Annotated in this window: 116 protein-coding genes, 4 tRNA genes, 1 pseudogene and 1 riboswitch (1 of these 122 cut by a window edge); of the genes and pseudogenes, 71 read left to right on the top strand and 50 right to left on the bottom strand. The window is 66.4% G+C overall.

All coding sequences use genetic code 11. From position 1 onward, the window contains the following. Window positions 1-34 precede the first annotated feature (34 nt). Complete coding sequence (locus tag ERC79_RS03025; protein WP_131575622.1) at window positions 35-1,981, top strand: YhgE/Pip domain-containing protein; 1,947 nt, start codon at window positions 35-37, stop codon at window positions 1,979-1,981. 49 nt (window positions 1,982-2,030) lie between these two features. On the opposite strand, the gene ERC79_RS03020 is transcribed toward ERC79_RS03025, so the two are convergent. The 8 genes and pseudogenes from ERC79_RS03020 to ERC79_RS02985 all read right to left on the bottom strand — a co-directional run bounded on the left by ERC79_RS03020 (window position 2,031) and on the right by ERC79_RS02985 (window position 11,282). Then, a complete protein-coding gene (locus tag ERC79_RS03020; RefSeq protein WP_131575620.1) occupies window positions 2,031-2,450 on the bottom strand; it encodes an ectoine synthase in 420 nt (139 codons plus the stop codon). Between the two features lie 42 nt (window positions 2,451-2,492). Next, a complete protein-coding gene (ectB, locus tag ERC79_RS03015) occupies window positions 2,493-3,752 on the bottom strand; it encodes a diaminobutyrate--2-oxoglutarate transaminase (protein ID WP_131575618.1) in 1,260 nt (419 codons plus the stop codon). A gap of 13 nt (window positions 3,753-3,765) precedes the next feature. Continuing rightward, window positions 3,766-4,293 carry a diaminobutyrate acetyltransferase gene (ectA, locus tag ERC79_RS03010; protein WP_131575616.1) on the bottom strand — a complete coding sequence of 176 codons (528 nt, stop codon included), beginning with the start codon at window positions 4,291-4,293 and terminating at the stop codon, window positions 3,766-3,768. Window positions 4,294-4,411: 118 nt separating this feature from the next. After that, window positions 4,412-6,511 carry a DEAD/DEAH box helicase gene (locus ERC79_RS03005; protein WP_131575614.1) on the bottom strand — a complete coding sequence of 700 codons (2,100 nt, stop codon included), beginning with the start codon at window positions 6,509-6,511 and terminating at the stop codon, window positions 4,412-4,414. 53 nt (window positions 6,512-6,564) lie between these two features. Continuing rightward, window positions 6,565-7,434 carry a ribokinase gene (locus ERC79_RS03000; protein WP_131575612.1) on the bottom strand — a complete coding sequence of 290 codons (870 nt, stop codon included), beginning with the start codon at window positions 7,432-7,434 and terminating at the stop codon, window positions 6,565-6,567. Between the two features lie 37 nt (window positions 7,435-7,471). Next, a pseudogene (locus ERC79_RS02995) lies at window positions 7,472-8,084 on the bottom strand (HNH endonuclease signature motif containing protein); the annotation flags it as partial. Between the two features lie 72 nt (window positions 8,085-8,156). Continuing rightward, on the bottom strand, window positions 8,157-9,632 hold the full coding sequence (locus tag ERC79_RS02990) for an MFS transporter (protein WP_131575610.1): 1,476 nt from the start codon (window positions 9,630-9,632) through the stop codon (window positions 8,157-8,159). A gap of 258 nt (window positions 9,633-9,890) precedes the next feature. Beyond that, a complete protein-coding gene (locus ERC79_RS02985) occupies window positions 9,891-11,282 on the bottom strand; it encodes an amino acid permease (protein ID WP_131575608.1) in 1,392 nt (463 codons plus the stop codon). A 64-nt stretch (window positions 11,283-11,346) separates the two neighbouring features. Here ERC79_RS02985 and ERC79_RS02980 point away from each other — a divergent pair, with 64 nt between their 5' ends. The 11 genes from ERC79_RS02980 to holA all read left to right on the top strand — a co-directional run bounded on the left by ERC79_RS02980 (window position 11,347) and on the right by holA (window position 22,967). Then, window positions 11,347-12,630 carry a glutamate-5-semialdehyde dehydrogenase gene (locus ERC79_RS02980; protein ID WP_131575606.1) on the top strand — a complete coding sequence of 428 codons (1,284 nt, stop codon included), beginning with the start codon at window positions 11,347-11,349 and terminating at the stop codon, window positions 12,628-12,630. A gap of 19 nt (window positions 12,631-12,649) precedes the next feature. Then, complete coding sequence (locus ERC79_RS02975) at window positions 12,650-13,561, top strand: MoxR family ATPase (protein WP_131575604.1); 912 nt, start codon at window positions 12,650-12,652, stop codon at window positions 13,559-13,561. A gap of 13 nt (window positions 13,562-13,574) precedes the next feature. Beyond that, window positions 13,575-15,020, top strand: coding sequence for a VWA domain-containing protein (locus tag ERC79_RS02970; protein ID WP_131575602.1), 1,446 nt, complete (start codon window positions 13,575-13,577; stop codon window positions 15,018-15,020). 81 nt (window positions 15,021-15,101) lie between these two features. Continuing rightward, entirely contained in the window at window positions 15,102-15,797 is a 696-nt protein-coding gene (gene nadD / locus ERC79_RS02965; RefSeq protein WP_242676839.1) for a nicotinate-nucleotide adenylyltransferase, read from the top strand. Next, a complete protein-coding gene (gene rsfS / locus ERC79_RS02960) occupies window positions 15,798-16,217 on the top strand; it encodes a ribosome silencing factor (protein ID WP_131575600.1) in 420 nt (139 codons plus the stop codon). It abuts the gene before it with no gap. Between the two features lie 80 nt (window positions 16,218-16,297). After that, a complete protein-coding gene (locus ERC79_RS02955) occupies window positions 16,298-16,879 on the top strand; it encodes a histidine phosphatase family protein (protein ID WP_242676838.1) in 582 nt (193 codons plus the stop codon). A 73-nt stretch (window positions 16,880-16,952) separates the two neighbouring features. Beyond that, window positions 16,953-17,750: a diglucosylglycerate octanoyltransferase gene (gene octT, locus ERC79_RS02950; RefSeq protein WP_242676837.1), complete on the top strand. Its 798-nt coding sequence runs from the start codon at window positions 16,953-16,955 to the stop codon at window positions 17,748-17,750. 5 nt (window positions 17,751-17,755) lie between these two features. Next, window positions 17,756-18,634 (top strand): DegV family protein, encoded by an 879-nt coding sequence (locus ERC79_RS02945; protein ID WP_131575596.1) that lies wholly within the window; start codon window positions 17,756-17,758, stop codon window positions 18,632-18,634. A 69-nt stretch (window positions 18,635-18,703) separates the two neighbouring features. Then, window positions 18,704-19,606 carry a ComEA family DNA-binding protein gene (locus ERC79_RS02940; RefSeq protein WP_131575594.1) on the top strand — a complete coding sequence of 301 codons (903 nt, stop codon included), beginning with the start codon at window positions 18,704-18,706 and terminating at the stop codon, window positions 19,604-19,606. Continuing rightward, window positions 19,606-21,993: a DNA internalization-related competence protein ComEC/Rec2 gene (locus tag ERC79_RS02935; RefSeq protein WP_131575592.1), complete on the top strand. Its 2,388-nt coding sequence runs from the start codon at window positions 19,606-19,608 to the stop codon at window positions 21,991-21,993. Before ERC79_RS02940 ends, ERC79_RS02935 begins: the two co-directional genes overlap by 1 nt. Next, complete coding sequence (holA, locus tag ERC79_RS02930) at window positions 21,990-22,967, top strand: DNA polymerase III subunit delta (RefSeq protein ID WP_131575590.1); 978 nt, start codon at window positions 21,990-21,992, stop codon at window positions 22,965-22,967. The genes ERC79_RS02935 and holA overlap by 4 nt, the downstream gene beginning before the upstream one ends. Before the next feature lie 162 nt (window positions 22,968-23,129). On the opposite strand, the gene rpsT is transcribed toward holA, so the two are convergent. After that, a complete protein-coding gene (rpsT, locus tag ERC79_RS02925) occupies window positions 23,130-23,390 on the bottom strand; it encodes a 30S ribosomal protein S20 (RefSeq protein ID WP_131575588.1) in 261 nt (86 codons plus the stop codon). Window positions 23,391-23,602: 212 nt separating this feature from the next. Here rpsT and ERC79_RS02920 point away from each other — a divergent pair, with 212 nt between their 5' ends. After that, window positions 23,603-24,373, top strand: a complete 771-nt coding sequence (locus ERC79_RS02920; RefSeq protein WP_131575586.1) for an aquaporin — start codon at window positions 23,603-23,605, stop codon at window positions 24,371-24,373. Window positions 24,374-24,443: 70 nt separating this feature from the next. On the opposite strand, the gene ERC79_RS02915 is transcribed toward ERC79_RS02920, so the two are convergent. Next, the gene (locus ERC79_RS02915; protein WP_131575584.1) at window positions 24,444-25,001 is read right to left on the bottom strand and encodes a type II toxin-antitoxin system PemK/MazF family toxin; all 558 of its coding nucleotides are present in this window, start codon (window positions 24,999-25,001) and stop codon (window positions 24,444-24,446) included. Window positions 25,002-25,641: 640 nt separating this feature from the next. Here ERC79_RS02915 and ERC79_RS02910 point away from each other — a divergent pair. Beyond that, the gene (locus tag ERC79_RS02910; RefSeq protein ID WP_131575582.1) at window positions 25,642-25,824 is read left to right on the top strand and encodes a hypothetical protein; all 183 of its coding nucleotides are present in this window, start codon (window positions 25,642-25,644) and stop codon (window positions 25,822-25,824) included. Window positions 25,825-25,872: 48 nt separating this feature from the next. Continuing rightward, complete coding sequence (locus tag ERC79_RS02905) at window positions 25,873-26,055, top strand: hypothetical protein (protein WP_131575580.1); 183 nt, start codon at window positions 25,873-25,875, stop codon at window positions 26,053-26,055. A gap of 136 nt (window positions 26,056-26,191) precedes the next feature. Here ERC79_RS02905 and ERC79_RS02900 read toward each other — a convergent pair whose 3' ends face one another. Further along, window positions 26,192-26,440, bottom strand: a complete 249-nt coding sequence (locus ERC79_RS02900; RefSeq protein ID WP_347563581.1) for an XRE family transcriptional regulator — start codon at window positions 26,438-26,440, stop codon at window positions 26,192-26,194. Between the two features lie 146 nt (window positions 26,441-26,586). On the opposite strand from ERC79_RS02900, the gene ERC79_RS02895 reads away from it, so the two are divergent. The 4 genes from ERC79_RS02895 (at window position 26,587) to ERC79_RS02880 (ending at window position 30,628) form a co-directional block, all read left to right on the top strand. Further along, entirely contained in the window at window positions 26,587-27,024 is a 438-nt protein-coding gene (locus tag ERC79_RS02895; RefSeq protein ID WP_131575578.1) for a hypothetical protein, read from the top strand. 22 nt (window positions 27,025-27,046) lie between these two features. Further along, the gene (locus ERC79_RS02890) at window positions 27,047-27,460 is read left to right on the top strand and encodes a hypothetical protein (RefSeq protein ID WP_242676731.1); all 414 of its coding nucleotides are present in this window, start codon (window positions 27,047-27,049) and stop codon (window positions 27,458-27,460) included. 363 nt (window positions 27,461-27,823) lie between these two features. Then, window positions 27,824-29,668 (top strand): translation elongation factor 4, encoded by a 1,845-nt coding sequence (gene lepA / locus ERC79_RS02885; RefSeq protein WP_131575574.1) that lies wholly within the window; start codon window positions 27,824-27,826, stop codon window positions 29,666-29,668. A gap of 27 nt (window positions 29,669-29,695) precedes the next feature. After that, the gene (locus ERC79_RS02880) at window positions 29,696-30,628 is read left to right on the top strand and encodes a nitronate monooxygenase (RefSeq protein WP_131575572.1); all 933 of its coding nucleotides are present in this window, start codon (window positions 29,696-29,698) and stop codon (window positions 30,626-30,628) included. A gap of 43 nt (window positions 30,629-30,671) precedes the next feature. On the opposite strand, the gene ERC79_RS02875 is transcribed toward ERC79_RS02880, so the two are convergent. Further along, window positions 30,672-31,046 carry a VOC family protein gene (locus ERC79_RS02875; protein WP_131575570.1) on the bottom strand — a complete coding sequence of 125 codons (375 nt, stop codon included), beginning with the start codon at window positions 31,044-31,046 and terminating at the stop codon, window positions 30,672-30,674. 51 nt (window positions 31,047-31,097) lie between these two features. Then, window positions 31,098-33,032, bottom strand: coding sequence for a glycoside hydrolase family 15 protein (locus tag ERC79_RS02870; RefSeq protein WP_131580665.1), 1,935 nt, complete (start codon window positions 33,030-33,032; stop codon window positions 31,098-31,100). 182 nt (window positions 33,033-33,214) lie between these two features. Between ERC79_RS02870 and ERC79_RS02865 the strand changes: the two genes are divergently transcribed. The 6 genes from ERC79_RS02865 (at window position 33,215) to ERC79_RS02845 (ending at window position 37,500) form a co-directional block, all read left to right on the top strand. Continuing rightward, on the top strand, window positions 33,215-33,439 hold the full coding sequence (locus ERC79_RS02865; RefSeq protein WP_131575568.1) for a hypothetical protein: 225 nt from the start codon (window positions 33,215-33,217) through the stop codon (window positions 33,437-33,439). Between the two features lie 141 nt (window positions 33,440-33,580). Beyond that, a complete protein-coding gene (locus ERC79_RS23820) occupies window positions 33,581-33,670 on the top strand; it encodes an Ms4533A family Cys-rich leader peptide (RefSeq protein ID WP_347563580.1) in 90 nt (29 codons plus the stop codon). 214 nt (window positions 33,671-33,884) lie between these two features. Then, window positions 33,885-34,919, top strand: coding sequence for a sulfate ABC transporter substrate-binding protein (locus ERC79_RS02860; RefSeq protein ID WP_131575566.1), 1,035 nt, complete (start codon window positions 33,885-33,887; stop codon window positions 34,917-34,919). Next, window positions 34,920-35,753: a sulfate ABC transporter permease subunit CysT gene (gene cysT / locus ERC79_RS02855; protein ID WP_131575564.1), complete on the top strand. Its 834-nt coding sequence runs from the start codon at window positions 34,920-34,922 to the stop codon at window positions 35,751-35,753. Then, entirely contained in the window at window positions 35,750-36,556 is an 807-nt protein-coding gene (cysW, locus tag ERC79_RS02850; protein ID WP_131575562.1) for a sulfate ABC transporter permease subunit CysW, read from the top strand. The genes cysT and cysW overlap by 4 nt, the downstream gene beginning before the upstream one ends. Beyond that, window positions 36,553-37,500: a sulfate ABC transporter ATP-binding protein gene (locus ERC79_RS02845; RefSeq protein WP_131575560.1), complete on the top strand. Its 948-nt coding sequence runs from the start codon at window positions 36,553-36,555 to the stop codon at window positions 37,498-37,500. Before cysW ends, ERC79_RS02845 begins: the two co-directional genes overlap by 4 nt. A gap of 62 nt (window positions 37,501-37,562) precedes the next feature. On the opposite strand, the gene ERC79_RS02840 is transcribed toward ERC79_RS02845, so the two are convergent. Continuing rightward, window positions 37,563-38,864 carry a serine hydrolase domain-containing protein gene (locus tag ERC79_RS02840; RefSeq protein WP_131575558.1) on the bottom strand — a complete coding sequence of 434 codons (1,302 nt, stop codon included), beginning with the start codon at window positions 38,862-38,864 and terminating at the stop codon, window positions 37,563-37,565. A gap of 124 nt (window positions 38,865-38,988) precedes the next feature. Further along, the gene (locus ERC79_RS23685; protein WP_278249720.1) at window positions 38,989-39,117 is read right to left on the bottom strand and encodes a hypothetical protein; all 129 of its coding nucleotides are present in this window, start codon (window positions 39,115-39,117) and stop codon (window positions 38,989-38,991) included. 323 nt (window positions 39,118-39,440) lie between these two features. Here ERC79_RS23685 and ERC79_RS02835 point away from each other — a divergent pair, with 323 nt between their 5' ends. Together ERC79_RS02835 and ERC79_RS02830 are read left to right on the top strand one after the other, a co-directional pair. Continuing rightward, window positions 39,441-39,680 carry a hypothetical protein gene (locus ERC79_RS02835; RefSeq protein ID WP_131575556.1) on the top strand — a complete coding sequence of 80 codons (240 nt, stop codon included), beginning with the start codon at window positions 39,441-39,443 and terminating at the stop codon, window positions 39,678-39,680. Continuing rightward, on the top strand, window positions 39,677-40,018 hold the full coding sequence (locus tag ERC79_RS02830; protein ID WP_131575554.1) for a YciI family protein: 342 nt from the start codon (window positions 39,677-39,679) through the stop codon (window positions 40,016-40,018). The genes ERC79_RS02835 and ERC79_RS02830 overlap by 4 nt, the downstream gene beginning before the upstream one ends. A gap of 42 nt (window positions 40,019-40,060) precedes the next feature. Here ERC79_RS02830 and ERC79_RS02825 read toward each other — a convergent pair whose 3' ends face one another. Genes ERC79_RS02825 through ERC79_RS02805 form a run of 5 tightly spaced genes read right to left on the bottom strand, consistent with a single transcriptional unit; the run spans window position 40,061 to window position 45,547 of the window. Next, a complete protein-coding gene (locus ERC79_RS02825) occupies window positions 40,061-40,813 on the bottom strand; it encodes a sirohydrochlorin chelatase (protein WP_131575552.1) in 753 nt (250 codons plus the stop codon). A gap of 3 nt (window positions 40,814-40,816) precedes the next feature. Beyond that, the gene (locus ERC79_RS02820; RefSeq protein WP_131575550.1) at window positions 40,817-42,145 is read right to left on the bottom strand and encodes a GTP-binding protein; all 1,329 of its coding nucleotides are present in this window, start codon (window positions 42,143-42,145) and stop codon (window positions 40,817-40,819) included. Window positions 42,146-42,147: 2 nt separating this feature from the next. After that, window positions 42,148-43,089, bottom strand: coding sequence for a sulfate adenylyltransferase subunit CysD (cysD, locus tag ERC79_RS02815; RefSeq protein ID WP_131575547.1), 942 nt, complete (start codon window positions 43,087-43,089; stop codon window positions 42,148-42,150). After that, complete coding sequence (locus ERC79_RS02810; RefSeq protein ID WP_131575545.1) at window positions 43,086-43,835, bottom strand: phosphoadenylyl-sulfate reductase; 750 nt, start codon at window positions 43,833-43,835, stop codon at window positions 43,086-43,088. Before ERC79_RS02810 ends, cysD begins: the two co-directional genes overlap by 4 nt. After that, window positions 43,832-45,547 carry a nitrite/sulfite reductase gene (locus ERC79_RS02805; RefSeq protein ID WP_131575543.1) on the bottom strand — a complete coding sequence of 572 codons (1,716 nt, stop codon included), beginning with the start codon at window positions 45,545-45,547 and terminating at the stop codon, window positions 43,832-43,834. Before ERC79_RS02805 ends, ERC79_RS02810 begins: the two co-directional genes overlap by 4 nt. A gap of 392 nt (window positions 45,548-45,939) precedes the next feature. On the opposite strand from ERC79_RS02805, the gene hemW reads away from it, so the two are divergent. Next, window positions 45,940-47,166, top strand: coding sequence for a radical SAM family heme chaperone HemW (gene hemW / locus ERC79_RS02800; RefSeq protein WP_207390474.1), 1,227 nt, complete (start codon window positions 45,940-45,942; stop codon window positions 47,164-47,166). Between the two features lie 7 nt (window positions 47,167-47,173). Here the strand turns inward: hemW and ERC79_RS02795 are convergent, their stop codons facing one another. Next, on the bottom strand, window positions 47,174-47,485 hold the full coding sequence (locus ERC79_RS02795) for a type II toxin-antitoxin system VapB family antitoxin (protein WP_131575541.1): 312 nt from the start codon (window positions 47,483-47,485) through the stop codon (window positions 47,174-47,176). Between the two features lie 186 nt (window positions 47,486-47,671). Between ERC79_RS02795 and hrcA the strand changes: the two genes are divergently transcribed. The 4 genes from hrcA (at window position 47,672) to ERC79_RS02775 (ending at window position 51,529) form a co-directional block, all read left to right on the top strand. Then, window positions 47,672-48,715 carry a heat-inducible transcriptional repressor HrcA gene (gene hrcA / locus ERC79_RS02790; RefSeq protein WP_131575539.1) on the top strand — a complete coding sequence of 348 codons (1,044 nt, stop codon included), beginning with the start codon at window positions 47,672-47,674 and terminating at the stop codon, window positions 48,713-48,715. Window positions 48,716-48,812: 97 nt separating this feature from the next. Further along, on the top strand, window positions 48,813-49,961 hold the full coding sequence (gene dnaJ / locus ERC79_RS02785; protein ID WP_131575537.1) for a molecular chaperone DnaJ: 1,149 nt from the start codon (window positions 48,813-48,815) through the stop codon (window positions 49,959-49,961). 18 nt (window positions 49,962-49,979) lie between these two features. Beyond that, window positions 49,980-50,768 (top strand): 16S rRNA (uracil(1498)-N(3))-methyltransferase, encoded by a 789-nt coding sequence (locus ERC79_RS02780; protein ID WP_131575535.1) that lies wholly within the window; start codon window positions 49,980-49,982, stop codon window positions 50,766-50,768. A 5-nt stretch (window positions 50,769-50,773) separates the two neighbouring features. Next, window positions 50,774-51,529, top strand: a complete 756-nt coding sequence (locus ERC79_RS02775; protein ID WP_131575533.1) for a prolyl oligopeptidase family serine peptidase — start codon at window positions 50,774-50,776, stop codon at window positions 51,527-51,529. A gap of 98 nt (window positions 51,530-51,627) precedes the next feature. Here the strand turns inward: ERC79_RS02775 and ERC79_RS02770 are convergent, their stop codons facing one another. The 3 genes from ERC79_RS02770 to ERC79_RS02760 form a co-directional block, all read right to left on the bottom strand. Then, window positions 51,628-52,752, bottom strand: coding sequence for a PrsW family intramembrane metalloprotease (locus tag ERC79_RS02770; RefSeq protein ID WP_131575531.1), 1,125 nt, complete (start codon window positions 52,750-52,752; stop codon window positions 51,628-51,630). After that, window positions 52,749-53,243: a hypothetical protein gene (locus ERC79_RS02765; protein WP_131575529.1), complete on the bottom strand. Its 495-nt coding sequence runs from the start codon at window positions 53,241-53,243 to the stop codon at window positions 52,749-52,751. The genes ERC79_RS02770 and ERC79_RS02765 overlap by 4 nt, the downstream gene beginning before the upstream one ends. Window positions 53,244-53,448: 205 nt before the next feature. Continuing rightward, the gene (locus ERC79_RS02760) at window positions 53,449-54,999 is read right to left on the bottom strand and encodes an MFS transporter (protein WP_131580663.1); all 1,551 of its coding nucleotides are present in this window, start codon (window positions 54,997-54,999) and stop codon (window positions 53,449-53,451) included. A gap of 261 nt (window positions 55,000-55,260) precedes the next feature. Here ERC79_RS02760 and ERC79_RS02755 point away from each other — a divergent pair, with 261 nt between their 5' ends. From ERC79_RS02755 to era, 5 genes are all read left to right on the top strand, one after another. Beyond that, window positions 55,261-55,929, top strand: a complete 669-nt coding sequence (locus ERC79_RS02755; RefSeq protein WP_131575528.1) for a TetR/AcrR family transcriptional regulator — start codon at window positions 55,261-55,263, stop codon at window positions 55,927-55,929. Window positions 55,930-56,114: 185 nt separating this feature from the next. After that, the gene (locus ERC79_RS02750; protein WP_242676836.1) at window positions 56,115-57,116 is read left to right on the top strand and encodes a PhoH family protein; all 1,002 of its coding nucleotides are present in this window, start codon (window positions 56,115-56,117) and stop codon (window positions 57,114-57,116) included. Window positions 57,117-57,174: 58 nt separating this feature from the next. Then, a complete protein-coding gene (gene ybeY, locus ERC79_RS02745) occupies window positions 57,175-57,717 on the top strand; it encodes an rRNA maturation RNase YbeY (RefSeq protein WP_131575526.1) in 543 nt (180 codons plus the stop codon). Between the two features lie 24 nt (window positions 57,718-57,741). After that, entirely contained in the window at window positions 57,742-59,067 is a 1,326-nt protein-coding gene (locus ERC79_RS02740) for a hemolysin family protein (protein WP_131575524.1), read from the top strand. Window positions 59,068-59,069: 2 nt separating this feature from the next. Then, window positions 59,070-59,987 carry a GTPase Era gene (gene era, locus ERC79_RS02735; protein WP_131575523.1) on the top strand — a complete coding sequence of 306 codons (918 nt, stop codon included), beginning with the start codon at window positions 59,070-59,072 and terminating at the stop codon, window positions 59,985-59,987. A gap of 76 nt (window positions 59,988-60,063) precedes the next feature. On the opposite strand, the gene ERC79_RS02730 is transcribed toward era, so the two are convergent. Continuing rightward, window positions 60,064-60,633, bottom strand: coding sequence for a TetR/AcrR family transcriptional regulator (locus ERC79_RS02730; RefSeq protein ID WP_131575521.1), 570 nt, complete (start codon window positions 60,631-60,633; stop codon window positions 60,064-60,066). Between the two features lie 3 nt (window positions 60,634-60,636). Continuing rightward, on the bottom strand, window positions 60,637-62,067 hold the full coding sequence (locus tag ERC79_RS02725; protein WP_131575519.1) for an amidase: 1,431 nt from the start codon (window positions 62,065-62,067) through the stop codon (window positions 60,637-60,639). Between the two features lie 144 nt (window positions 62,068-62,211). Between ERC79_RS02725 and recO the strand changes: the two genes are divergently transcribed. Genes recO through ERC79_RS02710 form a run of 3 tightly spaced genes read left to right on the top strand, consistent with a single transcriptional unit; the run spans window position 62,212 to window position 64,194 of the window. Next, a complete protein-coding gene (recO, locus tag ERC79_RS02720; RefSeq protein ID WP_131575517.1) occupies window positions 62,212-63,027 on the top strand; it encodes a DNA repair protein RecO in 816 nt (271 codons plus the stop codon). After that, entirely contained in the window at window positions 62,993-63,796 is an 804-nt protein-coding gene (locus ERC79_RS02715) for an isoprenyl transferase (RefSeq protein WP_242676729.1), read from the top strand. Before recO ends, ERC79_RS02715 begins: the two co-directional genes overlap by 35 nt. Next, window positions 63,793-64,194: a hypothetical protein gene (locus tag ERC79_RS02710; protein ID WP_207390414.1), complete on the top strand. Its 402-nt coding sequence runs from the start codon at window positions 63,793-63,795 to the stop codon at window positions 64,192-64,194. The genes ERC79_RS02715 and ERC79_RS02710 overlap by 4 nt, the downstream gene beginning before the upstream one ends. Before the next feature lie 96 nt (window positions 64,195-64,290). Here ERC79_RS02710 and ERC79_RS02705 read toward each other — a convergent pair whose 3' ends face one another. Continuing rightward, a complete protein-coding gene (locus ERC79_RS02705; protein WP_131575511.1) occupies window positions 64,291-64,728 on the bottom strand; it encodes a Fur family transcriptional regulator in 438 nt (145 codons plus the stop codon). 74 nt (window positions 64,729-64,802) lie between these two features. Then, complete coding sequence (locus ERC79_RS02700) at window positions 64,803-65,132, bottom strand: metalloregulator ArsR/SmtB family transcription factor (RefSeq protein WP_131580661.1); 330 nt, start codon at window positions 65,130-65,132, stop codon at window positions 64,803-64,805. 247 nt (window positions 65,133-65,379) lie between these two features. Here ERC79_RS02700 and ERC79_RS02695 point away from each other — a divergent pair, with 247 nt between their 5' ends. Then, window positions 65,380-66,771: a glycine--tRNA ligase gene (locus ERC79_RS02695; protein WP_131580660.1), complete on the top strand. Its 1,392-nt coding sequence runs from the start codon at window positions 65,380-65,382 to the stop codon at window positions 66,769-66,771. Between the two features lie 57 nt (window positions 66,772-66,828). Here the strand turns inward: ERC79_RS02695 and ERC79_RS02690 are convergent, their stop codons facing one another. After that, window positions 66,829-68,877, bottom strand: coding sequence for a TPM domain-containing protein (locus ERC79_RS02690; protein ID WP_131575510.1), 2,049 nt, complete (start codon window positions 68,875-68,877; stop codon window positions 66,829-66,831). 68 nt (window positions 68,878-68,945) lie between these two features. Between ERC79_RS02690 and ERC79_RS02685 the strand changes: the two genes are divergently transcribed. The 3 genes from ERC79_RS02685 (at window position 68,946) to dnaG (ending at window position 72,934) form a co-directional block, all read left to right on the top strand. Next, on the top strand, window positions 68,946-69,641 hold the full coding sequence (locus ERC79_RS02685; RefSeq protein ID WP_131575508.1) for a YdcF family protein: 696 nt from the start codon (window positions 68,946-68,948) through the stop codon (window positions 69,639-69,641). Continuing rightward, entirely contained in the window at window positions 69,638-70,927 is a 1,290-nt protein-coding gene (locus ERC79_RS02680) for a deoxyguanosinetriphosphate triphosphohydrolase (protein ID WP_131575506.1), read from the top strand. The genes ERC79_RS02685 and ERC79_RS02680 overlap by 4 nt, the downstream gene beginning before the upstream one ends. An 81-nt stretch (window positions 70,928-71,008) precedes the next feature. After that, on the top strand, window positions 71,009-72,934 hold the full coding sequence (gene dnaG, locus ERC79_RS02675; RefSeq protein ID WP_131575505.1) for a DNA primase: 1,926 nt from the start codon (window positions 71,009-71,011) through the stop codon (window positions 72,932-72,934). Here the strand turns inward: dnaG and ERC79_RS02670 are convergent, their stop codons facing one another. Next, window positions 72,935-73,183 (bottom strand): hypothetical protein, encoded by a 249-nt coding sequence (locus ERC79_RS02670; protein ID WP_131575503.1) that lies wholly within the window; start codon window positions 73,181-73,183, stop codon window positions 72,935-72,937. It lies immediately after the preceding gene. A 136-nt stretch (window positions 73,184-73,319) separates the two neighbouring features. Between ERC79_RS02670 and ERC79_RS02665 the strand changes: the two genes are divergently transcribed. Then, window positions 73,320-73,395, top strand: a tRNA-Asn gene (locus ERC79_RS02665). Between the two features lie 71 nt (window positions 73,396-73,466). Here the strand turns inward: ERC79_RS02665 and ERC79_RS02660 are convergent. Genes ERC79_RS02660 through ERC79_RS02655 form a run of 3 tightly spaced genes read right to left on the bottom strand, consistent with a single transcriptional unit; the run spans window position 73,467 to window position 74,621 of the window. Next, window positions 73,467-73,715: a PLD nuclease N-terminal domain-containing protein gene (locus ERC79_RS02660; protein WP_131575501.1), complete on the bottom strand. Its 249-nt coding sequence runs from the start codon at window positions 73,713-73,715 to the stop codon at window positions 73,467-73,469. 1 nt (window position 73,716) lies between these two features. Beyond that, window positions 73,717-73,884 carry a hypothetical protein gene (locus ERC79_RS22920; protein WP_165497035.1) on the bottom strand — a complete coding sequence of 56 codons (168 nt, stop codon included), beginning with the start codon at window positions 73,882-73,884 and terminating at the stop codon, window positions 73,717-73,719. Between the two features lie 50 nt (window positions 73,885-73,934). After that, window positions 73,935-74,621 carry a 3'-5' exonuclease gene (locus ERC79_RS02655; RefSeq protein ID WP_131575499.1) on the bottom strand — a complete coding sequence of 229 codons (687 nt, stop codon included), beginning with the start codon at window positions 74,619-74,621 and terminating at the stop codon, window positions 73,935-73,937. Window positions 74,622-74,792: 171 nt separating this feature from the next. Between ERC79_RS02655 and ERC79_RS02650 the strand changes: the two genes are divergently transcribed. Then, window positions 74,793-74,866, top strand: a tRNA-Ile gene (locus tag ERC79_RS02650). Between the two features lie 44 nt (window positions 74,867-74,910). Here the strand turns inward: ERC79_RS02650 and ERC79_RS02645 are convergent. Beyond that, on the bottom strand, window positions 74,911-76,083 hold the full coding sequence (locus ERC79_RS02645) for a site-specific integrase (RefSeq protein ID WP_131575497.1): 1,173 nt from the start codon (window positions 76,081-76,083) through the stop codon (window positions 74,911-74,913). After that, entirely contained in the window at window positions 76,073-76,699 is a 627-nt protein-coding gene (locus ERC79_RS02640; RefSeq protein WP_131575495.1) for a DNA-binding protein, read from the bottom strand. The genes ERC79_RS02645 and ERC79_RS02640 overlap by 11 nt, the downstream gene beginning before the upstream one ends. 106 nt (window positions 76,700-76,805) lie before the next feature. Between ERC79_RS02640 and ERC79_RS02635 the strand changes: the two genes are divergently transcribed. The 12 genes from ERC79_RS02635 to ERC79_RS02585 all read left to right on the top strand — a co-directional run bounded on the left by ERC79_RS02635 (window position 76,806) and on the right by ERC79_RS02585 (window position 82,885). Further along, window positions 76,806-77,003: a helix-turn-helix domain-containing protein gene (locus tag ERC79_RS02635; protein ID WP_131575493.1), complete on the top strand. Its 198-nt coding sequence runs from the start codon at window positions 76,806-76,808 to the stop codon at window positions 77,001-77,003. Between the two features lie 101 nt (window positions 77,004-77,104). Next, window positions 77,105-77,539, top strand: coding sequence for a hypothetical protein (locus ERC79_RS02630; RefSeq protein ID WP_131575491.1), 435 nt, complete (start codon window positions 77,105-77,107; stop codon window positions 77,537-77,539). 217 nt (window positions 77,540-77,756) lie between these two features. After that, window positions 77,757-78,158, top strand: coding sequence for a helix-turn-helix domain-containing protein (locus ERC79_RS02625; RefSeq protein ID WP_131575490.1), 402 nt, complete (start codon window positions 77,757-77,759; stop codon window positions 78,156-78,158). A 488-nt stretch (window positions 78,159-78,646) separates the two neighbouring features. After that, entirely contained in the window at window positions 78,647-78,994 is a 348-nt protein-coding gene (locus ERC79_RS02620) for a hypothetical protein (protein WP_131575488.1), read from the top strand. 83 nt (window positions 78,995-79,077) lie between these two features. Next, entirely contained in the window at window positions 79,078-79,239 is a 162-nt protein-coding gene (locus ERC79_RS22915; protein ID WP_165497034.1) for a hypothetical protein, read from the top strand. Between the two features lie 113 nt (window positions 79,240-79,352). After that, the gene (locus ERC79_RS02615; protein ID WP_131575486.1) at window positions 79,353-79,610 is read left to right on the top strand and encodes a hypothetical protein; all 258 of its coding nucleotides are present in this window, start codon (window positions 79,353-79,355) and stop codon (window positions 79,608-79,610) included. Beyond that, on the top strand, window positions 79,603-79,980 hold the full coding sequence (locus tag ERC79_RS02610; RefSeq protein ID WP_242676728.1) for a helix-turn-helix domain-containing protein: 378 nt from the start codon (window positions 79,603-79,605) through the stop codon (window positions 79,978-79,980). Before ERC79_RS02615 ends, ERC79_RS02610 begins: the two co-directional genes overlap by 8 nt. A gap of 21 nt (window positions 79,981-80,001) precedes the next feature. Then, window positions 80,002-80,628: a hypothetical protein gene (locus ERC79_RS02605; protein WP_131575484.1), complete on the top strand. Its 627-nt coding sequence runs from the start codon at window positions 80,002-80,004 to the stop codon at window positions 80,626-80,628. Continuing rightward, complete coding sequence (locus ERC79_RS02600; RefSeq protein ID WP_131575482.1) at window positions 80,625-80,996, top strand: capsid cement protein; 372 nt, start codon at window positions 80,625-80,627, stop codon at window positions 80,994-80,996. The genes ERC79_RS02605 and ERC79_RS02600 overlap by 4 nt, the downstream gene beginning before the upstream one ends. Before the next feature lie 14 nt (window positions 80,997-81,010). Continuing rightward, window positions 81,011-81,895 (top strand): major capsid protein, encoded by an 885-nt coding sequence (locus tag ERC79_RS02595; protein WP_131575480.1) that lies wholly within the window; start codon window positions 81,011-81,013, stop codon window positions 81,893-81,895. A 2-nt stretch (window positions 81,896-81,897) separates the two neighbouring features. Next, window positions 81,898-82,419, top strand: coding sequence for a hypothetical protein (locus ERC79_RS02590; protein WP_131575479.1), 522 nt, complete (start codon window positions 81,898-81,900; stop codon window positions 82,417-82,419). Continuing rightward, the gene (locus ERC79_RS02585; RefSeq protein ID WP_131575477.1) at window positions 82,412-82,885 is read left to right on the top strand and encodes a hypothetical protein; all 474 of its coding nucleotides are present in this window, start codon (window positions 82,412-82,414) and stop codon (window positions 82,883-82,885) included. The genes ERC79_RS02590 and ERC79_RS02585 overlap by 8 nt, the downstream gene beginning before the upstream one ends. A gap of 198 nt (window positions 82,886-83,083) precedes the next feature. Here ERC79_RS02585 and ERC79_RS02580 read toward each other — a convergent pair whose 3' ends face one another. Continuing rightward, the gene (locus ERC79_RS02580) at window positions 83,084-84,262 is read right to left on the bottom strand and encodes a hypothetical protein (RefSeq protein ID WP_131575475.1); all 1,179 of its coding nucleotides are present in this window, start codon (window positions 84,260-84,262) and stop codon (window positions 83,084-83,086) included. A 190-nt stretch (window positions 84,263-84,452) separates the two neighbouring features. Between ERC79_RS02580 and ERC79_RS22910 the strand changes: the two genes are divergently transcribed. The 6 genes from ERC79_RS22910 (at window position 84,453) to ERC79_RS02555 (ending at window position 89,125) form a co-directional block, all read left to right on the top strand. Further along, a tRNA-OTHER gene (locus ERC79_RS22910) sits at window positions 84,453-84,569 on the top strand. Window positions 84,570-84,628: 59 nt separating this feature from the next. Beyond that, a complete protein-coding gene (locus tag ERC79_RS02575) occupies window positions 84,629-85,162 on the top strand; it encodes a putative immunity protein (protein ID WP_131575473.1) in 534 nt (177 codons plus the stop codon). 255 nt (window positions 85,163-85,417) lie between these two features. Further along, on the top strand, window positions 85,418-86,545 hold the full coding sequence (locus tag ERC79_RS02570; protein ID WP_131575471.1) for an NDMA-dependent alcohol dehydrogenase: 1,128 nt from the start codon (window positions 85,418-85,420) through the stop codon (window positions 86,543-86,545). Between the two features lie 34 nt (window positions 86,546-86,579). Then, window positions 86,580-87,395, top strand: a complete 816-nt coding sequence (locus ERC79_RS02565; protein ID WP_131575469.1) for a serine hydrolase domain-containing protein — start codon at window positions 86,580-86,582, stop codon at window positions 87,393-87,395. Between the two features lie 143 nt (window positions 87,396-87,538). Further along, a complete protein-coding gene (locus tag ERC79_RS02560; protein WP_131575468.1) occupies window positions 87,539-88,051 on the top strand; it encodes a DUF3145 domain-containing protein in 513 nt (170 codons plus the stop codon). Between the two features lie 321 nt (window positions 88,052-88,372). After that, the gene (locus ERC79_RS02555; RefSeq protein ID WP_131575466.1) at window positions 88,373-89,125 is read left to right on the top strand and encodes a hypothetical protein; all 753 of its coding nucleotides are present in this window, start codon (window positions 88,373-88,375) and stop codon (window positions 89,123-89,125) included. A 73-nt stretch (window positions 89,126-89,198) separates the two neighbouring features. On the opposite strand, the gene ERC79_RS02550 is transcribed toward ERC79_RS02555, so the two are convergent. From ERC79_RS02550 to aceE, 6 genes are all read right to left on the bottom strand, one after another. Next, window positions 89,199-90,632 (bottom strand): carboxyl transferase domain-containing protein, encoded by a 1,434-nt coding sequence (locus tag ERC79_RS02550; RefSeq protein ID WP_131575464.1) that lies wholly within the window; start codon window positions 90,630-90,632, stop codon window positions 89,199-89,201. Between the two features lie 97 nt (window positions 90,633-90,729). Continuing rightward, on the bottom strand, window positions 90,730-91,977 hold the full coding sequence (locus tag ERC79_RS02545) for a KasA/KasB family beta-ketoacyl-ACP synthase (RefSeq protein WP_131575462.1): 1,248 nt from the start codon (window positions 91,975-91,977) through the stop codon (window positions 90,730-90,732). A 7-nt stretch (window positions 91,978-91,984) separates the two neighbouring features. After that, window positions 91,985-92,296: a meromycolate extension acyl carrier protein AcpM gene (gene acpM, locus ERC79_RS02540; RefSeq protein ID WP_131575460.1), complete on the bottom strand. Its 312-nt coding sequence runs from the start codon at window positions 92,294-92,296 to the stop codon at window positions 91,985-91,987. 98 nt (window positions 92,297-92,394) lie between these two features. Beyond that, entirely contained in the window at window positions 92,395-93,312 is a 918-nt protein-coding gene (locus ERC79_RS02535; protein ID WP_131575458.1) for an ACP S-malonyltransferase, read from the bottom strand. Between the two features lie 128 nt (window positions 93,313-93,440). Beyond that, window positions 93,441-94,775 (bottom strand): helix-turn-helix domain-containing protein, encoded by a 1,335-nt coding sequence (locus ERC79_RS02530; protein ID WP_131575457.1) that lies wholly within the window; start codon window positions 94,773-94,775, stop codon window positions 93,441-93,443. 88 nt (window positions 94,776-94,863) lie between these two features. After that, on the bottom strand, window positions 94,864-97,737 hold the full coding sequence (gene aceE / locus ERC79_RS02525; protein WP_131575455.1) for a pyruvate dehydrogenase (acetyl-transferring), homodimeric type: 2,874 nt from the start codon (window positions 97,735-97,737) through the stop codon (window positions 94,864-94,866). 373 nt (window positions 97,738-98,110) lie between these two features. Here aceE and ERC79_RS02520 point away from each other — a divergent pair, with 373 nt between their 5' ends. The 3 genes from ERC79_RS02520 to ERC79_RS02510 all read left to right on the top strand — a co-directional run bounded on the left by ERC79_RS02520 (window position 98,111) and on the right by ERC79_RS02510 (window position 99,194). Beyond that, on the top strand, window positions 98,111-98,533 hold the full coding sequence (locus tag ERC79_RS02520) for a DUF3052 domain-containing protein (RefSeq protein WP_131575453.1): 423 nt from the start codon (window positions 98,111-98,113) through the stop codon (window positions 98,531-98,533). Between the two features lie 90 nt (window positions 98,534-98,623). After that, window positions 98,624-99,088: a peroxiredoxin gene (locus tag ERC79_RS02515; protein WP_131575452.1), complete on the top strand. Its 465-nt coding sequence runs from the start codon at window positions 98,624-98,626 to the stop codon at window positions 99,086-99,088. A 34-nt stretch (window positions 99,089-99,122) separates the two neighbouring features. Continuing rightward, window positions 99,123-99,194, top strand: a tRNA-Val gene (locus tag ERC79_RS02510). Between the two features lie 136 nt (window positions 99,195-99,330). Here the strand turns inward: ERC79_RS02510 and ahpF are convergent. The 5 genes from ahpF to ERC79_RS02485 all read right to left on the bottom strand — a co-directional run bounded on the left by ahpF (window position 99,331) and on the right by ERC79_RS02485 (window position 104,437). Then, complete coding sequence (gene ahpF, locus ERC79_RS02505; protein WP_131575450.1) at window positions 99,331-100,920, bottom strand: alkyl hydroperoxide reductase subunit F; 1,590 nt, start codon at window positions 100,918-100,920, stop codon at window positions 99,331-99,333. 174 nt (window positions 100,921-101,094) lie between these two features. Then, window positions 101,095-101,658: an alkyl hydroperoxide reductase subunit C gene (gene ahpC, locus ERC79_RS02500; protein WP_131575448.1), complete on the bottom strand. Its 564-nt coding sequence runs from the start codon at window positions 101,656-101,658 to the stop codon at window positions 101,095-101,097. A 368-nt stretch (window positions 101,659-102,026) separates the two neighbouring features. After that, the gene (locus ERC79_RS02495) at window positions 102,027-102,698 is read right to left on the bottom strand and encodes a VIT family protein (protein ID WP_242676835.1); all 672 of its coding nucleotides are present in this window, start codon (window positions 102,696-102,698) and stop codon (window positions 102,027-102,029) included. 89 nt (window positions 102,699-102,787) lie between these two features. Further along, window positions 102,788-102,976, bottom strand: coding sequence for a hypothetical protein (locus ERC79_RS02490; RefSeq protein WP_131575444.1), 189 nt, complete (start codon window positions 102,974-102,976; stop codon window positions 102,788-102,790). Window positions 102,977-103,003: 27 nt separating this feature from the next. Then, complete coding sequence (locus ERC79_RS02485; protein WP_131575442.1) at window positions 103,004-104,437, bottom strand: short-chain fatty acyl-CoA regulator family protein; 1,434 nt, start codon at window positions 104,435-104,437, stop codon at window positions 103,004-103,006. 236 nt (window positions 104,438-104,673) lie between these two features. Here ERC79_RS02485 and prpD point away from each other — a divergent pair, with 236 nt between their 5' ends. Genes prpD through ERC79_RS02470 form a run of 3 tightly spaced genes read left to right on the top strand, consistent with a single transcriptional unit; the run spans window position 104,674 to window position 108,258 of the window. Further along, the gene (gene prpD, locus ERC79_RS02480; protein WP_131575440.1) at window positions 104,674-106,176 is read left to right on the top strand and encodes a 2-methylcitrate dehydratase PrpD; all 1,503 of its coding nucleotides are present in this window, start codon (window positions 104,674-104,676) and stop codon (window positions 106,174-106,176) included. A gap of 1 nt (window position 106,177) precedes the next feature. Next, entirely contained in the window at window positions 106,178-107,140 is a 963-nt protein-coding gene (gene prpB / locus ERC79_RS02475) for a methylisocitrate lyase (RefSeq protein ID WP_131575438.1), read from the top strand. Beyond that, window positions 107,137-108,258, top strand: a complete 1,122-nt coding sequence (locus ERC79_RS02470) for a bifunctional 2-methylcitrate synthase/citrate synthase (protein ID WP_131575436.1) — start codon at window positions 107,137-107,139, stop codon at window positions 108,256-108,258. Before prpB ends, ERC79_RS02470 begins: the two co-directional genes overlap by 4 nt. 757 nt (window positions 108,259-109,015) lie before the next feature. On the opposite strand, the gene metE is transcribed toward ERC79_RS02470, so the two are convergent. Beyond that, window positions 109,016-111,277, bottom strand: a complete 2,262-nt coding sequence (gene metE, locus ERC79_RS02465; protein WP_131575434.1) for a 5-methyltetrahydropteroyltriglutamate--homocysteine S-methyltransferase — start codon at window positions 111,275-111,277, stop codon at window positions 109,016-109,018. A gap of 138 nt (window positions 111,278-111,415) precedes the next feature. Continuing rightward, window positions 111,416-111,624: riboswitch (cobalamin riboswitch) on the bottom strand. 74 nt (window positions 111,625-111,698) lie between these two features. After that, window positions 111,699-111,926: a hypothetical protein gene (locus tag ERC79_RS02460; RefSeq protein WP_131575432.1), complete on the bottom strand. Its 228-nt coding sequence runs from the start codon at window positions 111,924-111,926 to the stop codon at window positions 111,699-111,701. Window positions 111,927-111,948: 22 nt separating this feature from the next. Here ERC79_RS02460 and ERC79_RS02455 point away from each other — a divergent pair, with 22 nt between their 5' ends. Continuing rightward, window positions 111,949-112,989 carry a cobalamin biosynthesis protein gene (locus ERC79_RS02455; protein ID WP_242676727.1) on the top strand — a complete coding sequence of 347 codons (1,041 nt, stop codon included), beginning with the start codon at window positions 111,949-111,951 and terminating at the stop codon, window positions 112,987-112,989. A gap of 2 nt (window positions 112,990-112,991) precedes the next feature. Here the strand turns inward: ERC79_RS02455 and ERC79_RS02450 are convergent, their stop codons facing one another. Beyond that, a protein-coding gene (locus ERC79_RS02450) for an SURF1 family protein (protein WP_131575428.1) crosses the window boundary here: on the bottom strand, window positions 112,992-113,019 show its 3' end. Its footprint extends 920 nt past the window's final position; 28 of the gene's 948 nt are visible here — the last part of the coding sequence; its start codon lies off the right edge, out of view; its stop codon occupies window positions 112,992-112,994.

The raw sequence follows: 113,019 nt of genomic DNA, 5'->3' as shown, positions 1-113,019 counted from the left end.
GGACATATGTCCAACGTCGCCGGTGTCGATCCGAATGTCAACCGCGCTTCGGTCCACGAGAAGAGAGCCCTGCATAGTGCCTGCATCCGCCCCCGGTGAGCCCGGCGAGTCCTCGCGTCGGGCTCACGTCATCCGGACGATCCTTGCCGTCGTCGTCATCGCACCACTCGCATTCGCGGCCTTTTACATGTGGGCGCTGTGGGATCCGGGTGACACCGTGAACCGGATGCCCGTCGCGATTGTGAACTCCGATGTCGGTGCCGATGTCGACGGCACCCGTATCGTCGCCGGTGACGAGGTGGTGGACGCCCTCGTGGAAAGCGGAGACGTCGCGTGGAAGGTGGTTTCGGCGCAGGAGGCGCAGGACGGCGTCGACGACGGCAGCTACTACTTCTCGGTGGTGATCCCGGAATCGTTCAGCGCCGACGTGGCCAGCGCTGCGTCCGGATCGGGCCGCAAGGCGCAACTCGACGTTGTCTACAACGACTACAACAGCCTGGTAGCAACGCCGGTGGGGGAGAGCGTGATCGCGCAGGTGCGGTCCGCAGTCTCCGAGTCGATCGGGGAGCAGTCCGTCGACCAGGTGCTCATCGGGCTCGGTGACGTCGGCAAGGGCATGGGCGAGGCCGCGGCCGGCGCACAGCAGCTTTCGGATGGTACCGGCGAGGCGTTGGCGGGCACCAACGAGCTTTACGCAGGAAGTCAGGAACTCGCCACGGGGCTCGGTCAGGCGAACGAGGGCGGCATCGAACTCGCCGCCGGCGCTGGAGAACTGGCGGCTGGGGCTGACGAGGCGGCGGCCGGGTCCGGCGAGCTGAGCGCGGGATTGAATCAGCTCATCGGTGGTACCGACGAACTCGGCGCCGGTGCTACGCAGATCAGTGAGATCGTCGACATGGTGACCGGTCCGGTCCTGGCGATCGTCGGTGAGACGGGGGAGATCGGCGGCCAGCTCGCGCAGCTGAGGGACGGCGCTCGGGAACTTGCACGGCAGCTGACCGATCCGACCGCCGACTACCGTGGAGGGCTGGTGGCCGCGGCCGCGGGCGCGGGCGAGTTGAACTCGGGACTCGGCCAGCTGTCCGACGGCGCACATCAGCTGGGCGCCGGTGCGAACGAACTGTCCGCCGGACTCGGCCAGCTCGCCCCCGGCAGCGTCCAGCTGCGCGACGGTCTCGGTCAGCTCGCGACCGGGGTCGGTCAGCTCGACGAGGGAAGCGCCCAGCTCGCGACCGGACTGTCCGATGGTGCGAAGCAGGTGCCGCAGTTCACCGACGAGGAGCGGGCCACGACGGCGAACCTGCTCTCCTCGCCGGTCGCGGTCGCGGAGCGCAACCCCAACCCGGCGGCCGGATTCGGCCCTGGCGCCGTGCCCGCGGTGATGTCCGTGCTTCTGTTCCTCTGCGGCATTCTCACGTGGTTCGTGGTGCGGCCGCGACGGGGCAGGTCGGCGCGCGTGTACGACGGCGTCGTGCGGGAGGGACTGCGCCGCTACCGCATACCGGCGCTCGTCACCCTGGTCACTGCCCTTGTCCTGTCGGTGGTCTCGCTCGTGGTGGCCGATGCGGACCCGCCGAGTGTGCTGGCCATGGTCGCAGTCATGATTCTGGTCGGCGCCGCCGCGGTGGCTTCGGGCCGACTGTTCACTGTCGTGTTCGGTGCGATCAACGGGACGTTCGTGGCCCTGGGCGCACTGATGATCCAGATCTTCGCGTTCGGCGCCGTGTATCCGATCGAGCAGATGCCGGCACCGGTGCGCTGGTTGCACGATCTGATGCCGCTGACCTGGGCGCGCAACGCAATGCGGATGGTGCTCGTCGGCTACTACGGGCCGAGGTTCTGGATCGCGGTCGGCGCGCTCGTCGCGCTCGTCGTCGCGGCGGTCCTGTTCACGATCTGGTGGCGTCGACGGCTCGAACCGGCAACGGACGATGCACCCCCGCTCGAGGATCCCACCGTGGAACTGCAGCCGATCCGCTGATCTCGGGAAGGCAGGTAGGGCCCGGCCGGCCGGGCCCTACCTGCCTTTGCTAACGGGCGGCCGCTCGATCGGCATCGTCGAGCGCGACCAACGGGTAAATGCCGTTCTCGTCGTGTACTTCTCGTCCGGTGACCGGCGGATTGAATACGCACAGCATGCGCATCGGGGTCACAGGCTCGACGCGGTGTCGCTCGTGGCCGTTCAGCAGGTACATCGAGCCGGGTCCCAGCTGGTACACCTCGCCGCTGTCGAGGTCGGTGAGGATGCCGTCGCCCTCGACCAGCCACACCGCCTCGATGTGGTTGGCGTAGTGGAACTCGTTGACCGAACCCGCACGAATCGTCGTCTCGTGGAAGGAAAACCCCACGCCGTCCCCGGCGAGTACGATGCGCTTGCTGCGCCAGTTTCCGTCGTCGCTCGTGATGTCGCGGTCGGTATCGGTGATGTCGTCGGTGGTGCGAACGATCATGGTCGATCCTCTCGTCGCAGTGGATTGTCGCCGATAGGTTTGTCAGGCAAAGACTTTCGCGGTCGCCTCGGCGAGGATGCTCAGCCCGTGGTCGAGTTCGTCGGTGGTGGTGGTCAATGGCGGCAGGAGTTTGACCACCTCGTCGGACGGGCCGGACGTTTCGGCGAGCAGTCCCTCGTCGAACGCCAGCCCGCACACCTTCACGGCCATCCCCGGATCGTCGAACACGAGGCCCTGGACCATGCCCCGGCCACGGGTGCTGACGCCGCCGAAGGTATCCGCGAGGTTGGAGAAGATTCCGTGGATGTGCGCACCCTTGTCCATCGTCGACTGTTGCAGGGCGTCGTCGGCCCAGTAGTGGTCGAGCGCGACGGTCGCGGTGACAAACGCGGGATTGTTGCCGCGGAACGTCCCGTTGTGTTCACCGGGCGCCCACAGGTCGAGTTCAGGCTTGAAGAGCGTGAGCGCCATCGGCAGCCCGTATCCGCTGATCGACTTCGAGAGCGTGACGATGTCGGGGGTGATGCCGGCGACCTCGAACGAGAAGAACGGGCCGGTGCGGCCGCAGCCCATCTGCACGTCGTCGACGATGAGTAGGATCTCGCGGCGCGCGCACAGGTCCGCGAGCGCGCGCAGCCACTCCGGGCGTGCCACGTTGACCCCGCCCTCGCCCTGCACGGTCTCGACAATCACCGCGGCGGGACGGTTGAGACCGCTGCCGGAGTCGTCCAGTACTCGTTCGAACCACTGGAAGTCCTCGGTGACGCCACCGAGGTAATTGTCGAACGGCATCGGAGTTGCGTGCACGAGCGGCACGCCCGCTCCGGCTCGCTTCATGGAGTTGCCGGTAACGGACAGTGAGCCCAGCGTCATCCCGTGAAAAGCGTTGGTGAAGTTGATGATCGACTCGCGGCCGGTGGCCTTACGGGCCAGTTTCAATGCCGCCTCGACCGAGTTGGTGCCGGTTGGTCCGGGGAACTGGACCTTGTAGTCGAGTCCACGGGGATCGAGGACGTTTCTCTTGAAGCTCTCGAGGAACTTGCGTTTGGCGACGGTCGACATGTCGAGGCCATGGGTGATGCCGTCGCCGACGATGTAGTCGACGAGTGCATCCTTCATCACCGGGTTGTTGTGCCCGTAGTTCAGGGCGCCGGCTCCGGCGAAGAAGTCCAGATACTCGCGTCCGCTCTCGTCCCGGATCCAGGACCCGGAAGCCGATTGGAAGACGGACGGCCAGCTGCGGCTGTAGCTACGCACCTCGGATTCGAGGGATTCGAAGATGCTGGTCTCGAAGGTGGTCATGGTTGTGCCTTCCTCAGGAAACGTGCCGCGGACCGATCGTGTAGAGGTCTTCGGCGGCATGCTCATCGGGAAAATCGTTCGGAGAAAATAGCTTCCGCTGTGAGATGTGTAGTCCGCGGTGAGTGGCCACGGAGGTGAAAAGTGCGATCGAAGCCGTGTTGTCCGGACTGATGGTGGTCTCCAGGGTTGAAATTCCCTGCCACATAAGGCGATCGAGTAGTCCGCTCAGCATTCGCCCGGCCAGGCCCTGTCCTCGCTGTGCGACATCCACGGCTACCTGCCAGACGAAGAGCGTGGTCGGCGCCTCGGGGCGCACGTATCCGGTAACGAACCCGACCACCTGTCCGTCGATCGCGGAGACAATCGAGGTCTGTTGAAAGTCTCTGCACCACAGAACATATGAGTAGCTCGAATTGACATCGAGCACTTGTGAATCCTTGGCGATCTCCCAGAGCCGGACTCCGTCTGAGATCTGGGGCTTACGGAACTCCACCGCGTCCGGCACGGTGGTCGGGGTAGCTCTCAGTGTTGTTGGCGTCATTGATCAATCGAACGTAACAACCTGCGGTCACGATTTCACGGGTCCACCGAATTCGGACAGAGCAGACCTCGCAGTCCTGCAGGTGGGACGGTGAATGTGAGACCTGTCACATTCGGTATCACTTGGGGGTAGCGAGAGCGAAGGGGAGGACGGAGGGCGCGCCTGCCTGGCGCAGAATTCGTGCCGCCATCGTGAAAGTCCAGCCGGTGTCGGTCACCGCGTCGAGGAGCAGCAGCGGACGGTCGAGTCCGTTCAGATCCGGGACCTCCCAGGCGCCGTCGAGACCCGCGACGCGGTATGCCGAGTTGGCGGCGGAGACGGGTGGATGGTCGGGCCGGGTGTGGAGAACGCCCAGGTCGGTGAGTCGGCCTATCTCGGCGAGGCGCGTGGTGAGCGATCGCATGAGAATCGGATGAGTCGGTGATTCGAGCGACATCACCGCGGCGGGACGCTCAGACCAGTCCCACGCGGCGAGCACCTTGATGCAGGCGTCGACGACGGCGTCCGGCACGGGCGCGTCAGGGCCGTCGAGCAGGCCGCGCAGGCGCTGGCCCCAGCCGAGATCGGACAGGCGGCCGAGCACGCGCCCGGTTTCCGGTCCGTCGGTGATCTTGCCGGACAACGAGACTCCGAGCTTCGCCATGCCGGTTGGCCACTGCTTGCGCGGTGGTAGGTCGATGCCGGGGCGCTGCAGGCGAGTTCGGGTGTCCTGCAGTGCGGCATCTGTGACATCGGCGGTGTACTTGGGGCCGACGCAGTTGTCGCATCGGCCGCAGCGGCCGTCACCGTCGTCGAGCCCCGGATCGTCGAGCTGGCGCCGCAGGAACGTCATCCTGCATTCGTCGGTGCGCTGGTAGTCGAGCATCGCCTGCTGCTCCGATTCGCGGGCTGCCTCGAGCCGGCCGTAGCGCTCGGCGTCATACGACCACGGCTCCCCGGTGGCGACCCAGCCGCCGCGGACCCGGCGGACGGCGCCGTCCACGTCGAGCACCTTGAGTACCAGTTCGAGACGGGTGCGATTGAGTTCCACGAGGGGTTCGAGGGCCTGGGTCGATTGAGGCCGGTCCGGGTCGAGTGTGTCGATGACCTTGCGGACTATGTGTTCGCGCGGGAACGACACCGACGCGAAGTAGCTCCAGATCTGCCGGTCCTCGCTGCCCGGCAGGAGCACCACCTCGGCGCTGGCCGTGGCTCGGCCGGCTCGGCCGACCTGCTGGTAGTAGGAGATGGGGGACGACGGTGCACCGAGATGCACGACGAACCCGAGGTCGGGCTTGTCGAATCCCATGCCCAGCGCGGACGTGGCGACCAGTGCCTTGACGCGGTTGGCGAGTAGATCGTTCTCGAGCACCTCACGTTCTGCGGTGTCGGTCTGTCCGGTGTAGGCAGCCACCCGGTGGCCGCGGTCCGTGAGCAGGCTCGCGAGGTCGCGGGCTGCCGACACCGTCAGGGTGTAGATGATGCCGGACCCGGGCAACTCGTCAAGGTGCTCGGCCAGCCACGCCGCGCGCTTCGTGGCCTCCTCGATGTGAACCACGGACAGGTGCAGCGACTCACGCTCGAGGCCGCCGCGCAGCACCAGCGTCTCGCCGCCGCCCACGCCGAGCTGGGTGGAGACGTCGGCCACCACCCGGTCGTTGGCCGTCGCGGTGGTCGCGAGCACCGGAATGCCATCGCCCAGTTCCGCGACCAGGGTGCGGATGCGTCGATAGTCGGGCCGGAAATCGTGTCCCCAGTCCGAGACGCAGTGTGCCTCGTCGACCACGACGAGACCGGCGTCGGCGGCGAGCGACGGCAGCACCTGATCGCGGAAGTCGGGGTTGTTCAGCCGCTCCGGGCTGACCAGCAACACATCCAGTTCGCGGGCCGCGACACGCGCGTGGATCTCGTCCCACTCGGTGACGTTGCCGGAGTTGATCGTGGCCGCGCGCACGCCGGCGCGTTCGGCGGAGGCGACCTGATTGCGCATCAGGGCGAGCAGCGGCGAGACGATCACGGTCGGCCCGTGTCCGTGCGCCCGCAGCAGCTTCGCGGAAATGAAGTACACCGCGGACTTACCCCACCCGGTGCGCTGCACCACCAGCGCCCGGCGGCGACCCACGACCAGGGCTTCGATCGCCGTCCACTGGTCCTCACGCAGCCGGGCGTCCGGACCCGCTAGGTCCCGGAGCAACCGTTCGGCCTCGTCGCGAAGATCTGCTGTGGTTGCGGTCGTCATGAATCAATCGTGCACCAGGGTGCCGACAGGTCCCGTGGCGGCACGTTGCGAACCTACTGTGACGACAGCAGTGCATCGATCTCGCTGCGTGTGGGCGAGGCCGCACTCGCGCCAGGGCGGGTCGTGGCGAGTGCTCCGGCGGCGCACGCGAAGGTCAGCGCATCGCGCGGTCCGCGGCTCCACGCGAGGGCGAGCGCCCCGGCGAAAGCGTCGCCCGCGCCGGTGGTGTCGACGGCATCGACAGGGGGAGATTCCACCGTCAGCCGGACGGCATTCGGTCCACGGTAACGCGCGCCCGATGCGCCGAGCGTCGTCACGACATGGGGGACTGCGGCCAGTGCGTCCTCGCCGAGCTGACCCTCCTCAGTCTCGTTCACGATCAGGACATGAACGGCGGCAAGTAGTTCGGCCGGAAGGGGCTGGACGGGTGAGGGGTTGAGTATCACGACTGCGTCGTGCTTGCCGGCGTGCTGTGCCGCCCTGGTGACGGTGTCCAACGGGACCTCGAGCTGGCACAGCAGCACCTCGGCGCTCGTCACGGCCTGCAATTCGTCGTCGGTGAGCGCGGAGAGCCGTGAGTTGGCGCTGGGCACGACGATGATCGAATTCTGTCCCTGCCCGTCGACGGTGATGGCGGCAACGCCGCTGGGGCCGGTGACTTCACGCAGGTGCTGGGCATCGACCTCCGCGTCGACCAGAGCCTGCCGCAGTTCGAGGGCAAACGTGTCGCCACCCACTGCGCCGACGAACGTCACCGCGGCGCCAGCCTTCGCCGCCGCAATCGCCTGATTGGCGCCCTTGCCGCCCGGAGTGGTGGTGAAGGACGTCCCGAGGATCGTCTCCCCGGACGCGGGGAGGCGTGGCGCGGTGACCACCAGATCCATGTTGATGCTGCCGACAACGGTGACCTTTGGTGCGGACATGACTCGAGGCTATGCGGATGGGGCGTGCTGCGTGAGATTACGGACGTGTCGAAGGGGCCCGCAGGCAGACTTCGACTGACGCAGGCTCCGATGCAGGCAGGCTCTGCCGCGGGGGTGGGCCGGTTCGGTTGTTGGCGGGTAGGGGTTGTTGTCGGGGGTCGATGCTGGTGGGTGGGATGAATTCGGGGTGGCGGGTGGGTCCGATGCGGACGTGCCAGTGGGAGTGGTGGAGCAGGTTGTGGTGGAAGCGGCAGAGTAGGACGAGGTTGTCGAGGTTGGTGGGTCCGCCGTCGGCCCAGTGCCGTATGTGGTGGCCGTCGCACCAGGAGGGTGGGGTGCTGCAGCCGGGGAAGGCGCATCCGGTGTCGCGGGCGTTGAGGGTTTTCCAGACGTGGAGTTCGTTGCGGTCGGTGTCTTCCGATGGTGGTGGGTCGTCGGATTCGAAGATCCGCTCGAGTTTGTGGATCTGTGTGTGCACCGTAGGTGGTGTTGGTGGCGGGACCGCGGGCGGCGTCGAGGAGTACTCGCCGGGCTGGCCAGAGTGCTTCGTCGGGCAGGCCGCGGGGTGGTTTCGGACAGAATGTCAGCACCAATGCCGTGTGGGCTGCCGAGATCTCGCCGGCGTCGAACATCTCCCGGATTTCTGGTTCCTCCCGCAGGCCTCGGGCCAAGCGTCGTATCGACAGCGCAGTTCAAACACACTTTCGAGTCAAGGTCCAGTTTCAGTTCGACTCGGGCGCTACGGGAACCGCGCTGGACCTCGCCCGACGCTGCCGCAGACGCCGAATGATCGCGAGCGCTTCGGCTCGGGTGGCAACCGACGGCGGACTCCCGGCGAGAGGCTTGCGTGCGGTCTCCGGAATGAGAAGTACCGCGATGCCGCCTATCGCTGCAGCGACCATCATGTACATCGGTGCAACAAGATTGCTGCCGGTGCTGTCCCCGAGTGCGGTGAGTACGAGTGGTGTGGTGCCGCCGAAGAGCGAGACGGCGATGTTGTATCCGATTGCGAGGCCCCCGTATCTGATTCCGGTCGGAAACAGGGCGGGCAGCACCGACGGGAAGACGCCCACGAAGAGCAGGAGCAGGCCGCCCAGGATCGCGAGGCCGAGGAAGATCGTCGCGTAACTGCCGACGCCGATGAGGAGGTAGGCGGGCAGCGACAGCGCGAAGAATCCGATGAACCCGGTGAGCAGCAGCGGCTTTCGGCCGACCCGGTCGGACAGGCGCCCGACGAACGTGATGCCGACCATCATCAGGATCATCACGACGATCATCAGGACCAGGCCGTGGGTCTCGTCGTAGCCGAGGGTGGTCGACAGATAGGTCGGCATGTAACTGAGCAGACCGTAGTGGGCGATGTTGTATGTTGCGACGAGCACGATGCACAAGACCAGTGGCCGCCAGTTGACGACGATGGTCTCTCGCAGGCGGCCGCCCATCGACTCTGACGTATCGACGAGCCTCTCCGCCTCCTCGAACTGCTGGAAGGCGGGGGTCTCGTCGAGGCGTACTCGCAGGTAGAGGCCTATCAGCCCGAGCGGGCCGGCGATCAGGAACGGGATGCGCCACGCCCAGTCGACGAGAGCCTCCGGGCTGACGGCCGTCGAGATGATCGTGACAATCCCGGCCGCCGCGACATACCCGGCGAGTGTGCCGAATTCGAGGAAGCTCGACAGGAAACCGCGGCGCTTGTCGGGTGCATATTCGGCGACGAATGTGCTTGCGCCGCCGTACTCTCCACCTGTCGAGAACCCCTGCAGCAGGCGGAACAACACCAGCAGGATCGGAGCGAGGATGCCGATCGAGCCGAAGCTCGGGATCAAGCCGATCGCAAAGGTGCTGCCCGCCATCAGGATCATGGTGGTGGCGAGCACCTTCTTGCGTCCGACCCGGTCGCCGAGGGGGCCGAAGAACAGGCCGCCGAGCGGACGAACCACGAAGGCGGCAGCAAAGATTGCGAACGTCGAGAGCAGCTGCGCGGTGCCGCTGGCGTCCGGGAAGAAGACCTTGCCGATCGTGGTGGCAAGATAGGCGTAGATGCCGAAGTCGAACCACTCCATGGCATTTCCGAGCATGGTGGCCTTCACGGCGCGTTTCACCGCGGCGTCGTCGGTGACGGTGACTTCGGACGGCCTGATGAGCTCGTCGGCTGCGGTCGCGTCCAGCGGTGCCGTCGAGGGATCTGATGGTGTCATCGTGGGCGCTCCCCAGCGCGGTGCCATCCGGCGGGGCGCGTGCCTGATGCACGCATCTTCTTGTCGCCCGCTCGTCTGGCGTGCCGGTCGGGAATGTCGTCCGTGGCCCTGTGGCTCTGTCCGACCCCCGCCGGACGGCTCTGGCGCACGGCGTGCCCAGGATGCCAACAGGACATCCGGGGCTACCAGCGTTAGCTTCGTCAACCTAACAAAGCCGGGCCGGGGTTGCTGGGTTACCGAATCCGGCGCGGCCGGTGGTCAGTACCGGGACGAGGCGCGTCCGAGAAGGGCGTAGTAGCCGGCGCCGACGAGGATTCCGAACACCGCGCCGACGGTCAGTGCAGTGCGTCCGGCGGTGCTGAAGAACAGCAGAACGACGACGAAAGCGAGGAACGCGAGCGAGATCCAGTTGGTGACCGGCGCTCCCGGCAGCCGGTAGTCGGACGCCGGCACCGCGCCGCGCGCGACGAGTCGTCGATAGCGCAGGTGGCAGACCAGGATCACGCTCCAGACGAAGATGATCCCGATCGTCGACACCGAGGTGATGTAAACGAACGCGCGATCGGGCGAGAGCAGATTCACGATGACGCCGATGATCATCACGGCGGCGGACATGGTGATGCCCGCATAGGGGACCTGACGGCTGCTGAGTCGGCTGAGTACCGCGGGTGCTTCCCGTCTGAGCGACAGGCTGCGCAGCATCCGGCCGGTTGAGTAGATGCCCGAGTTGCATGAGGACAGCGCAGCGGTGAGCAGCACGAAATTCATGATGCCCGCGGCGGCCGGGATGCCGATCTGCTGCAGGACCTCGACGAACGGACTGGCCCCGGCTCGGAAGTCACGCCAGCTGGCCACCGACAGGATGACCACAAGTGAGCCGATGTAGAACAGTCCGATGCGGAAGGGCAGCGTGTTGATCGCCTTGCGCAGGGTCTGCTTGGGGTCCTTCGCCTCGCCGGCGGTGACACCGACCAGTTCGACGCCGACATAGGCGAACATCACCACCTGCAGCGTCATCAGTGCGCTACCGAAGCCGTTAGGGAACACTCCGCCGTCGGCCCACAGGTTCGTGACGGTGGGGTTGGTGGCGTGACCGAAGCCCAGCGTGAGGACGCCGACGCCGATCAGGATCATGCCCAGGATCGCGGTGATCTTGATGGCGGCGAACCAGAACTCGGCCTCGCCGAACAGTTTCACCGAGATCAGGTTTGCCGCGAACAGCACGATCAGGACCACGAGTGCGGTGAGCCAGGCGGGCACGCTCGGCCACCAGTACTCGATGTACTTGCCGGCCACCGTGATCTCGGCCATGCAGGTGGCAGCCCACACGGCCCAGTAGGCCCAACCGGTGGCGAAGCCGAGGAATCGGCCGAGGAACTCCTCCGCATATTCGGCGAAGCTGCCCGAGACCGGCCGGTAGGTGAGCAGTTCGCCCAGTGCTCGCATGATGACGAAGATCACGAGGCCGGCCGCGAGGTAGGCAAGGATCAGGGCCGGGCCCGCCTCCTCGATGGCCCCGCCAGCGCCGTAGAACAACCCGGTGCCGATCGCGCCGCCGAGGGCGATCATCTGGATGGTGCGGGAGTTGAGTCCGCGGCTGTACCCCTCGGACGGTGCTTCTGGGATTGTCTCGTGCTGTGACACTGACATTTCCTTCGCGGACGGCACTTGGGCAGATCGATTATGCGCCTGACACGGTCGCTAATCTGTAGACATGACTGCCGCAACGCATACTTCACCCGCAGCCGGCGAAGCCGGAGACACCCGAGAGGCGGTGCACGCAGCTGCCCGTCGCGCGCGTGTCGCGTCCCGGGTCCTGGCGCTGCTGACCACGGCAGAGAAGGATGCTGCGCTGCACGCGGCTGCCGACGCGCTGTTGGCGGCGACGGAGAGTGTCCTCGCCGCGAATGCCGAGGACATCGAAGCCGCGCGCGCCTCCGGTACCGAGGAGTCGCTGCTCGACCGTTTGCGGCTCACCGCGGATCGTGTCGAGGGCATCGCATCGGGTCTGCGGCAAGTCGCCGGCCTGCAGGACCCGATCGGTGAGATCGTCCGCGGGTCCACGCTGCCCAACGGTCTCGAGATCCGTCAGGTCCGCGTACCGCTCGGAGTGGTCGGCATGGTCTACGAGGCCCGCCCCAACGTCACTGTCGATGCGTTCGGTCTCGCGCTCAAGTCCGGTAATGCGGCGCTGCTGCGCGGATCCTCGTCGGCGGCCCATTCCAACGCCGCGCTCGTGAAGGTGCTCCGCACCGCGCTGGCCGCGCAGGGTCTGCCCGAGGACGCCGTCCAGCTGCTGCCCAGTGCGGACCGCTCGAGCGTCACCCACCTGATCCAGGCGCGCGGCCTGGTCGATGTCGTCATCCCGCGCGGCGGTGCCGGCCTGATCAACGCCGTCGTGCGCGACGCGACCGTGCCCACTATCGAGACCGGTGTCGGTAACTGTCACGTGTACGTGCACTCCGCCGCGGATCTGCAGATGGCGGAGAAGATCGTCATCAACGCCAAGACACGTCGACCCAGTGTGTGCAATACCGCCGAGACGCTGCTGGTTGATGCCGCGATCGCGGACACCGCCGTTCCGCAGCTGCTGCAGGCACTGCAGATGCACAGTGTCACCGTCCACGGCGACCTGCCCGGACTGGTTCCTGCCACCGAGGGCGACTGGTCCGAGGAGTACCTCACCCTCGACATCGCCTTGAAGGTGGTCGACGGCATGGACGCGGCGATCGCACACATCGACGAGTACGGCACGGGCCATACCGAGGCGATCGTGACGTCCGATTTGTCCGCAGCGCGTGAGTTCACCGCCCGCGTCGACGCTGCCGCGGTTATGGTCAACGCCTCGACTGCGTTCACCGATGGTGAGCAGTTCGGGTTCGGTGCGGAGATCGGGATCTCCACACAGAAGCTGCACGCCCGCGGCCCGATGGGGCTGGGCGAGCTCACCTCGACCAAGTGGACTGTCTGGGGAGACGGTCATACCCGATCGGCCTGACGGCCCGAAAGGAGCGAGCGTGGACCGCGCTCTGCCGACTGCACCGCCGCTGTTCGCGAGTGTCGACGATGTCGCTCTGCGCCTCGCCGAAACCGGCTACCTGGCCGACAAGGGGACCGCGACCGCGGTGTTCCTCGCGGATCGGCTGGGCAAGCCGCTGCTCATCGAGGGCCCTGCAGGTGTGGGCAAGACGGAGTTGGCGCGCGCCGTCGCGCAGACGTCCGGGGCAGAGCTGGTGCGCCTGCAGTGCTACGAGGGCGTCGACGAGTCCCGCGCGCTGTACGAGTGGAATCACGCGAAGCAGATCCTCCGCATTCAAGCCGCTGGGACGAGCGGAGCGACGGGGAATGTCACTGCCGATCACAGCTGGGACGCGACCAAGCAGGATGTCTTCTCGGAGGAGTTCCTGTTGTCGCGTCCGTTGCTGACCGCGATCCGCCGTGAGGATCCGACGGTGCTGCTGATCGACGAGGTGGACAAGGCCGACGTCGAGATCGAGGGTCTGCTACTCGAGGTCCTCAGCGACTTCGCGGTCACCATTCCCGAGCTGGGCACCATCACCGCGACCCGCAAACCGTTCGCGGTGCTCACCTCGAATGCCACCCGCGAACTGTCGGAGGCGCTCAAGCGGCGCTGCCTGTTCCTGCATCTGGAGTTTCCGGACGCTGACCTCGAGCGCCGGATCCTCGCGAGCCGCGTGCCTGAACTGCCCGAGTCCGTCGCCGAGCAACTGGTGCGCACCGTCGGCGTGTTGCGCGGCATGCAGCTCAAGAAGGTGCCGTCGGTGTCGGAGACCATCGACTGGGGTCGCACTCTCCTCGCGCTGGGGCTCGACACTCTCGATGACGACGCTGTTCGCGCGACGATGGGTGTGGTGCTCAAGCACCGCGCCGACCAGCAGCGTGCGGCAGCTGAGCTGCGCCTGAACTGAAAGGACGAAGTCGATGGCCACCTCGCCCGCACACCGTCGCGGTGGTCCGCCGGCGCCGCACGGTATACCGGGGCATCTCGTCGACTTCGTCGAGGCCCTACGCCGACGCGGCATCGCGGTCGGCCCGTCCGAGACCGTCGATGCAGGTCGGGTAGTGGCCGTGCTGGACCTGCTCGACCGGGAGGCGCTGCGCGAGGGTCTCGCATGTTCGCTGCTGCGGCGTCCGACGCACCGCGCCACCTTCGATGCCCTGTTCGACCTGTGGTTTCCCGTCGGCCTCGGAGTCCGCGAGGACAGCGGTGCGGACAGGTCGCTGCCGCGGACACCCGACGGTGAGCTCGACCTCGATGTGCTGCAGGAGGTGCTCGCCGAACTGCTGTCCGATGACTCCCCGGAGGCGCTCGCCGAACTAGAGGCGCTTGTCGCGCAGATGGTCGAGGAACTCGGTAAGTACGAGTCGGTCAACGGACCGTCCTTTTCCGCGTACCAGGCGCTGCGCAACCTCGCCCCCGAGAGACTTCTCGAGAAGATTCTCTCCGGCCTGCTCGGTAACCAGCAGGCCGGTGACCGCCCGGCCGGCAACTATGCGTCCGAGGTCGCCAAGCGGGCGGCCGTCCAGCGGATCGACGACTTCCGGAGGATGGTCGAGTCCGAGACCCGGCGTCGCTCCGCCGAACAGATAGGCAAGGACCGCGTGGCGAGCTACGGCGTGCCGAAGCTCGCCGAGGAGGTGGACTTCCTGCGCGCGTCGGACTCCGAGCTGACGGCGCTGCGGCGTAGCGTCACCCCGCTGGCACGGCTGCTGGCGAGTCGGCTGGCGGTGCGGCGTAGCCGGGCCCGGGCTGGCGCGATCGACCTTCGCCGCACGCTGCGGAAGTCGATGTCGACCGGCGGCGTGCCGATCGACCTGGTACAGCGCAAGCCGCGCCCGGCCCGTCCCGAACTGGTGCTGATGTGCGACGTCTCCGGGTCGGTTGCCGGTTTTTCCCACTTCACGCTGCTGCTCGTCCATGCGCTGCGCGAGCAATTCTCGCGGGTACGGGTATTCGCGTTCATCGACACCACGGATGAGGTCACCCGCTTCTTCGACAGCGGTTCCGATTTGGGTGTCGCGATGTCGCGGATGGTTCGGGAGGCCGATTTGATCACGTATGACGGGCACTCCGACTACGGCCATGCGCTCGGGGTGTTCGCGGAGCGCTACGCCCACTCGATAACCAGTCGCAGCTCGTTGCTCGTGCTCGGTGACGGGCGCAACAACTACCGCGACCCGGGTCTGCCGGCGCTCGAACATCTGGTGTCGGTGGCCAAGCATGCGCACTGGCTCAACCCGGAACCGCGTGGTCAATGGGGTACGGGCGACTCGGCCGCGCTGGTCTACAACGAGGTGATCGACATGCACGAGTGCCGTTCTGCGCAGCAGCTCGCGGCGGTGGTCGCCGGTTTGCTGCCTGTGTGAATTCGTGAGCTGCGCCGACACGTAAGCTGGATCATCGTGCAGCAGCCGACAGCGATCACCCCTCGGCGCCGACTGGGCGTGATGGGTGGCACCTTCGATCCGATCCACCACGGTCACCTCGTGGCGGCCAGTGAGGTCGCGGATCGATTCGCTCTCGACGAAGTGATCTTCGTGCCCACGGGGCAGCCGTGGCAGAAGGATGACCGCGACGTCAGTCCGGCCGAAGATCGCTACCTGATGACGGTCATCGCGACCGCGTCGAATCCGAGGTTCTCGGTGAGCCGCGTCGACGTGGACCGCGCCAAAGTCACCTACACCGTGGATACTCTTCGTGATCTGAGCGCTCAGCACCCCGATGCCGAGCTGTACTTCATCACCGGGGCGGACGCGCTCGAGAGCATCCTGTCGTGGCAGGATTGGGAGGAGCTGTTCGGACTCGCCAAGTTCGTTGGAGTCTCGCGTCCGGGCTACGAGCTGCACACTGAGCATCTGGCCACGCACCTCGAGCGGCTTCCTGAGAACGCGGTCACGTTGATCGAGATTCCGGCCCTTGCCATTTCGTCGACGGACTGTCGTGTGCGTGCGCGGGAACACCGGCCGGTGTGGTACCTCGTTCCGGACGGGGTCGTGCAGTACATCAGCAAACGAAACCTGTACCAGCCGATCGGGGTGCAGCGTCTGGATGGCGCGGTCACCATGTCCGAACCGGTTCCCGCGCGACAGCTGCATGCGGAGCCACCACAACCTTCAGAACAAGCAGAACCGGGAGAACACTGAGTGAGTGCATCGAACGAGGCCATCGAAATGGCACGGATTGCCGCACTGGCGGCCGACGAGAAGTTGGCCTCGGATGTGGTGGTCCTCGATGTCTCGGAGCAGCTGGTCATCACCGACTGCTTCGTCATCGCCTCCGCAGCCAACGAGCGTCAGGTCAACGCGATCGTCGAGAACATCGAGGACCGGTTGCGTGAGGCCGGACACAAGCCGGTCCGTCGCGAGGGCACCCGCGAGGGGCGTTGGGCGCTGCTCGATTACGTCGACATCGTTGTTCACGTCCAGCACACCGACGAGCGCAATTTCTATGCACTCGACCGGTTGTGGAAGGACTGCCCCGAGATAGCCGTCGAGGGTGTCGAGCCGAGGCAGCTGTCGATCGACTCCGACCCGGACGACGTAGCGGGGGAGTCGGAGCAGTGACGGCGACCGCGGCCGGGTCCGCGGTCAGGCGTCTGATTCTGCTGCGGCACGGTCAGACCGACTACAACGCCGGAAATCGGATGCAGGGGCAGCTCGATACCGATCTGTCGGATCTCGGCCGGGAGCAGGCGAAGGTGGCGGCGCAGGCACTCGCCGAGCATCGCCCCTTCGTCATCGTGTCCTCCGACCTGCGGCGTGCATTCGACACGGCAACTGCGCTCGGCGACCATATCGGGTTGCCCGTGGAGACCGATACCCGACTGCGCGAGACGCATCTCGGGGATTGGCAGGGGATGACCCACACGGAAGTCGACGAGATCGCGCCGGGTGCGCGGACCCGGTGGCGGACCGATGCGGAGTGGGCGCCGCCCGCCGGTGAGAGCCGGATCGAGGTCGCGGCCCGCAGCCTGCCTCTCGTACAGGAACTGCTTGCCCGGCACGAGTCGTGGGGGCCGCAGCCGCTGGTCCTGGTAGCGCACGGCGGCTTGATCGCGGCATTGACGGCCCGTCTGCTCGACCTTCCGGTCGATCGGTGGCCGGTGCTCGGTGGGCTCGGCAACACCAGCTGGGTGCAGCTCAGCGGACACGGGGAGGGGACAGATCCGGTATGGCGGTTGGATGTGTGGAACGCGTCTGCGAGCGTGGCCAGTGACGTCCTCTGACGGCGGTGCCGTCGATCGGATGCTGGACGGCGGTGCCGTCGATCGGACGCTGGACGGCGGTGCCGTCGATCGGATGCTGGACGGCGGTGCCGTCGATCGGACGCTGGACGGCGGTGCCGTCGATCGGACGGACGGGGCGCCGGTCCTACTGGTGCTGGCCGATTCGCTCTCGTACTACGGTCCCAAGGGGGGACTGCCGGCGGATCATCCGAGGATCTGGCCCAATCTGGTCGCCCGCGAGCTGGGCTGGCGAGTGGAGCTGGTGGCCCGTATCGGCTGGACCAGCCGGGATGCATGGTGGGCGCTGACGCAGGATCCGCGGGTATGGGCGTCCGTTCCGCACGCCGGTGCCGTCGTCTTCGCGGTGGGCGGGATGGATTCGTTGCCGTCCCCGCTGCCGACCGCGCTGCGTGAGCAGCTGCGGTACATCCGGCCGCCGGTGCTGCGCCGCATCGTACGGTCCGGCTACCAGTGGCTGCAGCCGCGGTTGTCCAAGTTGGGCAGGCCGGTGGCGCTGCCGCCCAGACTGTCGGTCGAGTATCTGGAGAGTTGCCGGGACGCGTTGGCGGCGATCCGCCCCGATCTGCCGGTGATCGGCACGTATCCGTCGGTTCACCGTTGCGATGCGTACGGGCAGGTCCACTCGGGCCGGGAGCCTGCGGTGCGGGCGCTCGAGGCGTGGTCGACCGAGAAGCATGTTCCGATGGTCGATCTCGCGGCCGCGGTACGGGAGAACATCTTCTCCGACCGGGCGAACCCGGATGGCATCCACTGGGGCTGGGAGGCCCACGAGGAAGTCGCCGCCGCGATGATCGCCGCGGTCGAGATCGCCCGTCGCAGTGCGGCACGCGACGAGCTCGAAATAGGGTAGGGGCCGTGTCTGTCGTCGTCGTGACCGATTCCTCGGCCTGCCTCTCACCCGAGTTGGCGGACCGGTTCGGGATCCGTGTCGTGCCCCTGCACGTGCTCACTGGCGGCCGGGATTTTCGAGAGGGTGTCGATGCTGTTCCGGACGACCTGTCCGGAGTGACCACATCGGGCGCCTCTCCGGGGGAGCTCACCGACGCGTACGCTGCGGCCCTGGCCGACAGCGACGGTGACGGTGTGGTCGCGGTCCACATTTCGCGTCAGCTGTCCGGTACCTGGGAGGCTGGACGGCAGGCTGCCCAGAAGTTCGGCGAGAAGGTGCGGATCGTCGACTCGCAGTCGACGGCAATGGGTCTGGGCTATCCGGCGCTCGCCGCGGCTCGCGTGGCCCGCGCCGGCGGAGGCCTCAAGGCGGTGTATCAGAAGGCGGTGGACGTCGCGGCCCGGGGGCGGTTGCTCATCGTCGTCGACCGGCTCGAGCACCTGCGCCGCGGCGGCCGCATCGGCACTGCGGCTGCACTGCTCGGGACGGCACTGGCGATGAAGCCGGTCCTCCATGTGGTAGAGGGCAAATTGGTGCTGCGCGAGAAGACGCGTACGTCGACGAAGGCATTGAGCAAGTTGGTCGACGCCGCCGTAGAACAGGCTGGGACGGAGTCAGTCGCTCTCGCGGTGCATCATTTGCACGCGCCCGAACGTGCCGCCGCGGTCGCCGCAGAGTTGCGCCAGCGGATCACAGGCATCGGTGAGCTGGTCGTCACCGAAATCGGCGCTGTGCTCGGCGCCCACGTCGGCCCGGGCGCGGTCGGAGTTGTGGTCTGTCCGGGTGATGCGGAAGAGATCACGCCGGACGGCGGCCCGGAGCCGTCATCCACATCCGCGCACTGATCCACAGACTTTCTTACCGCGGCACTTTCGGGCATTTCGTGGTCGGGGGCGAGCCCTACCGTCAGCCGCATGGGTACCGAACATGATCGTGCGAGGGTGCGCCGGAGGCTGGCGGCGTCCGCCGCGCCCCAGGCAGCACGCGGTGACGACACTGCGGACTTCGAGCCGGCCGAGGCGCCGTTTGTCGATCGTGGTGGCCGCTCGCGGATGCCGGGCTGGCTCGAGGACCCGGACGACGCCGCACACGGCGAAGATCCTGAGCATGGGTTCAGGCTCTGGCGGGGCACACGACTGAATCCGGGGCGACGGGGTGCGGTCGCGCTGGTTGTCGTCGGGCTCGTCGCGGCAGGGATCGCGGCGGTGTCGGTATGGCGGGACCGGCCGACCGCACAGGCCGTTCCACCGTTGCCCGCGGTCGAGGTCGGGGGACCGGAATCTGCTGTCTCTGTTGTTCCTTCCGTGCCGGCGCCACCGTCGGCGCAGTCGGTGCCACCTGCGCCTGACGCGCAGGTGGTGGTCAGCGTGGTGGGTCTGGTCAACCAGGCGGGTCTGGTCCGGCTTCAGCCTGGGGCACGTATCGCAGATGCACTCGCGGCAGCGGGCGGGCCGAAGCCTGGCGCAGATCTGTTGGGGCTGAACATGGCCGAGCGCGTGGGCGATGGAGACCAGATCCTGGTGGGCGTCGCGCCGCCCGAGGGATCCCCGGGAACGGTCGGCAGTGCACGGGTCGGGGCCGGTGCGCCGGGGCAGTCGGCGGGCGTCGGGTCCGGCACACCCGTTGGCAAGGTCAATCTCAACACCGCGACCGAAACAGAGCTGGACGCTCTGCCGGGGGTGGGCCCCGTGACCGCGAAGGCGATTGTCGCGTGGCGGCAGACGCATGGCAGGTTCACCGATATCGAGCAGCTGGGTGAGGTCGACGGGATCGGACCGGCCCGGATGGCGAAACTACGCGAACTGGTTGCACTCTGATGGATTCGGATTCCCGCCCACTCGATCTGCGGCTGGTTCCGGCCGCGGCGGCGTGCTGGGGCGCGACTCTGGTCGGGCTGCACGCCGGATGGGTTGCCGCCGGGGTCCTGTCCGTGGTTCTCGGAGTGGTTGCGGCCGCACTAGGCCTAGCACTGGCGGTGGCGCGGCGACGAGGTGGCGCCGGAAACATGCCGGCCTCCGGCATCGCGGCAGGCCTGATCGCCGCGGCACTGATCGGGGCGGGATTCGGCGCGGCGATCGCGGTGCGGGCCCACGCGGTCGCGTCGCACCCGCTCGCGGATCGGGTGCAGTCCGGCGGTACCGCAACTCTGGACGTGGCCCTCGACGACGACCCGAAAGTACTGCGCAGCAGCGGTTTCGGTGGTCAGCGGCAGCTGATGATCCGCGCCTCGCTGCGGTCTGTGCGGGATGGGGTGTCGGTGATCAGGACGGGCGGGGCGGTGCTGATCTTCGCCCAGGGTGCGGACTGGGAGGTACTGCTACCGGGACAACAAGTGACCCTGCGCGGGCGCTTGGCCCCGCCCGATCGCAGCGATCTCACGGTCGCCGTCGTGCGGGCGACGGGACCGCCGACCCGGGTCGAGGAGCCGCCGCGGGTGCAGCGCTGGGCCGGTGCGATCCGTGACCGGTTCGCTGCTGCGACCGCGGCGGCGTTGCCTCCCGAGCAGGCGGGTCTACTGCCCGGGCTGGTCGTCGGGGACACCTCGGCGCTACCGCAGCAGGTGAAGGACGAGTTCACTGCAGCGGGACTAGCGCACTTGACGGCGGTATCCGGGGCCAACATCTCGATCGTCCTCGGCGCGGTGCTGCTGGCGGTCCGCGGAATCGGGGTGGGTCCCCGGATGGGAGCCCTGCTGGCAGCACTTGCGTTGGCGGCATTCGTCGTCGTCGCACGGCCGTCGCCGAGTGTCCTGCGCGCGGCCGCGATGGGCTGTGTCGCGCTGTTGGCGTTGGTGACCGGCCGTCGGAAGCAGGCCATCCCGGCCCTCGCTTCGGCAGTCGTTCTGCTGCTTGCGCTGTTCCCCTCGCTTGCAGTCGATTTCGGATTTGCACTGTCGGTGGTGGCGACTGCGGGACTGGTGCTGCTCGCGCCGATCGCGGTCCACCGACTACGGGAACGGGGGTGGCCGCGGTGGCTCGCCGAGATGTGTGCGGTCGCGGTCGCAGCGTTCGTGGTGACAGCGCCAGTGGTCGCCGCGATGTCGGGGGCCGTGAGCCTCGTGTCGATCGTCGCGAACATCCTCGTCGCGCCGGTCGTCGCGCCGCTCACGGTGATCGGGGCGGTGACGGCACTGTTCGCAGCTGTGTGGCTCCCGGCCGCAACCCTCCTCGTCCGGGTCGCGGGCCCACCGCTGTGGTGGCTCCTCGAGGTGGCGGACCGGGCCGCGTCCTTCCCTGGCGCGACCTTCGCGGTGGCGCCTGGGCTGGTAGGTGCCCTCGTCGTCGCGGCCGTCCTGTTGGTGGGGGGAGTGGGACTGCGCTACCAGTGGTCGAGGCGAATGATGCTGGCGCTCGGAGTCGGTGTTGCGGTGGTGTGGGTGCCGACGCGGCTCCATCCGCCGGGATGGCCGGCGGCCGGATGGAGCGTCGTCGTATGCGACGTCGGTCAGGGCGACGGCCTGGTCCTCGCTACCGGCGACGGACGCGGCGTGGTCGTCGATGCCGGGCCGGATCCGCGACTGATGGACGCGTGCCTGGACCGGCTCGGCATCGAGGAGATCCCGCTGATGATCGTCACGCATCTGCACGCGGACCACTATGGCGGCCTGGACGGGGTTCTCGGTGACCGCACCGTCGGTGCGATCGCGATCGGCCCGGCGAGGTTGCCCGCAGGCGGCTTCCGGTTCGTGTCGGCTGCCGCGTCCCGTACCGGTGTCGCGTTGGTCCGTCTCGAGCCCGGACGCGAGATGAGGGTGGGCACGCTGCGGCTGCGGGTGCTGGGGCCGCTACTGCCGGTGCCGCGCGATCCCGCCGACGCGGACGATTCCGCGAACGATCAGTCTCTGGTGATGATGGCGGATACCCCGACGGGCACCGTACTGCTGACCGGTGACGTGGAGGAATCGGGTCAACGTGCCCTGCTCCGCTCCGGAATACCGTTGCGGGCGGATGTCCTCAAGCTTCCGCATCACGGATCTCGCACCACCGCAACAGAGTTCCTGGCGGAAGTCCGTCCCCGGGTGGCGCTGGTCAGTGTCGGCGCCGGAAACTCGTTCGGTCACCCCCATGCGGGCATAGTCCGGCAGCTCGACGCCCTGGGTGCAGTCACGATGCGCACTGACCGGCATGGTGATGTGGCGTTGGTCCGGTCGGGGTCCGGGGCACTTGCCGTGGTGGGGCGTTCCCATGGGACTATCGTCCGGTGAGCACCTCATCTCGGCCCGAACCGCTCCACCTCGTACTCGGTGACGAGGAACTGCTGGTGGAGCGAGCGGTCGCGTCCGTCGTCGGAGCAGTCCGTGCCGCTGCGGGATCCGCCAGCGAGGACGTCCCCGTCTCGAGGCTGCGAGCGGGCGATGCGAGTGCGCCCGAACTGGCGGAGCTACTCAGTCCGTCACTGTTCGCGGAGGACCGTGTGGTGGTGCTCGAAGCGGCAGCCGAGGCGGGTAAGGACGCGGTGACGCTCGTCCAGGATGCAGCCGCGGATCTGCCGGAGGGCGTCGTTCTGGTGGTTTTGCATTCCGGCGCCGGACGCGCGAAGGCCATGGCGGGCGTTCTGCAGAAGTGCGGGGCGACGGTGCACCAGTGCGCAAAGCTCAAGTCCGGTGATCGAGTCGACTTCGTACGCGGTGAGTTCCGCGCCGCGGGCGTGCGAGTCTCACCCGAAGTTCTCCAGGTGGTTGTCGAGGCCGTCGGATCCGACCTCCGTGAGCTCGCTGCCGCCTGTTCGCAACTCGTCGCCGACACCGGCGGCAAGATCGATACCGCCGCAGTGCAGCGCTACTACTCGGGCAAGGCGGAGGTGTCCGGATTCGACGTCGCGGACAAGGCGGTCGCTGGCGACCGGCGGGGTGCGATGGAGGCTCTCCGGTGGGCAATGCACCGCGGTGTCGCGCACGTGCTGCTCGCTGATGCGCTGGCGGATGCAGTCCACACGATCGCGCGGGTGGGTTCCGCGGGGCGGGGCGATCCGTTCCGGATGGCGTCGGACCTCGGCCTGCCGCCATGGAAGATCAAGAAGGCGCAGGGACAGGCGCGCGGCTGGGATCCGGTGTCGATCGGTGAGGCACTCCAGGTGGTGGCCAAGCTCAACGCCGACGTGAAGGGTCAGGCCGCTGACGCGGACTATGCAGTCGAGTGGGCGGTGCAGCGCGTCGTGGAGCTCCACGGCAGCAACTGAATCCGTGCCGGTCGCTCGCTCGCCGACTTGGGCGTCCTGCGGAGGTTCGGGACGGACGGCTCGGGGTGCAAACGAGGCTCAGGGCGCAAACGAAGTAGCCCCCGATCGATGATCGGGGGCTACTTCTACAGAGCTTGCGACGGTTGAACCGTCAGAAACTTGTCAGAGAGAGTTGGCGACCTGCGCGAGCGCCGACTTCTTGTTGGCTGCCTGGTTGGAGTGGATGACACCCTTGCTGGCTGCCTTGTCGAGCTTGCGGCTGGTGGAGACGAGGAGCTCGTTGGCCTTGTCCTTGTCACCGGCTGCCGCGGCCTCGCGGAAGGAACGGATCGCCGTGCGCAGCGAGGACTTGACCGACTGGTTGCGGAGTCGGTTGCGCTCGTTGGTGCGGATCCGCTTCACCTGGGACTTGATGTTGGCCACGCGTAAAATCCTGTCGTCTTTGCTGGTTACTGTCGAAAAGCTCTGGGCACATGGAAGTGCCGACGGCCGACACTACCAGCAATCGCGCGGCGATCCCAAACTGCGGGGTGAGATCGGCCCGGACGTATCCGAATCTGCTGTGAAACTACCGGTCTGTCCGTAGGGTCCCGATTGATTCACACAGCTGATTCCCGGGATCGAGAGGTGGGTGTATGTCTACAGCGCAGGAAGTTGCCGAGAAAGAGCCGATTTCGGACCTCAAGAAGTACCTGGCGGAGGGAATTGGCACATTCGTTCTGGTGTTTGCCGCGGTGGGCACTGCGGTGTTCTCTGGTTCCGGTGTAGGTCAACTGGGAATCGCACTCGCGTTCGGCCTGACCCTGATGTTCCTGGTCTACTCGATCGGCCCTATCTCGGGCTGCCATGTCAATCCGGCGGTGACGCTGGGGCACTTTATTCTGGGACGGATCTCGGCGGTCAAAGCCGGCATTTACGTCGCGGTTCAGGTGATCGGCGGTCTGGCCGCGGGTCTGGCCGTCTATGCCATCGCGCAGAGTCTTCCGAGCTACAACCGCACCGAGAACGGCCTGGCTGCGAATGGCTGGGGCGCGCACAGTCCGTCCGCCGAGAGCGGACCCCTCGGCCGGCTGGTCGAGTCCGGCTACGGGATCGGTGCCGCGATGACGGTGGAGATCCTGTTGACCGCACTGCTGGTGTTCGTGGTGCTGGCTTCCACCGATCAGCTTTCCGACGTTCCACTCGCGGGGGTGTCGATCGGATTCACCCTCGCGGTGATCCACCTGATCTCGATTCCGATCGACAACACGTCCGTCAACCCGGCCCGCAGCATCGCTGTTGCCCCGTACCAGCCCGGCGCTATGGGGCAGCTGTGGCTGTTCATCGTGTTCCCGCTGATCGGCGGAGCCCTCGGTGCAGTGGTCTACCGGGCACTGTTCGGACGCTACAACCGACTCAACGACTGACGTCTTCACAACAACTGACCGTCACGAGGACGGTTGTGTTCGGGGGTGCTCGTTCGAGGAGGGCCCGATGTCAGGTCCAGCTGTAGTCCGCGCGCAGGCGGGTGGCGACAGCGTCGAACCGGGCCCGCTCGAGAATCGCGCCCTCGCGCCGGATGCCGGCCTCGGGGACGTCGAGGATGCGATCCAAGCGGATCCAGCTTGGACGGTTTCCGGTATCCCACGGGCCCTTGCCCAGCGCGAGCCAGTTGCGATCTTCGTCGCGCTCGCTGTTCGACGACAGCATCAACCCGAGCAGGGTGGGTCCGTCACGTCCGACGACGAGCACCGGCCGGTCCTTGCCTTGCGCCGGATCGTCTTCGAAGGCCACCCAGGTCCAGACCACCTCACCGGGGTCGGCCTGTCCGTCCAGGCTGGGGGAGTATTCGACGCGGCGGGCCCGATGCGCCGTCGGCGACGAGTTCCGGGTGACCGGGCGACCTGCCGGAACCGTGGGATGCGGTGGACCCGTGATCGCCTCCGTGGCGCGTTTGACCGGCTCGGTCTTCTGCAGCTGTCGGAGCAGTTCGGTTCCCTGCTCGACGGCGTAGCTGCCGAGTTTTCTGCCGATCCTGCCCCACGTACTTGCCATAGGACCCGACTTTAGTGTCCTTGGTGTGCTGTTGCGTTTGAGGCGGGCCCCGCTGGCCTCGATCGAGAGGGAAGTGTTGAGGGGTGCGCCCCGCCGACGCAGGGGATACGTCAGCGGGGCGCGTTCACTCCGGCGCACTGGGGAATGCTGCCGAAGTGTGCGGCACAAACGCTCGGGGGTGCGCCATCGACGAGAAGTCTGGCGCAGCGTGTGCCGCAGGTCGGTGAGTGTGGTTGGTCTGGAAGCAGTTACACCAACGGCGCGATCCACTGAGTGCTGGTTTCACGCGCACAAGGCGTCAATCTGGACGATGGTGCCCTCAGGGCATGGCCTCCCCTGCATCGGCGCACCTCGCGTGCAGCGGGAAGATCTGCCCGTCGATGACCCGTTGACCGAGCGATATCGGGACCAAACACACTGTGCATGGACGCGGGATGTCGAGAATGGCTACACCACCGGCAGCCATCGATACGGCGATCGTCCGGACCAAGTCCACCTCGGTCGCCGTCCGGCTCCGCTTTGCGGGGTATGTACGAGGCATCAGCCCTCACCCCAGTGTCGGAGGTCGGGGCGGACGGCGAATCGACGCGATCGCTACGGTCGGTTGGGGATCGAAGGTACAAGCGGAGGGTGGGGCGAAATGAAACGAAACGCTGCGGTTGCCGTAGGTGGTGTACTGCTTACCCTCGGTGTCGCCGGGACCCTCATGTCGATTCTGGTTCTCGGCTCGTTCATCGGGCAGTGGGCGGCAGCGGCGACGACTCTGTCCGTCATGGTCGGGGTGGCTGGATTCCTCTGCATCGGCAGTAGTGACCGCGGCTAGGCGGCGTCCGTAGTTGGTCCGGGGGTACAGCCTGGCATCGCGCGCCGTGTGGCTGACGCGTTGTTCGCTGTCCTCATGCTCGGCCTCATGAGCTCCGGTCGCCCTGCGCGGCTGCCCTGGTTCACCGAGTGTCTGTGTGCGCCAGAACATCTGGTCGTCATGGTCGACCTGCTGCCGGCCGCAGAGTCCGTGAGCAACTCTGCACGGTTCGCTACCGATGGTGGCGCATAGTTCGGTGTGGCCGTCCTGCAAGGGCGCGACCTGTTCCGTACTCCCGGGCATGCGTCGCTTCCTCTCTGGGTTGGATGCTCGTGTGGGTCGGACGCTCAGACTCGGCTTTCGCCGGTTGCACCTGTTGGGGGCTTTCTCATGCGGCGGTGGTCGACAAGCCGGCGGCCAGCGGGCCGTCTGCGATGAGTACGCGGTCCGGCCTCGCACCAAGTCGCGCCAACGCGTCGAGGACCTGAGGGGTGGGTCTGCGGTCGCGCATGGCCGTGGACCAAGTCTTGCGGTTCATGCCGGACGCTTCTGCCAGGCCGGTGATGCCCTGGATGCCCTTTGCTCTCTTTACTCGCTCGATCTCATCGAGACTGAGTAGAAATACTCTCACTGTCACCTCGATTCGCTCTTTGGTGGGTAGAAGCTAACCCATTCAGGTACTTAACGACAAGTATGTAACCCGTTGAATGGGGACTTAACTACTCGAGGGAGTAGGTAGCACCCCTCTTGACGGGTAAAAAGTTACCCATTAGTGTGAATTGCATGAAGGATCAGCGGGCATGGTTCAGTGAGGCAGCAGGGCGGCGGGTCACCGTCACGGAGATTGCTGACCACCTCGGCGTTTCCCGCAAGACGGGTCAGAGTCGACTCGAGGCCGGCTTGGGTGCGGACGACATCATCGTTGTGGCGCGGGCACTGCACATTCGCCCCGTCGATGCGCTCATCGAGCTCGGAAAGCTCACGTATGCGGAGGTGTACGACTGGCTGGACAGCGACGGACAGCTGCTCGCCACCGCCAGTGAAGCTGAACTGGCGGTGGAGCTGGTGACGCGCTTGGCGCCGGATGCCATCAGTTCTCCGGCGGTAGAGCCCACGCCCATGATGTCCCGAAAGAAGGTGTTGGAACTCGATGGCGTACGCCATGCGGCGTCTCGGCGGGAGAAGGAGATGTACCCGGAGACGCCCGATGACGGCATGTAATGAGCACCACCACCCTTGGCGGGTGTTGCGAGACAGATTCCCGCACATCACTATCGACCTCGATCACGAGCTTCCCGGCGACCGGGCCGGAGTCTGGATCGGCAATACGATCTACATCGACAGACGGCTGACCCAGGCTGCGCGAAGATCGACCATCGAACACGAGGTGTGTCACCTCGATCGCGGTGTCCTGCCGGAAGAGCCGGTTCTCGTGGCGCGCGAGGAAGCTATTGTCGACGAACTGGCCGCGCGGAAACTGATCACGATCGAGGCATTGGTCGACGCTCTTCGTTGGTGCCAGGGGGTTGCCAGTGCAGAGTTCGCAGACGAGGTCTGGACCGATCGACACACATTGAACGTCAGACTGGCGACGCTCACTCACGTGGAGCGGGCGCAGATCGCCGCTGAGCTCGCCAATTGTGAGTGGATGGATTGAGAGGTCCCCACGTCGAGGGGCCCGCCCGATCTGTCACGCCGTCGGGTGTTCGAGCCTGCGGCCGCAATATACGAAGGATGGACCCGAATCAAGGGGTGGGTCGGGAGCTGCTTCCTTGTCTCGTTCTTCTGTCTCCATTTTTTGTCTCGACGCTGATCCTCGATGGCGCGTCGGTGCCGATGGTGGCGCAATATCTCAGCTGGGCATCGGCAGCTGTCACACTGGACATGTGCGCGCACCTGTGGCCCGGGGATGATTATCGGGCGCGGGACGCAGTCGATATGGTCCTTTTGCGGGACCAGTGCGGGACGGGCATCCGTGCCAGATCGGCATCGGTGAGCGAGTGAGATGAGGGAATAGGGCTTGACCAGCAACTTTGCGGAGACTACGTTCACGGATCCTTCGCAGATCCGGAACTTCTGCATCATCGCGCACATCGACCACGGCAAGTCGACGTTGGCGGACCGGATGCTGCAGCTCACCGGGGTCGTCGAGGAGCGCGCCATGCGTGCCCAGTACCTGGACCGCATGGATATCGAGCGCGAGCGTGGCATCACCATCAAGGCGCAGAATGTCCGGCTGCCGTGGAAGGTCGGTGACGAGGAGTTCGTCCTGCACCTCATCGACACCCCTGGCCACGTCGACTTCACGTACGAGGTCTCCCGTGCGCTCGAGGCATGCGAAGGCGCGATTCTCTTGGTCGACGCCGCGCAGGGAATCGAGGCGCAGACGCTCGCCAATCTGTACCTGGCGATGGAGAAGGACCTAAAGATCATCCCGGTCCTGAACAAGATCGATTTGCCGGCCGCCGATCCCGAGCGGTATGCCGCGGAGATCGCGCACATCACCGGCTGCGAGCCTGACGATGTGCTGCGGGTCTCCGGCAAGACCGGCGTCGGTGTCAAGGAACTCCTCGACGAGGTCATCCGACAAGTTCCCGCTCCCGTCGGCGAAGCCGATGCTCCGGCGCGCGCGATGATCTTCGACTCGGTGTACGACGCCTATCGCGGTGTGGTCACCTATGTGCGGGTCGTCGACGGCCGCATCAAGCCGCGCGAGAAGATCACGATGATGTCCACCGGCACCACACACGAACTCCTCGAGGTCGGGATTATCTCGCCAGAGCCCAAGCCGAGTGTGGGACTGGGCGTCGGCGAGGTCGGTTACCTCATCACCGGTGTGAAAGACGTGCGCCAGTCCCGCGTCGGCGACACGGTGACCACTACCCGCAACCCTGCGAACGAGCCTCTCGTGGGTTACCGCGATCCCAAGCCGATGGTCTATTCCGGCCTGTACCCGATGGACGGTTCGGACTATCCGGTGCTGCGCGACGCGCTGGACAAGCTTCGCCTCAACGATGCCGCGCTGGCCTACGAGCCGGAGACGTCCGTAGCCCTCGGCTTCGGGTTCCGCTGCGGGTTCCTGGGACTGCTGCACATGGAGATCACGCGGGACCGGCTCGAGCGCGAGTTCGGTCTGGAGCTGATCTCCACCGCCCCCAACGTCGTGTACCGCGTCGTGATGGAGGACGGATCCGAGCAGGAGGTGACCAACCCGTCGTACTGGCCTGAGGGCAAGGTGCGTGAGGTGTACGAACCGATGGCCAAGTGCACCGTGATTGCCCCGAGTGAGTACACCGGCGCGATCATGGAGCTGTGTCAGAGCCGACGCGGCGAACTCGGTGGCATGGACTACCTGTCCGAGACTCGCGTGGAACTGCGGTACACGCTGCCGATGGGCGAAATCATGTTCGACTTCTTCGATGCGCTCAAATCTCGCACCAAGGGTTACGCGAGCCTCGACTACGAGGAGTCCGGCGAACAGCAGTCCGATCTGGTGAAGGTGGACATCCTGTTGCAGGGCGAAGCCGTCGACGCATTCTCGTCGATCGTGCACCGCAGCAACGCGAGCGCGTACGGCGGCCGGATGACTTCGAAGCTGCGTGAGCTCATCCCGCGTCAGCAGTTCGAGGTACCGATCCAGGCCGCGATCGGTGCCAAGATCATTTCCCGTGAGAACATTCGTGCGATCCGTAAGGACGTGCTCGCCAAGTGCTACGGCGGCGACATCAGCCGTAAGCGCAAGCTGCTCGAGAAGCAGAAGGAAGGCAAGAAGCGGATGAAGACGATCGGTCGCGTGGAGGTGCCTCAGGAGGCCTTCGTCGCTGCGCTGACGTCCGAGGCGGCCGGCGCGAAGCCCAAGAAGTAGCGGGCAGAAGACAATCGGAGGGTTTTGATGATCGACACCTGGCTGACCCGCGAATTCGGGCTGGAGGTGCCGATCCTCGGCGCCCCGATGGGCGGCCGTGCCGGAGGCAAGCTCGCGGGCGAGGTGACCCGGGCCGGTGGGCTCGGGTTACTCGGAGCTGCGCGGTACGCCACCCCCGAGTGGATCGCTGCGGAGTCGGCCATTGCCCGCGAGATCGGTGGCGGCGCACTGGGTATCGGGATGATGACCTGGGCGCTCGACGATGACGACACCCTGCTCGAGGCGGCGCTCGACGAGAGGCCGCGGGTGATCTCCCTGTCCTTCGGTGACCCCGCGCCGTACGTCGACCGAGTGCACGCGGCGGGGGCACTCGTTGTCTCCCAAGTGAACACGGTCGAGGATCTTCGGGTGGTCGAGCGCGCGGGGGTCGACTTCGTCATTGCCCAGGGCGGAGAGGCCGGGGGCCACACCGGCCGGATCGGAACGCTACCGCTGTTACAGGAGGTCCTCGACGCGACCCCGTTGCCCGTCGTCGCAGCAGGCGGTATCGGCTCGGGCCGGGGTCTGGCCGCGGTGATCGCGGCCGGTGCGGAGGGCGCGATGATCGGCACAGTGCTCCTCGCGAGTCCCGAAACCATCGGCCCGGAGTACGCACGACGCAAGCTGATCGAGGCGGGTAGCGCCGACACCGTCTACACCTCGGTGTTCGACCAGGCACGCGATCAGCCATGGCCCCGTCGCTGGGGCGGCCGGGCCCTGGCGAACGACTACACCGAAAGATGGCACGGTCGCGGCGCTGACAACGAAACCCTTTCGGCCGCATACGATCCGGCCGATCCGAATCAGGGTGTCGTGTACGCCGGTGAAGTCGCCGGACTCGTCACATCGGAACTGCCCGCGGGTGACGTGGTGCGGACGATCGCGGCCGACGCCGAGCGACTGCTGCGCCGCACCTTCTGACAGCGCGATCGAACTTGCCGGGGCGTCGTGATCGGCGCCCGCCCTATTCGGGTCGGTGGCAGACCGCCTCGACGTTGTTGCCGTCAGGGTCGCGCACGAACGCGCCGTAGTAGCCGGGGTGGTATTCGGGCCACTCGCGGGGTTCGTGGAGGATCTCGGCGCCCGACTCGATGGCGGCGGCGAAGAACGCGTCGACCGCCGTGCGGGTTTCCGAGACGAAGGCGATGTGGTTCTCGCGGAAGCCGGCGTCGGCAGGCGTGAGCGGACTGATCCAGAAGTCTGGGTGCGGCGGCACCCCGTAGCCGACGACATCGCCGTATTCCATCAGCCGTCTGCCACCGAGGGGCGCCAGGACCTTGTCGTAGAACGCGGCACTCGCGGTGATATCAGCACATTGAATTCCCAAGTGATCCAGCATGGTTTCGATCGTGACACAGGCCACCGACATCCGCGGCCGGACGGGAGAGCGTCAGGCGGGTCCGTGCGCGGGCTGGAATGTTCCGGTGTCGCCCGCCTCCTCGGCCCGGATGACGTGTACGACCGCGTTGATGAGCGCCAGGTGGGTGAATGCTTGCGGGAAGTTGCCGAGGTGCCTGCCCGTCTTGGGGTCGATCTCCTCGGCATAAAGATCGAGTGGGCTGGCGAACCCGAGCAGTCGATCGCACAACTGCTTGGCCCGTGGCAGTTCGCCGATCTCGACGAGCGCCGAGACCAGCCAGAACGAGCAGATCGTGAACGTGCCCTCCTTGCCCGAGATCCCGTCGTCGGTCGATTCCACCTTGTAGCGGAGCACGAGTCCGTCCTCGGTGAGCTCGTCCGCGATCGCCAGGACGGTCGCGCGGATTCGCGGATCGTCGGCGGGCAGGAATCGCAGCAGCGGTGCCAGCAGCAGCGAGGCGTCGAGCGATGGGTGCCCGTAACGCTGTGTGAAAACACCACGCGAGTCGACACCGTGCGCCAGGACATCGGCCTTGACGTCGTCGGCGATCTCGGCCCATTGCGTCGCATAACTCTTCTCGCCGTGCAGGGCCGCGAGCCGGGAACCGCGGTCGAGCGCCACCCAGCACATGATCTTCGACGACGTGAAGTGCTGCGGTTCCCCGCGTACCTCCCAGATCCCGCGGTCGGGTTGGCGCCAGTGCTTGACGACCTCCTCGACCTGCCGCTTGAGCAACGGCCACAGTGTTTCCGGCACCTGGTCCCGGGACCGCACGTGCAGGTACACCGAGTCGAGCATCGTGCCCCAGATGTCGTGCTGGTTCTGGCTGTAGGCGCCGTTGCCGATCCGCACGGGACGCGCACCGTCGTAGCCCGACAGGTGGTTCAGTTCCGTCTCTTCGAGCGTGTGCTCGCCGCCGACCCCGTACATCACCTGCAGTGGCGTCGGGTGGCCGTCGTCGGACTGGGCCGAGTCGAAGATGAACGAGAAGAAGTCGTTGGCTTCACGGTCCAGTCCCAGCGTGTACAGGCCCCACAGGGCGAACGTCGAGTCGCGGACCCACGCGTAGCGGTAATCCCAGTTGCGGGCGCCGCCAGGTGTTTCCGGGAGCGAAGTGGTGGGGGCGGCGAGCAGAGCCCCGGTTGGCGCGTACGTCAGACCCTTGAGGGTGAGGGCACTGCGCTGCAGGTGTCCGCGCCACGGATGGTCCGGGAAGTGTCCGATCGTCACCCACTGGCGCCAGCACTCGGTGGTCTGCCACATCCGGTCGGCGGCCTCGGCGAACGTCTGCGGTGCCGGCAGGTCCGACCACGACAGTGCTACGAACGCGTTGTCGCCCTCCACCATGCGGGTGCGTGCGCGGGCCTCACGGCCCTCGAGCCCCAGGCGCAGGTTCGAGGTGAGCCGCAGGGTGGGGTGCTCGCCCGGCGTCGCGGTCCGGCACGTCGCGGTTGCTTCCTCGTACACCTTGCCCGTGTACTCCCAGTGAGCAGGGACTCGGTGGTAGTCGAAGGCGGGCTCGCAACTCATCTCCACCTCGACCGTGCCGCTCACACACTTCACGGTGCGCAGCAGGATGTGCTCGGCGTCCCAGTCCGACGGTGTCCGGCGACGAGTGGGGGAACGTTGCTCGTTCGCGTGCCACCTACCCATCACGAGGGCGTCGCGCACGATCAGCCAGCCGGTCTGTGTCTGCCACGTGGTTTCGAGGATCAGACCGCCGGGCAGATATCGGCGTGCGGCCGGCACGTTCTGCCCGTAGGGCCCGATCCGGAAGTGCCCGGCACTGCGATCGAGGATTGCGCCGAACACGCTGGGGGAGTCGGGGCGAGGGATGCACATCCATTCGACCGACCCGTTCCGCGCCACCAGACAGTTCGACTCGCAATCGGACAGGAACGCATAGTCGTCGATCGGGGGAAAGACCCTGCGGTATTCCGGCGCCACCTCGTCGGAATCGCCCAGGGGCGTGGTGTCGGACTGCGTGGTGTCGGACTGCGTGGTGTCGGACTGCGTGGTGACGGACTGCTCGGTCGAGGACGTCATCAGCTCATCATCGACCCGATCGCCGCGACCCGTCCACCGTTCGGCCGCTGTTGTCGTTTGCCGTTTTCGGGAGTGCCCGGCCCAGCGGCTAGGGTGATCGGGTGGATCAGCTCGCGAGTTGGTGGGACGGTGCCGAACTGTGGGTGGCCGGCCTGCCGTTCATTCCCCAGGTCATCCTGGTGCTCGCGGTGATGATCCCCTGCTGTTTCGGTATCGCGTGGTTGCTCGACCGCGCCCTCTCGGTGGTGTTCGCGCTGCTCGGGCGTGCCGAGATCGTCGATCCCGACGGTAGTACAGGAGAGCGAACGAAGGTGGAGGGTTTCTGATGCCGCGCTCACGCGTGACGATTGCGCTGATCGCGCTGCTCATCCTTGTCGTCATCGCCTGGTTCTTCACCCGCTGACGCTCCGGACCGGGATGATTCGGCGATTCGGAGCGCAGTTCGATGCTCTGCTAAGGTTTGCCGCGTGTCTGTAGTCACCGTGCACCGGGTCCGCCATGAATTGGCGTTGATTGCTGTCGGTCGGCTCGCAGTCGCCGACATCTACTGTTGTTGATCTCTGTTTCGGTGTTCGCTCACTCGTAGCCTGAGCTTCCCGCTGCCCGGCGCGGTCTGTCCTTCAAGGGACGCCTGTCCGGGATTCCGTGCCGGGCCCGATCGAAGTTTCCTGAACGCCACTCTCCAGGCTCTCTCCGCCGTAGACCCGCATTGCCGGGTCGATTCCGCATGAACTCTTCTGCGTCAGCCAGCTCTGTAGGAAGGTATCCGCTATGAAGCAACCTCGTTCCCGCCTGTTTGTGACAGCACTCGCCACCATTGGTGCGGTAGCCCTGACTGCGTGCAGCGGCGGTTCGAGCGATGTCGCGGGTGGCGCGGACACCAGTGCGGACGGTAGCGGTGGAACGATCAACCTGTTCGCCTACGCGGTTCCGAAGCCTGGATTCGACAAGGTCACCGCGGCGTTCGCCGAGACGGAGGAAGGCGCGGGCGTACGCTTCGATCCGTCCTACGGCCCCTCGGGAGATCAGTCGCGCAAGGTGAAGGACGGCGCGCAGGCCGACTTCGTGAACTTCTCGGTCGAGCCCGACATCACCCGTCTGGTCGATGCGGGGCTGGTCGACGAGACCTGGAATCAGGACGCCTACGACGGAATCCCGTTCGGCTCGGTCGTGACCATCGTTGTGCGCGAGGGCAACCCGAAGGGGATCAAGGACTGGGACGACCTGCTCGCGCCCGGCATCGAGGTCGTCACCCCCAACCCGTTCAGCTCCGGTTCGGCGAAGTGGAACCTGTTGGCGCCCTATGCCGCCAAGAGCGACGGCGGCAAGAACCCACAGGCCGGCCTCGATTACCTCGACAAACTCGTCGGCGAGCACGTCAAGGTGCAGCCGAAGTCCGGCCGTGAGGCCACCGAGGCGTTCCTTCAGGGCACCGGCGACGTGCTCCTGAGCTACGAGAACGAGGCGCTGTTCACCGAGCGCAACGGCGATCCGGTGGAGCACGTCACCCCGCCGGCCACGTTCAAGATCGAGAACCCGGTCGCGGTGATCTCGAACAGCCCCAACGCCGCCAAGGCCACCGCCTTCCGTGACTACCTCTACACACCAGAGGCCCAGAGGCTGTGGGCAGAGGCCGGCTTCCGGCCCGTCGACCCGGCCGTCGCGAAGGAATTCGCCGCGGACTTCCCCCAGCCGCAGACGCTGTGGACAATCGCGGACCTGGGCGGCTGGACCGTCGTCGACCAGGAACTGTTCAAGCAGGGCAGTGGCAGCATCGCCGCGATCTACGACAACGCGACGAAGTAGATGTCGACGACCTCGACCCGCCGCAGGAACTGGTTGGCCGTCACCGGGACCGTCGGCCCTCTCGGCATCGGTATCGCCGCGCTGTGGCTCAGCGTCATCGTGCTGCTGCCCCTGGCGGCACTCACCGTCACCTCGTTCGAGGACGGCGTCAGTGGCTTCTGGGACGCGGTCACCGCGCCCGGCGCCCTGGCGTCGCTGCGGGTGACGATCATCGTGTCGGTGATCGTCGCGCTGATCAACGTGGTGATGGGCACGATGATTGCGTGGGTGCTGGTGCGGGACGAGTTCCCGGGCAAGCGAATCATCAACGCGCTGATCGATCTTCCGTTCGCGCTACCCACGATCGTCGCCAGTATTGTGCTGTTGTCGCTGTACGGCCCGCAGAGCCCGATCGATGTGCATCTCAACGCGACCCAGCCGGGTCTGATCGTGGCGCTCGCGTTCGTCACCCTGCCGTTCGTCGTCCGGTCGGTGCAGCCGGTACTGATCGAGGCGGACCGTGAGGTCGAGGAGGCGGCAGCCTCGCTCGGCGCCGACAACTGGACGATCTTTCGTCGCGTGGTGCTCCCGACCCTGGCGCCAGCGGTCATCGGCGGTGCGGGTCTGGCATTCGCACGCGCGATCGGCGAGTACGGCTCGGTGGTTCTGATCGGCGGCAACATCCCGCGGGAGACACAAGTGGCATCGCAGTACATTCAGCAGCAGATCGAGATCGACCGGCCGGTCAGCGCTGCCGCGGTGTCGGTGGCCCTGCTGGCGATAGCGTTCGCGACCCTGTTCGTGCTGCGTGTCTTCGCGGCGCGCAACCAGCGCCGAGAGGAGCAGGCTCAGTGAAGATCTCCCCGTGGGCGCGGATCAGTCTGCGCACCTTCGTTCTCGGGTACCTGTTCGTGCTCCTGATCGTGCCGATCGGCGTGATCCTGTACCGCACATTCGAGAACGGCTTCATCGCGTTCTACCAGGCGATCAGTACCCCGGCCGCGATCTCGGCGCTCAACCTGTCACTTCTCATCGTCGCGATCGTCGTGCCGGTCAACGTCGTGTTCGGCATCGTCACGGCACTTGCGCTGGTTCGCGGTCGTTTCCCGGGCCGGGGGCTGCTGCAGTCGGTGGTGGATCTGCCGTTCGCGGTGTCGCCGATCGTGGTGGGAGTGTCGTTGATCCTGCTGTGGGGCGCGAACGGCTGGTTCGGCGGCCTGGAATCCTTCGGATTCACAGTGATCTTCGGGTTGCCCGGCATGGTGATCGCGACGATCTTCGTGACGCTGCCGTTCGTGGTGCGCGAGGTGGAACCGGTGTTGCACGAGATCGGCGACGAACAGGAACAGGCCGCGGCCACCCTGGGCGCGTCGAAGTGGCAGACGTTCTCGCGGATCACGCTGCCCGCGATCCGCTGGGGGCTGACGTACGGTGTCGTCCTCACCGTGGCCCGCGCGCTCGGTGAGTTCGGTGCGGTCATCATGGTCTCGTCCGGTATCCCCGGGCAGTCGCAGACCCTGACACTGCTTGTGCACTCTCGATACATCGACGACCACAACGCCTTCGGGGCGTACGCCGCCGCGACACTGCTGATGTCGATTGCGTTGCTGACCCTGCTGCTGATGACTCTGCTCGACCGCAAGAGGAGCACGACATGATTACCGTGACCGGGGCGCGCAAGAACTACGGCGATTTCGCCGCGCTCGACGACGTCACCCTCGAGATCCCCTCGGGTTCGCTGACGGCGCTGCTGGGGCCCAGTGGCTCCGGCAAGTCGACTCTGCTGCGTTCGATCGCGGGTCTCGAGCATCCCGATTCGGGCACCATCACGATCGGCGGAAAGGACGTCACCGGGGTGCCGCCGCAGAAGCGCGACATCGGTTTCGTGTTCCAGCACTATGCAGCTTTCAAGCACATGACGGTGCGCGACAACGTCGCATTCGGTCTCAAGATCCGCAAGCGCCCCAAGGCGGAAATCGCGAAGAAGGTCGACGACCTGCTCGAGATCGTCGGACTCGACGGATTTCAGCACCGCTATCCGGCGCAGTTGTCGGGCGGTCAGCGCCAGCGCATGGCACTCGCCCGTGCGCTGGCCGTCGATCCTCAGGTGCTGTTGCTCGACGAACCGTTCGGTGCCCTCGACGCGAAGGTCCGCGACGATCTGCGGACCTGGCTGAGGCGTCTGCACGACGAGGTCCACGTGACCACCGTGCTGGTCACTCACGACCAGGAGGAGGCGCTCGACGTCGCCGACCGGATCGCGGTGCTCAACAAGGGGCGGATCGAACAGGTCGGCACGCCGCAGGAGCTGTACGACACCCCGGCAAACGATTTCGTGATGTCGTTCCTCGGGCCCGTCGCCCGGCTCAACGGTCAGCTGGTGCGCCCGCACGATCTGCGGCTCGAGCGCACCCAGCTGCCGCAGTCGTTCGCGGCCACGGTGTCCCGCGTCGTGCACCTCGGTTTCGAGGTTCGGGTGGAGCTGCAGCCGAAGACCGGCGCGCAGGAGCTGTCGGCGCAGATCACTCGTAGCGACGCCGAGAGTCTCGGCCTGCGGGAGGGGGAGACCGTGTACGTGCGGCCCTCCGATATCACCTCGTAGATCGCCGCGACCGAAGGCCCGGCCTCGCGACGCGGGGCCGGGCATCGACGTGTGCGGGTTGATCAGGATCCGGTCGAGCCCGACGACAGCGAGGTGCCGGTCTCGGGTCCCGGGTACCCGGGAGCCAATTCCCGCATCAGTTCGAAGGCGAGGCGATCGGTTGCCGGGTTGTCCTGGCCGTCGGGACGCTTGTCGTTGCCGTTCGCGAATACTGTCACACCCCAGCCTTCGGAGGGCAGGAGGTAGGTGGCGCTGGTGCTGCCGGCGGCGGCGCCGTTCTTGTACGCGTAGGGGTACGAGATGCCGTTCTGCGGCGGATACAACTGCCACGCCATACCCATCTGCATTTGTGGCGCCTGCGACCATGTCGCCCCGGGGATCGGGTTCAGCATCGACTGCAGTACCGGGACGAGCGGACCGTCGCCGTAGCCGAGCGTGGCGGCGATCCACTTCGCCATATCGGACACGGTGCTGATCAGTCCGCCGCCGCCGGCGAGTGCCCCGGTGTTGTTCCAGAAGTCGGCGGGGGCGCCCTTCCTGTACGGCCGAGCCAGATTCGGTGTCTGCGTTTCGATGACGGTCGATGTCATACCGAGCGGATCGGTCAGTTCGCGCTGGACAACCTGAGCGAACGGTGGCTCGGTCTGTCCGGGCTCGAAGGCGTCGGCCAACAAGGTGCCGAGCGTGCCGAACGCGAAGTCGGAATAGAGCCAGGTCGATCCCGGGGTGTTCACGAGCGCGCCGGGCGCCTCGAGGCCCTCCCAGAGGAGGGTTCGGTTGTACAGCGCCATCGCATCCTTGCATTGGTGGGCACCGCCGCCAGGGCAACCCGCGTCGAGGTTTCCCGGGTCGTCGCCGAGTCCCGATCGGTGGGTGACCAGGTCCCCGAGCGTGATGGCGGATCCGTCCATCGTCGGGAACGTGACGTCATCCTCGTAATCCTGGGCCAGGTCCTCGAGTTGAGCCTGGCCGCCCGTGACCCGCTTCGCCAGGAGTGCGGCGGTGAACGTCTTGGTCTCCGAGGCGATCTCGAACTGGGTCAGCGGCCCGACGCGGCGCTTGTTCTCCTTGTCCGCCATCCCGAAGTGGTAGGTGGTGGTGATCGCCTCGTCGGGCTTGCTCGGGTTGCGCTTGACGATGGCGATCGACATGCCGGGCGCAACGTGGCCGACGACCTCAGATGCCGCACGTGCGACTGTCTGAAGCTCCCATGGATCGTCGATGCTCGATCCCGGATTCGGGAGCACGAGGCCGGTGGCGGACGCCGGAGCGGTCGCGCTGGTGAGCAGGAGTGATGTCGTCGCGGTGAGGATGAGGGCCGCGGCGCCGACCCGGGGACGTGGTCGGCGGAGAGTTGGCTTCATGTCGACGAGAATAGGTTTGCGGTAGCGGTGTTCGTGCGGCAATTCAACTCGCGACGGGTGAGTGTCCGCCCGGCTGGGTGCAACGAAGTGGGGCCCGCGCGAGCGCCACTTCGTCACATCAGCGTCAGCCGAGCAACTGGCCGACGATTTCCAGTGAGCCGGCGAAGAATCCCAAAGCCGTGAACAGGTCGGACGTCGCGTCGGCGAAGTCGACGACGAATTCGAGGTAGGGGGCGAGATCGGCAGAACCCATTGCAGTAGTCCTTCTTTCGTTGGGTGTTCCAGGATTCACGACTGGTCGGCCGCCTCTGTCGTGCGGAACAGGCGGGCCGGTGCGCCCGCACACCGGAACTATGCAGGGTTCTATTCCGAACGACAAATACAATGCTCCGAATATGAATATGTCGACATGCATTTCTTGTCGATTCATTCGCGGCAGACGCTGCGAAGTCTGACGCTGTGCGACGGTCAGGGCGGCGCGGAGATCTGCTGGAGTGTATGTGCGCGGCGCCATCGGTCGTGTCCTGTTCCGGGCTGTGGTCGACGCCACGTCTACGGCTCCCTACTATGGCTTGCATGACCTCACCCCGTGATCGTGCAGGCGGCGGCGACCTTCCCTCCGGGATCGGGCGCCCGGCCACCCGCGCGCTCGAGCAGGCTGGCATCACCACGCTCGCCGCCGTCTCTCGTCACTCGGCGAAGGAGTTGCTCGCCCTTCACGGACTGGGGCCCAAGGCGATCCGGGTGCTCACCGAATCGCTCGGCGAGCGAGGCCTGGGCTTCCGGGTCGAAGACTTCCAGGGGACGACGCCATGACCAAGTACCTGATCTCGTTCCCGAGTGGCGCGATGGCCCTCTCCAGCGAGGATCTGCAGGCAGCTTCGGATGCTGCGCACGCGATGGTGGAGGAGGCGAAGGAGGCCGGTGTCTGGGTGTTCGGCGGCGCAATCGACGAGAGCGTTCCGCCCGTCCTGGTCGATGGGGACGGCACGGTGACCGAGGGCACGTACCCGCAGACGAAGCAGCTCGAAGGCGGCTACGCGATACTGGAGTTGCCTTCCCACGCGGCGGCACTGGAATGGGCTGCCAAGATCGCTGTTGCCTGCCGGTGCGCGCAGGAGGTGCGCGCGTTCCACTACGACCCCGCCAGTTGACGGAGTGTGATCCTCGGGAATCGTGTTCGGCTTCGACGCAGCCTACGCCGAGAGTCGCGTCCGGGCTGCCGCGACCACGGCGGTGTCGTAGCGGTCGAGGGCAACGTCAGCAACAAGGGGGTGTGCGCCGATGGTTTCGGAGAACACGACGTCGGGTGCGGCCTGCAGTGCTGCCGCCTCGAGTCGGTCGGTCAGCCGGCCGGGTGCCAGGAACCATGGGGCGATCACGATACGCTCGACTCCTCGCGAGCGCAGTAGCGAGATCGCCTGTCCGACATTCGGTTCGGTGGAAGTGACGAAGCAAACGGTCGTTTCCGCCCATCGGGTGTCCCCGGCGAGGACGGCGGCCAGCGCGCGGGTGCGATCGTTCGCCCGGAGATCGGATGAGCCGACCGCGGCCAGCACGACACCGGTCCGGGTGTCGTCCGCGGCGACCCCGATCGCGACGATTCGGTCCCGAACTGCATCGACCAGGCGGTGGTCGTGGCCGAGGACGTTCGACTGGACGATCGCCAGTTGTGGGTGCCGGGCGCGGGCGGCGGCGAGGACTCCCGGCAGGTCCACCCGCGCGTGAAAGGCACTGCCCAGTAGCAGGGGAACCACGACCGCAGTCGAATGTCCCTCGGTCGCAACCGCGTCGATCACCTGATCCACCGACGGTGCGTTGAGATCGAGGAAGCACACCCGCACGTCGAGATCCGGCCGCCGGGCGCGGATCGCCGCCACGGCAGCCGTGACGACCCGAGCAGATCGGGGATCACGGCTGCCGTGCGCCACGGCGATGAGCGGCGCCATGATCTAGACCCGATCTCCGAGTTCGACTGCGGCTATCGCATCGCCGACGAGACCGGCAGCGAGCGTGTTGCCGCCGGCCGGGTCGATCAGCAGGAAGCAGCCGGTGTGTCGGTTGACCGTGTAGTCGTCGGCCACGATCGGTTCCGCAACGCGCACCGAGATCTTGCCGATCTCATTGAGCTCGAGCGTCTCCGGGCTCAGCTCCGACGTCAGTTCCTGCTCGTCGAGACGCTCGACGAGGGCGCCGACGATGGCCTGCGTGGTGCGGGTGCCGTGCTTGAGCAGCAGGCGTGTGCCCGGGCGCAGCGGCTTCTCGGCCAGCCAGCACACGGTGGCGTCGAACTGGTCGATCGGCTCCGGCGCGCCCGCGGGCGCCGCGATGGTGTCACCGCGGGAGACATCGACGTCGTCGGCGAGCACCAGCGTCACACTGCGGCCCGCGTGCGCGACGTCGAGTTCGCCGTCGGCGGTGTCGATGCGGGTGACCGTCGTCCGGGTACCGGACGGCAGGATAACGACCTCGTCGCCGGGCACCACCGAACCGGCCGCCACCTGACCGGCGTAGCCGCGGTAGTCGGGGAACTCGGCGGTGCGCGGACGGATCACGTACTGCACGGGGAACCGCAGGCCCACGGCGTGTTTACCCTCGTTGTCGCTGTCCACGGGTACCGATTCGAGATGCTCGATCAGCGTCGGCCCGTCGTAGTACGGCGTGTTGTCCGACGCCACGGCGACGTTGTCGCCGTGCAGCGCGGACACCGGGATCGCCTGGACGTCGGCGTCGTCCCAGCCGAGCGATCCGGTCAGCGAACGGAACTCGGCGGTGATGTCGGCGAACACCTGCGCCGGATCCTCGACGAGGTCGATCTTGTTGACCGCCAGCACCAGTCGCGGAACCCCGAGCAGCGCCAACACCGCGGCGTGCTTACGCGTCTGCGAGATGACGCCCTTGCGTGCGTCGACCAGCAGGATCACCAGCTGCGCGGTGGAGGCACCCGAGACGGTGTTGCGGGTGTACTGCACGTGTCCCGGGGTGTCGGCGAGCACGAACGAGCGGCGCGGGGTCGCGAAGTAGCGGTACGCGACGTCGATCGTGATGCCCTGCTCGCGCTCGGCGCGCAGGCCGTCGACGAGCAGCGACAGGTCGGGGGTGGACAGGCCCTTGTCGACCGACGCGCGGGTGACGGCGTCGATCTGATCGGCCAGAACGGACTTGGTGTCGTACAGCAGCCGGCCCACGAGAGTGGACTTGCCGTCGTCGACGCTGCCCGCGGTAGCGAGTCGTAGAAGTTTCGTCTCGCTCCGAGGGCTACGCTCGTGAAGGTCGCTCATGATCAGAAGTAGCCCTCTCGCTTGCGGTCTTCCATGGCCGCTTCGGAAACTCGGTCGTCGCCACGGGTGGCGCCGCGCTCGGTCAGTCGCGATGCCGCGACCTCGGCGAGAATCGCCTCGTTGTCGGCAGCGTCGGAGAGCACCGCGCCCGTCGTGGAGCCGTCGCCGACGGTGCGGTAGCGCACCGAGAGCGTCTGCAGCTCTTCGCCTTCGGTCGGCCCGCCCCATACACCCGGAGTCATCCACATGCCGTCACGCTGGTAGACCGGGCGCTGGTGGGCGTAGTAGATGCTGGCCAGTTCGACGTTGTCGCGGGCGATGTAGCGCCAGATGTCGAGTTCGGTGAAGTTGCTGAGCGGGAATACGCGGACCTGCTCGCCGGGGGAGTGTCGGCCGTTGTAGAGGTTCCACAACTCGGGGCGCTGCTTCTTCGGGTCCCACTGCCCGAAGGCGTTGCGCAGTGAGAAGATCCGCTCCTTCGCGCGGGCTCGCTCCTCATCGCGGCGGGCACCGCCGAACACGGCGTCGAAGCGATTCTCGGCGATCGCGTCGAGCAGCGGCACGGTCTGCAACGGGTTGCGGATCCCGTCCGGGCGCTCGGTGAGACGGCCGTCGGCGAGGTAGTCCTCGACCTTGGCCACGTGCAGGCGCAGGTTGTACTTCGCGACGACGTGATCGCGGAAGTCCAGCACCTCCTGCAGGTTGTGGCCGGTGTCGACGTGCAGCAACGCGAACGGCAGCGGTGCGGGCCAGAACGCCTTGATGGCGAGGTGCAGCAGCACCGTCGAGTCCTTGCCGCCTGAGAACAGGATCACGGGTCGCTCGAACTCGCCGGCCACCTCACGGAAGATGTGGATGGCCTCGGACTCGAGAGCATCGAGGGTGTCGAACTTGGTGCCGTCCAGCTGAAGCCGTGGCTCGGGGAGTGAGATGTCGATTGTCATGAGGCGTGCAACCCGCATTCTGTCTTGGCCGAACCGGCCCACCGACCGCTGCGCGGATCGGCGCCGGGGAGAGGTTTGACGGTGCACGGAGCGCACCCGATGGACGGATATCCCTCGTCGACAAGTGGATTCACCAGGATCGAGTGCTCGTCGATGTACGCCTGCATGTCGTCGTCCGACCACGCGGCGATGGGATTGATCTTCACCAGTCCGAACGCCTCGTCGAACGAGATCAATGGTGCGTTCGCCCGGGTGGGGGCCTCGACCCGGCGGATGCCGGTGACCCACGCCCGGTAGTTCTGCAGCGTCGCCTTCAACGGGGCCACCTTGCGCAGCGCGCAGCAGCGGTTGGGTTCGCGGGCGAACAAGTCCTTGCCCTCGGCTGCATCCTGCTCGGCGACACTGGCCGCGGCCTGCGCATTGATGACGTTGACACCGTAGACCTGCTCCACTGCGTCGCGGGTGCCGATCGTCTCGGCGAAGTGGTAGCCGGTGTCGAGGAAAAGCACTGGCAGAGGACCCGATTCATGGACCTGTGCGGCAAGATGAACGAGCACCCCGTCCTGCATGTTCGACGCGACGATGTAACCGTCACGCTCGCCCGCCGCGGCACCCGTGGCGGTCCCGAACGTCTCCTCGGTCCAGCGGAGCAATTCGACTGCCGACGCACCGTCCAGATCCGCCGCCCCCTGCGTGGCGATTCTGCGGAGCTCGGCTTCGGACGCTGTCTGGACATCTACCGTCATCGCAAGTCCCCCTCGTCTGCCCGGACCGCCCACTGGGCAAACCGTTCGCCCTCATAGCGGTGCTTCACGAAATTGCGCACGACTCGGTCGATGTAGTCACCGAGCTCGGTGCTGGTCACCTTGTGCTGCCGCAGTTTTCGGCCGAATGCGCTGTCGAATCCGAGGCTGCCGCCGAGATGCACCTGGAAGCCCTCGACCTGGTTGCCGTCGCCGTCGTCCACCAGTTGTCCCTTGAACCCGATGTCCGCGATCTGCGAGCGCGCGCACGAGTTGGGGCAGCCGTTGATGTTGATGGTGATCGGGACGTCCAGCTGCGCGTTGATGTCGGCGAGACGGTCCTCGAGTTCCGGCACCAGCACCTGCGACCGCCTGCGGGTCTCGGCGAACGAGAGCTTGCAGAACTCGATGCCCGAGCAGGCCATCAGGTTTTTGCGCCAGTGTGACGGCCGCGCCGGCAGGCCCAACTCGTCGAGTTCACCGATCAGCTGCTCGAGCTTGTCGTCGGCGACGTCGAGGACGATCAGCTTCTGGTAGGGCGTGAACCTGATCCGGTCCGAGCCCGCACGCTCGGCGGCATCCGCGACCGCCGCGAGCTTGGTGCCGGACACACGGCCGGCGATCGGTGCGACGCCGACGGCGTTGAGCCCGTTACGAAGCCGCTGCACACCTACGTGATCGATGGGGCGCGTGGGCTGCTCCGGCGCTGGTCCGTCGAGTAGGGGACGTTTCAGGTATTCCTGTTCGAGGACTTCCCTGAACTTCGGGATACCCCAGTCCTTGATCAGGAATTTCAGGCGCGCCTTGGTGCGCAGGCGGCGGTAGCCGTAGTCGCGGAAGATCGAGACGACGCCCTCCCACACATCCGGCACCTCGTCGAGCGGTACCCACACGCCGACGCGCTGCGCCAGCATCGGGTTTGTCGACAGGCCGCCGCCGACCCACAGGTCCAGGCCCGGGCCGTGCTCGGGGTGGTTGACTCCGATGAAGGCGACGTCGTTGATCTCGTGCACCACGTCCTGCTGACCGGAGATCGCAGTCTTGAACTTGCGCGGGAGGTTCGAGTACTCGGGGTCGCCGATGTAACGGCGGACGATCTCGTCGATCGCGGGTGTCGGGTCGAGAACCTCGTCGAACGACTCGCCGGCCAGCGGTGAGCCCAGCACGACGCGCGGGCAGTCGCCGCAGGCCTCGGTGGTCTTGAGTCCGACGGCCTCGAGGCGTTGCCAGATCTCGGGGACGTTCTCGATCTCGATCCAGTGGTATTGAACGTTCTCGCGGTCCGACAGGTCGGCAGTGTCTCGGGCGAACTCTGTCGAGATTTCGCCGATCGTGCGCAACTGCGCGACGCTCAGGGCGCCGGCGTCGCATCGCACTCGCATCATGAAGTACTCGGCCTCGAGCAGGTCGAGGTTCTCGTCGCCGGTGAAGGTACCGTCGTAGCCCTCCTCGCGCTGCGTGTACAGGCCCCACCAGCGCATCCGGCCGCGCAGGTCGCTCTTGTCGATGCTCGCGAATCCCTGTTTCGAGTAGATGTTCTCGATGCGCGCCCGGACGTTGAGTGGGTTGTCGTCCTTCTTGGTCTGCTCATTGGCGTTGAGTGGCTCGCGATAGCCGAGCGCCCACTGGCCCTCGGCGCGGGTCTTCGTGGGGCGAGCCGTGCGGGCCCGGGGTGCCGGGCTCGCGGCGGTGTCGGCGTCGGGACTCGACGTCATGGGGGTGCTCCTGAATTTCGTGAATCTCACGGTGCACCGGTCGAGGACAGAAGAGGAGAGCTGCTTCCTCGCGGGGATCGTCCTCGGCCGGCCGGGATTAGCGGGCTGAAACGGTGGAGACGAACGCTGGCAGACGTGGACCGCTCAGTGCAGTCGGGACGTCGCGCTGGTTACACGCCGCAGGGCAGACAACAACAGCTGCAGACACGCTTGAAGTCGACGTGGCGCCGCGCCACGAGTCGCACTCCGAGATCTGTCATGGCGGCCATTCTGCCACGGGATTTCCCGAATGCCGACCATCGGGGAGGTATTTCCCCCGAAATCGCGGGAAATGTCCTGATCGGACGGGTGTGCGTGGCTGCCCGGTTCGAAGCTGGGACACTGAAACCGTGATTGGATCGCTGATCGACGGCGCGCAGCCGCGTCTGGAACTTCCCGCGTCGGCCCTGGACGGGGTGGGAACGCGTCCGTTCGGGATCTACGTCCACGTCCCGTTCTGCGCGACGCGGTGTGGCTACTGCGATTTCAACACTTACACCGCGGGTGAACTCGGCACTTCGGCGTCGCCGCAGTCGTGGCTCGAAGCGCTGAAACGAGAATTGGGGCGGGCTGCCGAGATCACCGGTGCGCCCCCAGCGGATACCGTGTTCATCGGAGGGGGCACGCCTTCACTGCTCGGCGGTGACGGGCTGGCGGAGGTTCTCGGCGCGGTCCGCGGCAGCTTCGGTCTGGCCGTCGGCGCGGAGGTGACCACCGAGTCCAACCCGGAGTCGACGTCGCCGGAGTTCTTCTCGACGCTGCGGGACGCCGGATATACCCGGATCTCGCTGGGCATGCAGTCCGCGGCACCGCACGTACTGAAGATCCTCGACCGCACCCACACGCCCGGCCGCGCGGTTGCGGCAGCCCAGGAGGCGCGCGGAGCCGGATTCGACCACGTCAACCTCGATCTCATCTACGGCACCCCAGGCGAGACGGATGCCGACCTGGACGCCTCGCTCGACGCGGTGCTCGGAGCTGGCGTCGATCACGTGTCCGCGTACGCATTGATCGTCGAGGACGGCACCGCGCTGGCGCGAAAGGTCCGACGCGGTGAGCTGCCCGCGCCCGATGACGATGTGCTGGCCTCGCGGTACGAGCGCATCGACGCGCGCCTCGCAGACGCGGGATTGCACTGGTACGAGGTGTCGAACTGGGCGTCCGCCGACGATGCGCACGGGGCGAGCGCAGCGACGGGGGATTCACGCTGCCGCCACAACCTGGGCTACTGGGACGGCGGCGATTGGTGGGGTGCCGGGCCCGGCGCACACAGCCACGTCGGTGGGGTGCGCTGGTGGAACGTCAAACACCCGGCCCGGTACGCGGAACAGTTGACGGCCGGCGACCTGCCCGTGGGCGGTATCGAAACCCTCAGCAGCGAGGACATCCACGTCGAGCGGGTGATGTTGACCGTGCGGCTACGGGCAGGCCTTCCGCTCGAGGACCTGCGCGAGCACGAGCGCGCCGCCGCCGAGCGGGTGGTCGCGGACGGATTGGCGGTGGTCGAGAACGATCACCTGGTACTCACCGACCGGGGGAGACTGCTCGCCGACGCGGTGGTGCGGGACATCCTCGCCTGACCGCGCCTCAGCTGCCTGGGATCGCCGCGTCGAAGTCGTAGACGCGGGCGTGCAGCACCACCCGGTTGCGCAGTGCGGAGCGGACGGCGTGGTGGACGCCGTCCTCGAGGTAGATGGTGCCTCGCCACAGCACCGCGTGTGGGAACAGATCGCCGTAGAAGGTGGAGTCCTCCGACAGGAGGCGATCGAGTTCGAGCACCTTCGTGGTGGTGACGATCTCGTCCAAGCGAACCTGCCGCGGAGGAATCTGCGCCCAGTCCCGCAGCCTCAGATCGTGGTCGGGATACGGCTTGCTGTCCCGGACTCCTTTGAAAATCATTCGTTTGTTCCGCCCGTGTTCTACGTGTGGACTGGATCTCGAGCGCCAGTCCGTCCTCTTACAGTACGGGCTGTGGACCCGCGTCGGCCGGGTGGTGAATGCGCGGCGCGGCCTGCGACATTCGGGATCGAACCGGCCATTAGACTCAGCAGTGAAGTGTGCTCTCAATGACGGAGGTGGTGAGCGGTGTCCAGTACGGACGAACGACGTTTCGAGGTGCTCCGGGCGATCGTTGCCGACTACGTCTCGACGCAGGAGCCGATCGGGTCGAAATCGCTGGTGGAACGGCATAATCTCGGTGTTTCCAGCGCGACGGTACGCAACGACATGGCCGCCCTCGAGGCCGAAGGCTACATTACCCAGCCCTACACCAGTTCCGGGCGAGTCCCGACGGACAAGGGTTACCGGCAGTTCGTCGACCGGATCGCCGAGGTCAAGCCGCTGTCTCCGGCGGAGCGCCGTGCCATCCTCGAGTTCCTCGAATCCGGTGTGGACCTCGACGACGTCCTCCGTCGCGGGGTGCGGCTACTCGCGCAGCTCACGCGGCAGGTCGCCGTCGTGCAGTACCCGTCACTGTCGGCGTCGTCGGTGCGGCACCTCGAGGTGGTCGCGCTCACGCCTGCGCGTTTGCTGCTCGTGCTCATCACCGATTCCGGTCGGGTCGATCAGCGCATCGTCGAGCTCGGTGACGTGATCGACGACGAGAATCTGTTCCGGCTGCGCGCCCTGCTCGGCGGCGCGCTCGAGGGCAAGCGACTCGCGGCCGCGTCCATTGCGGTATCCGAGCTGGCCGAGGACGCGCCACTCGAACTGCGCGACGCCGTCGTCCGCTCGGCGACGGTTCTGGTCGAGACACTCGTCGAACATCCCGAGGACCGGCTGGTCCTGGGCGGCACGGCGAACCTCACCCGCAACGCCGCGGACTTCTCGACTCAGTCGGGATTGCCCGGCTCCCTGCGTTCGGTGCTCGAAGCGCTGGAGGAACAGGTGGTGGTGCTCAAGCTGCTCGCCGCGACGCAGGATGCGGGACGGGTAACCGTCCAGATCGGCGAGGAGACACAGGTTGAGCAGATGCGAGGCACCTCGGTGATATCCACCGGCTACGGTGCGGCGGGCACCGTGTTCGGCGGAGTAGGGGTCCTCGGCCCCACCCGAATGGACTACCCGGGAACAATTGCCTCGGTGGCCGCCGTTGCCAGGTACATCGGCGAGGTACTCGCCGAGCGCTGAAGCACGTACGAGCGGCTCGCGGGGCGGTGTCGACCAACCGGTCGGTGCGCCGCGCTCCATGTGGTGAGAACGAAGCAGAGAAGGACGAGATACCCAAGTGGCACGGGATTACTACGGCACACTCGGCGTCGCGCCGAAGGCGACCGACCAGGAGATCAAGCGGGCGTACCGCAAGCTTGCGCGGGAACTGCATCCGGACGTCAATCCGGACGAGACGGCGCAGGCGCGTTTCCGTGAGGTCTCCACCGCGTACGAGGTGCTGTCGGATCCGGAGAAACGGCGGATCGTCGACCTTGGTGGCGACCCGCTCGAATCGGGGGCCGGCGGCGCCGGTGCAGGTTTCGGCGGCGCAGGTTTCGGCGGTCTCGGCGACGTGTTCGAGGCATTCTTCGGCGGAGCGGGCGGTGGCCGCGGACCCCGGGGCCGTGTGCAGCCGGGCGCCGATTCGCTGCTGCGTACCAAGTTGACCCTCGCCGAGTGCGCCACCGGAGTCACGAAGCAGATCACCGTCGACACCGCGATCCTGTGCGATGGGTGCACCGGGTCGGGCACCAACGGGGACTCCCAGCCGGTCCGCTGTGAGACGTGTGGCGGCGCGGGTGAGGTCCAGTCCGTGCAGCGTTCGTTCCTCGGCCAGGTCATGACGTCGCGCCCGTGCCCCACGTGCCGCGGCGCCGGCGAGACGATCCCCGATCCGTGCCACAAGTGCGGCGGCGACGGGCGCGTTCGTGCGCGCCGCGACATCTCCGTGAAGGTGCCCGCGGGCGTCAGCAACGGAATGCGGATCCGGCTCGCATCGCAGGGTGAGGTCGGTCCCGGAGGTGGCCACCCCGGCGATCTGTACGTCGAGGTGGTGGAGCAACAGCACGAGGTGTTCGTGCGCGACGGCGACGATCTGCACTGCACCATCCGGGTGCCGATGGTCGACGCGGCGCTCGGCACCACGGTGACGCTGGAGACCATCATCGACGGACCCACCGAGATCACCGTCGACCCGGGCACTCAGCCGGGATCCGTGTCGGTACTGCGCGGGCACGGCATGCCGAAGCTGCGGTCGGGTGTGCGCGGCGACGTGCACGCGCACCTCGAGGTGGTCATTCCGACTCGACTCGACGGCAAGCAGAGCAAGTTGCTGCAGGAGTTCAAGAACCACCGTGACCGGGACCATGCCGAGGTGGTCTCCACCGGCTCGCAGCACAGCGGCGGCCTGTTCTCCCGCCTGCGGGACGCCTTCAGTGGCCGCTGATCCGACTCGGGTGCGCTGATGGCCGCGACGGTCTTCTATCTCGATCCGCTGCCCGACGTCGGGCAGCCGGCTGTTCTCGACGGCCCGGAGGGTCGGCACGCCGCGACGGTGCGCCGGATCAAGGCCGGCGAACGGTTGGTGCTCGCCGACGGCCGAGGCGGTATCGCCGAAGCGACGGTCACCGCCGCCGCGAAGGATCGGCTCGACCTCGAGGTTACTGCCCGACGCGCCCAGCAGCCGCCGACCCCGTCGGTGACGCTGGTGCAGGCCCTGCCCAAGGCGGAGCGGTCCGAGCTGGCCGTTGAACTCGCCACCGAGGCGGGTATCGACGCGGTGGTGCCGTGGCAGTCGTCCCGGTGTGTCGCGCGATGGGAGGGCGCCAAGACGCAGAAGGGTGTTACCCGTTGGCGCAACGCGGCGGTTGCTGCGGCAAAGCAGGCTCGGCGCTCGTTCGTGCCGGAGGTCTCTGAACTGCACCACACACCGCAGGTCCTCGAGCGGGTGCGGGAGGTGGCCGGCCGCGGCGGAGTCGTGGCGGTGCTGCACGAGTCCGCTCGACAGCCGTTCGCATCGCTGCCGTTGCGTGAGGCGTCCGAGCTGGTCCTGATTGTCGGCCCTGAGGGTGGCTTGTCCGACGACGAGGTGTCCGCGCTCACTGCAGCCGGCGCCACCGCGGTGTTGCTCGGTCCGACGGTGCTGCGTACCTCGACCGCTGCCGCGGTGGCGCTCGGGGCAATCGGTGTCCTCACCGACCGCTGGTGCGCGGCCCCACTCGACGAGGCCTGCGGCGCAGCTCCGCTGGAGTGACGACTATGCCCAGGACCCGCATCGACTACGGCTCGGAACCACAGCAGTTCGGGCACTTCTATCCGCCGGAGGGCGACGCCGACGGACCGGTACCTGTCGTCATGGTGATCCATGGTGGCTACTGGAGTGGGAAGTACCACCTCAATCTCGGGACCTCGTTCGCGGTCGAGCTGTCCCGAAGCGGGGTAGCGGTATGGAACATCGAGTACCGCCGGATCGGTGACGGCGGTCGCTGGCCGGAGATGTCGGTGGACGTGGTTGCGGCACTCGAGGCGATCGCCGGACCGGTCGCGGCGGCGTCACCGGTTCCGCTGGACCTGGGCAGGGTTCGCGTCGTCGGGCACTCGGCGGGCGGTCAGCTCGCGGTGTGGCTTGCCGGACAACACGATACGAGGGTCCGGCCGCAGCTTGTCGTGTCTCAGGCCGGGGCCTTGGATCTGGCGTCTGCCGCCGAACGGGGGCGCCGGATCAGCTATATAGAGGACTTGTTCGGAGTTCCGTTCGACGATGATCCGGAGTTGTACCGTTCGGCCTCACCACAGCACCGGGTTCCGGTAGGGGTGCCTGTGTTCTGCCTCCACGGCACCGAGGACGTCCAGGTACCGGCGCAGGTCGCCTCCCGTTATCACGCGGCCGCACAGGCGTCCGGCGATCCGGTGGAGTTGCATTTGATCGATGGCGAGGATCACTTTGCATTTCTCGACCCGAATGCCCGCAGCTGGAAGCTCTCGCGTGAACTGCTTCTTGCCGAACAACTTTGACGTGGTTGCCCCTTCGTTTCCAGGGGGCAACCACGGTATCGCCACAACCTCGGTGCGTCCATCCGCCGTCGCCGGTCATCTCGCTTGCGCGCCCGCCGCTATGGGCCGGCAGGAACCGCGTCTCGGGTAACGCTTGATTCCTGGATCAGGTCGAGTGCGTGTCGTTGCTGGAGTTTCACTGCTCGCGCGGCCCCACGCCCACCGCCGCGCCGGGCCGTCCGTCGCAGCGAGCGCCGCATCAGGTAAGTGGGCAGGCTGTCCAGAATCTCCGGAGCGACAGCGGAGACGGGATCAGTGGAATCGATGCGCGCCTGGTCGATCCGCGCCTGCACGTAGCGTCGTTCGTGACGCAACAACAGCGCAGCGATGGTGAGGAACAGCGTCAGGCTGAACAGCAGCTTCGCCGCCATGACGGGCAGCTGAAGCTCATCGGGGTTGGGGGAGTTCCACACGAAGTGCATGAGCCAGGCGGAGAAGAACAGCCCGACCGCGACGAGGCGACGCCGTCCCGCCGTCCACCCGGCGCGGTTGTCGAACGACGGGAGCAGCAGGAGCACGCCGACCGCGGTCAGCGACGTAAACGCCCAGTGCGACGGTACAGCGGTGAAGATACGTACGAGCAGGCCGTCGCGGGCGCCGGCCAGGTCGGAGTCCAGGTTGCTGAGTGCACCGCTCACCGAGTACGTGAGGTCTTCCATGACGTCGAATCCGAATCCGACGAACATGCCGACCATCAGGGCGTGCGAGATGCGATTCATCACGCCCGCGCACAGCACGAGGACCACTGCTGCGGCCATCGCCTTCGATGCTTCCTCGATGAGAGGCGCGCTCAGTGCGGCATCCCAGCGGGCGTACACCTCGGGGTCGAGAACGCTCTGCCAGATCCTGCCGAGTGCGTCGTTGCCGTGCATCGCCATGACCAGCGTGATGGTCCCGCCGAGGGAGAAGCCGGCCGCCAGCACTTGGGGATAGCGGCGGACGCTGCGGAAAGGGTCGAAGCGGAGCATCAGCGATACCAGAGCGACGATGAACAGCAGCCATACCGGTACCAGTGCGAGGCTGGCGTCGAGCGTGGCGTGCATGGCCGCCCCGTTCAACGCCATCAGGGAGATGACTCCGAAGACCAGTGCGCCCGCGAACACCCAGAACACTGCGGATTCGGGGCGGTAGACCACGGCGCGGCGTTGCGCGGCGGTCGACTGCTCGAGGGTCGATGCGCTCATCGCTGTCGTCCTGTCATCGAAGCCACCATGTCGTCGATCGGCGCGGCGGGGTCGTCCGCGGTCCCCAGCGACCGAACGGCCACCACCACCTCGTCATCGGACAGGAACGCACACGGCCCGTTGCGGTCGCTGGAAACGACCGTGCAGGCCCTGCCGGTCAGTGTTCCGTCGGCGCTGGAGACGACCTGGCCGGTGAACGCGGTGTTCGTCCCGTTCAGGCGGGCGGCACGAATGAGTCGCTCCGCGAGCGCGTCCGCGTCGCGGCCCTCCCGGTCGTAGAGCATGACCAGGATCGTCGACTCGCCCGACTGGAAGACCTGTCCGGTACCGACGTTGCGGGTGTCCCAGCCGATCGGCGGGATCACCGAGACCTCGGTGCCCTCCGAGCTGGTCAGCGTGATCGCTTCGAGGTCGGCCACCGACTCCCACTCCGGTTCCGGGACTGCGGGCGCGAGAAGAGCGGGAATCCCGGGCACGGCAATCAATCCCACCGTCAACCATGCTGCCGCTTTCATCTGAGTCAATCGCGGCCGCGAGGTTGTGAGCAGTTCATGGTCGCTCACGGATGAACTAACGGACATATCACCCACTCGTGATGAAACCGGACATGTGGATTCACAGAGTAGCCGCTGGCGGAGCATGGCGGAGCATTCGGCGGCTGGCGAGAGGTGCTGGCCGGCAGGCCGACTCGCAGCGTCACGCGGACCGACGATGACCCGGCATCAGGATCGCCACGAGGACGGCGCCGATTGCGAGGAGGAGCCCGCCCACCAGGCTGGCCCGTGATATCGCGTCGGCGAAGGCGACGGTGGCGGCGTCCATCAGCGGCTGAGCCTGGGCGGCAGCGAACATGCTCTTCGACATCTCCTCGGCGACGATCGCCGCGCCGCCCACCGATTCGCTGGACGCGTCCAGTGCCTGGGTCACCAGATCCGCTTGTGGCCCGGCCAGTTTCGGCACGGGCATCGATGTGAGGAATCCGGCGATGCCGTCCTTGTATGTGGATGCGAGGACCGAACCGAGGATTGCGATGCCCAGTGAGCCGCCTAGTTCGATCGCGGTGTCGTTGAGGCCGCCCGCGGCGCCGAGGTCGTTGTCCGGGAAGCTGCCCATGATCGCGTCGGTCGCGGGGGAGACGGAGAGCCCTACGCCGACCCCCAGTAGTACCAGCGTCGGGACGAAGTCGAGGTAGGTCGAGCCGCCGTCGACTCGGACCAGAAGCAGGACGCCGAGCGCGGCCACGGCCATGCCTCCGGAGACGGTGGCGCGGGTACCGATTCGCGGTGACAGTCGGGCGCTGGCCGCGGCACCCGCGGTGACCGCGGCGGCGAGTGGCAGCAACCGGACGCCGGTGTCGAGTGGCCCCAATCCGAGTACGAATTGGAACTGCTGGGCGACGAAGAACAGCGCGCCGAAGGCCGCGAGGAACATCAGCATCACCGCGAGCGCCGCGCCGCCGACCGTGCGTTCGCCGAGCTTGCGGACGTTCAGCAGGGGTTGCTCGTGCCGCAGCTCCCAGAACACGAATCCCGCGAGTCCGACGGCCGAGACGACTGCCGGCGCGACCGATCGCGAGCTCCAGCCGAAGTGGAACCCGTCGATGATCGCGAACACGAGCGTGCCGATGGTCACCACCGAGAGCAGGCCGCCGATCCAGTCGATCGGGCCCAGGCCCTCGGCCTTCGACGGCGGCACCAGCACGAGCGCGGCAAGAATTGCGAACCCGGCGATCGGCACGTTGATCAGGAACGTCGAGTGCCACGAGCGACTCTCGAGGAGCCAGCCCGCAAGCAGTGGCCCGAGTGCGATCGCGAGCCCGGACGTTGCGGCCCATGCGGCGATCGCCCGGGCGCGCTCGGCGGCGGGGAAGGTGGCAACGAGCAGTGACAGTGTCGCCGGCATGATGATTGCGGCGCCGACGCCCATGATCATCCGGGCCGCGATCACGGACGTGGTGCTGTCGGCGAGGCTGCCGAACACGGCGCCGGTGCCGAACACCAGCAGACCGAGGAAGAGTGCCCCGCGGCGGCTGTACTTGTCGCCGATGACGCCGAACAGCAGCATCAGCGCGGCATAGGGCACGGTGTAGCCGTCGATCACCCACTGCAGATCCGAACTCGTCAGTTTCAGATCGCGAGTCATATCCGGCGCGGCGACGATCAGGGCCGTGTTTGCCATCACCACGATGAGCAGGCTCAGACACAGTACGCCCAGCGCGGCCCACCGATGCCGGTACGGCTCCGTCATGCGGTCCACCGGGGTGGTGGCCAGCCCCGGCAGGCGTGTCAGCGTCCTCGTCGTCGGCGCTGTCGTTCGCACTGACATCGTTCGTCCCCTTCCCGTACCTCGGCAGTCGCCGTGCCGAAGGAATTGCACATCGGTGTGCAAGTTAGCTAATTGCACACCGGTGTGCAAGGAAGGTTCGATCTGGATCGCACGGCAGGTGCCGGGAAATGAACGGGAGCTGGGCGCTGTGGGGAACCAGGCACGGTGGGGGAGGATGGCATCGTGACCTCCGAGCCCCCGTTGCCCGCCGCGCCGCCGCTGCGTCCGCAGGCACGCGCAAATCGCGCCCGCATCCTCGAGGCCGCGATCACGGCGTTCGCGGCGGATCCGGACGCGAGCATGGATGAGGTGGCGAAGGCGGCCGGCGTCGTTCGGCGCACGGTGTATTCGCACTTCCCGAGCCGGGAGGCGCTGATCGAGGGGCTCGTCGCGGAGGCGTCTGCCGCCATCGCATCCAGCTTGATCGCGGGACCCGCCGAGCCGGAACGTCCGGATCTTGCGGTCGCGGTGCTGGCTCTGCGTACTTGGCCGATCGGCGACCGCTTCCGGATCCTGCTGTCGTTCGCTCGTCGCGAACTCGGTGAGGAGCGTATCCACGACCTGCTCGAGCCGTTGCGGGCCAGCTCGGTCCGCAACGTCGAACGTGGCCAGCGCGAGGGCGTGTTCTCCGGGTATCTGCCACCCACGCTGGTCGTTGCGATGTACGAGGGGATGACGCTCACGCTGCTCGAACACGCCAATCGCGGCACCGTCACCGATCGGGGTGAGACCTTCGCGACGGCTGGCCTGGTGCTGCTGGGCCTGCGTCCCGAAGTGGCGGCCGAGGTTGTCGGCGAAGCGCGGCAGTGGCTGGACGATCCGGGTGGACCGGACGGCACCGGAATGGGGTAACTCGGTGGGCGTGGTCACCGTCGGGCGCTAGACTTTGGGCACGCGCGGCACTTCGTCGTGGTGGATCGGACCTGGAAGAAGGCCATAGCTCTCACGTGAGTGAACAAGTCGAGAACGGTACGTCGCGTTACCGCGACTCCCTGCAGGACTCTACGCAGCCGGCCGAGCGCACCGTGCGCTCGAGCATGGAACTCCAGCCCGAGGTGATGCCGCTTCTACTCGGGTCCGCCGACGAGAATCTGAATGTGCTCGAGCAGCTCCTCGACGCAGATATCCACGTGCGGGGCAACGCAGTCACGCTCACCGGGACGCCTGCCGATGTGGCACTGGCCGAGCGGGTTCTCGAGCAGCTGGCCGCCATCGTCCGGCGCGGGCAACCGCTCAGCCCGGACGCGGTCCGCCGGACCGTGGGAATGCTCACGCAGGGGCTGTCCGAATCCCCGGCCGAGGTGCTCAGCCTGGACATTCTGTCGCGCCGCGGCAAGACGATCCGGCCGAAGACGCTCAATCAGAAGCGGTACGTCGACGCGATCGATACCAATACCATCGTGTTCGGCGTCGGCCCCGCCGGCACCGGCAAGACGTATCTGGCAATGGCCAAGGCGGTCCAGGCGCTGCAGACCAAACAAGTGACCCGGATCATTCTGACCAGGCCCGCGGTCGAGGCTGGTGAGCGGTTGGGCTTCCTGCCTGGCACGCTGCACGAGAAGATCGACCCGTATCTGCGACCACTGCACGATGCCCTCCACGACATGATGGATCCCGAGGCGATCCCGAAGCTCATGCAGGCCGGTGTCATCGAGGTCGCGCCGCTCGCATACATGCGTGGCCGCACCCTCAACGACGCGTTCATCATTCTCGACGAGGCACAGAACACCACGGCCGAGCAGATGAAGATGTTCCTCACCCGCCTCGGCTTCGGCTCCAAGATCGTCGTCACCGGCGACGTCACGCAGGTCGACCTTCCCGGTGGGGCACGGTCGGGGCTGCGGGCGGCCACGGAGATACTCGACGACATCGACGGGATCCACTTCGCTCTGCTCGACAGCAGCGACGTGGTCCGGCACCGGCTCGTCTCGGACATCGTCGACGCCTACGAACGGTTCGAGTCCGATCGCGATATCGATGTCCCGCTGGGCAACCGGGCACACCGACGGGCGGTCCAGACGCGTTCGCAGCGGCGGTAGGGTTGTTTCCGCCCCGAACGGCTACCGCGTGTCCGCGGCCTACGAAAGAGCGACGTACATGAGTATCGAGATCTCCAACGAATCGGGGATGGACGTCTCCGAAGTGGACCTGATCAGCGTCGCGCGCTTCGTGATCGCGCGGATGGATGTCCATCCAGCCGCGGAACTGTCGATGGTGCTGGTCGATTCGGCGACCATGGCGGACCTCCACATGCGCTGGATGGACCTGCCCGGTCCCACCGACGTCATGTCGTTCCCGATGGATGAGCTCGAGCCGGGCGGTCGACCCGACGCGCCCGAGCCCGGTCCGTCGATGCTCGGCGACATCGTGCTGTGCCCCTCCTTCGCGGCGGACCAGGCCCAAACAGCCGGCCATTCGCTCGATCACGAGCTGGCGCTACTGACAGTTCACGGCGTCCTCCACCTTCTCGGGTACGACCATGCCGAGCCGGAAGAGGAGAAAGAGATGTTCGGCCTGCAGAACCGCCTCCTCGAGGAGTGGTACGAGGATCTGCGCCGCGCCGAGCACGAGGCCGAGCTCGCCGCACGGGACCGGAAGCTGCTCGGTAAGGCCGGGTTCTTCGATGGCCCCGAACAGTAGTGCCGGCGCGGCGGTGAGGTTCCCGTGAGCGGTGCGACAGCACTTATCGTTCTCGCCGTCGTCCTGGTTCCATTGGGTGGCCTGTTCGCGGCTGTCGACTCCGCGCTCAACACGGTTTCGCCGGCACGGATCGACGAGATGGCCAAGGATGACCGGCCAGGTGCCGTCCGCCTGGCCCGGGTCGTCGCGGACCGTCCTCGGTACGTCAATCTCATGGTGCTGCTGCGGATCCTGTGCGAGATCGCGGCCGCGGTGGTGCTCGCGGGTGCCCTGATCGACCTGCTGGGCTCTACGTGGGGCATGACGGTCACGATCGCGGTGATGGTGCTGATCGACTACGTCGCAATCGGCGTCGGCCCCCGGACACTCGGTCGCCAGCATGCGTATTCGATTGCGCTCGCTGGAGCAGTGCCGCTCCTCGCGCTCGCTGCGCTGCTCAGCCCGGTGAGCCGGCTGCTGATACTGATCGGAAATGCCCTCACCCCCGGTAAGGGCTTCCGCAATGGTCCGTTCGCCTCCGAGATCGAGCTGCGCGAGCTGGTGGACATGGCGCAGGAGCGTGGTGTCGTCGCCGATGAGGAACGTCGCATGATCCAGTCGGTGTTCGAGCTCGGTGACACCTCCGCGCGCGAGGTGATGGTGCCGCGTCCGGAGATGGTGTGGATCGAGGCCGACAAGACGGCTGGCCAGGCGACGTCGCTTGCGGTGCGCAGCGGGCACTCCCGAATCCCGGTGGTCGGTGAGAATGTCGACGACGTCCTCGGTGTCGTCTACCTGAAGGACCTGGTGCAGCAGACGTACTACGCATCCGACGGTGGCCGCAGCGTCACCGTGGGCGAGGTGATGCGTCCGGCGGTGTTCGTACCGGATTCCAAGCCGCTCGACAGTCTCCTCGCGGAGATGCAGCGCGACCGCAACCACATGGCGGTGCTGGTCGACGAGTACGGCGGCATCGCCGGGCTGGTGACGATCGAGGACGTGATCGAGGAGATCGTCGGCGAGATCGCCGACGAGTACGACACCGGTGAGACCCCGCCCGTGGAGGATCTCGGCGACGGAACTTTCCGGGTCTCGGCTCGTTTGCCGGTCGAGGACCTCGGCGAACTGTTCGACATCGAGATCGACAACGACGAGGTGGAGACTGTCGGCGGTCTGCTCGGCTATGAGCTGGGCCGCGTGCCGCTGCCGGGCTCGCAGGTCGTCACCGCCGGGCTGCGACTGCGCGGCGAGGGCGGGGCCGACGTGCGGGGCCGGGTACGGATCAGCACCGTGTTCGTCGAGCGGGTGCCATCTGAGCAGGCCGAAGACCAGACCAGCGTCGAAGACGACGGAAGCGTGAACCAGGAGTGACCATGACCGATACCGAATTCCGTTCCGGCTTCGTCTGTTTCGTCGGGAGGCCCAACACGGGTAAGTCGACGCTGACGAACGCGCTGGTGGGCAGCAAGATCGCGATTACCTCGTCGCGGCCGCAGACCACCCGGCACACCATCCGTGGCATCGTGCACCGCGACTTCGGGCAGCTGATCCTGGTCGACACGCCGGGCCTGCACCGTCCGCGTACTCTGCTCGGCCAGCGCCTGAACGACCTTGTGCGGGACACGTATTCCGAGGTCGACGTGATCTGCCTGTGCATCCCAGCGGACGAGAAGATCGGCCCCGGTGACCGGTGGATCCTCGACCAGATCCGGCAGATGGCGCCCAAGACCAAGCTGATCGGCGTCGTCACCAAGATCGACAAGGTGAGCAAGGACCGGGTTGCCGAGCAGCTGCTGGCGCTGTCGAAGGTGCTCGGCCCCGAGACCGAGGTGATCCCGGTGTCGGCCGCGTCCGGTGAGCAGGTGGAGCTGCTGGTCGAGGTGCTGGCCAAGGCCATGCCGGAGGGGCCGGCGTTCTATCCGGATGGCGAGTTGACCGACGAGCCCGAGGAAACGCTCATGGCCGAGCTCATCCGAGAGGCCGCCCTCGAGGGGCTCGGTGACGAGCTGCCGCACTCGCTGGCCGTCGTGATCGAGGAGGTCATCCCCCGCGAGGGACGCACCGAGAAGCAGGGCGAGCTCCTCGACGTGCACGCACTGCTGTACGTGGAGCGGCCGAGCCAGAAGGGCATCGTCATCGGCAAGGGCGGCGCCCGCCTGCGCGAGGTCGGCACCAATGCCCGCCATCAGATCGAGAAGCTGCTCGGCACCAAGATTTTCCTGGAGCTGCACGTGAAGGTTGCCAAGGACTGGCAGCGTGACCCGAAGCAGCTGGGTCGCCTCGGGTTCTAGCGTTCGCCGCTCCGGTTCTCGTCGTGCCGCTCCTCCGATCGGGGGAGCGGCACGACTGTTTCGGGCGCGGCATGGGTCAGGGCGTCGCCAGATACGCCCCGCGAACGAGTTGGAGCACCGCCACCGAGATGTCCTGCCCCGCATCGCCGGTGGCGAGTCGACGCAGCTGCAGGCCGGCGATCGTGGCGACCAGGGTCGGTGCCAGAGCCTCCGGGCCGGGTACTCCGAGCGCGGCGAGGATCGAGACGGTGAGCGCGTCGTACGCGGCGAAGCAGTCGGATGCCGCTGTCTGCAGTTCGTGGTCGCGTCCGGCATGGATGTAGAGCTCGAACGGGGCGATCCGCTCCGCCGAGAACGCGAGGTCGCGCGCCACCCGTTCAGCGAGCGCCGCGGCGCCGTGCAGGCTCAGACCCGTGTCCCGGTAGCTCTCCGTGAGTTCGAGCAGCCGGGCCGTCTCCTCGGCCACGAACCCGGTCAGCGCCGCCCGCAGGAGGTCGGACTGGGTGGGGAAGTGGTAGGTGATCGATCCCAGTGAGACGCCCGCCGCTGCAGCGATTCGGCGGTTCGTCAGCGCCGGCACCCCCTCGGTGCCGACGATGTGCAGCGCGGCCGCCAGAATGCGGTCGCGGACCGTCGTCGCTTCCATCGGTCACCACCACCGAGCGGGTCGGTGCTCGTGCCACCGGCCGACGGTTTCGAGTTGCGCGGCAAGGGAAACCAGTAGGGGCTCGGCGTTGTCGTGGCCCATCAACTGCACGCCGATCGGCACCCCGTCGGCGGTGAATCCGGCGGGCACATTCACGCTGGGCCAGCCGAGGATATTCCACGGCCACGTGTACGGACATGCCGCAGTGATCACCTTGTCGGTCTCGACACCGCCGATCCCGTCGAGCCCGTCCACGCGCGGCGGGGGAGTCGCGGTGGTGGGTGCGAGTATCACGTCGTAGTCGTCGAAGATTGCTCCGACGCGTCGGCGCATCCGGGGTTCGGCCGCGCGGGCTGCGCGCAGCGGCAGCCCGGACAGCAGGCGCCCGGTGCGGGCGTTGGCACGGGTGCGGGGGTCGACCAGTGACGGATCCGGCAGCTGGCCGAGCCAGGCGTCGACACCGGCGAGCGAGCGTGGAAGGAAGTTGAGTCCCAGCAGGATTCCGTACTCGGGGTCGTCGACGGTGACGTCGTGTCCGAGCTTGCGCAGTGCGTGCGCGGTGCGGCCGACCGCGGTGCGGATCTCGGGATGCAGGGCGGTGGGTGTTGCGGTGAACGGGATCCGCAGCGACAGGGCGATCTTCAGCCGTCCGGGATCGCGACCGACGGCGTCACGCACTGTAACCGGTGGCGGCTTGTGGAGATCGCCGTCGTGGTTGCCGGCGACGATGTCGAACAGCAACGCCGCGTCCGCGACTGTGCGGGCAAGCGGACCGTTGACGGTGATTCCGTGGAACGCCTCGGGTTGGGGCCATGTCGAGATGCGTCCGCGCTGCGGCTTGATGCCCACCAGGTGGGTCCACGCGGCGGGGATGCGTACCGATCCGGCGCCGTCCGAGCCGATCGCGGCGGGCACGAGCCCGGCGGCCACTGCGGCTGCACTGCCGCCGGACGATCCGCCCGGCGTGCGGCCGCGGTCCCACGGATTGCGGGTGTGGCCGAAGGCGCTGCCGCCTGTGAACGGCCACTGGCCCAACTCGGGGCTGTTGGTCTTGCCCACGATCACCGCGCCGGCGGCGCGCAGGCGGCGAACCACCTCCGAATCGACGGTCTTGGCGGGGAACTGGCCCGGACATCCGAACGCGGTGGGCTCGCCCGTGACGTCGACGTCGTCCTTGACGGCGATCGGGACGCCGAGGAGCGGCAGCCGCTCTCCGGCGGCGAGGCGACGGTCGGCGTCGACGGCCTCGGCGAGTGCGGCGGCGCGGCGTACCACCCGGAAGGCGTTGAGGGTGGGCTGGCTGGCCTCGATCCGGTCCAGGGCGGAGGAAACCGCGACCACGGACGTCGTGCGTCCCGCGGCGAGTGCGAGGGCCTGATCCTCGAGGCCGAGCGAATGCTGCCCGGTGGCCGGTTCCTCCAGTTCAGCGCTCATTTTCACCCCATCGATGCCGACTGTTCGTTCGAACGAACAGTAACAAGTTCTATTTTCTCCCGTGGGCTTTCCAGGGGCCGTGCGTGCACGCGCCTGTCGGGACTCGTCGGTGCGCCGTGGGAGACTGGGCTACGTGAGGTTGTTGTGAGGTTGTACCGGGACCATGCGGTGGTGCTGCGCCAGCACAAGCTGGGCGAGGCCGACCGCATCGTGACCCTCCTGACGCGGCAGCAGGGCCTGGTGCGCGCGGTCGCCAAGGGTGTGCGCCGCACCAAGTCGAAGTTTGGTGCCCGTCTCGAACCGTTCGCTCACATCGATGTGCAGCTGTACCCGGGGCGCAGTCTCGACATCGTCACCCAGGTGCAGACCGTCGACGCCTTCGGTGCGGACATCGTCGACGACTACGGCCGCTACACCACCGCCTGCGCAATCCTCGAGACCGCGGAACGGCTCGCGGGTGAGGAGCGGGCGCCGGCGCCGCGACTGCACAGTCTCACTGTCGGCGCGCTGCGTGCGGTGTGCGATCAGGTGCGTCCGGCGGAACTGGTTCTCGATGCATTTCTGCTGCGAGCGATGGGCTACGCCGGTTGGGCGCCCGCGCTCGACGACTGCGCCCGTTGCGCCGCACCGGGGCCGCACCGCGCCTTCCATGTTGCAGCCGGTGGCGCGGTATGCGTGCACTGCCGTCCGCCCGGGTCGGCGACGCCGTCGCCTGGGGTGCTCGACCTCATGAATGCGCTTGCCCGCGGGCAGTGGGCCGAGACCGACATGGCGTCCTCGTCACTGCGCAGCCAGGCCAGTGGGCTGATCGCCGCACATCTGCAATGGCATCTCGAGCGGCAGTTGCGCACTCTTCCGCTGATCGAGCGGGCCCGGCCCCATGCGGCAGAGGGTGACTCGGGTGCGGTCAGGCAGGATGGTGAGCGTGATTCGACGACGCGAACCGCAAGCTCAGCCTGACCGGGCCGTCCGGCCGCCCGCCCCGCACCCCTCGGGGGCTCGTCCGCCGATTCTGCAGCCGGAACTGATCCCGCAGCATGTGGCTCTGGTGATGGACGGTAACGGGCGCTGGGCTCAGGATCGGGGGTTGCCTCGCACCGCAGGGCACGAGCGCGGCGAGGCGGTCCTCATGGACACCCTCGAAGGCTGCATCGAGATCGGCGTGAAGTGGCTGTCCGCGTACGCGTTCTCCACGGAGAACTGGAAGCGGAGCCCCGATGAGGTCAAGTTCCTGATGGGCTTCAACCGCGATGTGATCCGACGTCGGCGCGACGAGATGCACGAGATGGGTGTGCGCGTGCGGTGGGCCGGTCGTCGTCCGCGCCTGTGGCGCAGCGTGATCAAGGAACTCGAGGTTGCCGAGGAGCTCACCAAGGACAACACCGTCATGACGCTGACGATGTGCGTGAACTACGGCGGGCGTGCCGAAATCGCAGACGCGGCAAGGGAAATTGCCCGTCGTGTGGCGGCAGGACAGCTCGATCCGGAGAGAATCACCGAGGCCACCGTCGCGCGGTACCTCGACGAGCCCGACATGCCGGACGTCGACCTGTTCCTTCGTCCGTCCGGCGAACAGCGGACGTCGAACTTTCTGATCTGGCAGTCGGCATACGCGGAGATGGTGTTCCAGGAGAAGCTCTTTCCCGATTTCGACCGCCGCGATCTGTGGGCGGCGTGTGTCGAGTATGCGTCCCGCGATCGTCGCTTCGGCGGCGTGAAGTACGAGTGATCATGGATTCCGCCGAGGCGTTGCAGGGTCGGGCGCGTGAGGCGCTCGGGAGTTTCGTGACCGTCGATTCGGACGCCGACGGCTCACTGCGGTTCGAGTACGGCGGCGCGCTGTGTTCACTGCGGGCGGTAACGCTCGCCGAGGGACTCGATGTGCTGTCGCTGACCGGCGTGTTGGCGTGGGATCGGACGATCAAGCCCGCGTTGCACAAGCGGGTGGCCGAGCGGAATGCGCAACTGCAGTTCGGGTCCATCAGTGTCATTACGCGTGGCAAGCTCGCGGATATGGTGCTGCGCTACACGTTTCCGGCGACGGGTCTGTCGGGCGCGCCGCTCACCACGATGCTGCTGCTGGTGCTGTCGGGCGCCGAGGAGGCTCGGAAGGGCCTGCTGGCGTAGCGGGTCCGCACCGCGTGTCGGCCGGCGACCATCGATCAGCACCGGCTTCATCTTGTACAGAACGTGCTCGGAGTTCGGCCGACCGCCGACTCCGAACTACTGCGCCTCGGCGCAATCGCGGCAGGTGCCGAAGATCTCCAGGGTGTGGCTGACGTCGGTGAAGCCGTTGCTGTCGGCGATGGTCTGTGACCACTGCTCGACTGCGGGACCATCCACTTCGACGGTGAATCCGCAGCTGCGGCACACGAGATGGTGATGGTGTCCACTCGAACAGCGCCGGTACACCGATTCGCCGGTGTCGGTGCGGAGTACGTCCACGGTGCCGGCGTCGGCGAGGGCCTGGAGCGTCCGGTAGACGGTGGTGAGGCCGATGCCCTCGCCGCGCCTACGGAGTTCGTCGTGCAGTTCCTGAGCAGAACGGAACTCGCTGATCTCGTCGAGCAGGGCGGAGATCGCGCTGCGCTGCTTGGTGGAGCGCACGCCCACCACGGCGCGCCCGCGCCGCTCGGTCCTGTCCACCACGTTCTCCGTCATGCTTCCTCCGTGACAAGCTCCGTCATGCTTCCTCCGTGACAAGCTCCGTCATGCTTCCTCCGTGACAAGCTCCGTCATGATTCCTCCGCGTGGGCGACAGCGTCGATGACGATATGGGCGAGGTGGTCGTCGACCAGTCGGTACATCACTTCCCGGCCGTTGCGCTCGCCGCGCACCACGCCGGCGGCCTTGAGTACTCGCAGGTGCTGGCTGATGAGCGGTTGGGTGACGCCGAGTGCGCCTACCAGTTCGTGGACGCAGCGCTGCGATTCGCGCAGCTGCAGCACGATCGCGATCCGGACCGGCGCGGCGAGGGCGCGCAGAATTTCACCTGCCGCGGTCAGTGTCTCCTTGGGTGGCAACGGTGCGGCCGGGGTTTCGGCGCACGGGCCATGGTCGTGCAGGTCGGCGCTCGATTCTGCTCGTGACTCGGCGTGCAGGTCGCCGGCATCGGCAACACTCACGGTGTGGCTCCTCACGTGCGGTCCCGTCGGGTGGTCGATCCCACCTTATTGCAAATCAATTCCATTTTGATATGCACGAATACGCATGTCAACCGTGTGCGTGGACGGCGGCGCGCCTACAGATAGTCTGGACTGGCGAAAACCGCACGTGAACCACGCATCTATTACCCAGATGGAGAGCACCCAAGTGGCACCCAAGTCCAAGATCGATACCGTCGCCAACCTCGCCAAGCGCCGGGGGCTCGTCTACCCATGCGGTGAGATCTACGGCGGTACCAAGTCGGCCTGGGACTACGGTCCGCTCGGCGTCGAGCTCAAGGAGAACATCAAGAAGCAGTGGTGGCGCAACATGGTCACCAGCCGCGAGGACGTCGTCGGACTCGACTCGTCGGTGATCCTGCCCCGGCAGGTATGGGAGGCCTCCGGCCACGTCGAGGTCTTCTCCGACCCGCTGGTCGAGTGTCTCAACTGCCACAAGCGTCACCGCCAGGACCATCTCCAGGAGTCGTACGCCGAGAAGAACAAGCTCGACGACCCCGATGCCGTGCAGATGACCGAGGTCGTGTGCCCGGACTGTGGCACAAAGGGGCAGTGGACCGAGCCCAAGGAGTTCTCCGGCCTGCTCAAGACCTACCTCGGCCCGGTCGACAGCGAGACCGGCCTGCATTACCTGCGTCCCGAGACCGCGCAGGGCATCTTCGTGAACTTCGCGAACGTGCTCACCACCTCGCGCAAGAAGCCGCCGTTCGGCATCGGCCAGATCGGCAAGAGCTTCCGCAACGAGATCACCCCCGGCAACTTCATCTTCCGCACGCGCGAGTTCGAGCAGATGGAGATGGAGTTCTTCGTCAAGCCCGGCGAGGACGAGGAGTGGCACCAGTACTGGATCGACTACCGGATGGACTGGTACACGGGCCTGGGCATCAACAAGGACAATCTGCGCCTGTACGAGCATGCTCAGGAGAAGCTGTCGCACTACTCCAAGCGCACCGTCGACATCGAGTACCGCTTCCACTTCCAGGGCAGCGAGTGGGGCGAGCTCGAGGGCATCGCCAACCGCACCGACTACGACCTGGCGACGCACTCGAAGGCGTCGGGCACGGATTTGAACTACTTCGATCAGACCAGCGGTGAGCGCTACACGCCGTACGTCATCGAGCCGGCGGCGGGCCTGACGCGTTCGCTCATGGCGTTCCTGGTCGACGCATACACCGAGGACGAGGCCCCCAATGCCAAGGGCGGCGTCGACACCCGCACCGTGCTCCGCCTGGATCGTCGCCTGGCGCCGGTCAAGGCCGCGGTGCTGCCGCTGAGCCGCAACGCCGACCTCTCGCCCAAGGCGAAGGATCTCGCGACCACGCTGCGTCAGCACTGGAACATCGAGTTCGACGACGCCGGCGCCATCGGCCGTCGCTACCGCCGTCAGGACGAGATCGGTACCCCCTTCTGCATCACTGTCGACTTCGACACCCTCGACGACCACGCGGTCACCGTCCGTGAGCGCGACACCATGGCGCAGGAACGCGTCGCTCTCGACCAGGTCGAGGGCTACCTCGCGCAGCGCTTGCTAGGCGCCTAGCGCCCGTGCGCGGTTGGCGAGTCCCTGGACTCGCCAACCGCGCACGGGCCGCAGGCCCTAAAACCGGCCTCCGCCACCGCGGCCGATCCGACCGGAACTGCTCGGGCCACCGAATGAACCGGGTCCCGGCCCGCCCCAGCCGCCGCCACCGCGGCCACCCCAGTTGCCGCCTCGGCCACCGAAACCGCCTCGAAGCATGCTGTCGATCAGGATGCCACCGAGGATCGCGCCGGCCGCGTTTGCGCCACCTCCAGCGACACCGCCGCTCGGCGGTCGTTGGTTGTCCTGATAGCGGTTGACGTCTGCCTGCGCAGCCCACAGCGCGCGCGACCCCAGTTCGGTGGCGGTCTGGGCGTGCTGCAGAGCCTTGGACGGATCGGACGCGGTGAGTTGCCGGGCCGCCTCGAGGTGCCGCTGTGCCTCCGACAGGCGGGTCCGCGCCTCGGCGCCGACGGCCCCGCGGCGCGTCGAGATGAAGTCTGCGGCGGCGGTGACCTGAGACTGCGCCGCCGTCAGATCCTGGTCCAGCCGTGCGCGCGCCCGGTCGGCCTGTTGGCCGGCCTCCCTTGCCTCGGCCAGAACGGCATCGAGCTTCGCGTCGGCCTCGACGATCTTGGTGAAGCTACCCAGCGGATCTGTGTCCTTGGCGTCCTGCGCCATTCGCAGGGCCGCGTCCGCGGCATCGCGGGCATCGGAGAGCTTCTTTCCGCCCTGCTGGGCGAGCGGGCCGGCGGCCGCGATGCCCTGCGCGGCATCGTCCATCGCGGCAGGGAGGGTCGCGATGGCGTGCCGGATGTCGGTGTCGGCGCGCTCGACGGCGTCGAGTAGCTGGCGGGCCTGGTTCAGCGCCCCTTCCGCCGCGCGGATCGCGATCACCGCGGGCCCCTGCTTTCCGGCCGGAAGAGCCGTGGCGTCGCGTCCGGCTGCGATGTTCTGCTCCGCGAATGTGATCCGCTCCCGCGCCATGGCGGGATTGTGCTCGACGGTCGCCAGCACCGAGGCGGGGAACTCGCCGCGCAGCGCGGTGAGGGTTGCGTCCGCTGCGGGGATCCGGACGGTGAGGGCGACGACATCCCGAGTGAGCGCGTCCAGGCGGGCCGGGGCGTCGAGCAGCAAATCGCGCATCGAGTCGAACTCCGCAACGCGGGCGTTCAGTTCGCGGTCGGCGCGCCCGCACGTGGTGATGAGCTCGAGGAGCAGCTCGCGTTGCTGCTGCGGGGTTTCCGGAAGTTCGTCGTCGAGTCGCTGGCGGATGGTGAATGCGGCCGCCAGTGTCGCGCGGGCCTGGTCGAACGCGGAGGTGAACGGCGCGGTGGCATCGGTGCCGAACTCGCCGACGGCCAGGTTCAGCTCTTCCTCACTGGTGCGGATCGCGTTGTCCATCTCGACCAGTGCGTCCTTCGCGAGCGCGTCGAGCGCCGGAATCGGCAGTGCAGCCAGGGCTTCGGGGTCAGTGGGATCGATCTGACGGGCAGCAGCGACGGTGTCCTCGAGTCGGTCGCTCCGCTTCTTCCGCAAGTACAGGAAGACGCCGCCACCGACCAGCGCCACTATCCCGATGCCGACGCCGAGTACCTTCAGAGACGTGCGAGTCGCCGTCATTGCGTCGCCGATTCCGCCTGCGGCGGCGATCGCCGCGCCGGACCAGTCTGTCTCGCGCAGGGCCGGTTCCACGGAGTCGGAACGAACCGACTGTAGTTCGGCATTGGTGACCTGCGAGAGCGCCTGGGGCACATCGAAGTAGTACGAGCGATCCGTCGTCGCGACCGCGAGGAGTGCGTCGTTGTTGCCGAGCCCGCTCATCTCCGCGGTGCGCTGCGTCCATGTCTGCGGGTCGATCCCGCCGAAGTCGGCCACGTATACCACCCACAGTGCGACCTTGTGTTCGTCGTACAGCGAATCGAGCGCGTCCTGCACATCCGACCGCTGTCCCGGGTCGAGAACGCCGGCGGAGTCGGTGATGTGGTCGGGCAGCCGCGATGGTGCCTCGGCGGTGGCGGTCACGGGGGAGAAGACCAGCGCGAGCAGCGCGAGCAGGGCGCCGATGGCGGCCGATCGGCGCGCGACATCGTGACGTGTGCGTGGACGCGACGGTGCATGTGCCATGTATCGAATCTATCCGCTGTGGCGCGTCGTCAGGCCCGGCCCGGACACCGGACTGGCAGAATCGTGGAGTGAGTACCGCCCCCAGTTACGACCTCCCCGAGCTGTCGCCCCGTTCTGCTCCGCGCCGCTCGTTCGGTTCCGCGGTAGGCAGATGGGTCCGTCGGCTGGTGCTCGGGGCCGTGCTGATCGGATTGATTCTGGTCGGCGGCACCGCGTTCCGGGTGTGGCAGGTCGCACGAATCACCGACACCGCTCGTGCCGACGCGATCGTCGTGCTCGGTGCGGCGCAGTATGCGGGCACCCCGTCGTCAGTGTTCGAGGCCCGCCTGGACCAGGCCCGGAAGCTGTACGAACAGGGTGTCGCACCGGCGATCATCACGGTCGGGGGTAAGCAGGAGGGCGACGAGTACACCGAGGCGGCTTCGGGCCGCAACTATCTGATGGACCAGGGAGTGCCGGGTGATCGGATCACCGCGGTTCAGGAGGGCTCGGACACACTGCTGAGCATCGAGGCCGTCAGCCGTGAGATGGGGGAGCAGGGAATGCGGTCTGTCGTTCTGGTGAGCGACCCGTGGCATTCGCTGCGGACCCGGACCATGGCTCGTGACGCTGGGCTCGAGGCGTGGACCGCACCCACCCGGCAAGGACCCGCGGTCATCACCCGCGAGTCGCAACTGCACGGAATCACTAGGGAGACAGGCGCTTTGCTCTGGTATCAGCTCACGCACTTCTCGGCCGACTTCCCGTACACGGCGGGCCAGTGACGGACCGAACCTCCCGCGCCGCATACACCGATCACGACATCGAGCGCAGGGTGCGAGAAGCGCCGAAGTCGGCCGGAATCGGTCCCACCGTCGAGTCCGGTCAGCACCGGTCCGACTTCTCCCGTGACCGGGCCCGCGTCCAGCACTCGGCGGCATTGCGCCGTCTCGCCGACAAGACTCAGGTGGTGGGGCCGCGTGACGGTGACACCCCGCGCACGCGGCTCACGCACTCGATGGAGGTCGCGCAGATCGGACGTGGCATCGCGGACGGCCTGGGCCTCGACCCCGACCTGGTGGATCTGGCCGGGCTCGCCCATGACATCGGCCACCCGCCGTACGGACACAACGGGGAGAAGGCGCTCGACGAGGTTGCGGCGAGCTGTGGCGGCTTCGAGGGCAATGCGCAGAATCTGCGGATTCTCACCAGTCTCGAGCCCAAGATCCTTGATCAGGAAGGGCGAAGCGTCGGTCTCAACCTCACCCGGGCGTCGCTCGACGCCGCGATCAAGTACCCGTGGACTCGTCCCCGCCCCGGCGCGAAGTTCGGTGCCTACGATGACGATGCCGGCGTTCTCGCGTGGGTACGGGACGGTGCTCCAGAGGGTCGACAGTGCCTGGAAGCGCAGGTGATGGACTGGGCGGACGACGTCGCATACTCGGTGCACGACGTCGAGGACGGCGTCATCGCCGGACGCATCGATCTGCGGGTGCTCCGCGACGCGGCCGAGGTGCGCGCGCTCGCCGAGCTGGGGGCATCCGAGTTCAACGGCCTGGTTGTCGACGAGCTGGTAGAGGCAGCCGAGCGGCTGTCGAAGCTTCCGGTGGTGGCGGCGATCGGTGGCTACGACGGCACGCTCGCCAGTTCGGTGGCGCTCAAGAATCTCACCAGTGAGCTCGTGGGCCGATATGCCACCGCGGCGGTCACCGGGACGCGCCGCGTCACAGGTCCCGGACCGATCGCGCGGTATCAGGCTGACCTCGAGGTCCCGCCGATCGTTGCCGCGGAGGTGGCACTGCTCAAGACCGTCGCGCTGCACTATGTGATGTCCGATGCCGGTCACAAGAACCGTCAGGAGCGGCAGCGGGATCGGTTGTATCGGGTTGCCGAGTGGCTGTTGCGCAGTGCGCCCGCCGGCCTCGATCCCCTGTTCCTGCCGGCCTGGCATGCGGCGGCCGACGACCCTGCCCGGGTGCGGGTGATCGTCGACCAGATTGCGTCGTGCACTGAGAGCCGGCTCGAGCGGATCGACAAGCAGAGCCTGGGCGCCCAGGCCAGTTGGGGGTAGGCAGCGGAGCTGCCTGTGCGCCTTTCTGGTGGTGTGGGCCACCCCAAAGGCGCACAGGCGCGAAGCGCCTAGACTGCCCTCGTGGCCGGCCGAATTCCTGACAGAGACATCGCGACCGTTCGCGAGCGCACACGGATCGAGGACATCGTCGGCGAGTACGTCTCGCTCAAGCGTGCGGGCGGCGATTCGATGAAGGGGTTGTGCCCCTTCCACGACGAGAAGTCGCCATCGTTCCACGTCCGCCCCAACCACGGCCACTACCACTGCTTCGGCTGCGGTGAGGGCGGCGACGTCTACTCATTCCTGCAGAAGATCGAACACGTCAGTTTCGTAGAGGCCGTCGAGCAGCTCGCGGACCGGCTGAACTACCAGATCTCCTACGAGGGCGGCGGCCCTTCCGTCCAGCGCGACCGCGGCACTCGTGCGCGGTTGGTGGCGGCGAACGCGGCCGCGCAGGAGTTCTACGCGGCCCGGCTCGAGGAGCCCGACGCCCAGGCCGCGTGGGACTACCTCACCGAACGAAACTTCGACGCCGCCGCGGCCGCCCAGTTCGGTTGCGGATACGCGCCCGACGGCTGGGACGTACTCACCAAGCATCTGATGGCCAAGGGCTTCGAGGCCAAGGAACTCGAGGCGGCGGGCCTGTCGAAGGAGGGGCGGCGCGGCCCGATCGACCGGTTTCACCGCCGGCTGCTGTGGCCGATCCGGAACCTGTCGGGCGACGTCATCGGCTTCGGCGCCCGCAAGTTGTTCGACGACGACACGATGCCGGGCAAGTACGTCAACACCCCCGAGACCATGCTGTACAAGAAGTCACAGGTGCTGTTCGGGCTGGACCTTGCCAAGCGGGACATCGCCAAGGGCCATCAGGCGGTGGTTGTCGAGGGTTACACCGACGTGATGGCGATGCACCTGGCCGGGGTGAAGACCGCCGTCGCTGCGTGTGGCACCGCATTCGGCGACGAGCACCTCGCGATGCTGCGCCGGCTACTGATGGACGACAGTTACTTCCGCGGTGAAGTGATCTACACGTTCGACGGCGACGCGGCCGGGCAGGCCGCCGCGATGAAGGCGTTCGAAGGTGACCAGAAGATGGCGGGGCAGACTTTCGTCGCGGTCGCGCCCGACGGTATGGACCCATGTGAGCTGCGCCAGAAGTCGGGAGATGCTGCCGTTCGCGATCTGGTCGCGCGACGCACCCCGATGTTCGAGTTTGTCGTCAAATCCTTTCTGGCCGAACATGATCTGGATACCGCCGAGGGGCGCGTCGAGGCGCTGCGTCGGACTGTCCCGGTGGTGGCACGAATCAAGGAGCCGACACTGCGAGACGGCTACGCGGTGCAGCTGTCCGGCTGGGTGGGCTGGGACGACATCCCGGCGGTCCGCCGCCGGGTCCGGGACGAGGCGCGCAAGTTCGCTCGCGGTGGCGGTTCGACGCCGCCCAAGCGTCGGTCGGCTGACGAGACCGCCGCGGCCACGGAGGCGGCGGAACGGCGGCTGGCCCGGCCACGGCCGAATGATCCGGCTCTGTGGCCGCAGCGGGATGCACTCAAGGCGGCACTGCAGTATCCGGCCATCGCGGGGACAGTCTTCGACTCCCTGCCGCGCGAGACGTTCACGCACCCGGCCTATGCCGCGGTGCGGGAGGCTGTTGCGGCCGCGGGCGGGACCGGCGCCGGCCTCGGGGGTGGGGAGTGGGTGGACGCGGTCGGCCGCAGCACCACGGACCACACCGCGCAGTCTCTGGTGATGGAGCTCGCAGTCGACCCGTTGCCGGCTGACGACGACACCGCGCCCCGCTATATCCGGGGTGTGCTTGCACGTTTGCAGGAGGTCTGGGTCGGCGAGCAGGTTGCCGAGCTCAAGTCGAAGTTGCAGCGGGTGTCGCCGACGACGGATTCGGATGAATTCCACTCGTTGCTGGGGGATCTGGTTGCGCTCGAACAGTATCGGCGCAGCCTGCTCGATCAGGCGATCGGTGACACAAGCGGCGAGGGCATCACCTGACTAGTTCCTCCGCAGCTGATCACGGGGGATCAGGATCGTCGTCTGCTCGTCGATCGGCTTCATCGGCTCCAGCTTGGGTTGGGTGCTCAGCGAATCTGCGAGCTTCTGCCGTCCGGTCTCGATGACCTTTTTCGTGGCGGGGCTGGTCGCGACCGCTCTCGCGGCCTTGCTGATCTGTTCGTACCGCGCTCGGCCCGCTCGGGTACCCAGCACGTAGCCCGCCGCGACGCCTACCAACAACCGCAACATTTCCGGAATCCTCCCGTCGAACTGCCTGGCTACATCCTGCCTGATCCGTCTCTGTTCAGGGGATTTGGTACTTGGGTGGGGGTATGAGCTAAAGTTCTCCAGGCGCCGCCGGAAACGGTGCGCCACACCCAGGCAATCCCCTGTAGCTCAATTGGCAGAGCATTCGACTGTTAATCGAACGGTTGCTGGTTCGAGTCCAGCCGGGGGAGCCAGACAGAAGGCCCCTCATCCTAGCGGATGAGGGGCCTTCTGCGTTCTCGAATGCCGTCCATTCGGACGATGCTCAGTGGGGACGATGGCCGGAAGCCACATCGTCGGTGCCGGGTTTGTTACCTATCAGCAGCCATAACAGCGAGCCGAGGACTGGCAGCGCCAGCACCAGGAGAATCCAGGCGATCTTGGCGGGCGTGGTGATGTGGCGGGCACGGAGCACCGAGATGCTTGTCGACACGACCAGGATGAGCCATAGCAGTACCAGCGCCATCCATGCGATGTCGAATGCCAGGGGCAGGGTCGGATCGTGCTCGTCCACTTCAGCGTCCCGTCGTCATCAGCAGCATCGCGGCAGCGAGTGCGAAGGCGAGGATCGGCAGCCCCCACCGCATCCGGTGCCGCTCGTAGTCCCACCAGGCGCGTCCAAGCTCGCCGACACTCATTTCCCGCCACGACACGCGCGCCATGAACCCTCCCTCGTCCGGCATCTTCCGATTTCCTGCATCATCGCAGACTGGGGGCCGTGCGTGGTGTTCCGTCAGGCGGCGGCCCGAATAGGCCACTGCCCGTCGACATCCGACGCATCACGGCCCGTGCTCAACAAATACTCGGCAAAGTCGCGCTGGCGTTCGGCGTGCCAGCTCGCCTGGCTCGTCATCACATCGTCGAGATCGGCGAGCTCCGGGAAACGTTCCGGCAGAATCCGCGCCAGCTGAGCTGCGGCGAGCGCGTCCGCCTCCGCCTCGTGTGCACTTCCGAGATCGACTCCGTAGTGCTCGCACAGCGCGCTCAACGTGCGCTTGCCGCGGCGGTGACGATCAACCTCGCGGTCAATCACATACGGGTCCACCACGAGCCCGTAGTCGTCCATCGGCGGCAGTCCGAGGCGCCGCCCTTCCGCGTCCATCACGGTCAGGTCGTACGACGCGTTGAATGCGACGACGGCGTAGCCGGCCGCCCACGCTTCCGTGAGTGCCTGACGGATCTCCCGGTATCCCTCGGTGTAGTCACGGCCGTGCTCGCGGGCGTAGGACGTGGAAATGCCGTGCACGTCAATGGCACCGGCCGGAATCTCGACTCCCGGATCAACCAGCCAGTTGCGCGTGCGGGACTCTCCACCGTCGGCGATGACGACACACGCGGTCACGATGCGTGCCGAGAGTGGGTCTCGGCCAGTTGTTTCCAGGTCGAATGCGCAGATCGGTCGGGTGGTCCAGTTGTTCACTTCGGGGTCCTTCGGGTGTAGCCGAGACTTGCTGTCAGATCGTGCCGTAGGTAAGTGTGCGGGCTGGCACCGACATGTCTCGGCATACTCGCGACATGCGCCACCCCGCAGACAGGAGCAGGCGAGGGCGGACGGTAACATTCGGCTGTCGGCGAGGTATCGTCGCAGCAGGGGGCGGTAGCTCAGTCGGTTAGAGCCGTGGACTCATAATCCATTGGTCGCGGGTTCGAGCCCCGCCCGCCCCACGTAAATGCCCCTTTCTCGAAGTCGAGAGAGGGGCATCCATCGTTTATTCATCGCTTATGGCGACGGTCCTATCGAGCAGATCGGCGACGACCGTGTGCTGCCGGCCTCGCGTCATGTACTTGTCCTGAGTCATCGACACGTGACGGTGCCCAAGATGATCGGCGCCGATCCGCGCCGACAGGCCCTCGTCGTCGATCAGCGTCGCCACCGACTTCCGAAACGTGTGGGTCGTTGTCTCCGCGACGCCGAGGTCATCGCGCACCTTGCGCCACTGCTTCCCGAAGTTGTTGGGATCCCGCAAAGTTCCCGCCGTCGATGGGAACACCACGCCGAGGTCACCCAGGCGCGGCTGCGCGGCCCGCTTCTCGAGCATGTCGAGCGCGAACCGGGGGAGGGGGATCGTGCGTAGGCCTGCAGCAGTCTTCGCGGCCTCCACGCGAACCAGGCCCTGCCCCTTCACTCGCACAACCTTGCCGCTGATCGACACGGTTCCAGCTTCGTCGTCGATGTCCTGCCACCTAATTGCCAACAGCTCCGACCGCCGTACGCCGGTCGCAATCAGCAACAGGATCGGGTCGGCAATGTCATTGGCCAGGCAGTAGTCCGACTCTTGCACGGCGGTGACCAGCACGCGGAGCTCATCGCCCGTGAGGGCCCGTGCGCCCTTGGGTGGGTTCTTGGATCGGATCTGTGAGACCTCGCCGACAGGGTTCGTGTCGAGGGCGCCACCGAGAACTGCCATCGCGAGCGCGCCACGCAGGATCGTTTTGGACTGCCGCGCCATCGTCGGCCCGTGAGCCTTCACCATCGCCCGCAGCGCGGCGTCCACACGGCCTGGGGATGCTTCACCCACGCGAATGCCTGCGATCCGCGGTTCCAGCTTCCCGAGCGCGAACTCGTACGTCGACATCGTGGCCGCAGACCGGCCCTCTTCCTCGAGGCGGCGTAGATGCGTTCGGCACAGGGACAGCACTAGCGTGTCGCGGTCGATCTCGTCCTCGGTCGGTGTTCGCCGCGCATCGAGTGCATCGCGTAGTTCCTCTTCGGCCAACTTGCCGTACTGATCACGTCGGCCGGCAGGGGAACGACGCTCGACAATCCGCACCACGCCGTCGTCATCACGGAACCGGCACCGGGCAAGCCATACGCCGCCGCCTTGGTCGATTCGTCCGATTTTGCCGTGCTGCCCGATGCGCAGTGGCGGCCTACCCGCCATCGCTCACGACCGCGCCGGGAGTCTTCTTGAGCTCCTGGCTCAAATAGTCGAGGTAGTGCTGCTTGGCGTTGACCTCGCTGAACATCTGCGTGGCGACTTCGTCCGAGCCTGCGGTGCGCATCCGGGCGGCGACTCGCGTCAGCCTGTCGATCTCCGATTCCGTCTTGATGCGCTCACGCGACAGGTAGACCAGCCGTGCACCGTCCTCCACGGCCCGGACCTGCTCAAGGTTACGAAGACGTTCGTCCTCAGGCAGCGGCTCCCCGTCTGATGCGAACAGGTCTGGCTGGAAAGTAGTTTCCCCGGAGAACCAGGTTGCTGCGGTGATCGAACTGACGCGGTTGCCCGGCACGAGTTCGACCTCGCCGTCTGGCAGTGCTGGATAGAGGAGCGAAATGGGAGGGATCTGCAAGGCCCAGGCGAGCACGCTCAACTCGGCTGTCGTTACGTACTTTCGACGGCCTGACTCCAGGTCGGCGATTGTGCTGCGTGAGATCCGATGGCCCGCCTCTGCGGTCCTGTCGGACAACCATTGGCCAGATCGCTTACCTCGCAGGTCTTTCACAGTCTGGGCGATCCGCTGAGCCTGTTCTTCGGCCCACTGCTGTTGCGTCATATCCCACAGCCTAGCGGGAACTTGTGGAAATCGACAGGCAGATGTAGCGTTTGTGGAGACAGCGGCAGAATCGCCGGAATGAGTGGAAATACCCACAGGAGTGCGAATGCAAACCAGCGAGGACTACTGGCTGAGTCGCGAAGAGGTTGCGGGTCGAATCAAGTTGCCGGTCAAAACCTTGGCCCAGTGGGCGAGTCAGGGGAAGGGGCCGCGTTTCTCGAAGATCGGCCGATTCGCCCGCTACAAGATGAGCGACCTCATCGCCTGGGAAGACGCCCAAGCAACTCGCGGCGGCGGCGACTGATGCCGTTCCGACCTCCAGTGCAAGAGACCCTCGCCCCGGCGGCCACCGGGGGCGAGGGCAGTGAGAACCAGACCAACACCCAAGAAGGACTTGATTCGACCGTGACTGTATCGAACATCACCGCCCTCGCCCAGTGGAACACTCTGGACGGCCGTATCGACAGCATCGCCGCCGACAACGTGGTGCCCGACCACCGCAAGCCCGCGTGGTGCGACGAGATCACCTACGTCGGTTCGACTGCCACGTCCGCAACGATGCTCTCCGCCCCTGCCGCCGTAGCCCTGCGCCGGCACCCCGGCGTCGTCTCGGATAGCAAGGGCAAGATCGAGCCCGCTCTCGCGTACGTCGATATCAGGCAGCACGCCGGAGCCCGAGAGCCTTACATCCACGTCGAACGCTGGGCAGCTGTCAACGGCACGCATGCGTTGATCAGTGGATCGGACTACGGGCTGACCATCGACGAAGCCGAAGAACTGGCGTACACACTCACACTCGCCGTCGCCGCTGCACGCGAAGCACTTGGGGGGCAGGTGTGACCGCCACAGAGTTGATCCTGATCGCCAACGCCCGCGGGGTGAAGGCCTCCACCGTCCTCGCTGAACTGCTTGAGCACCTCGGGCACGACAAAGGCAAGGCGGCCTAGCTGATGACGGCCCTTGAGATCGCCCTCGCCGCAGTGCTTGTCATGCAGTCCCTCGCGTGGCTGCTCACCGACTACGCCCGCTTCGATCCCGAAAGGCGCGGCGACTGATCATGACCGCCCAGCCAGTAGACGAGTGGGTTGAGGGGCCTCAGCCCGCGGCCACGTTCGAGTGGCAGCGAATCATTCGCCGCCTCTCAGACGAGGCCATTCAGGCCGATCGAGTGAAGGGTTCAACCGTCAAACTCGTCGCCGTCATGCTGGCTACCTACGCGGACCCTGATGGCAGTCGCGTCTATCCCAGTGATGCACGTCTGTCGCGCGTCTGTCTGCTCTCGCTCTCATCGACGAACCGCGCCAAGAACTGGCTTGTCGCGAATGGATTCCTGCAGATGTCGAAGCAGGGGAATCGATACACCGGGCAGGCGAACGAATACCGACTCACGCTCCCCGTGAACCTGCTCGAGCTGAAGCTGTTGAACCCCAATGAGGACCATGCCGAGGGGATGGCGTGAGGCGCGGGTCCCGCAGAGGGGCGACATGTCTGCGTGGCACTGCTGCCACGCAGAGAGTTATCCACAGGCCTACCTCTGCATGGCATCCATGCCACGTAGAGATAGCCCCAATCTCAAAGTCTGCGTGGCATTTAGAAAAGTCTGCGTGGCATTTGGCGCGAGTCTGCGTGGCGCCCATGCCACACCACCTACCTATACCAACCACCTACCAACCACAGAGATCCGTCCCCGGCTTGAGAACGCAACTCACGACCGCACGTGCGCGCGAGGAGAAACCATGCCTGATCGATATGGAGATGAGCCGAACGAGGGCCGACCGGCACACGACCCACGGTGCCGATCCGGATGGCTCGGCCAAGACCTCGACGGCCGCCCCATCCCATGCCTGCAATGCCGGCCACACCTCCGAAAGACCGCGGACGTCAACGACCACTCACTCATCCGATGACCCGCCGCACCAACAGCCACACCACCCGAGAGGCCACAGCATGACCACCAAGCGACACCTGACCACCGTCACCACCACAATCACGACCAACCACCAAGCCCTTGACACCAGGGCAGCATCGGCGCCGTGGGTCGAGCTGCCCGACGACGCGGCACACCCGACTTTCGACGACGCTCCTCGGTTCCTGATCGGCCGTCACACGATCCAGCTGCACCACGACGTGCACGACGAGTACGAGGACGTCACAGTCACCGCGACCCACGTTCTCAACGGCCTCACCGGTGAACAGATTGAACTCGGACCGTGGTCACTGACCGCCAGCGACGCACGCGAACTCGCGAACTCCCTGCACCATCTCGCCGCCACCATCGACGCCGTCGGCGCATGACACCGACCCTGTGCCACTTGGACGGGTGCCGGCACCTCACCAGGCACCCGTCCGGGCACTGCCCCGACCACCAGGAGCCCGCAATGCGCGTACAGCCCAGCACGATCGACCCACGCGTGACACGAAGCCCGCGAGACCGCCGGCCGATTCTGCTCACTATCGGCGGGCACACCTACGGCCTCAGCCCCAACGAGGCCCGAGACCTCGCAGACCGGCTCGTCGACGCCACCGAGACCGGCCGCTGACCCCCCCTCGAAATTTTTCGACCCCACCCCCACATGACTCCTTGGCCGCCAGTCATGCGTTTTTTTACGGAGCCCTGGAACTCACGTGCGAAGCCAACTCGGAAGGACACCCGATGATCGACGAAACCCCAGATCAAGCCAAGTATCACCGCCGCGCCGCGGCCCTCGTGGTGCATATGCTCGACGACAACGACGACGGCATTCGAGCGGTCATGATGGACACCCTCGAGGAGGGCGAGTATTCCATCGTCCGCTTGCCGATGGCGGTGGTGACTCTGCTGACGGACGAATTTCCCCACCTGTTGGGGAGGGTGGGGAATCTGCGTGAGCGGCTTCTCGGGTACGCGAGGATCGAGGCGTCCGGTGACTGACGTCAGACGCCTCGACGGCGTGTACCTCTCACCGGAGGTCGCGAAGGACGTCGCGGACGCTCTGGCCTACTGCGAGGACGCTCTGATCAAGACCGGTCGGCAGTGGACACCGAAGATGCGACGGATTCAGTCGGACCTTGTTGCCGCGTGCGTAAGTCAAACTGACGCCAGCGCAAGGAAACTGGCAGAGCAGTCCGCAAGTTCGCCACTGTTGGGTCATGAGTTCGTCGACACCATCACCGCCGCCGAGGTTCTCGGGTGCTCTCCCGCGAACGTCCGCTATCTCGTCCGGCGGGGGACGCTACCCGGCCGCCGCGTCGGGAACCGCTGGCTCGTCTCCGCTGACGCCGTCCACGCTCGCACAGCCTGACACCGCGGGGATGGTGCGCCGATGAACGCCGATCTGCGCACCATCCCCGGCGTCGAGCTCGTCAAGACCGGGACGTGGGAAGTCAGCACCGGCACATGGAACGTCACCCCGGAGCTGCTTGCCGCAGCCAAGGCCGCCCACGACTCCGGCTCTGTCCCCAAGCCGATCGTCAAGCTCGGCCACATCGATTCGCGGTTCGATGGTGAACCTGCACTCGGGTGGGTCGACAATCTCGAGATCCGCGATGACGGCAACACTCTCGTCGGTGATCTGGTCGGGGTCCCGGCCTGGCTAGCGTCGATCGCCGCGTCCGCTTACCCCAACCGGTCCGTCGAAGCGGTCCACGACCTCGAGCTGTCGGATGGCACCACCCACGCGCTCGCACTGACCGCTGTCGCCCTGCTCGGGGTCACCAAACCCGGTATCCCGGCACTGACATCGCTGTCGGACGTTCGCGAGCTGTACGACGTCGCGGCATCGGCCGGCACCCCGGTCACCCTCACCGTGGTCCACGCATCCGAGCGCACCTCCACGCTGCACACCCTCCCGCCCCGCGAACGGGTCCGCGTCCGCGTCGCAGCGGCCCGCCGCCGCCGGCGCACCGCCGACTACCTGCTCGCAACCCTCACCGAAAGCGAAACACCATGAACCAGATCGACGTCTACAACCCCGGCCGCGACCTCACCGCCGTCGCGACCGACGCCATCACCGCCAAGCGGTTCGTCCGCATCAGCGGCAACCGCAGCTCGAGCGGGAACCTGTCCGTCGCCCACGCCACTGCCGGCGGCCGCGTCGCAGGCGTGGCAGCCGACGACGCAGCCAAGGACGCAATCGCGCTCGTCGTCCGCGGACACTCCCGCGTCGTGAAGGTGACCGCGGGCGGCTCCATCGCCGCGTTCGCCGAAGTCGAGGTCGGCCCGGACGGTAAGGCCATCACCGCCGACACCGGCCACGTCGTCGGCTACGCCGTCACCGCCGCCATCCCCGGCTCCGACGCCCACATCTCCCTGCTCTGAAAAGGACCCACACCATGACCTACTCGCTGCTCCCCGACCTGCAGGGCCGCCGCCTCACCGTCGACGTCGCCCTCCAGCAGCCCACCATCCTGCGAAACAGGATCGCCGAGCTTGCCGACCCTCAGCTCGTTCTCGACAAGTTCTTCACCAGCTCCGGCCAGAAGGTCGAAGGCGGCGGCATCCTCTTCTCGATCATCAAGGCCAGCGACTTCTACACCGCGAACGATGTCGAGAAGCGCGGCCCCGGCCGCGAGTACGCCGTCGTCGAAGGCGTCGACCTCGAGCCCAAGCTCGCGACTGTCGACGACTGGGGCGGCAAGTTCCAGATCCTCGACGAGCAGATCAACCGCAACGACGTCTCGTACATCGACCAGCAGACCACCCAGCTGACGAACACGATCGTCCGCAAGCTCAACGACGCCGCCCTCGCCGCTATCGAGGAGCACATCGGCGCCGAGAACACCCTCGCCGGACACAACTGGTCGAACGTGGTCACGGTCGGCCCCGAGGCGGATCTGACCCCGAACTCGGAGCGCCCGTCCGCTGACCTGTCGGCCGCACAGCTCGCCGCGACCATGCAGGAACTCGGTGTCGTGCACGACCTGCTCGTGATGCACCCGACTCAGGAGCACGCCCTGAACGTCGCCTACGGGGACAAGCTCGCCGCCATGCTCGAGTCCGCCGGCGTCTCGAAGTTCGTCACCCCGCGCGTCCAGCCCGGTGTCGCGTACGCGCTCAAGAAGTCCGAAGCCGGTGTCGTCGGATTCGAGACCCCGCTGACCGTCGAGTCGTACGACGACCGCGCCACCCGATCCAAGTGGGTCCAGGCATACGCCGTCCCCGCCTTCGCCGTCGAAAAGCCCTACGCGGTCAAGAAGCTCACCGGACTGGCAGGCTGACCATGCCCACCCGCACCGTCGCCCACGCACTCGCCCGCTGGACCGACCCGGACGGCACACCCCGCCTCGCCACCCACGGCCAGACGATCGACGTCGACGAAGCCACCGCCGCGGAGCTGGACGCCATCGGAGCCACTGAGACGACAACCGAGGTCGTCATGACCTCGGTTGCCGCGGAAGGCTCGCGCGAGGACAAGCGCGCCCGGATCGCCGAAGCACTCAAGGCCGAACCCCATCTGTCGAACCGTCGGCACGCCGAGGAAATCGGTGTCGACCACAAGACCGTGGGGAGCATCCGAAAGGCCCTCGAGGAGGCTGGGGAAATTCCCCACGCCAGCGCCGCCGCCCCGATGCCGGCAGCCGAGCAGGCCCGCCGACCACGAATGACCGCCACCACCGAGAAGTGGGTCGCATACGCCAAGGATCGCGGAATCGATCCCACCGACGCCGAGAGCTACACCAAAGACCAGCTCATCGCCGCCGTCAACCAGCTCGACGAGAAGGAGCAGCAGCATCATGGCTGACACCACCACCGCAACCGAGACCACCCTCAGCGCAGAACTCTGGGGACGCCTGACCGAAGCACTCGGCCTCGCCGCCGACACAGCAGCCGAGACCGTAGTCGTGGCCGTCGAAGAACTCACCATCGCACCCGGCAGCGAGAACGCCGTCGCCGCCGCCGCTGTCCTCGCATCGGCCGGCCGCAACGCACTCGACCAACTCAAGGCCGACGCCGAGCAAGGCCGTGTCCTGGCGGCCGCCGCCAGGAAGCGCGACATCACCGACCTGCTGACCGACTCCATGCGACGCGGCAAGATCCCACCCTCCCGCGAAAAGCACTGGTTCAACCTCATCGAGGCCGACCCCACGATGGCCGACACGCTCGCGTCCATCCCGGACAACACCATCCCGATGAAGGAAATCGGCTACGGCACGGGAGACGACTTCGGCGACAACGACGTCGTCGAAACCGCCCCCTGGTTCCGCTAGCCGCACACCAGACGACCCCCGAGCCCTCACCGCTCGGGGGTCGTCCTGCACCACGATGACCCCTCCCCGAAAATCATCAAGGGGGGTGCGTGTCTCCTGACTCGCCGCCAGTCAGGGCGCGTCTCTCTCCGACGTTTTTTTCCACACCGCTGACGAGATCGGGTCGGACGGGTGCCTTGCGGGTCATCCGGACCGCAACTAATTGCTTCCCATGCGTGAGTTCGCTCCATACAGAAAATAGAACTGCGCCTCGGTTGCCTCTTTCGTGGCAGCCCGCTGTGCCATAGTGGCGCGTATCGATGCAACGCCGAGGCCGGTAGTTGCGACTGTGCTGGAGAGAAACAGCGCAGCGGCTGACGCGGCGCCGGATGCCGGGCCTGCGGCGACGACCAAACCTGCCAGGCCGCCGATGCCTGATAGACCTGCAGGGTCCTGGATTCCCCTTCGCACGAGGTCTCTCAGTGAGGTGTTTTCTGTGATGGCGTCCTCGATTTCAGCCAGTGCGGGCGCGACACGATGAGTCCAAGCATCGGCCACCTCATGAGCGAACTCGGGGCTCTCAGGGACAGTCTCGATGTCCTTCGAAATTTCTCGGATGCCCTGCCTAAACCGCTGGAGGGGGTTCCGCAGCTCGTCGCGGATGTCGAGAACTTCGGACATGGACGCGTGTTCGAAGTTCGGCAGCTGATCGAATAGGCCACTCGCGAGCGCGGCGTCGCGGCCATTTCGGCGAGCTGCGGGGACGGGAGCCAAGACGCCCGCCTCAACACCGAGGGCTACGAGGTTGCTTGTAGCGTGGTCGAACAAGGGGTAGGTATTTCCAGAGGTGAGGGTCTCCTGGATCCGGGCAAAGTAGCGCTCCGCGATCTCTTCATCTCCGAGGTCGCGGACGTCCGCGCCAGGGAGGCTGTCGATAGTCAGTAGGCCGGCCCGCATCGCCAGCTTCAGTTCCGAATATGCCGACTCTGAAAGCTGGTCGCGGACCCGGTCCTGGATCACGGTGCTGATTGGGCGCAACCTGACGGCCATCCTCTGCAACTGAGCGCGTCGGCTATCGGGCGGTGCTGATTGAACGAGGTGGAGAAACTCCTGGAGCTGAGGGACTGCGTCCGGCGCGTAGTGAGGGGCCACGTCCAACAGCAGTTGGAACATTTCGAGGTCTTTCGCGTCCTCGATCGCCGCAACCGAATGAATGAGGTTGGCGCGGGGACTGATGAGCGTCACGGAGTCCGCGTAAAGCAGCGCGGCTTGAGACTGGCGAATCTCATCGCGGAGGTTAAAGGCCCGGTTGCTGGAGGCGTTCGCAACCGAGATGTGCAAGTTTGTCGTTGTGACCGGCTTCCGTGCTCGACGGTTCCGCTTCCCGCTCTTGCCCATCAAACGCCCCCTGGTTCCGAGATTGCCTTGGCAGATTCTCGCAGAAGGGACTTCTAGGAACAGGGAGGTGGGTACTGACTCGCCGCCTGGTCGTCGGCACGCCCTCGTGCAATGATCTCTGAGTGGGGCGAACCCATCGCTTATTCAGCGTTTATGAGTGAGATTCGCTGGGAACGGGCGGAATAACATCGGGGCGGTGGTTCGTCGAACTGCACTGGCACGCAACAAGTAACGAGAATCAGTGGGGTCTATTGGCCACCCCCGTTCGATAATCCATTGGTCGCGGGTTCGAGCCCCGCCCGCCCCACAGTTGAGACCTTTCGCATGTTGGGCAGGCGTTCTGGCGACGTGTGGCAGGGTTGGGCCGTGCCGACCGAGCGGGATCCGATCGAGCTGAGCGAACAGGAACTCCGCGACATCGCGGGCTACGCAGCTGATTGTGCGCGCAGGGTGCTCTCGCTCTTCGAACAGAATCGCCCTGACGACACGCGCCCTCGTGACGCTATCGATGCCGCACGAGCTTTCGCCGACGGGGACCGGAGGACGAACGCTCTGCGGCGGAGCGCGTGGGGGGCGCTCGAGGCGGCCCGAGAGGCCACGTCACCCGCGGCGGCCGACGCGGCGCGGGCGGCCAGTCACGCTGCCGCCGCCGCATTTCTGCACCCCTTGGCAAGTGCTCATCAGGTGAAACACATTCTCGGATCGGCCGCTCACGCGGCGCGAGCTGAAGAACTGGCGTCTGGAGACGAACGGAGCGCCGGCGCGGCGTCCCTCGAGTGGGCGGGCCGTCATGCGCCGTCAGCGGTCACCGCAGTGCTCGGCCGACTGCCCGCCGCGCCTCCCGGAGGAGGGCGCGTCGGCGAGCTCATGCGCAACCTCGCCTCGAGTCTCCGCGCCTGAGGTGCATCGGATACCAGAAATCGGTGTCGGCTGAGGGGCTCTCGATGGCTCTCCATTCTGCGTGTGCGAATCCCGCCGCGCGGGCTCCGAGAGGACGGGGTCGGGGGTGAAATTCGCCGTCAGTTCCGGCGTTTACCAGCGGAAATGCCCCGGTCAATGAGTCGATTGGTTACTTGACACCTAGAACGTGTTTCAATTTGACCAGTTTGTGGCTATCGTCACATCAACGGATGTTAGGACGGAAGGGCGGATGTAATGAAGACCAAGGGTGCGTTGCTGTGGGGCATCAACGAGAAGTGGTCGATCGAGGAGATCGAGCTCGGTGATCCGGTTGCCGGCGAGGTGCAGATCCGCATGGAAGCCGCCGGCATGTGCCACTCCGACCACCACATCGTCACCGGTGCGACGCCGATGCCGTCCTACCCTGCGATGGGTGGCCACGAGGGCGCGGGTGTGATCACCAAGGTCGGCGAGGGTGTCAAGGACCTCGAGGTGGGCGACCACGTCGTCCTCTCGTTCATCCCGGCCTGTGGTCGCTGCCCGTCGTGTTCGTCGGGCCATTCGAACCTGTGCGATCTGGGCATGGGGCTGCTCAGTGGTCAGGCGATCGCCGACGGTACCCACCGTATCCAGGCGCGCGGCCAGAATGTCATCCCGATGTGCCTGCTCGGCACCTTCTCGCCGTACATGACTGTGCACGAGTCCCAGGCGGTGAAGATCGAGAAGGACATTCCGTTCGAGCTTGCGGCGCTGGTGGGCTGCGGTGTCCCGACCGGATGGGGTTCGGCCACGAACGTCGCCGACGTCAAGGCCGGTGACTCGGTTGCCATCATCGGCATCGGCGGTGTCGGCATGAGCGCACTGCAGGGTGCCGTCGCATCGGGCGCACGCCACGTGTTCGCGATCGACCCGGTTCCGTTCAAGCGCGAGCAGGCACTCAAGTTCGGTGCCACACACGCCTTCGCCTCGATGGAGGAGGCGATCGCGCCGATCATGGAGATCACCTGGGGCCGGATGTGCCAGAAGACGATCATCACGGTCGGCGAGATGAAGGGCGAGTACGTCGACCCGGCCCTCACGCTGACTGCCAAGAACGGTCGCTGCGTCATCACCGCGATGGGCCACATGGCGGACATGGACGTCAAGCTCAACTCCTTCCTGTTCGCGATGCTGCAGAAGGACCTGCAGGGCAACATCTTCGGTGGCTGCAACGCCCGCGTGGACATCCCGAACCTGCTGAACCTGTACCGGGCCGGCCTGCTCAATCTCGAGGACATGATCACCAACACCTACTCGCTCGAGCAGGTCAACGACGGCTACCGGGACATGCTCGACGGCAAGAACATCCGTGGTGTCGTCCGCTACACCGAAGCGGACTGGTGAACTGCTGATCGGACGCTCCTCGTAGTCTGATCGGGTGCAGACTCTCGATCGGATCGGGCAATGGCCGGTGGACAACGCCTCGGCGGCCGTCGTACGCGACGGTGGCCGAGGCGTCAGTCGTTTCGGCGACCAGCAGCGGGTGTATCCGCTGGCGTCGGTGACCAAGCTGCTGTGCGCCTACGCCGCACTCGTCGCCGTGGAGGAGGGCGCCATCGAACTGGACCAGCCCGCGGGTCCGCCCGGGGCCACAGTGCGGCACCTGCTGGCTCACGCGTCCGGACTGGCGTTCGCTGAGCGCACGGTACAGGCAGAAGCCGGTACCAAGCGGATCTACTCGAGCGCGGGGTTCGAGGTGCTGGCCGAGGTCGTCGAGACGGAGACGGGCATCGGGTTCGCCGACTACGTGGCCGAGGCCGTGTTCGTGCCGCTCGGGATGGCGAACGCCGCCCTTGTCGGGCCCGCCGGTCACGGCGCGCAGGCGAGCACAGCCGATCTCTCGGCATTTGCTACCGAACTGCTGCGGCCGACGCTGATCTCGCCGCAGACACACACCGAGGCCACCAGCGTGCAGTTCCCGGGCCTTGCCGGGTTGCTGCCAGGCTACGGAGCGCAGCGTCCCAACGACTGGGGTCTGGGCTTCGAGATTCGGGACGGCAAGAACCCGCATTGGACCGGCACCCGCAACTCGCCGGTCACTTACGGGCACTTCGGTCAGTCCGGAACCTTCCTCTGGGTCGACCCGAGGGCGGATGCGGCGTGCGTCGTACTCACCGACCACGCTTTCGGTGACTGGGCCAAGCCCCTGTGGCCGGAGCTCAGCGATGGCGTCGTCGACGAGTTGCGGAGCTGAACCCAGGTCAATTTTCTGCTATCACTGGCGTAACAGTGGCATCACAGGGCACACTGGTCGACGTTGTGTCGTGCTGCGGCGCAGACAGCTGACCGATCGAGGCCGTTGGGGAAGACGTCCTCGTCGAAGCTGGAGGTGTTGCAGTGCGCTCGTTGAACCAGTTTGCGGATGCGACGACTGGAGTGATCTACGTCCACTCGTCGCCGGCTGCGCTGTGTCCGCACGTCGAGTGGGCACTGACCGCGATTCTCGACGCCCACGCCAATCTTCGCTGGACGGCCCAGCCCGCTTCCGCTGGCACACTTCGCGCAACTTGTGACTGGGTGGGCCCCGTCGGCACCGGTTCTCGGCTCGCTGGCGCCTTGCGAGCCTGGCCCTTGCTGTACTTCGAGGTCACCGAGGATCCGAGTCAGGGCGTCGACGGCGAGCGATTCAGCCACGTACCCGGGCTCGGTCTGTGGCGGGGATCGACGAGCGCCAACGGTGACATCGTGGTCGGCGAGATGCGGCTGCGAACCATGCTGGCGCAGGGGAGTGGGGATCTCGCGGTGGCTGTCGAGCACGCACTGGGCACGCGGTGGGACGAGGCTCTCGAGCCGTACCGCAGCGGCGGTGAGGGCGCAGAAGTGACCTGGTTGCGCCGCGACGTGGGCTGAGCGAATGCGGATCTCCGCGCATGACTGATTGAATTCTCTTGTTGCACAATGGAATCAAGTCAAATGGACGGCTGTCCGAATTTGGCGTGAATAGTGTTGTACCTCAGTGCAATTCATGCGTTCTCGAAGAGATCACCGAGATATGGGTTAGTGCCAATTCCGCGAATCGTGTCACGATCGCGAGGTAGTGCCGATACCGTCCCTTGTTACGCGTGGTCGGAAGTACGTGGAACGTCTCAACCCGGCGGTCGTCATTGTGGGGTTGTCGACGTGCGAATCGACAGTTCGATGACTTCTCGAATTCTTTCGGAGGGGCGTGGAATGACCAAATTGCGTAGAGTGTTTGCGGGAACGGCGGCGACGGCAGCGGTGATGGCGGGGGTGATGGTACCGCCCGCGGCCGATGCTCAGATCGGCGGATGTGGGACCCAGTCGGTGCACCCGTCGTCTCAGCGGGGTTGGGCTCCACTCGACGGGACGGCTCCTGAGTTCGTCGAAGGGCCACCCGGCGCCGTCGACGACGGCTCGATCGAGTTGAGCGTGACGGACAACACCCAGAAGGTGGACTACTACCAGCGTCTGCTGGTGCCGCTGGCGGGCGCAACCACCCTCGGGTACCGGGTCAACACCTCGGCCGGTGGATCGGCGTCCTATCAGCTGAAAGTGGTGGGAGCTAACCGGACTGACGGCAGCCCACTGGGATTCACATCGCTCGTCTGGTCCGGGATTCCCAACGGACCGACCCCGGGATGGGTGGGTCTGACCAATCTCGAGAACGGGAATTGGTGGAGCACACAGTCGATTGCGGGTGCCACCGGTGGGCAGGCGAATCCCGTTCCGCTGTCCCAGATCAAGGCGGCCAATCCCAATGCGTTGATCTTCGCGTACGGGGTGAACGTCGGCACCGGTCAGGGTGGCAGCACGTCGAACGTGGACTCCCTGCAATTCGGCTGCACCAATTGGGATTTCAGTCCCGATCCGACCCCGGGAAGCTTGGGGAGCCTGGGGAGTTCCGACATTGTCGGAAGCTTGACAGGCATTGTCGGGAGCGTAGCGGGCAGCCTCGGTAGCTGACCGACCGTGCCGCACCACGCGAAACGCGAAGGGGCTCCGCGCATAGCGGAGCCCCTTCAGCGGTTCGGTCGGCTTACAGCGGGATGTTCTTGTGCCTTCCGCGGTTGGCCGGGGCCGCGGCGAGGGCCGCTGTGATGACGCTGCGCGTCTTGGCGGGATCGATTGTCTCGTCGACGACACCGATCGAGATCGCACGGCCGACGCCGCCGGCGATCGCCTCGTGCTCGGCGGCCAGGCGATCGTGCAGTGCCTCGCGCTCCTCCTCCGGTGCGGCTGCCAGGGCGCGCTTGTGCAGGATGCCGACGGCAGCCTTCGCACCCATCACCGCGACCTCGGACTCGGGCCACGCGTAGACCGCGGTGGCGCCCAGTGCCCGCGAGTTCATTGCGATGTAGGCACCGCCGTAGATCTTGCGGGTGACCAGTGTGACGCGAGGAACGGTGGCTTCGGCGAACGCGTGCAGCAGCTTCGCGCCGCGGCGTACCACGCCGTCCCACTCCTGGCTGACGCCGGGCAGGTAGCCGGGGACGTCGACGATCACGACGAGGGGGATGCCGAATGCGTCGCAAAGTCGGACGAAGCGAGCGGACTTCTCGGCGCTCTCAGAGTTGAGGCAGCCGCCGAGGCGTAGCGGGTTGTTCGCGATGACGCCGACAGTACGGCCGCCGAGGCGGCCCACACCGGTGACGATGCTGCGAGCCCAGTTGCCTTGCAGCTCTTCGAAGCTCGACTCGCCTTCGACGTTGTCGAGCAGCTCGTGCACGATCGGGCGCACGTCGTATGCGCGCTTGGCCGACTCTGGCATCAGCGCGCGCAGGTCGGTATCGCCGTGCGCTGCGGCAGCGAGGTCGAACTGTCCCTGCTCGCAGAACATCGACACCAGGCGGCGAGCGCGGTGATAGGCGTCGTTCTCGTCACTGGCAGCGATGTGCGCGACGCCGGACTTCTTGGTGTGGGTGTCCGGACCGCCGAGGGAGGCCATGTCGACCTGCTCGCCGGTCACGCTCTTGACGACGTCGGGACCGGTGACGAACACACGGCCCTCGGGGGCCATGATCACGACGTCGGTGAGTGCGGGGCCGTAGGCGGCGCCGCCGGCAGCGAAGCCGAGTACGACGGAGATCTGCGGGACCAGCCCGGACGCGCGGACCATTGCCTCGAAGACCAGACCGACAGCATGGAGGGCTTCGACGCCCTCGGCCAGGCGTGCGCCGCCGGAATGCCACAGGCCGACGACAGGTGCCTTCTCGGCTATGGCGGTGTCGATGGCAGCGACGATGTGCTCACAGCCTTCGACACCCATGGCGCCGCCCATGACGGTGGCGTCGGAGCAGTAGGCGATGGTGCGAACGCCGTCGATCTCACCCGATGCAGCGAGCACACCGGACTTGTCGCGGGGATGTAGGGGAACGACGGTACCGGCATCGAAGAGATTAGCGAGGCGCGTGAGCGGATCGCGTGGGTCGGTCGATGCTTCGGAGTGCGTCGCTGGGGCCAAGACAGTCATCGTGTCCTCCTGAGCGAGCCCACGTGGGGCGGGAAGTTCTGGGGTGGGGACCCCGGGTGCGGAGTCCCCACCTGACGATCCAGCGGGTTCGGCTGGGTTATGCCCGGCCGAAGGCGAGTGCGACATTGTGCCCACCGAAACCGAACGAGTTGTTGATTGCGAAATCGATGTCGCAGTAGCGGGGTTCACCCTTCACGACGTCGAGATCGATCTCAGGATCCTGATTGTCGAGATTCAGTGTGGGCGGAATCGCGCCCTCTCGCACACTCAGGACCGTGAGTACTGCTTCGAGGGCGCCGACGGCGCCGATCGAGTGGCCCAGTGCCGACTTGGGTGCATACACCGCCGCGTGCGGACCGACCGCTGCCCTGATGGCCAGCGACTCGGCAATGTCGCCGATCGGTGTGGCGGTGGCATGCGCGTTGACATGCTTGATGTCGGCCTTGGTGAGACCTGCGGTCTCGATGGCCCGGGACATGGCGCGTGCCGCGCCGGTGCCCTCCGGATCCGGTGCCACGATGTGGTAACCGTCCGAGGTGATCCCGGCACCGAGCAGGCGGGCGTGAATCGTGGCCCCGCGAGCCCTCGCATGGTCCTCGGTCTCGAGGACCATCAGTGCGCCGGCCTCGCCGAAGACGAAGCCGTCACGATCCTTCTCGAAGGGGCGCGAGGCCGCCTTCGGGTCGTCGTTTCGGGTGCTGAGTGCGCGCATCATGGCGAAGCTCGCGATCGGCATGGCGTCGATGTTGCCTTCGACGCCGCCCGTGACGACGATGTCCGCATCGCCCATCGCGATCATGCGGAATGCATGCGCGATGGCCTCGGATCCGGACGAACACGCCGAGACCGGCGTGATGACACCGGCGCGTGCGCCGAGTTCGAGTCCGACGGTGGCCGAAGGACCATTCGGCATCACCATCTGAACCGCGAACGGTGAGATCTTCCGATACCCGCCGGCACGCATCTTGTCGACCGCGTCGATGAGTGCCTCACCGCCGCCCAGTCCGGTGCCGATGACAACCCCGAGCCGATCCTTGTCGACCTCGGGGTTGCCGGCGTTCTGCCAGACCTGCCGACCCAGAACGAGAGCGAGGCGCTCGACGTAGCTCATCCGCCGGATTTCGACCCGAGTCAGTGCATCGTCGACCGGGACCTTGAGTTGGGCCCCGATCCGCACTGGAAGGTCGAACTCCTCGACGAACGAACCGTGGAGCACGTCGATGCCGGTCTGACCGGCCAGCAGGCCCTTCCACGTGCCATCCACATCACCAGCGACCGACGTCGTGGCCGCGAGGCTCGTGACGACGATGTTGGGGAATCTCCCTTTGGTAGAAGCGGAAGTCACGTTCGGCTCACTCGTCGTCGTTCTTGGCGGCCTCGAGCTTGGCCTTGACGGTGTCGGCGGTCTCGCCGCCCTCGGCTTCGAGCTTCTGGATGTACGCGACGATGTCGCCGACGGTGCGCAGGCCCGCGAGGTCCTCGTCCGGAACCTTCACGCCGTACTTGTCCTCGGTCTGGACCGCGATTTCCACCATGGAAAGCGAGTCGATGTCGAGATCGTCGACGAACGACTTGTCGATGGTCACCTCGGAGGGCTCGATGCCGGTGACCTCCTCGATGATCTCCGCGAGGCCGGCGATGATTTCTTCCTGGTTGGTGGCCACTGGGTGGCTCCCTTCTTGATCGATTCGGTTTGTCTGCTTCTGGAGGTGTCGAGTGGCCGGAGCCACCCCGGGTGCGCGCATCGTGCCCGCGCAGCGAACTAACCGGCGTCGGTGAATTCGGTGAGTGCGGAAAGGTCCTCGGGCGCCTTCAGCGCAACGGTCGGTGTGCCACGCATTTCGCGCTTGGCGATGCCGATCAGGGTGCCTGCCGGAGGGAGTTCCGCGATTGCCGAGACCTGGGCAGACCGCAGGCTTGCGGTACACAGATCCCAACGCACAGGTCTGGTTACCTGCGCGGCAAGCTTAGTCAGAGCGTCCGAGCCGGAGGTGACCGGCGCGCCGTCCGAGTTGGAGAGCAGGGTCCGCGTCGGATCGTTCGGTGTGATCTTGGCGGCGGCCGCGGCGACTGCATCCTGTGCCGGTGCCATGTACTTGGTATGGAAGGCGCCGGCGACCGGGAGGGCACGCACGCGGGCCTTCTCCGGCGGATTCGTCGCGAGCTGTTCGAGCGCGTCGAGGCGACCGGCCGCGACGATCTGGCCCGACGCGTTTCGGTTCGCCGGTGTCAGATCGAGCTCCTCGAGCCGGGACAGGACGGCGTCCTCGTCGCCGCCGAGTACGGCTGACATTCCGGTTGGTTCGAGCGCGCACGCCTTGGCCATCTCGCTGCCACGTACCGCGGCCAGCATCACGGCCTCGTCGGCCGAGAGCACTCCGGCAACAACAGCTGCCGCGAGTTCGCCGACCGAATGGCCCGCCGCGATGGTGTCCGCCGGAATGAGGTCGAGACGTTCGAGCTCCTCATATGCGAGCAGGGCCGCGGCCACGACGAGTGGCTGCGTCACTGCGGTATCCGTGATCTCCTCCGCGGTGGCAGTGGTACCGAGCCGGAGGAGATCCAGGCCGGAGCCCTTGGACCACAGGGCCAAGCGGTCCTGCGTGCCCGGCAGTTCCAGCCATGGGCTGAGCATGCCGGGGGTCTGGGAGCCCTGCCCCGGGGTTAGCAAGGAAATCACGCATTCAAGAGAACACCGTTGCGGAGCCGACACGAGATGTTGTCGACTATGAACTCTGGACAGGTGTTTTGTAGGTTTCCTACAAAACGGCACGTCGGTTGGATCGATCGGATCTGGACAGTTCCGCGTTACGCCTCAGCCTCCCTGAATGTGAACCTTGTGACTGGAGTGGCAGAAGTCGCCGTTTCGTGACGTGTTTGGGCAAGTCGACCCACTGTTGCTGCAACTCGGAGTACGTAAGCGTCCCGTGGGTGCGTCGGATCACGCCGGGTGATCTCTGCGATTCGCTTCAATCGGTAACGGACGGTATTTGGATGAACAAACAGCTGACGGGCACAGGTCTCGACCGCGCCTCCACAGTCCAGGTAGGCGTCGAGCGTGTTCGACAGCGCCGACCCGGCGGCCGAGAGCGGTTGGATCAAACGTTCGTTCAAAGCATCGATTGCCGCGATATCACCGAGAAGTGCTCGCTCCGGCAGTAGTTCGGCCGCATGGACCGGACGTGGTGCGCCCCGCCACCCGACGACGGCCTCCATTCCGGCGAGAGCCTCGACGGCGCTGAAGTGGGCGGTCCCCAGGGTCGGAGTGGTCGGTCCGATCACCACCGGGCCGTCGGAGAAGTTCTGCAACAGCTCCGTCATGAACGCACCGGCGCCCTTGGTGCCGTGCAGTTCGCCACTGACCACCATTACCAACCGGTCGCCCTGGATCACGGCGAGTGCCGAGCGGCCGTGCCGTTGCGCGATCGTGTGAACTGTGCCGATCACCGACACACCTTCCTCGGGCGGGGGCGTGCCGACGATGACGGTGGCCGGCGCCGTCGTATCCCAGTTGAGGGTTGCGGCGCGGGACTGCATGTCCGAGCCGGTGTCGCCCCGCACCACCGCGTCGACGACGAGTGCCTCGAGTCGGGTGTCCCATGCGCCGCGGGACTCGGCGGCGCTTGCATACACCGACGCCGCCGCGAACCCCAGCTCGCGCCCGTACCGGAGGATCGCCTCGGTGAGCGCGACCAACTGCTGGTCGTTGCGGGCCAGTGCGGGCAGTCGCTGCTCGAAGAACTCCATTGCCGCACGGACCATGTCGACCGTCTGCCGCAGCGTCAGCCGACGTGCCAGATCCTGCGGAATCACCTGGAAGCCGTCCAGGCTGAATTGGATGTCGGAGTCGGAGTCGGTGAGCCACTCGAGAAAGTCGACCACCGATGTCTGGACGAGCATCTGCACGCTGGCGCGTTGCGCAGCGTCGAGATCGGCGAAGAACGGCAGTTGATCCTGCATCGAGGCGATTGCCTCGGTGGAGAGCCTCCCGGAGAACTGTTTGACCCGGCGTAGCAGCGCATCGGGCAGCGAATCACGGCTGGACCTGGCCCGCGTCAGACCGCCGGCCGGGATCTTCGTCTGGGCGCCGCGGCGTCGCGGTCCCGGGGCGGTAGTCGGCGTCTCGGGGCTGTCCTCGGCCATAGAGAGGAACTTACGCCCACCGCCGGCGCGAGGTCGTAGGGACACTCGCGCCGGCGGTGGGGGTCGATCAGTTGCTGGTCAGTGCGGCTCAGGCGACGCCCGGGTCGGACGTCTGAACCGGGGCCGCGAGCACGTCGTCGATCCGGTATCGGGCGGCGGCTTCGACAGCCTTCGACCGGTCCAGTTCACCTGACTTCGCCAGTGCGGAAAGCACCGCGACGGTGATCGATTCGGCGTCGACGTTGAAGAACCGGCGAGCTGCCGGACGTGTGTCGGAGAAGCCGAACCCGTCGGTGCCGAGTGTGGTGTACGGGCCGGGGACCCACTGTCGGATCTGGTCCGGCACCGCGCGCATCCAGTCTGAGGCCGCGACGAACGGACCCTGCGCCTGGGACAGCGCCTTCGTCACGTACGGCTCCGGCGCGTCGACACCGGGGCTACGGAGCGCCTCCCGCTCGCACTCGATGCCGTCGCGGCGCAGCTCGCCCCATGAGGTCACCGACCACACATCCGCCGCGACGCCCCACTCGTCCGCGAGGAGCTGCTGGGCCCGCAAGCCTTCGGGCATCGTGACGCCGGAGACGAGAATCTGGGCGCGAGAGCCCGCATTCTCGGCCCGCTTGAACAGGTAGATGCCCTTGAGCAGGCCCTCGATGTCGAGGTTCTCCGGCTCGGCCGGCTGTACGTACGGCTCGTTGTAGACGGTGAGGTAGTAGAAGATGTTCTCCCCGCCGAAGCCCGGCTCGGGAGTTCCGTCGGCCGCCAGCGTGCCGCCGTACATGCGACGGAGACCGTCCTTGACGATGTGCGCGATCTCGTACGAGAACGACGGGTCGTAGGACACCGCCGCCGGGTTGGTCGACGCCAGCAGCAGCGAGTGACCGTCGGCGTGCTGGAGGCCCTCACCGGTGAGCGTGGTGCGGCCGGCGGTGGCGCCGAGGACGAAGCCGCGGGCCATCTGGTCCGCAGCTGCCCACAGGCCGTCACCGGTCCGCTGGAAGCCGAACATCGAATAGAAGATGTAGACGGGGATCATCGGCTCGCCATGCGTCGCGTACGACGTGCCCACCGCGGTGAACGACGCCGTCGAGCCGGCCTCATTGATGCCCTCGTGCAGGATCTGACCGATCTCGCTCTCCTTGTAGGCGAGCATCAGTTCGGCGTCGACGGACGTGTACAGCTGCCCGTTGCGGTTGTAGATCTTGAGCGACGGGAACCACGAGTCCATACCGAACGTGCGGGCCTCGTCCGGGATGATCGGGACGATCCGCTTGCCGATCTGCTTGTCGCGCAACAGTTCCTTGAGGATGCGCACGACCGCCATCGTGGTCGCGACCTCCTGCTTGCCGGAACCCTTGCGGACGACGTCGTACGTCTTGTCCTCGGGCTGCGGCAGCGGCGGTGAATCGGTGCGACGCGAGGGCAGGAATCCGCCCAGCGCCTTGCGACGTTGCAGCATGTACTGGATTTCCGGCGAGTCCGCCCCGGGATGGTAGTACGGAGGCAGGTACGGATCCTTCTCGAGCTCCTCGTCCGAGATCGGGATGCGCTGGATGTCGCGGAAGCGCTTGAGATCGTCGAGCGTGAGCTTCTTCATCTGGTGCGTGGCGTTGCGGCCTTCGAAGTGCTTGCCGAGGGTGTAGCCCTTGATGGTGTGCGCCAGGATCACGGTCGGCTGACCCTTGTGCGCCATCGCCGCCGCGTACGCCGCGTGGATCTTGCGGTAGTCGTGGCCGCCGCGCTTGAGGTTCCAGATCTCCTGATCGGTGAGGCTGTCGACGAGGGCCTTGGTGCGCGGATCACGACCGAAGAAGTGCTCGCGGACGAAGGCACCGTCGTTGGCCTTGTACGTCTGGAAGTCGCCGTCCGGCGTCTCGTTCATGAGGTTGACGAGTGCGCCGTCCTTGTCGGCGTGCAGCAGTGCATCCCACTCGCGACCCCAGACCACCTTGATCACATTCCAGCCGGCGCCGCGGAAGAACGACTCGAGTTCCTGGATGATCTTGCCGTTGCCGCGGACCGGGCCGTCGAGTCGCTGCAGGTTGCAGTTGACGACGAACGTCAGGTTGTCGAGGCCCTCGGTGGCGGCGACGTGCGCGAGACCGCGCGACTCCGGCTCGTCCATCTCGCCGTCGCCGAGGAACGCCCACACATGCTGATCGGACGTGTCCTTGATGCCACGGTCGTGCAGGTAGTGGTTGAAACGTGCCTGGTAGATAGCGTTCATCGGGCCCAGGCCCATCGAGACCGTCGGGAACTCCCAGAAGTCGGGGAGCAGACGCGGGTGCGGGTACGACGGCAGGCCGCCGCCGGACTGCGCGTGGCTGGCCTCCTGGCGGAAGCCGTCGAGCTGCTCGGCAGGGATCCGGCCCTCGAGGAACGCGCGGGCGTAGATGCCGGGGGAGGCGTGGCCCTGCACGAAGATGTGGTCGCCGCCGCCCGGGTGGTCCTTGCCGCGGAAGAAGTGGTTGAAGCCCACCTCGTACAGCGCGGCCGATGACGCGTACGTCGAGATATGTCCGCCCACGCCGACTCCGGGACGCTGCGCGCGATGCACCATGATCGCGGCGTTCCAGCGGATCCAGGCGCGGTAACGACGCTCGACCTCTTCGTCGCCGGGGAACCACGGCTCGTTTTCGGTCGGGATCGTGTTGACGTAGTCGGTAGAGGTGAGTGCGGGGATCGCCACGTGGTTCTCGCCGGCGCGCTCGAGCAGTCGCAGCATCAGGTAGCGAGCGCGGGCGGAACCCGAGCGATCGAGCAGGCCGTCGAACGACTCGAGCCATTCGTTGGTTTCGTCCGGATCGATGTCTGGTAAGTAGGAAGCCACGCCCTCGCGGATGACGCGGACCCGGCCGTCGGTGCCGGGCTGCGCGTTCGCAGCGGGTGACTGGACCGCTCCGGATACGCCTGGTGTGTCGGCGTTCGGTTGAGACGCGGGCCCCTGGATCAGGTCTGACAAGGTGTGCTCCTCATTGTGGTGGGACGCGCGGTATCGCGTCCGCTCCATCCGGCCGGTCCTTGTTAGGAACGACCGATTTCCATATGAATATGGCGCACGACTCATCTTTCCCCATCGTGTCCGGAGAGGCACCCCCGCTCCTGCTGTTCGGCAGCGTGTCGCGGAACCGAACGGGGTCCCGTACGATTCGCCCTGATCAGGGACGTGCCGGGACGGGCTCCCTCACTTTCTCGAAAAATTAAGGGCCGTTGGCTTGCGCTATCGGCTCCGACCATGTTCGCTTCACCTATATCGATCGACACACTTGTCGATCGCCACTGGGTTCTGCGGGTCGATCGGACCCGCAACCCACCGAACAGAGGAGGACACCACCGTGGTCGCCGCGGCGGACGCTCAGAACTACGCTCAGAAACTTGGTATTACCCACGACATGGTGGTCCAGGAACTGGGCTGGGACGAGGATACCGACGACGATATTCGCTCGGTGGTGGAGGAGACCATCGGTGGGGAGATGCTCGACGAGGACTCCGACGAGGTAATGGATGTCGTGCTGCTGTGGTGGCGCGACGGCGACGGCGATCTGGTCGACGCCCTGATGGACGCCATCGGACCACTGTCCGACGAGGGCTTCGTGTGGGTTCTCACTCCGAAGACCGGCCAGCCCGGCCACGTCGAGCCGAGTGAGATTGCCGAATCGGCACCGACGGCGGGGATGACGCAGACCTCGGCCGCCAACCTGGGATTGTGGAGCGGGAGCCGGCTGGTGCAGCCCAAGGCTCGCGCATCCAAGCGCTGATCACTCTCAATCCCTTCTTCGGCTGGATCCCGGCGGCGTAAGTTTGCCGTCACCGGTGGATCCGCCGACGCATCGACGTTAGGACTAGACATGCCTCTCGAGGTGGGTGCCACCGCACCCGATTTCACGCTCAAGGACCAGAACAACCAGGAAGTGACGCTCTCCGACTTCCGCGGTAAGAAGAATGTCCTGATCGTGTTCTACCCGCTTGCGTTCACCGGCGTCTGCCAGGGCGAACTGTGCCGCGTGCGTGATGAACTGCCCAAGTTTCAGAACGACGACGCCGAGATCCTAGCGATCTCGGTGGGCCCGTCGCCGACCCACAAGATCTGGGCGGCCGAACAGGGCTACACGTTCCCGCTGCTGTCCGATTTCTGGCCACACGGCGCAGTAGCCGAGGCGTACGGGGTGTTCAACGACACGCTCGGCTTCGCCAACCGCGGCACCTTTGCGGTCGACAAGAACGGCATCATCCGCTTTGCCGAGATGAACGGTCCCGGAGAGCCCCGTGACCAGGCAGCTTGGGAGAATGCGCTCGCCGCGCTAAAGTCCTGATGCGACTCCGGCGGTGTTTTCTCCGCCGGAGTTCGGGCGTGTAGCTCAGTGGTAGAGCTCTGGTTTTACACACCAGCGGTCGGGGGTTCGAAACCCTCCGCGCCCACAAAGAAAGTCCCCCTGAACTGCAGAGTGTGCAGTTCAGGGGGACTTTCTTTGCCCTGCAGCTTCGACTTCATTCGCTTGTGGCCGTTCGAAGGCGTCACAGAACTCTCGGCCCTACCGCTCGAACGAGGCCATTTCTACTGGGCTACGGCGGCTGATTCCGTTGCCGGAGCACTCGTACGGATGAGGTGGTCGAAGGCCGACAGTGCTGCTGTCGCCCCGGCACCGGCGGCGATCACGATCTGCTTGTACGGCACGGTGGTGCAGTCGCCTGCGGCGAATACACCGGGCACCGAGGTGCGGCCGTGGTCGTCGATGACGATCTCGCCACGAGGGGATAGTTCGATGCCACCCGTTAGCCATTCGGTGTTGGGCAACAGACCGATCTGGACGAAAACACCCTCGAGTTCGAGCGTGTGTGACTCTTCGTTCGTGCGGTCCTGGTAGGCCAGACCGGTGACCTTGTTGCCATCGCCGAGGACCTCTGTGGTGAGAGTGCTGAGGAGGATGTCGACATTGGGCAGGCTGCGAAGCTTGCGCTGCAGCACCTCGTCGGCACGTAGCATCGAGTCGAACTCGATGAGCGTGACGTGCTCGACGACGCCCGCGAGGTCGATAGCTGCTTCGACTCCCGAGTTGCCGCCACCGACTACAGCCACGCGCTTGCCCTTGAAGAGCGGTCCGTCGCAGTGCGGGCAGTAGGTGACGCCCTTGTTCCGGTACTCGGTCTCGCCGGGCACGTTCATCGAGCGCCAGCGCGCGCCGGTCGACAGGATCACCGTGCGGGCGAGTAGCGAAGCGCCGCTCTCCAGTTCGACCTCGACGAGACCGTTCTTGGTGACCGCGGGGACGAGTTTCGCGGCCCGCTGGGTGTTCATGATGTCGACGTCGTACTGCCGGACGTGGTTCTCGAGCTCCGCAGCGAACTTCGGCCCCTCGGTGTGGGGGACGGAGATGTAGTTCTCGATTGCCATCGTATCCAGCACCTGACCGCCGAACCGCTCAGCGGCGATACCTGTGCGGATTCCCTTGCGCGCGGCGTAGATTGCTGCCGCGGCACCGGCCGGTCCACCACCGACGATGAGCACGTCGAAGGGATCCTTCTCGGCGATCGCAGCCGCGGCACGGTCCGCGGCGCCAACGTCGAGCTTGCCGACGATCTCCTCGAGGCTCATGCGTCCCGAGCCGAAAAGTTCGCCGTTGAGGTACACCGTCGGCACCGCCATGATCTGGCGGCCGTCGACCTCGTCCTGGTACAGGGCGCCGTCGATCGCGACGTGGCTGACACCCGGGTTGAGGACGGCCATCAGGTTCAGAGCCTGCACGACATCGGGGCAGTTCTGGCAGGACAGCGAGAAGTAGGTTTCGAAGTGGAACTGGCCCTCGAGGCGCTGGACCTGCTCGAGCAATTCGGGTGCTTCCTTCGACGGGTAGCCGCCGACCTGGAGCAAAGCGAGTGCGAGCGAGGTGAACTCGTGGCCGAGCGGGATACCGGCGAAGCGGACCTCGATGTCGGTGCCGGTGCGGTGGATGGCGAACGACGGGCGCCGAGCGTCGTCGTCGCGACGTTCGTAGGTGATCTTGTCCGACATCGCGGCGATCTCGGTGAGCAGTTCGGCGAGTTCGATCGACTTGGGTCCGTCGTCGAGGGAGGACACGAGCTCGATCGGCAGGGTCAGCCGCTCGAGGAGGGACTTCAGTTGGCCGGCAAGTGAGGCGTCGAGCATGCGGATCTACTCCATCCGTGGGGGAGGGCTGTGATCGGGAACGGGACCTGGTTGTCCTGCGGTCCGGGCAGGTGCGGTGCCAGATAGAGCGAGACAGAAGGGGGTGGAGCGCGGGCCCGGAACGTCCGGGCCCGCGCCGCCCGAAGCGACTTACGTCAGCTGAAGTGACTTACGTCAGATCTTGCCGACGAGGTCCAGCGACGGAGCGAGGGTCTCCTCGCCCTCTTCCCACTTGGCGGGGCAGACCTCGCCCGGGTGTGACCGGACGTACTGAGCGGCCTTGACCTTGCGCAGCAGCTCGGCAGCGTTGCGGCCGATGCCCTCCGCAGTGACCTCCATGAACTGGATGACGCCGTCGGGGTCGACGAGGAAGGTGCCGCGGTCGGCCAGGCCCTGGTTCTCGCGAAGCACCTCGAAGTTGGTGCTGATCTCGAGGGTCGGGTCGCCGATCATCGCGTACCGGATCTTGCCGATCGTGGCCGAGGAGTCGTGCCACGCCTTGTGCGTGAAGTGGGTGTCGGTGGACACCGAGAAGACCTCGACACCGAGACGCTGCAGCTCGTCGTAGTGATCGGCGAGGTCACCGAGCTCCGTCGGGCAGACGAAGGTGAAGTCGGCCGGGTAGAAGAAGAAGATCGCCCACTTGCCCGTGATGTCGTCGGAGGACACGTCGATGAACGCGCCATCCTTGTACGCGGTCGCGGTGAAGGGCTTGATCTGCTTGTTGATCAGGGCCATGTGAACCTCTGTTCGGTCGAAGTTGGGTACCAGACGTTCGATAGGTTAGCTATCAAGCACTGAATAGGTCCAATCTATGAAAGCTATCGATTAAATACTCTTTACCTATAACTACGTTTCAGGTGAGGTTTCGTTCGCCGAAACTGCGTCGCAGAGGTGTTCAAGTACACAGCCGGACTCCAGAAACTAGCGGCTGCCTGTGCTTTCGGTCGAGGCCTGTGCTTCCGCTACGCGCCGTCCGAAGGCGGCAGAGATTCCCCGAGTGCGAGAATTGTCGAGACTGTTTGCAGGACAGGGTGTCTGGGGTGATCGACCACAGAAGTGGCCGTCGGTCGCGCCTGAATCATGATTGCGCCCCACAGCGAGGCTCAGATGCCTGCCACGCCGAGCAATTGCCCGATGCCGTAGGTAACCGCCATTGCCAGCGCACCGCCGGTGACGACGCGGATCACGGCGCGCGATCTCTTGGCGCCGCCGAGCCGGGCACTGAGGCTGCCGGTGATGGCCAGTGCGGCGAGCATCGCCACGAACGTGACCGGGATTCGGGCGCTCGCGGGGGGAAGGAGGATGGCCAGCATCGGCAGTATCGCTCCGACCGTGAACGCGATTGCGGAGGCGAACGCCGCATGCCATGGATTGGTGAGGTCGTTGGGGTCGATGCCCAGCTCGACCTCCGCGTGCGCCGCGAACGCGTCGTGCTCGGTGAGTTCCTCGGCGACGGTGCGTGCGGTCGCGGGGGACAGGCCCTTCGCCTCGTACAGGGACGCCAGTTCCTCGAGCTCGGCGTCGGGAATGGTGGCCAGCTCGTGCCGCTCCTTGGCCAGCAGTGCTCGTTCGGTGTCGCGCTGGGTGCTGACGGATACGTACTCGCCCAATGCCATCGACACCGCGCCGGCGGCGAGGCCTGCGAGGCCGGCTGTGAGGATCGGGCCCCGGTCGGTAGTGGCGGCGGCGACGCCGACAACCAGGCCGGCAACCGAGACGATGCCATCGTTCGCGCCGAGAACTCCGGCACGAAGCCAGTTGAGCCGCGACGACAGCCCGGCGGCGTGGGGTTCGGCTGCGTGCGCGCCGTTCGCGGTCTCGGTGCTTGGTGACTTTTGATCATCGTCCACAGTCCGCAACAGTATTACCGCGTGGCAAGTGCCACCAGCAATGCAAGGCTGCCCGAAGTCTCCGCGCTCGATTCCGCCTCGAGTGCGTGTGTGGACCCGCGGATGGTGGGTAGCCCACCGGCCGAGGGGGTAGGGGAGACGCCGGACGACCAGTGGGTCAGCTGGTCGGACAGTTCGGCGTGGATCTGTATCGAAGTGTTCAACCGGTCGGGTCAGTGCAGTCGTATGCCCTATGTGCTCGGACGTCGAGGCGGGTACGGAAGTCTGCTGCTGAAGTCGATGTCGGCGCGGATAGGGCGGCCGATCTGGGGAAATGCGCGCTGCGCGCAGTCGGTGCGTTCGCAGATCTTGCATCCGGAACCGATCGGGACGGGCGACATCTGTTCGTCGAGGCGCAGTCCCCGCGAGTAGACGAGTCGATCGGCGTGGGTGATGTCGCAGCCGAGTCCGACAGCGAAGCTGCGTTCCGGGACGCCGTAGGGGCGGGCTTCGTCGTCGGTGGTGCGGACGATCCACAGGTAGGTACGGCCGTCTGGCATCTGGGCCACCTGGGTGAGGATTCGGCCGGGCGTGCTGAATGCGTCGTGCACGACCCACAGTGGGCAGCTGCCGCCCACCCGGGAGAAGTGGAATGCTGTGGCGGACTGCCGCTTCGAGATGTTGCCGGCACGGTCGGTGCGTACGAAGAAGAACGGCACGCCCCGCCGGGTGCGGCGCTGCATCGTGGAGAGGCGGTGACAGACCGTCTCGAACCCGACCTCGAACTGCAGCGTCAGCATCTCGATGTCGTAATTCAGAGACTCTGCGGCATCGTGGAACTGGGTATACGGCAGTAGCAAGGCGCCGGCGAAGTAGTTCGCCAGGCCGATCTTCGCCAGCTCGCGGGCGTTCTCACTGAGCGTGGTCGCCGCGTCCACCTGCTGTTCGATGATTGCCGACTGGGTGAGAAAGGCCAGCTGCGTGGCGATCTGGAAGGCACGCTGTCCCGGTGACAGATGCCTCGACAGAGTGAGGATGCGGTCGTTCGGGTCGTACACGCGCTTGGGGCCGGGTAGGTCGGGCGGATCGGTGCGCAGGCGGACGACGATGTCGTGTTCGGACTCGAGCAGTGCCGTCAGCTGCGTGTCGAGCGATCCGATGCGTAGACCGCTCTCGACGAACAGTCGCTCTGCGGCGTCGTCGAGTTCGGCGATGTGATTGTGTTTGTCGTAGAAGAAGTCTCGGACCTCTTCGAACGGCATCGGGATCGACGGATCGGTCGCTCCATCGGCTGGGCCGGCGAGGTGTGCGCTGTACTGCTCGAGCTGTTCCGTCGCAGCGACGAGCCGGCGGTGCACGTTGACGAGGGTGTTGCCGATCTCCGGCATCCGGGCGACGAACTCTTCGATGAGGGTTGGACTCGGTGCGGCGACACCGACGGCGGTGAGGACGTCGTGGAGATCGGCCGCGAGACGGGCGTCCTCCTCGGCGGCGAAGAACTGCGCGTCGAGGTTGAAGGTTGTGTTGAGTTTGAGCAGGACGGGCACTGTCAACGGGCGCTGATCGTTTTCGAGCTGGTTCATGTAGCTCGCGGACAGATCGAGGACCCGCGCCAACTCGAGCTGGGTGAGTCCGCGTTCCTCGCGCAATCGTCGCAGTCGGGGGCCACCGTAGATCTTCTGCATCTTCGCATCCCTTCGGCTCGTACTCCCGCGCTGTGCACTGTTCACTCAAACACGATCATCAAGATTCGCACCATTTGCAAATATGCCCGATTCACACCGCAAAACTACGCATATTCAGTAGCTTCTCGAGCCTCTGGGACGTGCATATGCTGCAACTATCGACACGTCGTGCGCCTTGGGCTCACGGGCGCAAACTCAGCAGCCGACTCGGCAGCACCACCGAAGGACACACCAAGTTGAAGACGTACTCCGTTCGCACCCGCCGCTCCGCCGACCAGTTCCCCAAGAGCGAGCATCTCGCGTGGAAGGTCGCCGAGGTCGCCACCGATCCGGTGGAGGTACCTGCCGACGCGGCGGAGATGATCGTCAACCGGATCATCGACAACGCGGCCGTTGCGGCGGCCTCGGTGACCCGTCGCCCGGTCGCGAACGCCCGCACCCAGGCGCTGGCTCATCCGTACAGCCCGGGTTCGACGGTCTTCGGCGTGGGTGGCGGCTACTCGCCCGAGTGGGCGGCGTGGGCCAACGGCGTCGCGGTGCGTGAGCTCGACTTCCATGACACGTTCCTGGCCGCCGAGTACTCGCATCCGGGCGACAACATTCCGTCGATCCTCGCGGTCGCCCAGCACACCGGCCGCGGTGGCGCCGATCTGATCCGGGGCCTGGCCACCGGCTACGAGGTTCAGGTGGATCTGGTGCGTGCAATCTGCCTGCACGAGCACAAGATCGACCACGTCGCTCACCTCGGCCCGTCCGCTGCCGCCGGCATCGGCACGCTCCTGGACCTCGACACAGAGACGGTCTACCAGGCGATCGGTCAGGCGCTGCACACCACCACCGCGACGCGTCAGTCCCGCAAGGGCGAGATTTCGAGCTGGAAGGCCTACGCACCGGCGTTCGCAGGCAAGATGGCAGTCGAGGCTGTGGACCGCGCGATGCGCGGGGAGGGTGCACCGTCCCCGATCTGGGAGGGCGAGGACGGTGTGATCGCGTGGCTGCTCGGCGGACCCGACGCGGAATACGCTGTGTCACTGCCGACTCCAGGAGAAGCGAAGCGCGCGATCCTTGACACCTACACCAAGGAGCATTCGGCCGAGTACCAGAGCCAGGCGCCGATCGACCTGGCCCGCCGAATGCGCGAGCGGATCGGTGACTTGGACCAGATCGCGTCGATCGTCCTGCACACCAGCCACCACACCCACGTCGTGATCGGCACCGGCTCGAACGATCCGCAGAAGTTCGATCCGAACGCCAGCCGCGAGACCCTAGACCACTCGGTGATGTACATCTTCGCCGTTGCGCTGCAGGACGGTACGTGGCACCACGAGCGCTCGTACGCTCCGGAGCGCGCGCAGCGCCCGGACACCATCGAGCTGTGGAAGAAGATCTCCACCGCCGAGGATCCCGAGTGGACGCGCCGTTACCACTCGACCGACCCGGACGAGAAGGCGTTCGGTGCCCGCGCCGAGGTCACGCTGCGCAGCGGCGAGGTCATCGTCGACGAACTCGCGATCGCCGACGCACACCCGCTCGGCGCCCGGCCCTTCGCCCGCGAACAGTACATCGCGAAGTTTCGCGCGCTCGCCGAGGGTGTAATCGAGCCGGCCGAGCAGGACCGGTTCCTCGAAGCCGCACAACGCACCCCGGAACTGAAGGCCGGCGAGCTGAACCAGCTCACGTTCTCCGTCTCCGACGACGTCCTCGCGCGCTCGCCCGAGTCGCCGAAGGGACTGTTCTGACATGACCGGTCTCATCGCCGCCAGCACCTCGGCCGCCGACAAGCGTGTCGCGTTCCGTGCCGGCCTCACCTCCGGGAAGATCCAGCGCCTGCCCGGCGCGATCAACCCGTTGACCGCCAAGCTGATCCAGGCGATCGGGTTCGAGGGCGTGTACATCTCGGGCGGCGCGTTCTCCGCCGGGCTCGGCCTGCCCGACATCGGACTGACCACGCTCACCGAGGTAGTCGCGCACAGCCGCCAGATCGCCGGTGTCACCGACCTGCCCGTCCTCATCGACGCCGACACAGGTTTCGGTGAGCCAATGTCGGCAGCACGCACCGTCCTCGCCGCCGAGGACGCCGGCATCGCCGGCCTGCACCTCGAAGACCAGGTCAACCCGAAGCGCTGCGGCCACCTCGACGGCAAGGCGATCGTGCCCACCGACGAGATGGTCCGTCGCCTGCGCGCCGCCGTCACGGCCCGACGTGACCCGAACTTCGTGATCTGCGCCCGCACCGACGCCGCCGGCATCGGTGACATGGCCGCCTCCGGCCGCGGTGACATGGCCGCCTCCGGCAAGGTGGGCATCGACGCCGCGATCGAGCGAGCCAAGGCCTACGCGGACGCCGGCGCCGACCTGATCTTCACCGAGGCCCTGCACACTGAGGCAGACTTCGCGAAGTTCCGTGCCGCCGTGGATATCCCGCTGCTCGCGAACATGACCGAGTTCGGTAAGTCCCAGCTGATCCCCGCGCAGACCCTCGAGGACATCGGCTACAACGCGGTGATCTACCCGGTCACCACCCTGCGGCTGGCGATGGGCGCCATCGAACGCGGCCTGCGCGAGATCCACGCGACCGGCACGCAGGAGGGGCAGCTCGACCAGATGCAGACCCGCTCACGGCTGTACGAACTGCTCGAGTACGAGCGCTACAACGAATTCGATTCCGGAGTCTTCAATTTCACGCTCGGAGGGAACCAATGACGAATGCAGTCCCGACGATCTACAAAGGCCTGGCCGGTGTTGTCGTCGACACCACCGCGATCTCCAAGGTTGTACCCGAGACGAACTCGCTGACCTACCGTGGCTACGCGGTCCAGGACCTGGCGGCCAACTGCAGCTTCGAGCAGGTCGCGTACCTCCTGTGGAACGGTGAGCTGCCCACCGATGCCCAGCTCGAGCTGTTCTGCCAGCGCGAGCGTGCCAGTCGGCGTGCCGACCGTTCGCTGCTCTCGCTGGTGGCGAAGCTGCCGGACAACTGCCACCCGATGGATGTGGTCCGCACCGCGATCAGCTTCCTCGGGGCCGAGGACCCGGAAGAGTGGGACAACTCCCCGAAGGCCAATCGAGAGAAGGCGCTTCGCATGATGGCGGTGCTGCCGACCATCGTCGCGGCCGATCATCGCCGTCGCCGCGGGCTCGATCCGATCGCCCCGCACAGCCATCTCGGATTCGCCGAGAACTTCCTGGGCATGTGCTTCGGCGAGATCCCGGATCGGGAGATCGTCAGGGCGTTCGAGGTATCGCTGATCCTGTACGCGGAGCACAGCTTCAACGCGTCGACCTTCGCCGCTCGCGTGGTCACCTCGACGCTGTCGGACATCTACAGCGCCGTCACCGCGGCGATCGGCACCCTCAAGGGTCCGCTGCACGGCGGCGCCAACGAGGCGGTCATGCACGACATGCTCGAGATCGGCGAACCCGAGCGCGCCGAGGTTTGGATGAAGGACAAGTTGGCCCGCAAGGACAAGGTCATGGGCTTCGGTCACCGCGTGTACAAGAACGGCGACTCGCGTGTCCCGACGATGCGGAAGGCGTTCTTCGACGTCGCCGCACAGACCGGCGGCGATAAGTGGGTCCGGATCTACGAGATCCTCGAGCGGACCATGAACGAGGCCACCGGCATCAAGCCCAATCTCGACTTTCCCACCGGGCCCGCGTACTACCTGATGGGCTTCGACGTCGAGGTCTTCACCCCCATCTTCGTGATGAGCCGCATCACCGGATGGACCGCGCACATCATCGAACAGGGCGAATCCAATGCCTTGATCCGACCGCTCAGTGAGTACACCGGCGTGCCGCAACGCTCGGTGGTGGCCTGAGCCCACGATCAGCGCCCCGGGGCCTGGTCATTGGCATCACCGGCTCCTGCACCCCGGGGCGCCCCCTTTTCTGAATCTCCCGGACCTCCTGAATCTCCCGGACCCGCGCTGAAGTCTCGGTGCGGGTCGCAGTGTTGCCTTGGCGCCGTGGGCGCGGAGCGCGGCAGGTCGAACGCAACGATCTCCTGGTGGTCATCAAGTGACCCGGTCGACGCGTATGACGAGTTGAATCGACGCAGAGGCAACAGGAACGTCTGAACCAATCGGCGAGAACACGCCGAGTGAGATGTGCCGATCTTCGCGAATGGTACTCGACCAAGGCCAAGACAGCTCCGGCCAGTGAACGTGCCGAACAGGTTTGCGCAGTTCTCGAATGCGCGCGAATGAAGCCTCAAAACTACTCTTAAACAATGCATTTCGTCTTGCCTGCAATATGGGTAGCGTCTACGAAAGACGCACGCCACGCTTGTGCATTCCCAACTCGTTGAGGACACCATGACAACGATCGCGATGTCGACCGAACCTCATACCGCGACCAGCAACCTGATCGTCGAGAAGGTGGACACGGTTACCACAGTCACCTTCGATCGACCCGAGAAGCTCAATGCCCTGACACCTGAGATGTACGCTGGCATCCTTACAGAAGGAACGAGCACAATGGTCGGGCAGTTGAGTCGGCGAGGAACGACCAAAGCGGTGCCGAAGCTCGCAGGGCTGTGGCCCCGCACCAGATCGGTGCGGTGCCACAGCCTTCGGATCAGAGGTCCGCGCGAACCCGCTTCGCGGCGTCCACCATGTTGCGCAGCGACGCCTCGACCTCGGTGCGACCGCGGGTCTTGAGACCACAGTCGGGATTGACCCACAAGCGCTCAGCGGGGACGGCTTTCAGCGCTTCATGCAGCGACGTGACGATCTCCTCGACGTTCGGAACGCGGGGAGAATGGATGTCGTAGACACCCGGACCGACACCCAGATCGAACCCGACGGCGTTGAGATCGTCGAGCACCTCCATGTGTGAGCGTGCCGCCTCGATCGAGGTCACATCCGCATCGAGGTTCGCGATCGCATCGATCACCTCACCGAACTCCGAATAGCACAGATGGGTGTGGATCTGCGTCGAGTCCGCGACACCGGATGTCGAGAGTCGGAACGATCCGACAGCCCAGTCCAGGTAGGCAGGCTGCTCCGCAGCGCGCAGCGGGAGCAGCTCACGCAGTGCGGGCTCGTCGACCTGCACGATACGGATACCGGCGCCCTGCAGATCGACGGTCTCGTCGCGGATGGCCAGGGCAACCTGATTCGCGGACTCGGCCAGGGGCTGATCGTCACGCACGAACGACCACGCCAGGATCGTCACCGGGCCGGTGAGCATGCCCTTGACCGGGCGGTTCGTCAGCGATTGTGCGTAGGTGATCCAGTCGACGGTCATGGCGGCGGGCCGGCGGACGTCGCCGTAGAGGATCGGTGGTCGCACGCAGCGGCTGCCGTAGGACTGCACCCAGCCGTTGCTGGTGGCGAAGAACCCGTCCAGCTGCTCGGCGAAGTATTGGACCATGTCGTTCCGTTCGGGCTCACCGTGCACCAGGACGTCGATCCCCAGCTCTTCCTGCAGGGCCACGACGTCGGCGATCTCGGCGCGCATGCGATCGAGGTATTCCGCCTCAGTGATCTCGCCCTTACGCAGGGCCGCGCGCGCGACGCGGATCTCCGTCGTCTGCGGATACGAGCCGATCGTCGTGGTCGGCAGCAACGGCAGGTCCAGCCCGGTCTGGGCCCTACGACGCTGATCGGCCGGTGACCGGCCCGGATCGGAAGCCAGGATCGACTCGAGGCGGTCGCGGACGGTGCCGTCGTGCAGGCGCGGATCGGTGGCCCGCGTCGATCGTGCCGCTCGATCGGCCGCGAGGCAGCCTTCCACCGTTTCCCGGCCCTGTGTCAGTGCGGTGGCGAGGGTCACCACCTCCTGGACCTTTTCCGACCCGAAAGCCAGCCACGACCGCAGAGCGGCGTCGAGGTTCTTCTCCGCATCGAGCGTGTAGGGCACATGCAGGAGCGAGCACGAAGTCGACACTGCCAGCGACCCAGTGCTCCCGACGAGGGTGCCCAGGGTGGTCAAAGCCTGGTCGAGGTTGGTGCGCCAGATGTTTCGGCCGTCGACGACACCGGCAACAAGGTGCTTGCGGGCCAGTTCGGGGATTGCGGCAGGAGCATCGGCTCTGGCAACGAAGTCGACGGCAAGTCCCTCGACATCGGTCGCCGCGAGTGCGGGCAGGGCCTCGCCGAGGATGCCGAAGTACGAGGCCACCAGGATGGCAGGACGTCGCGGAACGGCGGCGAGATGGTCGTAAACCTGCTTGGCGACGGCGATCTCGCCGGCGGTTCGGTCTGCGACCAGTGCTGGTTCGTCGATCTGCACCCACTCCGCTCCACCGCTCTGGAGCTGCCCGAGAAGTTCGGCGTAGAGCGGCAAGAGCTCGTCTATCCGATCGAGCAGCGGCGCATCGGAGCCGACTGCCTTCGACAGCAGCAAGAATGTGACCGGGCCGATGATCACGGGCCGCGCAGGCACGCCGAGTTCGAGTGCCTCACCGAGTTCGGAGATCACCTTCGATGCATCGAGGGAAAACGATGTCGACGGGGTGATCTCCGGAACCAGGTAGTGGTAGTTGGTGTCGAACCACTTCGTCATCTCCAGCGGCGTCACGCTGACGGTTCCGCGAGCTGCGGCGAAGTACCGATCGAGACCGTTGGTGATGGTCGCGACTCGCTCCGGGAGGGCGCCGAGCATCACGGCGGTGTCGAGCATCTGGTCGTAGTACGAGAACGTGTTGATCGGGATCGAATCCAGGCCGGCGTCGCGGAGCTCGGTCCACGTCTGTCGGCGCAGGGCCGCACCGACCTCGGCCAGCGCATCGGCGTCGGTACGGCCGGCCCAGTAGGCCTCGACGGCCTTCTTGAGTTCGCGGTTGGGACCGATACGAGGTGAGCCCAGTACGGTCGCGGTGAAAGGGGTAGTCACGGTATGTCTCCAGTTACCTACGCAGGATGGACCACCACCGGCAGAACGAGTACACCCCTCGAAGCCCCGAAGACGCGTATGGCTTTGACACGAGCGGGTCTACACGCCCATTCCCCGAGGCGGCGGACCGTCGGGCACGGCGCACCCGACGCAGCAGGCAGGTCTTCGGACTCGTGGGCGCCCTGTGCTGACACCGGATCTACTGGCCGTCGCTTCCCAGGCTCGAGGCCCAGTGCTGATGACGGCGGTCGTTCCCACTCACCGCTGCGGGACAGTCCCGGACTCCCACCGGGTTCCCTCTTCGCATGCTCAGTCCAAGGACAAGGACATGCTTTGACACCGACACCGGTCTTCGGGGCTCCTCACGACCAATGCAGGCGAACCAACTGCACCCGACATACTATCGGTTTGCACAGGCGCCTTACACAGGTGCGCTGACCTGTTCTGCTTGTTCGTCATTGCTTGGCCTCGAGTGATCGCGTCGGTGCAGTGACCGGGACGACTCGGCGAGGAGTTTGCCGAGTAGGCGGTAGATCGACGAGAACCCGATGTCCGTCCACTGCCGTATGCCGCGCGCGTCGATGACCTTCTCCAGGTCGAAACCGTGCCGCGGCTGTTCGGCCAGCAGACCCGTGGGTTGCCGAGGCATCAGGGTTGATAGGAATACCATCGTGCTTCGCAAATCCCGTTGGGTTGTTCCCGTCCGCCGTTCGCGCCCCACCGCGCGTGCTGCCGGTCTACTGCTCGGCTACGCCGCCGACCGCCTGTTCGCTGACCCGAAGAGATGGCATCCGGTGGCCGGATTCGGTTTGGCTGCAATGAGATTGGAACAGAGGACCTACGCCGACAGTCGACTGTCCGGTGCGGCGCACGTCGTGGTCCTGGTAGGCGCGACAGCGGCGGGCGGAGCGATCGCTCAGCGCCTCGGTGCGCGCTGCGGCTGGGCCGGGGAGGCCGCGGTGACCGCCGCGGCGACGTGGACCGTGCTGGGAGGCACGTCGTTGGCGGGTGCCGGACGCACCATGGCCCGGCACCTGGAGGCCGACGACATGGCGGCTGCCCGCGCGCTGCTGCCGTCGCTGTGCGGTCGTGATCCGAGCGTTCTCGACGCGGACGGCATCGCTCGCGCCACCTTGGAATCGGTCGCCGAGAACACCTCCGATGCGGCCGTGGGCGCGCTCTTCTGGGGTGCGGTGGCGGGCGTGCCCGGTTTGCTCGCGTATCGCGCATCGAACACGCTCGACGCGATGATCGGCTACCGCTCGGCCAAGTACAACCGGTTCGGGTGGGCGGCCGCCCGCTGGGACGACCTGGTGAACTTCGTCCCGGCCCGTCTCACCGGTGTGCTCACTGTCGCGGCGGCACCGACCGCGGGTGGGTCCGCGAGCGGGGCCGTATCGGCGTGGTGGCGCGATGCGTCGAATCATCCGAGCCCCAACGCGGGGGTGGCGGAAGCATCCACCGCCGGCGCTCTGGGCATTCAGCTCGGCGGGCGAACCGAGTACGCGCACGGCATCGAGATGCGCCCGACGCTCGGCTCGGGACCGGCTCCCGACGTCGCCGATCTCGAGCGCGCCGCCCGTTTGTCGTCGATCGTCCAGGCGGGCGCGGCCGTCACTGCGGCAGTCCTGGCTCTGGCCGTCGGCCGTCGCCGCCGATACCCGCGAGGGGTCGGCGGCTTCGCGCGTTGGTGCGGAGGGCTGCTTCCGTGAGGTCAGCGCTGCTTGCCGTACCGGTCGGCC

Origin of the sequence: Rhodococcus sp. ABRD24, from assembly GCF_004328705.1 — a bacterium.
In the GTDB taxonomy this organism is placed as follows: domain Bacteria; phylum Actinomycetota; class Actinomycetes; order Mycobacteriales; family Mycobacteriaceae; genus Prescottella.
The sequence above is the reverse complement of the archived record's forward strand: the minus strand, read 5'-3'. Positions and strand labels throughout refer to the sequence as shown.

Bases quoted from the DNA above. Each gene is read 5' to 3' on its own strand.
- ERC79_RS02980 (WP_131575606.1), top strand. From the start codon at position 11,347: ATGACTGCCGCAACGCATACTTCACCCGCAGCCGGCGAAGCCGGAGAC.
- ERC79_RS02585 (WP_131575477.1), top strand. From the start codon at position 82,412: ATGGCTGACACCACCACCGCAACCGAGACCACCCTCAGCGCAGAACTC.
- ERC79_RS02835 (WP_131575556.1), top strand. From the start codon at position 39,441: ATGACCTCACCCCGTGATCGTGCAGGCGGCGGCGACCTTCCCTCCGGG.
- ERC79_RS02955 (WP_242676838.1), top strand. From the start codon at position 16,298: ATGCAGGGGCAGCTCGATACCGATCTGTCGGATCTCGGCCGGGAGCAG.
- cysD (WP_131575547.1), bottom strand. From the start codon at position 43,089: ATGACAATCGACATCTCACTCCCCGAGCCACGGCTTCAGCTGGACGGC.
- ERC79_RS02805 (WP_131575543.1), bottom strand. From the start codon at position 45,547: ATGACGTCGAGTCCCGACGCCGACACCGCCGCGAGCCCGGCACCCCGG.
- prpB (WP_131575438.1), top strand. From the start codon at position 106,178: ATGACCGGTCTCATCGCCGCCAGCACCTCGGCCGCCGACAAGCGTGTC.
- ERC79_RS22920 (WP_165497035.1), bottom strand. From the start codon at position 73,884: ATGCCGGACGAGGGAGGGTTCATGGCGCGCGTGTCGTGGCGGGAAATG.
- ERC79_RS02640 (WP_131575495.1), bottom strand. From the start codon at position 76,699: ATGACGCAACAGCAGTGGGCCGAAGAACAGGCTCAGCGGATCGCCCAG.
- ERC79_RS02820 (WP_131575550.1), bottom strand. From the start codon at position 42,145: ATGAGCGACCTTCACGAGCGTAGCCCTCGGAGCGAGACGAAACTTCTA.
- ERC79_RS03025 (WP_131575622.1), top strand. From the start codon at position 35: ATGTCAACCGCGCTTCGGTCCACGAGAAGAGAGCCCTGCATAGTGCCT.
- ERC79_RS02595 (WP_131575480.1), top strand. From the start codon at position 81,011: ATGACCTACTCGCTGCTCCCCGACCTGCAGGGCCGCCGCCTCACCGTC.
- ERC79_RS02970 (WP_131575602.1), top strand. From the start codon at position 13,575: ATGGCCACCTCGCCCGCACACCGTCGCGGTGGTCCGCCGGCGCCGCAC.
- cysT (WP_131575564.1), top strand. From the start codon at position 34,920: ATGTCGACGACCTCGACCCGCCGCAGGAACTGGTTGGCCGTCACCGGG.
- ahpC (WP_131575448.1), bottom strand. From the start codon at position 101,658: ATGGCCCTGATCAACAAGCAGATCAAGCCCTTCACCGCGACCGCGTAC.
- ERC79_RS02705 (WP_131575511.1), bottom strand. From the start codon at position 64,728: ATGACGGAGAACGTGGTGGACAGGACCGAGCGGCGCGGGCGCGCCGTG.
- ERC79_RS03020 (WP_131575620.1), bottom strand. From the start codon at position 2,450: ATGATCGTTCGCACCACCGACGACATCACCGATACCGACCGCGACATC.
- ERC79_RS02635 (WP_131575493.1), top strand. From the start codon at position 76,806: ATGCAAACCAGCGAGGACTACTGGCTGAGTCGCGAAGAGGTTGCGGGT.
- ERC79_RS02530 (WP_131575457.1), bottom strand. From the start codon at position 94,775: ATGGCCGAGGACAGCCCCGAGACGCCGACTACCGCCCCGGGACCGCGA.
- ERC79_RS02615 (WP_131575486.1), top strand. From the start codon at position 79,353: ATGATCGACGAAACCCCAGATCAAGCCAAGTATCACCGCCGCGCCGCG.
- ERC79_RS02550 (WP_131575464.1), bottom strand. From the start codon at position 90,632: ATGACTGTCTTGGCCCCAGCGACGCACTCCGAAGCATCGACCGACCCA.
- ERC79_RS02990 (WP_131575610.1), bottom strand. From the start codon at position 9,632: ATGACACCATCAGATCCCTCGACGGCACCGCTGGACGCGACCGCAGCC.
- ERC79_RS02515 (WP_131575452.1), top strand. From the start codon at position 98,624: ATGCCTCTCGAGGTGGGTGCCACCGCACCCGATTTCACGCTCAAGGAC.
- ybeY (WP_131575526.1), top strand. From the start codon at position 57,175: ATGAGTATCGAGATCTCCAACGAATCGGGGATGGACGTCTCCGAAGTG.
- ERC79_RS02555 (WP_131575466.1), top strand. From the start codon at position 88,373: ATGACCAAATTGCGTAGAGTGTTTGCGGGAACGGCGGCGACGGCAGCG.
- ERC79_RS02485 (WP_131575442.1), bottom strand. From the start codon at position 104,437: ATGCAGAAGATCTACGGTGGCCCCCGACTGCGACGATTGCGCGAGGAA.
- ERC79_RS02910 (WP_131575582.1), top strand. From the start codon at position 25,642: ATGAAACGAAACGCTGCGGTTGCCGTAGGTGGTGTACTGCTTACCCTC.
- ERC79_RS03005 (WP_131575614.1), bottom strand. From the start codon at position 6,511: ATGACGACCGCAACCACAGCAGATCTTCGCGACGAGGCCGAACGGTTG.
- ERC79_RS02770 (WP_131575531.1), bottom strand. From the start codon at position 52,752: ATGAGCGCATCGACCCTCGAGCAGTCGACCGCCGCGCAACGCCGCGCC.
- ERC79_RS02670 (WP_131575503.1), bottom strand. From the start codon at position 73,183: ATGTTGCGGTTGTTGGTAGGCGTCGCGGCGGGCTACGTGCTGGGTACC.
- octT (WP_242676837.1), top strand. From the start codon at position 16,953: ATGCTGGACGGCGGTGCCGTCGATCGGACGCTGGACGGCGGTGCCGTC.
- ERC79_RS02915 (WP_131575584.1), bottom strand. From the start codon at position 25,001: ATGGCAAGTACGTGGGGCAGGATCGGCAGAAAACTCGGCAGCTACGCC.
- ERC79_RS02830 (WP_131575554.1), top strand. From the start codon at position 39,677: ATGACCAAGTACCTGATCTCGTTCCCGAGTGGCGCGATGGCCCTCTCC.
- ERC79_RS02600 (WP_131575482.1), top strand. From the start codon at position 80,625: ATGAACCAGATCGACGTCTACAACCCCGGCCGCGACCTCACCGCCGTC.
- ERC79_RS02880 (WP_131575572.1), top strand. From the start codon at position 29,696: ATGATCGACACCTGGCTGACCCGCGAATTCGGGCTGGAGGTGCCGATC.
- ERC79_RS02845 (WP_131575560.1), top strand. From the start codon at position 36,553: ATGATTACCGTGACCGGGGCGCGCAAGAACTACGGCGATTTCGCCGCG.
- ERC79_RS02825 (WP_131575552.1), bottom strand. From the start codon at position 40,813: ATGGCGCCGCTCATCGCCGTGGCGCACGGCAGCCGTGATCCCCGATCT.
- ERC79_RS02750 (WP_242676836.1), top strand. From the start codon at position 56,115: ATGGAACTCCAGCCCGAGGTGATGCCGCTTCTACTCGGGTCCGCCGAC.
- ERC79_RS02780 (WP_131575535.1), top strand. From the start codon at position 49,980: ATGGCCGCGACGGTCTTCTATCTCGATCCGCTGCCCGACGTCGGGCAG.
- ERC79_RS02605 (WP_131575484.1), top strand. From the start codon at position 80,002: ATGAACGCCGATCTGCGCACCATCCCCGGCGTCGAGCTCGTCAAGACC.
- ERC79_RS03000 (WP_131575612.1), bottom strand. From the start codon at position 7,434: ATGTCCGCACCAAAGGTCACCGTTGTCGGCAGCATCAACATGGATCTG.
- ERC79_RS02625 (WP_131575490.1), top strand. From the start codon at position 77,757: ATGACCGCCCAGCCAGTAGACGAGTGGGTTGAGGGGCCTCAGCCCGCG.
- ERC79_RS02795 (WP_131575541.1), bottom strand. From the start codon at position 47,485: ATGATTTTCAAAGGAGTCCGGGACAGCAAGCCGTATCCCGACCACGAT.
- ERC79_RS02810 (WP_131575545.1), bottom strand. From the start codon at position 43,835: ATGACGGTAGATGTCCAGACAGCGTCCGAAGCCGAGCTCCGCAGAATC.
- ERC79_RS02645 (WP_131575497.1), bottom strand. From the start codon at position 76,083: ATGGCGGGTAGGCCGCCACTGCGCATCGGGCAGCACGGCAAAATCGGA.
- ERC79_RS02775 (WP_131575533.1), top strand. From the start codon at position 50,774: ATGCCCAGGACCCGCATCGACTACGGCTCGGAACCACAGCAGTTCGGG.
- ectB (WP_131575618.1), bottom strand. From the start codon at position 3,752: ATGACCACCTTCGAGACCAGCATCTTCGAATCCCTCGAATCCGAGGTG.
- ERC79_RS23685 (WP_278249720.1), bottom strand. From the start codon at position 39,117: ATGGGTTCTGCCGATCTCGCCCCCTACCTCGAATTCGTCGTCGACTTC.
- era (WP_131575523.1), top strand. From the start codon at position 59,070: ATGACCGATACCGAATTCCGTTCCGGCTTCGTCTGTTTCGTCGGGAGG.
- ERC79_RS02940 (WP_131575594.1), top strand. From the start codon at position 18,704: ATGGGTACCGAACATGATCGTGCGAGGGTGCGCCGGAGGCTGGCGGCG.
- ahpF (WP_131575450.1), bottom strand. From the start codon at position 100,920: ATGCTCGACGCCTCACTTGCCGGCCAACTGAAGTCCCTCCTCGAGCGG.
- ERC79_RS02840 (WP_131575558.1), bottom strand. From the start codon at position 38,864: ATGAAGCCAACTCTCCGCCGACCACGTCCCCGGGTCGGCGCCGCGGCC.
- ERC79_RS02570 (WP_131575471.1), top strand. From the start codon at position 85,418: ATGAAGACCAAGGGTGCGTTGCTGTGGGGCATCAACGAGAAGTGGTCG.
- ERC79_RS02875 (WP_131575570.1), bottom strand. From the start codon at position 31,046: ATGCTGGATCACTTGGGAATTCAATGTGCTGATATCACCGCGAGTGCC.
- ERC79_RS02985 (WP_131575608.1), bottom strand. From the start codon at position 11,282: ATGTCAGTGTCACAGCACGAGACAATCCCAGAAGCACCGTCCGAGGGG.
- ERC79_RS02620 (WP_131575488.1), top strand. From the start codon at position 78,647: ATGACCACCAAGCGACACCTGACCACCGTCACCACCACAATCACGACC.
- ectA (WP_131575616.1), bottom strand. From the start codon at position 4,293: ATGACGCCAACAACACTGAGAGCTACCCCGACCACCGTGCCGGACGCG.
- ERC79_RS02935 (WP_131575592.1), top strand. From the start codon at position 19,606: ATGGATTCGGATTCCCGCCCACTCGATCTGCGGCTGGTTCCGGCCGCG.
- nadD (WP_242676839.1), top strand. From the start codon at position 15,102: ATGGGTGGCACCTTCGATCCGATCCACCACGGTCACCTCGTGGCGGCC.
- ERC79_RS02760 (WP_131580663.1), bottom strand. From the start codon at position 54,999: ATGACGGAGCCGTACCGGCATCGGTGGGCCGCGCTGGGCGTACTGTGT.
- ERC79_RS02860 (WP_131575566.1), top strand. From the start codon at position 33,885: ATGAAGCAACCTCGTTCCCGCCTGTTTGTGACAGCACTCGCCACCATT.
- ERC79_RS02920 (WP_131575586.1), top strand. From the start codon at position 23,603: ATGTCTACAGCGCAGGAAGTTGCCGAGAAAGAGCCGATTTCGGACCTC.
- ERC79_RS02690 (WP_131575510.1), bottom strand. From the start codon at position 68,877: ATGGCACATGCACCGTCGCGTCCACGCACACGTCACGATGTCGCGCGC.
- ERC79_RS02460 (WP_131575432.1), bottom strand. From the start codon at position 111,926: ATGCCTCGGCAACCCACGGGTCTGCTGGCCGAACAGCCGCGGCACGGT.
- ERC79_RS02895 (WP_131575578.1), top strand. From the start codon at position 26,587: ATGAAGGATCAGCGGGCATGGTTCAGTGAGGCAGCAGGGCGGCGGGTC.
- ERC79_RS02580 (WP_131575475.1), bottom strand. From the start codon at position 84,262: ATGGGCAAGAGCGGGAAGCGGAACCGTCGAGCACGGAAGCCGGTCACA.
- ERC79_RS02590 (WP_131575479.1), top strand. From the start codon at position 81,898: ATGCCCACCCGCACCGTCGCCCACGCACTCGCCCGCTGGACCGACCCG.
- ERC79_RS02470 (WP_131575436.1), top strand. From the start codon at position 107,137: ATGACGAATGCAGTCCCGACGATCTACAAAGGCCTGGCCGGTGTTGTC.
- ERC79_RS02725 (WP_131575519.1), bottom strand. From the start codon at position 62,067: ATGAGCGCTGAACTGGAGGAACCGGCCACCGGGCAGCATTCGCTCGGC.
- ERC79_RS22915 (WP_165497034.1), top strand. From the start codon at position 79,078: ATGCGCGTACAGCCCAGCACGATCGACCCACGCGTGACACGAAGCCCG.
- ERC79_RS02730 (WP_131575521.1), bottom strand. From the start codon at position 60,633: ATGGAAGCGACGACGGTCCGCGACCGCATTCTGGCGGCCGCGCTGCAC.